This window comes from Paenibacillus sp. LRG-1 (assembly GCF_057220305.1).
Genome location: NZ_CM170126.1, coordinates 300,343 through 415,685 on the forward strand (window position 1 = coordinate 300,343; position 115,343 = coordinate 415,685).

Annotated in this window: 99 protein-coding genes and 1 pseudogene (2 of these 100 only partly in view); 58 read left to right on the forward strand and 42 right to left on the reverse strand. The window is 45.7% G+C overall.

Translation table 11 applies throughout. The annotated features are described in order from the left end of the window. Positions 1-1,514, reverse strand: partial view of an SWIM zinc finger family protein gene (locus ACUUJN_RS01295; protein ID WP_053324408.1) — the 5' portion only. It extends 151 nt beyond the left edge of the window; 1,514 of the gene's 1,665 nt are visible here — the first part of the coding sequence; it begins with the start codon at positions 1,512-1,514; its stop codon lies off the left edge, out of view. A gap of 270 nt (positions 1,515-1,784) precedes the next feature. Between ACUUJN_RS01295 and ACUUJN_RS01300 the strand changes: the two genes are divergently transcribed. Beyond that, positions 1,785-2,441: an alpha/beta hydrolase gene (locus tag ACUUJN_RS01300; protein WP_075153555.1), complete on the forward strand. Its 657-nt coding sequence runs from the start codon at positions 1,785-1,787 to the stop codon at positions 2,439-2,441. 111 nt (positions 2,442-2,552) lie between these two features. On the opposite strand, the gene ACUUJN_RS01305 is transcribed toward ACUUJN_RS01300, so the two are convergent. From ACUUJN_RS01305 to ACUUJN_RS01315, 3 genes are all read right to left on the reverse strand, one after another. Continuing rightward, entirely contained in the window at positions 2,553-3,203 is a 651-nt protein-coding gene (locus ACUUJN_RS01305) for a nitroreductase family protein (RefSeq protein ID WP_075153556.1), read from the reverse strand. 54 nt (positions 3,204-3,257) lie between these two features. Further along, complete coding sequence (locus ACUUJN_RS01310) at positions 3,258-3,638, reverse strand: nuclear transport factor 2 family protein (RefSeq protein WP_028541911.1); 381 nt, start codon at positions 3,636-3,638, stop codon at positions 3,258-3,260. A 64-nt stretch (positions 3,639-3,702) separates the two neighbouring features. Then, the gene (locus tag ACUUJN_RS01315; protein WP_028541912.1) at positions 3,703-4,653 is read right to left on the reverse strand and encodes a helix-turn-helix transcriptional regulator; all 951 of its coding nucleotides are present in this window, start codon (positions 4,651-4,653) and stop codon (positions 3,703-3,705) included. Between the two features lie 372 nt (positions 4,654-5,025). Here ACUUJN_RS01315 and ACUUJN_RS01320 point away from each other — a divergent pair, with 372 nt between their 5' ends. Next, complete coding sequence (locus ACUUJN_RS01320) at positions 5,026-5,814, forward strand: DNA/RNA nuclease SfsA (RefSeq protein WP_023986550.1); 789 nt, start codon at positions 5,026-5,028, stop codon at positions 5,812-5,814. 238 nt (positions 5,815-6,052) lie between these two features. Here the strand turns inward: ACUUJN_RS01320 and pgmB are convergent, their stop codons facing one another. From pgmB to ACUUJN_RS01335, 3 genes are all read right to left on the reverse strand, one after another. Next, positions 6,053-6,712 (reverse strand): beta-phosphoglucomutase, encoded by a 660-nt coding sequence (gene pgmB / locus ACUUJN_RS01325; RefSeq protein ID WP_028541913.1) that lies wholly within the window; start codon positions 6,710-6,712, stop codon positions 6,053-6,055. Between the two features lie 24 nt (positions 6,713-6,736). Then, entirely contained in the window at positions 6,737-9,019 is a 2,283-nt protein-coding gene (locus ACUUJN_RS01330) for a glycoside hydrolase family 65 protein (RefSeq protein WP_053324414.1), read from the reverse strand. Positions 9,020-9,173: 154 nt separating this feature from the next. Continuing rightward, positions 9,174-10,181 (reverse strand): LacI family DNA-binding transcriptional regulator, encoded by a 1,008-nt coding sequence (locus ACUUJN_RS01335; RefSeq protein ID WP_023986553.1) that lies wholly within the window; start codon positions 10,179-10,181, stop codon positions 9,174-9,176. Between the two features lie 242 nt (positions 10,182-10,423). On the opposite strand from ACUUJN_RS01335, the gene ACUUJN_RS01340 reads away from it, so the two are divergent. After that, entirely contained in the window at positions 10,424-12,088 is a 1,665-nt protein-coding gene (locus ACUUJN_RS01340; protein ID WP_484669185.1) for a PTS transporter subunit IIBC, read from the forward strand. 5 nt (positions 12,089-12,093) lie between these two features. Continuing rightward, a complete protein-coding gene (locus tag ACUUJN_RS01345) occupies positions 12,094-12,915 on the forward strand; it encodes an endonuclease/exonuclease/phosphatase family protein (RefSeq protein WP_069080533.1) in 822 nt (273 codons plus the stop codon). A 128-nt stretch (positions 12,916-13,043) separates the two neighbouring features. Here the strand turns inward: ACUUJN_RS01345 and ACUUJN_RS01350 are convergent, their stop codons facing one another. Continuing rightward, the gene (locus tag ACUUJN_RS01350) at positions 13,044-13,919 is read right to left on the reverse strand and encodes a DNA-binding protein (RefSeq protein ID WP_484669186.1); all 876 of its coding nucleotides are present in this window, start codon (positions 13,917-13,919) and stop codon (positions 13,044-13,046) included. 302 nt (positions 13,920-14,221) lie between these two features. Here ACUUJN_RS01350 and ACUUJN_RS01355 point away from each other — a divergent pair, with 302 nt between their 5' ends. Further along, on the forward strand, positions 14,222-14,548 hold the full coding sequence (locus ACUUJN_RS01355) for a helix-turn-helix domain-containing protein (RefSeq protein ID WP_484669187.1): 327 nt from the start codon (positions 14,222-14,224) through the stop codon (positions 14,546-14,548). Between the two features lie 37 nt (positions 14,549-14,585). Here the strand turns inward: ACUUJN_RS01355 and ACUUJN_RS01360 are convergent, their stop codons facing one another. Together ACUUJN_RS01360 and ACUUJN_RS01365 are read right to left on the reverse strand one after the other, a co-directional pair. Further along, positions 14,586-15,167, reverse strand: a complete 582-nt coding sequence (locus tag ACUUJN_RS01360) for an MFS transporter (RefSeq protein WP_484669188.1) — start codon at positions 15,165-15,167, stop codon at positions 14,586-14,588. 443 nt (positions 15,168-15,610) lie between these two features. After that, positions 15,611-16,168, reverse strand: coding sequence for a TetR/AcrR family transcriptional regulator (locus tag ACUUJN_RS01365; RefSeq protein WP_484669189.1), 558 nt, complete (start codon positions 16,166-16,168; stop codon positions 15,611-15,613). Positions 16,169-16,434: 266 nt separating this feature from the next. On the opposite strand from ACUUJN_RS01365, the gene ACUUJN_RS01370 reads away from it, so the two are divergent. After that, positions 16,435-17,226, forward strand: a complete 792-nt coding sequence (locus ACUUJN_RS01370) for an SDR family NAD(P)-dependent oxidoreductase (protein ID WP_484669190.1) — start codon at positions 16,435-16,437, stop codon at positions 17,224-17,226. Between the two features lie 233 nt (positions 17,227-17,459). On the opposite strand, the pseudogene ACUUJN_RS01375 reads toward ACUUJN_RS01370, so the two are convergent. Beyond that, positions 17,460-18,002 (reverse strand): annotated as a pseudogene (locus ACUUJN_RS01375) (MFS transporter); the annotation flags it as partial. A gap of 203 nt (positions 18,003-18,205) precedes the next feature. Next, the gene (locus ACUUJN_RS01380) at positions 18,206-18,703 is read right to left on the reverse strand and encodes a DinB family protein (protein ID WP_023986557.1); all 498 of its coding nucleotides are present in this window, start codon (positions 18,701-18,703) and stop codon (positions 18,206-18,208) included. Positions 18,704-19,022: 319 nt separating this feature from the next. Here ACUUJN_RS01380 and ACUUJN_RS01385 point away from each other — a divergent pair, with 319 nt between their 5' ends. After that, positions 19,023-19,526 carry a MarR family transcriptional regulator gene (locus ACUUJN_RS01385; protein WP_028541919.1) on the forward strand — a complete coding sequence of 168 codons (504 nt, stop codon included), beginning with the start codon at positions 19,023-19,025 and terminating at the stop codon, positions 19,524-19,526. 203 nt (positions 19,527-19,729) lie between these two features. Here the strand turns inward: ACUUJN_RS01385 and ACUUJN_RS01390 are convergent, their stop codons facing one another. Then, the gene (locus ACUUJN_RS01390; RefSeq protein ID WP_023986559.1) at positions 19,730-20,659 is read right to left on the reverse strand and encodes a response regulator; all 930 of its coding nucleotides are present in this window, start codon (positions 20,657-20,659) and stop codon (positions 19,730-19,732) included. A 5-nt stretch (positions 20,660-20,664) separates the two neighbouring features. After that, positions 20,665-21,969, reverse strand: a complete 1,305-nt coding sequence (locus tag ACUUJN_RS01395) for a sensor histidine kinase (protein ID WP_076159906.1) — start codon at positions 21,967-21,969, stop codon at positions 20,665-20,667. 211 nt (positions 21,970-22,180) lie between these two features. Between ACUUJN_RS01395 and ACUUJN_RS01400 the strand changes: the two genes are divergently transcribed. The 9 genes from ACUUJN_RS01400 to ACUUJN_RS01440 all read left to right on the forward strand — a co-directional run bounded on the left by ACUUJN_RS01400 (position 22,181) and on the right by ACUUJN_RS01440 (position 31,902). Continuing rightward, a complete protein-coding gene (locus ACUUJN_RS01400) occupies positions 22,181-23,434 on the forward strand; it encodes a cation:dicarboxylate symporter family transporter (RefSeq protein ID WP_023986561.1) in 1,254 nt (417 codons plus the stop codon). Positions 23,435-23,691: 257 nt separating this feature from the next. After that, entirely contained in the window at positions 23,692-25,203 is a 1,512-nt protein-coding gene (locus tag ACUUJN_RS01405) for a methyl-accepting chemotaxis protein (RefSeq protein ID WP_071559475.1), read from the forward strand. A gap of 130 nt (positions 25,204-25,333) precedes the next feature. Further along, positions 25,334-25,696, forward strand: coding sequence for a DUF1304 domain-containing protein (locus ACUUJN_RS01410; protein ID WP_023986563.1), 363 nt, complete (start codon positions 25,334-25,336; stop codon positions 25,694-25,696). 156 nt (positions 25,697-25,852) lie between these two features. Continuing rightward, the gene (locus ACUUJN_RS01415; RefSeq protein ID WP_028541924.1) at positions 25,853-27,472 is read left to right on the forward strand and encodes an ABC transporter substrate-binding protein; all 1,620 of its coding nucleotides are present in this window, start codon (positions 25,853-25,855) and stop codon (positions 27,470-27,472) included. 72 nt (positions 27,473-27,544) lie between these two features. After that, entirely contained in the window at positions 27,545-28,495 is a 951-nt protein-coding gene (locus ACUUJN_RS01420; protein WP_023986565.1) for an ABC transporter permease, read from the forward strand. A gap of 4 nt (positions 28,496-28,499) precedes the next feature. Beyond that, positions 28,500-29,345, forward strand: a complete 846-nt coding sequence (locus tag ACUUJN_RS01425; RefSeq protein ID WP_013308329.1) for an ABC transporter permease — start codon at positions 28,500-28,502, stop codon at positions 29,343-29,345. 59 nt (positions 29,346-29,404) lie between these two features. Beyond that, a complete protein-coding gene (locus ACUUJN_RS01430) occupies positions 29,405-30,442 on the forward strand; it encodes an ABC transporter ATP-binding protein (RefSeq protein ID WP_071559474.1) in 1,038 nt (345 codons plus the stop codon). Then, a complete protein-coding gene (locus ACUUJN_RS01435) occupies positions 30,435-31,397 on the forward strand; it encodes an ABC transporter ATP-binding protein (RefSeq protein WP_484669191.1) in 963 nt (320 codons plus the stop codon). Before ACUUJN_RS01430 ends, ACUUJN_RS01435 begins: the two co-directional genes overlap by 8 nt. Before the next feature lie 49 nt (positions 31,398-31,446). After that, positions 31,447-31,902 (forward strand): hypothetical protein, encoded by a 456-nt coding sequence (locus ACUUJN_RS01440; protein WP_076265107.1) that lies wholly within the window; start codon positions 31,447-31,449, stop codon positions 31,900-31,902. A gap of 70 nt (positions 31,903-31,972) precedes the next feature. Here the strand turns inward: ACUUJN_RS01440 and ACUUJN_RS01445 are convergent, their stop codons facing one another. Both ACUUJN_RS01445 and ACUUJN_RS01450 read right to left on the reverse strand, forming a co-directional pair. Then, positions 31,973-32,587 carry a hypothetical protein gene (locus tag ACUUJN_RS01445; protein WP_069080541.1) on the reverse strand — a complete coding sequence of 205 codons (615 nt, stop codon included), beginning with the start codon at positions 32,585-32,587 and terminating at the stop codon, positions 31,973-31,975. Then, on the reverse strand, positions 32,580-33,455 hold the full coding sequence (locus ACUUJN_RS01450; protein ID WP_256026486.1) for a hypothetical protein: 876 nt from the start codon (positions 33,453-33,455) through the stop codon (positions 32,580-32,582). Before ACUUJN_RS01450 ends, ACUUJN_RS01445 begins: the two co-directional genes overlap by 8 nt. A gap of 177 nt (positions 33,456-33,632) precedes the next feature. Between ACUUJN_RS01450 and ACUUJN_RS01455 the strand changes: the two genes are divergently transcribed. From ACUUJN_RS01455 to ACUUJN_RS01475, 5 genes are all read left to right on the forward strand, one after another. After that, the gene (locus ACUUJN_RS01455; RefSeq protein WP_484669192.1) at positions 33,633-34,190 is read left to right on the forward strand and encodes a GNAT family N-acetyltransferase; all 558 of its coding nucleotides are present in this window, start codon (positions 33,633-33,635) and stop codon (positions 34,188-34,190) included. A 271-nt stretch (positions 34,191-34,461) separates the two neighbouring features. Continuing rightward, on the forward strand, positions 34,462-37,134 hold the full coding sequence (gene ppdK, locus ACUUJN_RS01460; RefSeq protein WP_053324425.1) for a pyruvate, phosphate dikinase: 2,673 nt from the start codon (positions 34,462-34,464) through the stop codon (positions 37,132-37,134). A 218-nt stretch (positions 37,135-37,352) separates the two neighbouring features. After that, positions 37,353-38,651, forward strand: a complete 1,299-nt coding sequence (locus ACUUJN_RS01465; RefSeq protein WP_103744747.1) for an ABC transporter substrate-binding protein — start codon at positions 37,353-37,355, stop codon at positions 38,649-38,651. A gap of 414 nt (positions 38,652-39,065) precedes the next feature. Further along, positions 39,066-39,794 (forward strand): LytR/AlgR family response regulator transcription factor, encoded by a 729-nt coding sequence (locus ACUUJN_RS01470; RefSeq protein WP_023986584.1) that lies wholly within the window; start codon positions 39,066-39,068, stop codon positions 39,792-39,794. A gap of 433 nt (positions 39,795-40,227) precedes the next feature. Then, on the forward strand, positions 40,228-41,331 hold the full coding sequence (locus ACUUJN_RS01475) for a hypothetical protein (protein WP_023986585.1): 1,104 nt from the start codon (positions 40,228-40,230) through the stop codon (positions 41,329-41,331). A gap of 79 nt (positions 41,332-41,410) precedes the next feature. On the opposite strand, the gene ACUUJN_RS01480 is transcribed toward ACUUJN_RS01475, so the two are convergent. Next, positions 41,411-42,247: a helix-turn-helix transcriptional regulator gene (locus tag ACUUJN_RS01480; RefSeq protein WP_068938343.1), complete on the reverse strand. Its 837-nt coding sequence runs from the start codon at positions 42,245-42,247 to the stop codon at positions 41,411-41,413. 137 nt (positions 42,248-42,384) lie between these two features. Between ACUUJN_RS01480 and ACUUJN_RS01485 the strand changes: the two genes are divergently transcribed. After that, positions 42,385-43,671 (forward strand): Gfo/Idh/MocA family protein, encoded by a 1,287-nt coding sequence (locus tag ACUUJN_RS01485; RefSeq protein WP_075153566.1) that lies wholly within the window; start codon positions 42,385-42,387, stop codon positions 43,669-43,671. A 111-nt stretch (positions 43,672-43,782) separates the two neighbouring features. Here the strand turns inward: ACUUJN_RS01485 and ACUUJN_RS01490 are convergent, their stop codons facing one another. After that, positions 43,783-44,619 carry a carbonic anhydrase gene (locus ACUUJN_RS01490; protein WP_053324430.1) on the reverse strand — a complete coding sequence of 279 codons (837 nt, stop codon included), beginning with the start codon at positions 44,617-44,619 and terminating at the stop codon, positions 43,783-43,785. A gap of 217 nt (positions 44,620-44,836) precedes the next feature. Between ACUUJN_RS01490 and adhP the strand changes: the two genes are divergently transcribed. Further along, complete coding sequence (gene adhP / locus ACUUJN_RS01495) at positions 44,837-45,853, forward strand: alcohol dehydrogenase AdhP (protein ID WP_023986589.1); 1,017 nt, start codon at positions 44,837-44,839, stop codon at positions 45,851-45,853. Positions 45,854-45,929: 76 nt separating this feature from the next. Here the strand turns inward: adhP and ACUUJN_RS01500 are convergent, their stop codons facing one another. Beyond that, positions 45,930-46,295: a winged helix-turn-helix transcriptional regulator gene (locus ACUUJN_RS01500; protein WP_028541937.1), complete on the reverse strand. Its 366-nt coding sequence runs from the start codon at positions 46,293-46,295 to the stop codon at positions 45,930-45,932. A gap of 187 nt (positions 46,296-46,482) precedes the next feature. On the opposite strand from ACUUJN_RS01500, the gene ACUUJN_RS01505 reads away from it, so the two are divergent. From ACUUJN_RS01505 to ACUUJN_RS01535, 7 genes are all read left to right on the forward strand, one after another. Then, positions 46,483-47,679 (forward strand): MFS transporter, encoded by a 1,197-nt coding sequence (locus tag ACUUJN_RS01505; protein ID WP_028541938.1) that lies wholly within the window; start codon positions 46,483-46,485, stop codon positions 47,677-47,679. Positions 47,680-47,710: 31 nt separating this feature from the next. Further along, complete coding sequence (locus ACUUJN_RS01510; RefSeq protein ID WP_484669193.1) at positions 47,711-48,553, forward strand: aldo/keto reductase; 843 nt, start codon at positions 47,711-47,713, stop codon at positions 48,551-48,553. A 166-nt stretch (positions 48,554-48,719) separates the two neighbouring features. Continuing rightward, on the forward strand, positions 48,720-49,742 hold the full coding sequence (locus ACUUJN_RS01515) for a LacI family DNA-binding transcriptional regulator (RefSeq protein ID WP_023986592.1): 1,023 nt from the start codon (positions 48,720-48,722) through the stop codon (positions 49,740-49,742). Between the two features lie 184 nt (positions 49,743-49,926). Further along, positions 49,927-51,402 (forward strand): glycoside hydrolase family 32 protein, encoded by a 1,476-nt coding sequence (locus ACUUJN_RS01520; RefSeq protein WP_484669194.1) that lies wholly within the window; start codon positions 49,927-49,929, stop codon positions 51,400-51,402. A gap of 67 nt (positions 51,403-51,469) precedes the next feature. Next, complete coding sequence (locus ACUUJN_RS01525; RefSeq protein WP_023986594.1) at positions 51,470-52,888, forward strand: sucrose-specific PTS transporter subunit IIBC; 1,419 nt, start codon at positions 51,470-51,472, stop codon at positions 52,886-52,888. 467 nt (positions 52,889-53,355) lie between these two features. Beyond that, on the forward strand, positions 53,356-53,910 hold the full coding sequence (locus ACUUJN_RS01530) for a hypothetical protein (RefSeq protein WP_081391277.1): 555 nt from the start codon (positions 53,356-53,358) through the stop codon (positions 53,908-53,910). A gap of 103 nt (positions 53,911-54,013) precedes the next feature. Next, a complete protein-coding gene (locus tag ACUUJN_RS01535; protein WP_023986596.1) occupies positions 54,014-54,418 on the forward strand; it encodes a hypothetical protein in 405 nt (134 codons plus the stop codon). A 98-nt stretch (positions 54,419-54,516) separates the two neighbouring features. Here the strand turns inward: ACUUJN_RS01535 and ACUUJN_RS01540 are convergent, their stop codons facing one another. After that, on the reverse strand, positions 54,517-55,305 hold the full coding sequence (locus ACUUJN_RS01540; protein WP_023986597.1) for a helix-turn-helix domain-containing protein: 789 nt from the start codon (positions 55,303-55,305) through the stop codon (positions 54,517-54,519). A gap of 179 nt (positions 55,306-55,484) precedes the next feature. Between ACUUJN_RS01540 and pyk the strand changes: the two genes are divergently transcribed. Next, complete coding sequence (pyk, locus tag ACUUJN_RS01545; protein ID WP_023986598.1) at positions 55,485-56,900, forward strand: pyruvate kinase; 1,416 nt, start codon at positions 55,485-55,487, stop codon at positions 56,898-56,900. Positions 56,901-57,026: 126 nt separating this feature from the next. Here the strand turns inward: pyk and ACUUJN_RS01550 are convergent, their stop codons facing one another. From ACUUJN_RS01550 to ACUUJN_RS01580, 7 genes are all read right to left on the reverse strand, one after another. Continuing rightward, positions 57,027-57,425, reverse strand: coding sequence for a hypothetical protein (locus tag ACUUJN_RS01550; protein ID WP_023986599.1), 399 nt, complete (start codon positions 57,423-57,425; stop codon positions 57,027-57,029). A 255-nt stretch (positions 57,426-57,680) separates the two neighbouring features. Continuing rightward, positions 57,681-58,820 (reverse strand): GerAB/ArcD/ProY family transporter, encoded by a 1,140-nt coding sequence (locus tag ACUUJN_RS01555; RefSeq protein WP_308457640.1) that lies wholly within the window; start codon positions 58,818-58,820, stop codon positions 57,681-57,683. Beyond that, complete coding sequence (locus ACUUJN_RS01560; RefSeq protein ID WP_023986601.1) at positions 58,792-59,943, reverse strand: GerAB/ArcD/ProY family transporter; 1,152 nt, start codon at positions 59,941-59,943, stop codon at positions 58,792-58,794. Before ACUUJN_RS01560 ends, ACUUJN_RS01555 begins: the two co-directional genes overlap by 29 nt. 15 nt (positions 59,944-59,958) lie before the next feature. Continuing rightward, entirely contained in the window at positions 59,959-60,210 is a 252-nt protein-coding gene (locus ACUUJN_RS01565) for a hypothetical protein (RefSeq protein ID WP_023986602.1), read from the reverse strand. A 74-nt stretch (positions 60,211-60,284) separates the two neighbouring features. Then, positions 60,285-61,490 carry a Ger(x)C family spore germination protein gene (locus tag ACUUJN_RS01570; protein WP_023986603.1) on the reverse strand — a complete coding sequence of 402 codons (1,206 nt, stop codon included), beginning with the start codon at positions 61,488-61,490 and terminating at the stop codon, positions 60,285-60,287. Positions 61,491-61,526: 36 nt separating this feature from the next. Then, positions 61,527-63,122: a spore germination protein gene (locus tag ACUUJN_RS01575; protein WP_023986604.1), complete on the reverse strand. Its 1,596-nt coding sequence runs from the start codon at positions 63,120-63,122 to the stop codon at positions 61,527-61,529. A gap of 154 nt (positions 63,123-63,276) precedes the next feature. Beyond that, positions 63,277-63,621: a DUF805 domain-containing protein gene (locus ACUUJN_RS01580; RefSeq protein ID WP_023986605.1), complete on the reverse strand. Its 345-nt coding sequence runs from the start codon at positions 63,619-63,621 to the stop codon at positions 63,277-63,279. Positions 63,622-64,051: 430 nt separating this feature from the next. On the opposite strand from ACUUJN_RS01580, the gene abnB reads away from it, so the two are divergent. The 3 genes from abnB (at position 64,052) to ACUUJN_RS01595 (ending at position 67,421) form a co-directional block, all read left to right on the forward strand. Further along, positions 64,052-66,487, forward strand: a complete 2,436-nt coding sequence (abnB, locus tag ACUUJN_RS01585) for an arabinan endo-1,5-alpha-L-arabinosidase AbnB (RefSeq protein ID WP_484669195.1) — start codon at positions 64,052-64,054, stop codon at positions 66,485-66,487. A gap of 386 nt (positions 66,488-66,873) precedes the next feature. Continuing rightward, positions 66,874-67,074, forward strand: coding sequence for a cold-shock protein (locus tag ACUUJN_RS01590; protein WP_007428290.1), 201 nt, complete (start codon positions 66,874-66,876; stop codon positions 67,072-67,074). Positions 67,075-67,205: 131 nt separating this feature from the next. Next, a complete protein-coding gene (locus ACUUJN_RS01595) occupies positions 67,206-67,421 on the forward strand; it encodes a cold-shock protein (RefSeq protein ID WP_013308357.1) in 216 nt (71 codons plus the stop codon). A 109-nt stretch (positions 67,422-67,530) separates the two neighbouring features. Here the strand turns inward: ACUUJN_RS01595 and ACUUJN_RS01600 are convergent, their stop codons facing one another. Continuing rightward, a complete protein-coding gene (locus tag ACUUJN_RS01600) occupies positions 67,531-68,349 on the reverse strand; it encodes an alpha/beta fold hydrolase (RefSeq protein WP_023986607.1) in 819 nt (272 codons plus the stop codon). A gap of 187 nt (positions 68,350-68,536) precedes the next feature. On the opposite strand from ACUUJN_RS01600, the gene ACUUJN_RS01605 reads away from it, so the two are divergent. Beyond that, the gene (locus tag ACUUJN_RS01605) at positions 68,537-68,869 is read left to right on the forward strand and encodes a hypothetical protein (RefSeq protein WP_013308359.1); all 333 of its coding nucleotides are present in this window, start codon (positions 68,537-68,539) and stop codon (positions 68,867-68,869) included. Positions 68,870-68,920: 51 nt separating this feature from the next. Here the strand turns inward: ACUUJN_RS01605 and ACUUJN_RS01610 are convergent, their stop codons facing one another. Then, entirely contained in the window at positions 68,921-69,466 is a 546-nt protein-coding gene (locus ACUUJN_RS01610) for a GNAT family N-acetyltransferase (protein WP_264454282.1), read from the reverse strand. A gap of 191 nt (positions 69,467-69,657) precedes the next feature. After that, positions 69,658-70,230 carry a hypothetical protein gene (locus ACUUJN_RS01615; protein ID WP_023986609.1) on the reverse strand — a complete coding sequence of 191 codons (573 nt, stop codon included), beginning with the start codon at positions 70,228-70,230 and terminating at the stop codon, positions 69,658-69,660. A gap of 212 nt (positions 70,231-70,442) precedes the next feature. Between ACUUJN_RS01615 and ACUUJN_RS01620 the strand changes: the two genes are divergently transcribed. The 6 genes from ACUUJN_RS01620 to ACUUJN_RS01645 all read left to right on the forward strand — a co-directional run bounded on the left by ACUUJN_RS01620 (position 70,443) and on the right by ACUUJN_RS01645 (position 75,184). Beyond that, positions 70,443-70,856, forward strand: coding sequence for a GntR family transcriptional regulator (locus ACUUJN_RS01620; protein WP_028541952.1), 414 nt, complete (start codon positions 70,443-70,445; stop codon positions 70,854-70,856). Then, positions 70,853-71,566 carry an ABC transporter ATP-binding protein gene (locus tag ACUUJN_RS01625; protein WP_023986611.1) on the forward strand — a complete coding sequence of 238 codons (714 nt, stop codon included), beginning with the start codon at positions 70,853-70,855 and terminating at the stop codon, positions 71,564-71,566. The genes ACUUJN_RS01620 and ACUUJN_RS01625 overlap by 4 nt, the downstream gene beginning before the upstream one ends. Further along, positions 71,563-72,330: an ABC transporter permease subunit gene (locus ACUUJN_RS01630; protein WP_023986612.1), complete on the forward strand. Its 768-nt coding sequence runs from the start codon at positions 71,563-71,565 to the stop codon at positions 72,328-72,330. Before ACUUJN_RS01625 ends, ACUUJN_RS01630 begins: the two co-directional genes overlap by 4 nt. A gap of 40 nt (positions 72,331-72,370) precedes the next feature. Beyond that, the gene (locus ACUUJN_RS01635; protein WP_076295738.1) at positions 72,371-72,856 is read left to right on the forward strand and encodes a CcdC protein domain-containing protein; all 486 of its coding nucleotides are present in this window, start codon (positions 72,371-72,373) and stop codon (positions 72,854-72,856) included. A 335-nt stretch (positions 72,857-73,191) separates the two neighbouring features. Next, positions 73,192-74,412 carry a stalk domain-containing protein gene (locus tag ACUUJN_RS01640; protein WP_028541953.1) on the forward strand — a complete coding sequence of 407 codons (1,221 nt, stop codon included), beginning with the start codon at positions 73,192-73,194 and terminating at the stop codon, positions 74,410-74,412. Positions 74,413-74,506: 94 nt separating this feature from the next. After that, positions 74,507-75,184: a hypothetical protein gene (locus ACUUJN_RS01645; protein WP_484669196.1), complete on the forward strand. Its 678-nt coding sequence runs from the start codon at positions 74,507-74,509 to the stop codon at positions 75,182-75,184. 93 nt (positions 75,185-75,277) lie between these two features. Here ACUUJN_RS01645 and ACUUJN_RS01650 read toward each other — a convergent pair whose 3' ends face one another. The 3 genes from ACUUJN_RS01650 to ACUUJN_RS01660 form a co-directional block, all read right to left on the reverse strand. Beyond that, complete coding sequence (locus ACUUJN_RS01650) at positions 75,278-76,282, reverse strand: LacI family DNA-binding transcriptional regulator (protein ID WP_023986616.1); 1,005 nt, start codon at positions 76,280-76,282, stop codon at positions 75,278-75,280. Positions 76,283-76,444: 162 nt separating this feature from the next. Continuing rightward, on the reverse strand, positions 76,445-79,885 hold the full coding sequence (locus ACUUJN_RS01655) for a GH36-type glycosyl hydrolase domain-containing protein (RefSeq protein ID WP_484669728.1): 3,441 nt from the start codon (positions 79,883-79,885) through the stop codon (positions 76,445-76,447). 25 nt (positions 79,886-79,910) lie between these two features. After that, positions 79,911-82,073: a glycoside hydrolase family 3 N-terminal domain-containing protein gene (locus ACUUJN_RS01660; RefSeq protein WP_484669197.1), complete on the reverse strand. Its 2,163-nt coding sequence runs from the start codon at positions 82,071-82,073 to the stop codon at positions 79,911-79,913. Positions 82,074-82,675: 602 nt separating this feature from the next. Here ACUUJN_RS01660 and ACUUJN_RS01665 point away from each other — a divergent pair. The 3 genes from ACUUJN_RS01665 to ACUUJN_RS01675 are packed head-to-tail and all read left to right on the forward strand — an operon-like array spanning position 82,676 to position 85,723. Beyond that, positions 82,676-83,929 carry an extracellular solute-binding protein gene (locus ACUUJN_RS01665; RefSeq protein ID WP_028541957.1) on the forward strand — a complete coding sequence of 418 codons (1,254 nt, stop codon included), beginning with the start codon at positions 82,676-82,678 and terminating at the stop codon, positions 83,927-83,929. 36 nt (positions 83,930-83,965) lie between these two features. Then, complete coding sequence (locus tag ACUUJN_RS01670) at positions 83,966-84,850, forward strand: carbohydrate ABC transporter permease (RefSeq protein ID WP_160789037.1); 885 nt, start codon at positions 83,966-83,968, stop codon at positions 84,848-84,850. Positions 84,851-84,868: 18 nt separating this feature from the next. After that, a complete protein-coding gene (locus ACUUJN_RS01675) occupies positions 84,869-85,723 on the forward strand; it encodes a carbohydrate ABC transporter permease (protein ID WP_023986622.1) in 855 nt (284 codons plus the stop codon). Between the two features lie 96 nt (positions 85,724-85,819). On the opposite strand, the gene ACUUJN_RS01680 is transcribed toward ACUUJN_RS01675, so the two are convergent. Further along, positions 85,820-86,497 carry an RNA polymerase sigma factor gene (locus ACUUJN_RS01680; RefSeq protein WP_319016772.1) on the reverse strand — a complete coding sequence of 226 codons (678 nt, stop codon included), beginning with the start codon at positions 86,495-86,497 and terminating at the stop codon, positions 85,820-85,822. Between the two features lie 127 nt (positions 86,498-86,624). On the opposite strand from ACUUJN_RS01680, the gene ACUUJN_RS01685 reads away from it, so the two are divergent. From ACUUJN_RS01685 to ACUUJN_RS01735, 11 genes are all read left to right on the forward strand, one after another. Then, complete coding sequence (locus ACUUJN_RS01685; RefSeq protein ID WP_484669198.1) at positions 86,625-88,367, forward strand: ABC transporter ATP-binding protein; 1,743 nt, start codon at positions 86,625-86,627, stop codon at positions 88,365-88,367. A gap of 104 nt (positions 88,368-88,471) precedes the next feature. Beyond that, positions 88,472-88,657 (forward strand): CLI_3235 family bacteriocin precursor, encoded by a 186-nt coding sequence (locus ACUUJN_RS01690; RefSeq protein WP_080710748.1) that lies wholly within the window; start codon positions 88,472-88,474, stop codon positions 88,655-88,657. A 71-nt stretch (positions 88,658-88,728) separates the two neighbouring features. Continuing rightward, positions 88,729-90,183, forward strand: coding sequence for a Cys-rich peptide radical SAM maturase CcpM (gene ccpM, locus ACUUJN_RS01695; RefSeq protein WP_484669199.1), 1,455 nt, complete (start codon positions 88,729-88,731; stop codon positions 90,181-90,183). A gap of 11 nt (positions 90,184-90,194) precedes the next feature. Then, positions 90,195-91,319: a TIGR04066 family peptide maturation system protein gene (locus ACUUJN_RS01700; RefSeq protein WP_028541962.1), complete on the forward strand. Its 1,125-nt coding sequence runs from the start codon at positions 90,195-90,197 to the stop codon at positions 91,317-91,319. A 13-nt stretch (positions 91,320-91,332) separates the two neighbouring features. After that, positions 91,333-91,608, forward strand: coding sequence for a peptide maturation system acyl carrier-related protein (locus tag ACUUJN_RS01705; protein ID WP_484669200.1), 276 nt, complete (start codon positions 91,333-91,335; stop codon positions 91,606-91,608). 123 nt (positions 91,609-91,731) lie between these two features. Then, positions 91,732-92,514, forward strand: coding sequence for a hypothetical protein (locus ACUUJN_RS01710; RefSeq protein WP_028541963.1), 783 nt, complete (start codon positions 91,732-91,734; stop codon positions 92,512-92,514). 148 nt (positions 92,515-92,662) lie between these two features. Further along, entirely contained in the window at positions 92,663-94,249 is a 1,587-nt protein-coding gene (locus ACUUJN_RS01715) for a S8 family serine peptidase (protein WP_484669201.1), read from the forward strand. Between the two features lie 306 nt (positions 94,250-94,555). Continuing rightward, the gene (gene arfA, locus ACUUJN_RS01720) at positions 94,556-96,070 is read left to right on the forward strand and encodes an arabinosylfuranosidase ArfA (protein WP_025723872.1); all 1,515 of its coding nucleotides are present in this window, start codon (positions 94,556-94,558) and stop codon (positions 96,068-96,070) included. 420 nt (positions 96,071-96,490) lie between these two features. Further along, complete coding sequence (locus tag ACUUJN_RS01725; RefSeq protein WP_028541965.1) at positions 96,491-98,386, forward strand: HSP90 family protein; 1,896 nt, start codon at positions 96,491-96,493, stop codon at positions 98,384-98,386. Positions 98,387-98,410: 24 nt separating this feature from the next. Next, positions 98,411-99,472 carry a hypothetical protein gene (locus tag ACUUJN_RS01730; protein WP_023986633.1) on the forward strand — a complete coding sequence of 354 codons (1,062 nt, stop codon included), beginning with the start codon at positions 98,411-98,413 and terminating at the stop codon, positions 99,470-99,472. Positions 99,473-99,560: 88 nt separating this feature from the next. Then, positions 99,561-100,307, forward strand: coding sequence for a glycerophosphodiester phosphodiesterase (locus ACUUJN_RS01735; RefSeq protein WP_069080765.1), 747 nt, complete (start codon positions 99,561-99,563; stop codon positions 100,305-100,307). 167 nt (positions 100,308-100,474) lie between these two features. Here ACUUJN_RS01735 and ACUUJN_RS01740 read toward each other — a convergent pair whose 3' ends face one another. From ACUUJN_RS01740 to ACUUJN_RS01760, 5 genes are all read right to left on the reverse strand, one after another. Beyond that, positions 100,475-101,302 (reverse strand): class I SAM-dependent methyltransferase, encoded by an 828-nt coding sequence (locus ACUUJN_RS01740; protein WP_071559451.1) that lies wholly within the window; start codon positions 101,300-101,302, stop codon positions 100,475-100,477. 144 nt (positions 101,303-101,446) lie between these two features. Continuing rightward, positions 101,447-102,328 (reverse strand): UTP--glucose-1-phosphate uridylyltransferase GalU, encoded by an 882-nt coding sequence (galU, locus tag ACUUJN_RS01745; RefSeq protein ID WP_023986636.1) that lies wholly within the window; start codon positions 102,326-102,328, stop codon positions 101,447-101,449. Beyond that, entirely contained in the window at positions 102,325-102,747 is a 423-nt protein-coding gene (locus tag ACUUJN_RS01750; protein WP_023986637.1) for a GtrA family protein, read from the reverse strand. Before ACUUJN_RS01750 ends, galU begins: the two co-directional genes overlap by 4 nt. A gap of 3 nt (positions 102,748-102,750) precedes the next feature. Next, on the reverse strand, positions 102,751-103,842 hold the full coding sequence (locus ACUUJN_RS01755) for a glycosyltransferase family 2 protein (protein ID WP_160788965.1): 1,092 nt from the start codon (positions 103,840-103,842) through the stop codon (positions 102,751-102,753). A 17-nt stretch (positions 103,843-103,859) separates the two neighbouring features. Next, positions 103,860-106,211 carry a glycosyltransferase family 39 protein gene (locus ACUUJN_RS01760; RefSeq protein WP_484669202.1) on the reverse strand — a complete coding sequence of 784 codons (2,352 nt, stop codon included), beginning with the start codon at positions 106,209-106,211 and terminating at the stop codon, positions 103,860-103,862. Positions 106,212-106,499: 288 nt separating this feature from the next. On the opposite strand from ACUUJN_RS01760, the gene ACUUJN_RS01765 reads away from it, so the two are divergent. Together ACUUJN_RS01765 and ACUUJN_RS01770 are read left to right on the forward strand one after the other, a co-directional pair. Further along, the gene (locus tag ACUUJN_RS01765; RefSeq protein ID WP_013308395.1) at positions 106,500-107,186 is read left to right on the forward strand and encodes a response regulator transcription factor; all 687 of its coding nucleotides are present in this window, start codon (positions 106,500-106,502) and stop codon (positions 107,184-107,186) included. Then, a complete protein-coding gene (locus ACUUJN_RS01770; RefSeq protein ID WP_484669203.1) occupies positions 107,183-108,673 on the forward strand; it encodes a sensor histidine kinase in 1,491 nt (496 codons plus the stop codon). Before ACUUJN_RS01765 ends, ACUUJN_RS01770 begins: the two co-directional genes overlap by 4 nt. A gap of 83 nt (positions 108,674-108,756) precedes the next feature. Here ACUUJN_RS01770 and ACUUJN_RS01775 read toward each other — a convergent pair whose 3' ends face one another. Further along, positions 108,757-113,049, reverse strand: coding sequence for a S8 family serine peptidase (locus ACUUJN_RS01775; protein ID WP_484669204.1), 4,293 nt, complete (start codon positions 113,047-113,049; stop codon positions 108,757-108,759). A gap of 362 nt (positions 113,050-113,411) precedes the next feature. On the opposite strand from ACUUJN_RS01775, the gene ACUUJN_RS01780 reads away from it, so the two are divergent. After that, entirely contained in the window at positions 113,412-114,347 is a 936-nt protein-coding gene (locus ACUUJN_RS01780; RefSeq protein WP_269321404.1) for a manganese-dependent inorganic pyrophosphatase, read from the forward strand. 60 nt (positions 114,348-114,407) lie between these two features. On the opposite strand, the gene ACUUJN_RS01785 is transcribed toward ACUUJN_RS01780, so the two are convergent. Then, complete coding sequence (locus tag ACUUJN_RS01785; RefSeq protein ID WP_053324455.1) at positions 114,408-115,331, reverse strand: alpha/beta hydrolase; 924 nt, start codon at positions 115,329-115,331, stop codon at positions 114,408-114,410. Next, a protein-coding gene (locus ACUUJN_RS01790) for a MarR family winged helix-turn-helix transcriptional regulator (RefSeq protein WP_023986644.1) crosses the window boundary here: on the reverse strand, positions 115,316-115,343 show its 3' portion. 515 nt of this gene lie beyond the right edge of the window; the window shows 28 of its 543 coding nt (coding positions 516-543); its start codon lies beyond the right edge, outside the window; it ends in the stop codon at positions 115,316-115,318. The genes ACUUJN_RS01785 and ACUUJN_RS01790 overlap by 16 nt, the downstream gene beginning before the upstream one ends.

The following is a 115,343-nucleotide window of genomic DNA, read 5'->3' on the forward strand; positions in this document are numbered from 1 at the left end:
GCTTTATAGCTGGCTCTGTTTTTTTCCAACACATAACGTTCTACCGCTTGATGGTAAAAGGGGAGTAGTAACTCAGGCGCGTTCTTTTCAATGGGCTGCAACACACTCACCCGAAAACTCAAAGGTTCACTGCGTATGCTTAGCTGATAGTCGATCCATGACCGCCATTTTTCGTGAGCAAGCAGCGCCTCTTCATACATTCCCCCGGCAAATGGAAGCATACCCACCAGCGTGTCCCACATGTCCTGCTCCGCTTCTGGAAGGTGCTGTAAAACCAGATCCCAATCATGTATATAATCTTGTAAATGGTCATCCCGATGACTGTGAAGCAGGGGGCCGATATGTCGCAGTCCGTCCTTGAGACGTGCCCAATCCTCGGCTTTACGCAGCGCCTGTAAGAACAAAAGCAACTGACTGGAAGAGACTTTTAGTGGAAAAGCTCCTTCCGCCTCCTGAAGCAGTACCCAGGCTTCGTTATCGTGCGATTGGAAAATATGCATCCAGCTGCGAGCCAACATCCACGGAAGCCGTGCTAAAGTTGTGCCGAGCTCCTCCTCAGCGGCCTGTAAATGCTGTAATTCCTCCGTATATATGCTGGAGTCCTGCCTTTCGTGATGCACCCTGTGCACCCAGTGAAGCCAAAACTGATAATACGCGTCTGAAAAATAAGTACCGTTACGCGATTCTGTCAGCATTTTTTGGCGTAAATAGGCTAAGGTTTCTGCCATACGGGCTTCTTGCATCGGTTCATCGGTCAGCTCCAGTGGACTCTCAAAATCACGCTCGATAGCTTCTTTAAGCTCATCGGCAGCGATTTGCGTGTAATACCCCATATAGGTATGAGAGGGATAGCCCGGCATGGGAGACTGAGGTACCAGCTTTTCCAGCACACGCAGATGAGCATGCAGTCCGTATAGCTGTTGCATGCCGGGTGAAAGCGGCGGCTTCACAGCATAGATCGAGGCTAAAGCGCTTTGGACATATTGGGAATTTTGTGTGTTCACACGGTTAAGGGCGATACACTGATCGAACAGATCATGCCACTCTGAAATGGGCATGTCTGGTATCTTGCTTGCTGTTTTACTGAGAGCGTTTCTTGTTGCTTCCCTGTGATCCGGTGAAAGATTCGACCGGGAAGGAGGTGTGGTACGCGTGTCAGCTTTTGCCGCCAATCGGGTGAATCCCGCCGAATGAGCGTTCACTAAAGCATGTACAGAACGTTCCTGTTCATTCGCGTAATTCAGTAGTACGGCGATCATATGCTTGCAGTTGGTGTGGACAGGGCATGTGCATCTGCTGGCAGCAAAAGCACTCAAGTGAAGATCCACCTCGTATAGCTCGCTTCCATCCACGACAGCTGCGATATGGTCGGCATCAGGCATTGCAAATTCTTTTACCTTTCCTTGCTTAAAATACTGGAAACCTCGTTTGATCGTCACGTCATTAAAATGGTCAGCCACGTTTTCAATAAGCTGTTGCCACTGTATATCATCCATAAGATAAGTTGGTTTCATATGCATTAGTCTCCTAAGAGAGAATAGTTGATCGGGTAGTAGCTTAACTCTTCCATTATATCAGTTCACGAATATAAATTGAGTGGAGGGAGCAGTTGGAAAGTTTTCATACGGGTTGACATGTTTCCTTTTGAAGAGTACATTTCTATTATAAATATAAAATAAATATTACTAATATTTTAGGTTTGATGATCCTGTTTAGGAATGGTATGTAGTGAACTGTATCCGTGGAGGTATGCAATAAACTTATTGTTAAGAGGGGGAAATAATATGTCGTCTTTATATAGCTATGATATTCACCTGCCCAGCCAGCTTGATCCCAACCGTAAGTATCCAACCATTTTTACACTGCATGGGAAAGGGTCCAATGAGCAGGATATGTTCGGAGTTGTAGGGCCGTTGTCAGAGGAATTTATTATCATCGGCATTCGTGGAGACCTTCCCATGAGTGGAGGATTCCAATATTATGAGCTGAAAAGTCTGGGTAATCCGCTGCGTGAGCAGTTTGATCGGTCTATTAAACAGCTTCAGGCGTTCGTACAGTATGCCACAGATAAATATCCGGTTGATCCTGAGAAACGGTATTTCCTCGGCTTCAGTCAGGGAGCGATTTTGTCGATGTCACTTGCGCTTACCCTTGGCAATCAGTTGAAGGGGATTGTAGCGTTGAACGGCTATGTGCCTGACTTTGTGAAAACGGAATACGCGCTGCAAAGCACAGAGGACGTGTCCGTATTTATTTCCCACGGCGAATACGATTCTGTATTTCCAGTGAGCATCGGCCATGAGACGGCGGCATATTTCCAGACCAGGACTTCTCACTCCACATTCAAAACATACCCGACGGATCACGGTGTCTCACCAGATAACCAGCGAGATGTGCTTCAGTGGCTGCGTGAGGATGCGGGGATAAGCTCGAAGATGTAACCAGCCTTGGTATTCGTTTTTTTGTTGTAATAGGATATTAGGCTGGTTGCCTTCTTGCAGAATGAACTAAAAAGAACCATCTTGAGACAGATGGTTCTTTGTCGCGAATACTTAAAAGGATTCATGAATAACTAATTCATTAAGGGAGAAACGTGTTGTTGGACGTGCAGGGGTTGCGGCTACACCAAGGGTGACAATCATGACAGGGATAAACCGCCCAGGAATATTCAGAGCTTCAAGCAGTCCTGCAGGATTAAATCCACCTATTGGACCACTATCGTAGCCTTTCGACTTGGCAGCTAACATGAGTTGCATAGCTGCGAGAGCTGCATTTTTGTTTGCTTCATCCCTAGCGAATTGAGGGCTTTGATAGCCTCCTTCGATTTGGGAGAACAAGATGTCTCGCACTGCTTTCGAGATGAATTCTGACTCATAAAGACGGTTATACATTTCTCTGCCAGTTCGGTTTGCCTCAAGATCACCGAGAATGACAACAACAGCAGAAGCATCTGAAATCTGTTGCTGTCCATAGGCGATCGGTTTGATTCGATCTTTTTGTTCTTGATTCTGGATAACCAGAAAGCGCCAGTGTTGAAGATTCCAGGCTGAAGGAGCTGTCGCGGCAAGTTCAAAAATTTCATTCAACGTTTCTTCTGGGATGAATACGTTTGTTTTATACTCTTTGGTAGCATGTCGTTCACGCAATATTTTCTCAATAACTTCTTCCGCGTTCTCAAAATTAGATGTATTATTTTGGTTCACAGTAGGTTCTTCCTTTCAAGTATCAAAGCTTATTATTTATATAGATCCAATGGTTTAGTGTTTGGATTGAGTTGCAGCGTAAGCAGCAAAAGGTGTTCCATCGTAGATCACTTGAACGGAGGAAATCTTGTTATCCTCTACGACGATGTATTCGGCAACCGTTGCATCCGGAACTGGAATAGTGTTGGAATGATATACGATCACAGCCTCCTTATTATCTCCAAATGCTGTAATGAGTGTTAGCTTGTTAATCATCCGGGCAAATCCTTCTGCAAAATTTTGGAATGATTCTCTACCTTCAAGGTTACCTAAGGGAGAGGTCGTAGTGACTTTGTCCGAAACCAGCGTCATCAGCTTTTCGATATCTTTATTTGCCATCGCTTCAAAATAAGCTTTTGCGATCACCAGTGCATTGTTGTTTTCATTTGTATTCATGTTGAATACCTCGCTTTCAGTTGGAATAATTACAATATACAAGCCTTCTACTGACAACAGTTTGTCAGTAGTTCTTCAACATACTTTCCACTTCTTTTTTGACACGACTTCGAAAGGATTCAGGTTTCAATACTTTAACATTAGATCCCCAGCTCAAAATCCAATGCAATAATTCCTCAGCATATCGAACACGGAAGTCTACATAATAGCCACTCGGAAGAAGCTCAGCATGTTCCATAAAATATATTTTTGATTCATCGACTTTATCTGCAACCTCGGGCTTAAATACGGTTCGAATGGTTACATGTCGATCATCTGCCGGACGATACGTATGCAAATTGAAGTCCCGAGGTAATTCGAAACTTTCGATCATTGTACTCACATCACTCATGCGAGATATTTTAAAATGTCGATGCTCTCCTCTGAGATCACACTGAGCCACAAGCAGCCACCCTCCTTGCACAAGAACTAATCCTAAAGGTGCGGCTGTTCGTATCGTTTCACGACTATTCTCCGATTCCGATATTCGCTTCGTATATTTGAAATGTATTTTCTTTCCCTCCATCATGGCAATACGAATCGTTTTTATATTGGATTTTTCCCTTTCACCTAATTCAGGGTCTTCAGATTGAAGTCGAAAACGAATACCACTGCGGATTCGATCAGTTTCATGACGAATGGGGTCAGGTAAGATCACTTCAATTTTTCCCCGAGAGGACTGAGCACTTTGACTATATTGATTATCAAATCGCTGTTCAATGAATTCGGCTCCAAGTAAAAGGGAGACCGCTTCCTCCACCGTAAAGCTAATCGGGGGTAGGAAATACCCTTCAATTAAAGAGTAGCCGTGTCCAGGTGCACCGATAATCGGAACGCCAGATTCACTAAGAGCCTGAATGTCTCGATAAATCGTACGTACACTGGTTTCTAACTTCTCCGCTAGTTCTTCTCCCTTTAGAACCTTCCTACGCTGTAGCTCCAATAAAATCGCTAATTGCCGTTCGGTTTTATTCAATTTCCATCCCTCCTGTGTTTCAGTTGTATTTATAAACCTAATTGTTTTTAATCACTATAAAAAAACACTACTGACACTTGTATGTCAGTAGTGTTCTCTCCATCAGAATTTGGTCTATAGAAAGTAATGATTCCCGGTTATCATCCTAGATTATTATTGCCCCGCGCTTTTTAAACGGAAAGATAATTAAAACGGTATTGAACATCAAAGGTAAGAATAGTGCAGTCCTCACCGCCGGAAAATACGTCCTACCATCACCCTCCTGACACACTGTTGTCAGGAGACGAGCAGTATAGTTTTATGAGGGGTACACAGTTCCATGTGGTTTCTGTAGACGATCCAAAATCGCTGAAATGAAGGAGCTTAACTGTAATGGAGAATATAAGCAGTCATTTTCATTTTGCTTCTCCTCTTCTTGAGGGTGTAATTCGAAAAAAGAAAAATCGATTTGTTATGATGGTTGAACTGGATGGGGAGCTACACGATTGCCATTGTCCTGCTACAGGCAGTATAGGAAACATTGTCTTTCATGATATCCCATGTCTTGTTTCGCGTAGTAATGACCCTAAAAGAAAAACACAGTTCACCATTGAAGCCATTTCACTGGATCTACCATCCGTTGAATCGAAGTCATGGATTGGGATTAACCAAAATGCGGCCAATCGGTATATCGAACATTTCATCACAAGTGGTCAATTTAAAGATATGATTGGCGATTTCCAGACAGTCATCCGGGAAACGAAGCTTGGTAATTCAAAACTGGATTTTCTGGTGGATCAAACTTATGTAGAGGTCAAAACGCCATTAACCACTTTACATGTCGAGATGGGCGATCATATTGTAATCAAAAAAAACGCTGAATTTAATTCTTTTGAACGTTTTATCAAGCACATGGGTGAACTCAGTGGAAGTTTATCTATAAATGAACGTGCGATTTTGATTGTTTGTTTAGTTTATGAAAACAATGGATTCAAAGTTGGGAATTCTGGGAAACACAGCGGTTATGTTATGCAAACCGTTCAAAATTCCATCAAAAATGGAGTTGAAATCTGGCAAGTTGATTTACAAATTAATCCCGATGCAGTTAGCCTGACGGGCTATTACAACATTACCAATCAATTTTTAACAGGCGATATTATTTCTGAAGAAATATACAAATAGCTACTGACACACTTTTGTCAATTAAACTCCAATATAGTGATGCTACTGAAGAAAAATGATATTTGCTATTCATCTTCACCAAGCAACCATTAATTGTTTGTTAAAAAGAAGTATACCTTTACAGACAGAAAATAGACGGTGACCTAGCGGCGGATCTCATCTGGTTTTTGGAGCAGACAAAAAAGACCGATTCATTAAGAGTCGGTCTTTATGATCCTTATAATCTTTTTTTGCTTTTTCATCCTCTGATAAAATGTGACTCCAACATGCTCAGAGAAAGCTCGGCAGTAGTGGCTACCACGATATCCGCACCTTGCATTTGCGAAGGTGTTCCTACACCGACCGCAAACATCCCGGCACCCTTGATCGCCTGTATGCCAGCCTGTGCGTCCTCTATACCGATACATTCGGCAGGCTGAACGCCTAGATTTGCGGCTCCGGTGAGGAAAATTTCCGGGTCAGGCTTGCCATGCCGAATGGCGGTAACATCCACCACACTGTCAAAATAGTAGGCTAGCTCCAGCCGCTCCAGGATAAACGTTGCATTTTTGCTTGCAGAGGCCAGCGCGATGCCGATTCGGGCTTCACGAAGTTCTGTCAGTAGCGCTTTAATGCCTGGAAGAATGTCCGAGGGCGTTACAGCTGAGATGAGCCGCTGATACTCCGTATTTTTCCGTGTGGCCAGTTCTTGCTTGCCTTCTTCTGAAAACTTATCGGACAGGTTACCGCGCGCCAGTATTTTGTCGAGCGATTCCGTACGGCTGATTCCTTTTAACTGTTCATTAAATTCCCGATCAAAAGGGATGCTCAGCGCTGCCGCCAAGCTGCCCCATGCCTGAAAATGATATTCTGCGGTATCTGTAATGACTCCGTCCAGATCAAAAATGACTGCTTTCATTTGGTTTCCCCCTGTCTGCCCGATTTATGAAACGCTGTTCGTCATTAACGACTGCCCACTGGTAATGTGCGTTGGCTCTCCATACAGCTCCAGCGTCAGCGGTTCTCCGTCCAACAGGGTAATGATTACTTCATTTTCCTGTACGAGAATACTTAACAAGCGACCGCGATAGTTGATTTTAAACGTATATTTGTTCCAGCCCTGTGGCAGGAAGGGGGAGAAGCTTAATGTTTCACGATACGTTCTCATCCCGGCAAAACCCTGTACAATCGCCAGCCAGCTTCCTGTCATGGAAGTGATATGAAGTCCGTCTTCGGTATCGTTATTGTAGTTATCCAGATCCAGACGGGCCGTCCGCTTATACATCTCGACTGCCTTTTCCTCCATTTTGAGTTCGGCAGCCAGCACGGCGTGAATGGACGGGGACAGACTGGATTCATGAACAGTCATTGGCTCGTAAAATGCAAAATTGCGTGCTTTTTCCTCCAGCGTGAACTGGTCTCCAAAGAAATACAGCCCTTGTAGCACATCTGCCTGCTTAATGAAGCAGGAACGAAGGATTTTATCCCATGACCATTTCTGATTTAGTGGAAGGTTGCTGGGATCAAGGGAGGATACAGGCTGCAAATCCTTATCCATAAAGGTATCGTGCTGTACGAAGACTTCCCGCTCCTCATCATAGGGATAATACATGTGAGTGATGATATCCTGCCAATGTGCAAGCTCATCAGCCGTAACTGCTAGATGCTCCGATTTTTCTGCTGAAATTTGAGGTAAGACCGATAATGTATATTTCAAAACCCATGCAGCCAGCGTGTTGGTATACCAGTTGTTATTGACGTTATTTTCGTATTCGTTCGGCCCGGTAACCCCGTGGATCATATACTGCTGCTGGCTTTTGGAAAAATGAACCCGGTCGGCCCAGAAGCGGCTAATTTCGACCAGTACATCTATTCCATATTCCCGTAAATAGCTCAGGTCGCCCGTATAGTTGGTGTAGTTGTAAATGGCATACGCGATGGCTCCGTTACGGTGAATTTCCTCAAAGGTAATCTCCCATTCGTTATGGCACTCCACACCTGTAAAAGTGACCATAGGGTATAGTGCACCCCGTAGCCCTTGCTGGGCTGCGTTATGCTTGGCACCCTCAAGTTGTTGGTAGCGGTACAGCAGCAGATTTCGGGTTACATCCGGGTCTGCGAGCGCCAGGTACATAGGTACGGCATATGCTTCTGTGTCCCAATAGGTGGCACCGCCATATTTTTCACCTGTAAAGCCTTTGGGACCAATGTTCAGACGGGCATCTTCGCCGTAGTACGTAGAGAACAGCTGAAAAATGTTAAAGCGTATTCCCTGTTGGGCCTCTGTATCTCCCTCGATTTCTACATCGGCTTTGTCCCAACGTCTGGCCCAAGCTGCGACATGCTCCTGCTTGAGCGAAGTGTAGCCTTTGTTCACAGCCTCCACGGCGATGCGTTCAGCTTGTGGAATCAGTGCATCCTTTTCCATATCCCGTGAGGTGGTAACAGCCACAATCTTTTGCAGCTGGATACTGTCGCCCGGAGCGACGCTGTATTGATAGTGGCGTGCAGCGTACAAAAAGCTCTCTTCCGTCGTCTGCTGCTCCTGTCCCTCGGTCACAATACCCATGGTAGCGTTTACGGTAAAGCGCGGAATACCGAAGGGATTATCTATAGTTGTTGTGGACAGGCTGATGAATTGTTCTTGAACCTCTCGGGCCTCCTCCAACCAAAAAACCTCATCATAGTTCGTGTCTTCATTCTTCGTATTGCCGTCCAAATAGGGGACAAGCTCTATGGTTAGAGGCTGCTCGCTTATATTCGTTGCTTGGTAATCAATCAGGCATAGCTCACGAGTGGTGAGGCTCAGAAAACGCTCCGTAGTGATACGAACCTGGTCGTTCACGGTGCAGGTGCGTCGCAGGATGCCCTGTTTCATGTCCAATTCCTGCACAAAATCGCTGATGTGTGCCGTAAATAAGTCTACTTCCTCTTGGTTTACGATCAGACTGATGCCGATGAAGTTCATGGCATTGATGACCTTGCCAAAATATTCAGGATAGCCGTTTTTCCACCAGCCGACCTTGGTTTTGTCGGGGAACCATACACCGGAGATATAAGTTCCCTGATGATGATCACCTGAATAAGCTTCTTCAAAATTGCCGCGCATGCCCATATAACCGTTGCCTATGGACGTTATGCTTTCCTGTAATCGCATGTGTGTGCTATGTAGAGTGTGTGTTGTCAGCTTCCAGCTATCTACGTCAAATAATCGGTTGTAAACCATGATTGTGTACCCCTCTCGGAAAATGAGATCGTTGTTTTAACGAAACCAGTATATGAGCGAGTTCAGTATATAGTGCAACCGTTTGCCCTGTCAACGCAAAAAAACTGATTTTATGGGTTTCCACAAAATCAGTTCTTGTTCATTCCTCAGAGAATCATAGTACCTGGCTGGACTCGCGTTCCACAATTCGGTGGGGAACAATGATGTGTTTGGTCAACTCTTTGGGGTCTTCGATTTTTTCAATCAGGCTTTTGGCTGCCTGATAACCTAGAGTGAAGATATCAATATCCACGGAAGTGAGAGGGGGATTCATCAGCTCAGCCAGCATTAGATTATTGAAGCTCACCATGGATAACTGCTCTGGCATGGACACGCCGAGCTGAGAGAGCATTTTCTGTACTGCCATGGCTACAAGGTCGTCGCTAACGATCATCGCGGTAGGCGGCGGTGTAGCCTGCAATAATGTGCGCATGTCCTCCAGATTAAATGGCTCCCTGACCACGTATTCCTTGGGTAGAGGCAAGCCCGCCTCTCGCAGCGCATCCTGGTAGCCTCGGAGTCTTTCAATATTCACGATCTGTTCATGATCACCGCCAACATAAGCAATGCGCTGATGATTCAGCCCAGTCAAATAAGTGACCACATCCTTAGCAGCCTGGTAGTTATCGTTGTCTACATGGGTAGTTTCACTGACAAATTGCTGAGGCTTACCGATTACGGTGTAAGGTATTTTTTCTTGATGAAGATACTCCACGATGCTATCTTTTTGCTTGGAGTACAGAACAATATAGCCGTCAACACGTCCGGTCCGGCTCATCAGCTTCACGCGGGATAGCAATTCATCACTCGTTTTTCCTGTGACAATGGACAGTGTATAGTTGTGCTCATTCACCCATTCGCTGATCCCGCGAAGGCTTTCCGGAAAGAAGGGATTTTGAAAGATTGCCACATCCGATTCAGGCATAATAATGCCAATCGACTGTGTGACACGGTTAGCTAGACTCTGAGCTGAATAGTTGGGTTCATAGCCAAGCGCCTTCATTTCTTTACGGACACGTGCCTTGGTGGCTTCGCTGATTTTGGGGCTGTCTTGAATGACACGGGATACGGTGGAAGTAGCAACATTAGCACGTTTTGCGACATCTTTGATGGTTACTGCCATCGTCTTCGTCTCCTTTTGCTATCTCAAGCAGGAAATATTATGTTCTATCATACGATATTGCTCGAAAATCAACAAATTCGCGGCTTTTTCGAGTTTTTACATCATCATTAACCAAGATATTTACAATTAGGGTATTGCCAATAGAAAGCGATATCATTATAATAATTGTGCAACCGATTGCATAATGTTTATAGGGTACGAACAACGCTGTACATACTATAAGGGATGGAGATTGAAGGAGCATGAAAAAACTTCTATCATTTGATTTTTGGCAAAAGCTCGGGAAAGCACTGCTAGTGGTTGTTGCTGTCATGCCGGCAGCAGGGATTATGATTTCGCTCGGTAAAGTAGTGGCGATGTTGGCTGGCGATATCCATTTCTGGTTGACTGTCGGCGGGGTCATGGAGAATTTGGGTTGGGGTATTATCAATAATTTACACATTCTATTTGCAGTGGCGATTGGTGGTTCCTGGGCTAAGGAACGAGCGGGCGGGGCTTTTGCTGCCTTAATTGCCTTTATTCTCATTAATATTTCAACAGGAACGATTTTGGGTGTGTCCTCGAAAATGCTAACCCAGGAAGGTGCCACCACCCACACTCTTTTTGGTGCATCCATTCCGGTTAGTGGCTATTTTACCTCTATCTTAGGGGCGCCTGCACTTAATATGGGTGTGTTTGTCGGTATCATCTCCGGATTTGTCGGGGCCGTGGTATTTAACAAGTACTACAATTACCGCAAGCTGCCAGACGCTTTAGCCTTTTTTAACGGTAAACGTTTTGTTCCTTTTGTTGTGATTTTATGGTCTGTCATCGTAAGTTTGATCATGTCTGCCATCTGGCCATTTGTTCAGGGGGGGATTAATCAGTTCGGTATTTGGTTGGCGACTTCGGGAGAGTCGGCTCCTTTTGTAGCGCCATTTGTCTATGGTACACTGGAAAGACTACTGATTCCTTTTGGACTTCACCATATGCTGACTGTTCCTATTAACTATACTCAACTTGGTGGCGTTTACACGACACTTACGGGTTCCGGGGCAGGAAGCGTCGTTGCCGGGCAAGACCCGCTGTGGCTGGCTTGGGCAAGTGACCTGAGTGCGCTTCGTGGTACCGATCCGACAGCCTACAATAGCTTGTTGGAAGGCGTGACGCCTGCCCGCTTCAAGGTAGGACAAATGATCGGTGGAGCAGGAATCCTTATGGGACTAGCGGTGGCTATGTATCGCCGTGTAGACAAAGATAAACGCAGCAAGTACAAGTCGATGATCTTTTCGGCAGCCGCAGCTGTCTTTTTAACAGGGGTAACGGAGCCACTGGAATTCATGTTTATGTTCGTAGCACCTGTGCTGTATGTGGTTTATGCTGTTCTTACCGGTATTGCGTTCGGAATGGCCGACATCATACATTTGCGTTTACATTCGTTTGGTATGATTGAACTGCTGACCCGATTACCGTTGTCTATAAATGCGGGTTTGGTGCAGGATATTATTAACTTCGTGCTGACTTGTGTGGTGTTTGCGGTAGCAACCTACTTTATCGCTTATTTTATGATCGGTAAATTCAAAATGGCTACGCCGGGAAGACTGGGGAACTATACGGATGAGGAGCCTCAGGGCACTTCCGAGGTGGGGAATACGAAGACAGATGGTGTGGCAGCTGTTTCCACTCAAAATCAACTGGCTACGGATATCATCAAGACGCTTGGGGGTGAGCAGAACATTGTCGAGGTGGACGCTTGCATGACCCGTCTGCGTGTGACGGTGAAGGATACAGATGCCGTTGGGGACGAAAAGACGTGGAAAGCGCTGGGTGCCTTGGGCTTGATAAAAGTAGATAATGGGGTGCAGGCAGTTTACGGACCGAAGGCTGATGTGCTTAAATCAGATATACAAGACATACTCAACAGGTGATTACTTTGAAGTTGTTAACCTTAAATGCACATGCTTGGATGGAAGAAAACCAGCACGATAAGCTAAAGCAACTGGCTGCTTTTATTGATGAACAGCAGTTTGATGTCATTGCTTTGCAGGAAGTGAACCAGTCCATGGAAGAGACTCCTTTGTCGCCGGACGATTTGGGCGCTTACTATAGCGCAGATCCTGAAGTTGTCATTAAGCGTGATAACTATGCTTATGTGCTGAACGGGCTATTGTCCAACGCCTATCATTGGACGTGGGCTCCCGCGCATGTTGGTTTTGCCAAATACGACGAGGGTTTGGCGATTCTGTCCAAAACACCGATTACAGCTACGGTGAACGAATATGTTTCCTCGCTACAGGATTATGACAACTACCGCTCGCGTAAAATTGTCGGCATTCAAACTGTGGTGGACGGAGTACAGGCCTGGTTTGTAAGTGGACATTATAACTGGTGGAATGATGAAGAATCCTTCCGTGGACTATGGGATCGTACAACCAAAGTGCTAAATTCTTTTGCTCCGACTCCTGTGTTTATGATGGGTGATTTCAACAACGCGGCTGAAGTGCGCGGAGAAGGATATGACTATGTACTGCAATCCGGCTGGTCGGACACCTATCCGAATGCAGCAGTACGTGATGATGGCCACACGGTGATTAAAGCTATTGCTGGCTGGGAAAGTAATGCGGAGCCGCTCCGCATTGACTTTATCTTCTCCAATAAGGCTGCACAGGTACAATCCTCAACCGTTGTACTGAACGGGAAAACTGGACCAGTTGTATCGGATCATTTTGGGGTTGCAGTTGAGTTGGAGCTGTGATGAAAAAGGAGGCCATTTGCTTATGCAATTGGCCTTTTTCTTGAATATTAGTGATGTATTAGCCGTTTACACCATGATGATTGGGACTAATCGTTGCAATTGATGAAGGAGAGAAAGGAATTACAATACTAAGACATGTTATTAACATGAATGTAATTACTAATGTTTTTCTCACTTAAAAGCACTCCTTGTAAAATATTTTGATACTTCAATTGTTGTTCACTTGTTGCATGTGATCGTATGGCATCGAACATGGAAATAGTCGTAATAAGTTCTTTATGTAAATTAATTGTAACTGCCATTCTCATAAATTCAAGAATGTAATCTATAGCAGCACTATATCGTAAATAATTCAGATTATATATGGCGAGTTGATTTAATAATTTTGCATAGTACACACGATTTCCGATGTCTTCAAAACTGGCGAATATTTCAAACTGTTGAGTATGCTCATAAAGTAATTCATCTATATTCCATTCATTCAGATTTGCAGCCTCAAGGATATTAATTAGTCCGGGAAGCGTTTCTTCATCGTTATCCTTAATAAACTCCTTGTACTCACTTAATATTTCTTTATTGCCTGATAGCAAATCTATTGCATAAAGATTAGCTTTGGCAAAAACCTTAAAACGTTCAACTTCCTCCATATCCTCTTTAGTAGGTTCTTTATACCACCCTAAATCAGCATATTGGGCTACATATCCTCTTGCCTGTTCGAAAAGACCTTGTCTCTGGAAGACTACAGATTTAGCCAAATAGCTATAGCCAAAATAAAATACAAGCGGACGTTTTAGTGGCTGATTAAGCGAAACAATATTGCCCCATTTCTGTCTGCTTTTATACATGCGATCAGCAGTGATGTGTATATAATCAGCTATTCGATTTGCCTCATCCCAATTACTCTGTCTATAGCATAATCGAAACAACTCAAAGGCCTTATCTAAAGAATGGTTTTTCTCCGACAAAAGATAAATTTCCTCATTTGGGTGAATTTGTTGTTCCAATACTAACGCCTCCATAAGATAGATTCACTACACTTTAACGGAGTCTCTAGTTGATATGATATAAAAATGTTCTCCTTTTTACCGATAATATACTAAATATTGTTATTTTTTTGATTGCCTTTACGCAAAGTTATTCGGCTATAGAGCTATCTAAATTAAAGAACTATGTTTTCCTTGAATATATTTACAGTATATCTCACAAGCCTTTTAAGGACAATAATAAAATATTTTGAATCTTTTAGTGGCTCCAATATATCTTTCCTTTTGTCTAGACTTCTAAATAAGAGGAGTAGATAATTAAAATGACGCAAACCATTGCTGAGCGAATAGGTATTATTGTAAGAGAATTGAGGAAAAGCCAAGGCTTAACGCAACAAGAACTTGCAGACGAGATTGGAACGTCTTTCTCCTATGTTGGTCGGGTTGAGCGTGGCGAAAGCAACGTGACAATCGAAACCATCACAAAGATAACAAATGCTCTTAATATTGAATTCTTTGATTTTATGAGCTTAGGAAAGAAGCAAGAAAATGAGTTCATATTAGCGATAAACGCCTTACTCCTAAAACAAGACGAACAGAGCCATAAAAAGGCCTTGAATATTTTAAAAGAAGTATTTGATGAAAAATAGAATGTCTATAATAAGTTCTAAAAAGCAAATTCTATCCTCAATGTAAGGGCCTTTTTCTTATAAATTTCGACTTTAACCGAATGAAGTATTGGATAACGATAGCCATAAGCACCAATATTATATTGTAATAAAAAGGGGCATTTATGTTAAAACGTTGCATAAGTGCGCCTGCGATGATCGGAGATACAATCGCCCCCAATTCGGAAAAAGATACGACGTTGCCGATAAATGAGCTTCTGCCTTCTTCAGGAATAACATCCCCTAGTTGCGAGTAAAAGGAATCCGGATAGCCAGCTCCTCCTATACCTCCGATGAACATCGCTAAGTATACGATCCATGGTTCTGTAAACCAAAGAAATAAGATGATTTCCACCATGATCAACAATAGACCGATGATACAAAGCATCAAGCGATCCTTAAGCAGATCAGATATTTTGCCAATAAAGGGTGCTGATATGAAGGTCGATATGCCGATAATTGTAAAAGCTAAGCTAATTTCTGCGGGGCTCCAATGGAGCTTGTAGGTTGCATATACAGAGAAGTACGTTAAAAATATAGCAAATGCGCTCATTTCAAGAAAATGAACGGTAGAATAGACTAGTAACTGTTTCGTTAACATGGTTTTTCCTTTGGGTTTCAGAGGGGACGAATGCTGTTCTTGTGGCCTTAAAGGAGAACGGAGGAAAGTCATTCTTGATGTTAAAAGAAAATAAACCATAAGACCGAAAAATAAAGTATTAGACTCGGAAAATATAGTTGTAGACCGGGAAAATAAAGTATTAGACTGGCGATGGCGTTAAACTAACGGGTAGTTTAACGCACACAAGTCCATGTTTTACTACGTCTATACACGGAAATCCTTTTTGCATTGGGGGGATAACAAAAAGTAGAACATTTACTTGTGAACTTCATCGGCGTATAGTGCAACGGTTACTAAAAAACCAACCCCCGAAACCAAAAATAGTTCCGGAGGTGATTGCTTTACTTATTTCTCCCTTTTTAAATAGCCTTCCGTTGTCCACTTGCCTTTGGAAGAACAAAGTTTTCCAGAGGTCTGCTGACCTACACCTTAATGGCTCTCCAACACGCATCCAATGTCTGCCGAATCTGCTCCTCGCCAAAAGGATATTTCCCTCCCAAATATCCCCTTATCGAAGTAGCGACCATGCCTTTGATGAGATGACAGCAAAACATTGGATTCATTTCGCTGATGATGCCCTGCTTCTGACCTTCTTCGATAACAGCAAAAATCTCAATCATCGCAGGATTCATCATATTTCTCACTTCTTCGTCGATGTAAGGGGAATCGCTGTATCCTTCCAGAAACAGAATTTCTTTGGGGAAGTTCAGCCCGTAATCCACCATGTGTCTCAGAATGCTTTTGGTTCGTTCATAGATAGTAAGATTAGGATCATAGCCGGTCATGATCACCTCTCCCATGTGGATGAGTACACTTTTATAAAGCTCATTAACCAGCTCTTCTTTGTTATTATAATAATTATAGAAGGTGCTGGAGCCGACATTGGCTCGTTTGAAGATTTTCGGAAAAGTAACGGACTGTATGCCCTCTTCAATGATCAAGTCCAGCGTTGCAACCCTAATATCCTCTCGCTTACCCATGTTTACCCCTCCCTTTACGGAAAATAATTTCTAGTTGATTATAGTTTTGTAACATCACAATGTCAATATTGGAATTATAGTTCCATCAAATTTAGTAATAATTCAGTAATTTTTATTGTATTATAAGACCAAACACATAAAATAGAATGGTAATTCTAAAATTATTGACAACTACACCTTCAACCCTTATTGTGATATTAGAAAATATTTTCCACAACCAATTCGCAATGTTCATACAACTATTTATAAATCAGGAGGTCATATCAATGGTCAATTATAAAGGCAAAGTCGCACTTGTTACAGGTGCTTCATCCGGCATAGGAGAAGCATACGCAAGAGAGCTTGCCGCAAGAGGCAGCCATGTCATTGTGGTTGCACGCTCAAAGGATAAACTGGAGGTTCTCGCAGAGGATTTGAAAGCTGCCTATGGTGTAAATACCTATGCTCTAGTCAGTGATCTTTCTAAGCTGGGGGCTGCTGGAGAACTGGCAGAACAAGTTAAGGCGCTTGGGCTGAAGGTGAACATTTTGATTAACAATGCAGGATTCGGCACGGACGGTCGGTTTGAAGAAACCTCCATGGATCGTTATCGGGAAATGGTTGATCTGAATATCACCTCACTCATGGATATGACTGCTCAGTTTTTACCCTACATGCAGCAACAGAAGGATGGAATTATTGTTAATGTTTCTTCTTTTTTAGCTTTTTATCCATTCCCTTATATGGGAGCTTACGCCGCTACGAAAGCGTTTGTGCTATCCTTCTCGGAATCGCTCTGGGCTGAGAACCGGCACTTGGGAGTACGTGTTCTGGCGCTGTGTCCGGGAGCGACCAAAACAGGATTTTTCGATACGGTCGATTCTACGAATTTGCCGGTAAGCGTTACGGGTACTCCTCAGTCTGTTGTAAGGACCGCCTTTCGTGGACTTGAGAAGAATCGCAGCTATGTGATAGACGGTATCGGCAATTACTGGATCGCCAACAGCGCCCGCTTTGTCACACGTAAATTTATGGCTGCCTTCTCTGAGCGTCTTGGACGCCCTGCATCGAAGAATTAAAAACCGGTATTCTTGGAGAATCATTTTTCGTATATGGAATATTAAACTAACAGCGAACGTTAGTTTAATGACAACAGCGGCAGTCTAAGACTTTATTTTTCAAGTCTTGGTCTGCCGCTGCTTCATTAAATGGATCAGTCTATAACTTATTTTTCAAAAGCTGACGATTCTTTAATTCAAAATCCGCGTTAAATCAACGGCTCCAGTCTAATACTTTATTTTAACCAAACACTTGAAACGGCAACGAAGGATATACATGAGAAAATAGCAACGAAATAAAACGGAATGGATAAAGAAAAATAAGAAACAATAGCTCCACTCATAAGAGGCCCTAAAATCATACCGGCACCTTCACTGCTGCTGATATATCCATTGAGTGTGCCTCGATTCTCTGCGGTGCTCATATGGTTGATCGTGACTCTTACAAAGACGGTTAGCCCTATAGCTACCAAGCCTTGGAGGAGTCTCAGTATGGATAGAATGATGAAGCTTGTTGCAATCGGAAACAGGAGCATACAAGCGATTTCGGCAATGAGTAGGCTCAACCCCAAGCGTTTTGCGCCAATCTTTTCATAAATTCGTCCTGCCATGCCTCCACCAAGAAATCTTCCCACATAAAACAGAGAAAATAAAATACTCATGCCGAGTGTAGATATCCCGAATTGCTCTACATAAATAGCAAAGAGTGGAAGGATCATACTCCCACTCATGTTAGCAATAAGGCTGATCACGATCATACAGGCGATATTACGATTTAAATATAAGTGTCTCACCATAACCTCGAAACCTCTCTTTGATCTTGCATCATGGGAACCGTTATTCGGATTGCACCTGATTACGGATAAACGGCTTCAGGTCGAGTTAGCGGGTCCCCATATAGGGTACGCAAGCGAGTTCCTCGTGGTGCCTAAATCCCAATGCAATGATGGAGGTATGAAGCAGCGGATGGGGGAAATCTTGATTAGAGCGTGGTGTTGCCTTAAGCGGGAAAGCCGCCTCCTGGTGGTGGCCAAGCTCCATAAATCCGGCGTAGCAGTACGATTTCACCCAAATGATATGAATTGTGGGAAGCGATATTCCGCAGAAGTCCTGCTTTCGTTTCACCTGGGAAATGAGCTAGTGAATCATCCAGTTGCGCGGTTTCGGCAATCTGCACAGCCTGATCCACGCCCTGTAAAAATTCATTAATAACAGCCTGCCATGCCTCTTCGCTTTGCGGTCCAGTCTCTTCGGGCCAGCTTTCCATGACATTCCCCGGAAGCTGGGGCTTCCGTCCTTCCAAATGCTCCAACATAAATTGCTGCCAGTAAATCATATGCTTCAGCAGTTGGTAAATGCTGTAAGGCATTTCTGCATTTTTCTTCCCTGCCAGCTCGACGTCGATGTCTGGTAAAGCCCGAGCTACTCGAATATGTCCACGTTCCCCGACCAGTGATTTAACCAGTGCTTGACCGAATAATTGGTTTGCATCCGACATGTATCATCATCCCTTCTATGGAGAACTTGTTTCTAGCTTATTCTCATTTTACGATTATACAATTATATTTTTCAAAATGAAAATACCTACTTAGTTTGGAGTGAAACAGAAATAACTTTTAAAAAAGGGTTGATAATCATTCTCAATTTCACTAAAATAAAATTGTTTCAAGGGAAACAAAGTATCTACACTAGATATATTTTGTATATATACGGAAATGTTAAAGGGGAGCTTTCCGTATACATATATTGTTTTCTATGAAACAAAAATGGGCTATAATGAAAGGAGGAGTATGCCAAAGGAGTGACCATTTGTTCGTATGGAGAAAGCGACATCAGTTCAGCATGTTTATGATTTGCTCATTAAGATGAATCACCAGCTGGAGCAGCATCAGCAGAGAGAGAGCATGACTATTCTCGAAGAAATCCACGAGCATTTTGATGGAATTGCTTCGCTCAATCTGACGGATGTGCACGTCATTGACTGTATCGGGAGGCATGAGCCGATTAATGTTACGACATTAGCGGATCGAATTGAGCTGAGCAAGGGTACAGTTTCGAAAGTCAGCACCAAGCTGATCAAGGAAGGCTGGATTCGCAGAACCCAGCTTAACGACAACAAGAAAGAAATTTATTTTCGGTTAACCCCGTTGGGGAAAAGACTCTTTCTTGTGCATGAACGACTGCATGTTAAGGTACAGCAGCAGTTATTTGAATTTTTAAATCGTTATAGCTCGGAAGAACTGAATGTCTTGAAACGTCTGCTGTCCGATGGTGTAGATCTCTTGGAAGCTATGGAGTGGCAGGACAAGAGTCTGGACTAAAGGGATATCGAATCATCAACGATGGGCACCTGTTTTATCTCCGAGTAATAGATACATGGGGAGATGCAGGTGCTTTTCTTTTAATGTCAGCAGTTTGCATAATTCGATTCCCAACGCTCGAAGGTACAATATTTAGACGGACTAACCCGTTCCGATCTATATATTGCTGATTTGTGAATACTCTTGGGATTTATGCAAAATGCTTAGTGTAATAGCCGTTTTGCTTCCATATAGAGCACCTGTACGAACTTTTTCGTATTAATGCGGGCTTGGGACAGTGAAGGCTCCACATTGTTTTGCAGCTCCAGCATTTTTTTGCGGATTTCTGTAAAATCAAAAAATTTGGATGCATAATTTTCAAATTTAGGATGCGTATAGTCGGTCAATCCGAGCGATACTATATGGCTTAGCGTCTGGAAAATAGCGCGGCGGACACGTTGCTCCGATGCTTTGATTTCCTTACTCAGCTCTACTGCTGAGGCTGAAGCCCCCAACCGTTTGGACGCCACATTGGCAAATATATCCTTCAACGGCGGGAACAGATAGGGAGATAGATTGCCTGTTTCCTCCTCATACTGGTCCAGAAATTCCAGCATGTCCAGTAGATCCATACTCCCGGCTTCCCCGATCATCCCCATTTCAGAGAGCAGAAACTGCCCGGAAGTTACGATGTTTCGGGTCGGTTCAATTGTTGCCGTTGGGTTATTCGATGTGAACATCGACAACCCTTGAAGCGTGCGCTGGATATCCGTAATCGATTGCTGCATGCGCAGACGCTCAGCCACCTTATGAATAACTGCAATAATCTCCAGTCGATTCAAAGGCTTGGCCACATAATATTCAATACCGAGCGAGTACGCCTCGCCGATCATGTTTTTGGATTCGATGCGAGAAATCATAATGATTTTGCCGCTGAATTGATCGCCGAGTGCACGCACGGTCTGAATGCCGTCACGAAGCGGCATCAGCAGGTCAATCAGCAATACATCAATCCGGTTCAACTCCAGGAGGCCGCTATTCACGTAGGTACCATCCTCTGCTTCCCCGATGACTTCCCCTAGACCTTCGTCTTCAATAATATCTGCCAGCATAGAACGAATTCCCTGATCGTCATCCACAATATAAAAACGCATCCGGGCTATCTTCCTTTCTCCGTCAGTTTCCGTAAAGGCAATGTAATTCTAAAAGTGGTCTGTAATCTATCTGTATTCTCTTCTTCATCCTGTTGCAGTTCAATCGTTCCTTCAAGGCTCTCCGCGACCTCACGCACATAAAACAATCCCATACCGGTCGACGGCTGTCCTTCCTCATCATACTTGGTCGTATACCCCGGTGTGAAGACCGTTTCCCGTTTCCGCTGAGGAATACCCGGACCGTTGTCGGTAACACTAAAGGAAGCTATATCCTCTTTTCCCGGGAGACAACGAATGGAAACGTCGATCCTTCCGTTGTCCTTCATTGCTTCAACCGCATTGGCTGTCAGGTTATTAATAAGTGTCAAAACGGTATAAACATGCAGCTTGGGTAACAAAGGATCGACATCTAGGGTAAAACGAATAGACTTGTCCAGCGATTGCGCATATTTGCTGTTCGTTCGGATGATTAGCTCCCCAAGCTCTTGAGAAGCCATGTAATGGACTCCGCTTTCGGCATCAATCAGCTTGGACAAACCAGCAAAAATCCGCTGGCTGTCTTTTTTGATCTCGTGAACCTGTCCGGAAATACGAAGTGCCTGTCTGGCGTAATGTTCTCTATCCTTCAGAGATTCATCCTGCTGTAGCTCACGGTACAGCTCGTAGCTTTCACGAGTGATTTGTTCTGCATGTGATAGTGTTTTGCCTAACTGGACCGACTCCTCATACAAGTCCGATACAAGGAGTAAAATTCGCTCTGTCTGCTGCCTTTGTGCCTCTTCATGCTGAACCGATTGATTTAACCGAATCATATTATAAAACCCAAGCACGAAGAAGCTGCGGATCATAGCCATGAAAGCTACTTTGCTGATCTTAATGATGTCCCAGAAATCGCCGTCCATGCTCCACCGGACGCTAAGTTCCGACACACTTGCGGCAACCTCAATCCCTACAGAGAGGATGCCCACGCGGAGTGCGCGGTAAGGCTCAGCATTAATGTTAAGGACCTGGAAGAGCAGACCGTAGACCATGTAATAAAAAAAGGTAGGGCCATGTAGTGTCAACAACTCTTCGAAGGGAAGACCGGGCTGAGTGTAATGATTGAGTAAGATGCGAAAGGCCACTACAGCTATCCCTGCAAGCACTCCCGATAATGCAGGCGGAATATGACGAATAGATAACAGAAAGAAAAAAAATACAGGCGTACCAAAGCTGAGACGGAATGTATTAGCGAACGGGTGAATATTCAGCTCACCTGCGAGCGGTACAAATACAAGCATGAGCAGGAAAAGGAGCGTATTCAACTTCATCCATATTCACCTCCTGGGTATTCAATCAGAAAGGCAATGTGAGCTAAATTCACAGGCTCGCCGTTAAAGTTTGTGAATTTATAGAAAAAAATAAATGTGGCTGTAGATAATTGTCGTTTTTTATAGATCAGATTGTAGTATAAATAACATCATTTGAATATTAAGAACAGCATACTGCAAAAATATACAAATCAGCCAGGGGGGACACGAAGTGAAAAAGATTAATTTGACGATGCAAATCTTTATCGGTCTGGCTTTAGGTATTATTATTGGTGCCTTATTTTACGGCAATTCAGGGGTGGAAGTCTACTTAAAGCCAATCGGCGATATTTTCATCCGCTTGATCAAGATGATTGTCGTGCCTATTGTGATCTCGACGCTCATTATCGGCGTTGCCGGCGTGGGAGACATGAAAAAACTAGGTAAACTTGGCGGCAAGTCTATTCTGTACTTTGAGATTGTAACGACAATCGCCATCCTTTTCGGACTGCTTGTTGCCAACTTGGTTCGACCGGGTGACGGCGTGGATATGTCCCACCTGGCCAAGAGTGATATTCATTCCTATGTGGAGACTGCAGAGAAGTCAGGCCATAGCTTTATAGATACGATTGTGCATATTGTTCCTACCAATATTATTCAAGCTCTGGGCGAGGGAGATATGCTGGCTATTATATTCTTCTCCGTACTGTTTGGACTAGGGGTAGCGGCGATTGGTGACAAGGGCAAGCCCGTGCTGAATTTCTTTGAAGGCGTAGCCGACGCCATGTTCTGGGTAACCAATCAGGTCATGCGCCTGGCTCCGTTCGGAGTATTCGCACTTATTGGAACGACAGTGGCCAAGTTTGGATTGGCCTCGTTATGGCCATTATTGAAGCTTGTTTTGTCGGTGTACGGCTCCATGGCGCTGTTCATTGTGATTGTTTTTGGAATAATTGCCAAGCTTTGCGGTACCCGACTCTGGACCATGATTAAAATTTTGAAAAGTGAGCTGTTGCTTGCATATTCGACGGCCAGTTCGGAAAGTGTTCTGCCTAAGATCATGGAGAAGATGGAGAAGTTCGGATGTCCTAAAGGAATTACTTCCTTTGTCATTCCGATAGGGTATTCTTTTAATCTGGACGGTTCCACCCTGTATCAGGCACTGGCTGCGATTTTTATTGCCCAAATGTATGGTATTGACCTGCCAATCACGACACAAATCACGCTGGTGCTAGTTTTGATTATTTCATCCAAAGGTATTGCAGGGGTGCCGGGTGCTTCCTTTGTCGTTTTGCTTGCTACACTTGGAGCAGTGAATCTCCCGCTGGAAGGTTTGGCTTTTATCGCTGGTATTGATCGCATTCTGGATATGGCGCGTACGGTAGTCAATGTATTAGGCAACTCGCTTGCCGCTGTGGTCATGTCCAAATGGGAAGGCCAATATGATAAAGAAAAGGGCGAAGAATACGTTGCTTCAATTAAATAAGATGCGACGAACTGAATAGTTGACAGAAAGAGCACCTTTGTGAAGTATTGCGAAGGTGCTCTTTTCGTTTCCAGACTTATTAAGACCTTTCCTTTTTCGACATTTTTCGATGTTTTTTGTATGAATATATAGGTATATGGACATAAAAATGATTCTTATTACCTATGCAATTTTAGATTTATTTATAATGATTCTTAATAAAATTCCGATATTAAACTATATCGTTTTATATATTGGCTTAGAAGGGAAGAGCATATATGTTTTTTAAAAAAAATGAGACCGACTCACTTGCTCCTTTAGTAGAAGAAAGCCGCAAACTTTCACAAAGAATACAGCAGAAGGATTATTCCGCCGCAATACAAGTTTCAACCAAATCTTCCGAGGTTCAAGAAATCGCAAACAATGTCAACCAAGCGCTTGAGTCCATGAAAAAGGATGCTCAACATGTTGACATCCGTCTGAAGCTTGTTACCAAGGCTATAGAGATTGGCTTATGGGACATGGAGGTGGTTGCGGGTGATCCCGTCAATCCAAGTAATACGTTCACATGGTCAGAAGAATTTCGTGCTATGCTGGGGTATCAGAGCGAAAAGGACTTCCCCAATGTATTAAACAGCTGGGCATCCCGGTTGCACCCCGAAGATCATGACAGGTCATTGGCGGCTTTGTCAGATCATTTGCTGGATTTTACGGGAAAGACTCCTTATGACGTACAGTATCGTTTGAAGCTGAAGCATGGAGAATACCGCTGGTTCCGGGCTACCGGAACGACGATCCGCGATCAGCAGGGAGTGCCGCTTCGAATTGCGGGTGCTCTATTGGATGTGCACGACCAGAAGATTAAGTCCGAGGAGTTGCAGGCTCTAGTTACAAGATATGATCTCATCAATCGTGTTTTGGTGGAGGCTCCATATGATGTCATTCTGGCTGATGGAGACATTGAGAACCCGGATAATATATTTTGGTGGTCCCAGCAATTCCGCCACACCTTGGGCTTTAAGGATGAGCAGGACTTCCCGAGTGTACTAAGCAGTTGGAGTTCGCGTATACATCCTGACGATGCCGAGCATGCGTTTAAGGCTGTAGTTGATCATTTAAATGACTATTCAGATCGTACGCCATATGACATGGTGTGTCGCTTGCAAAGTAAAAATGGCGAATATCGCTGGTATCAAAACAGTGGAAGAAGCATACGCAATAGCAAGGGAGTGCCTATTCGTATTGCCGGGACCATTCGTGATATCACAGTGGAAAAGGAAAAGCAGGCTGTCGCGGATGAGCTTACGCTCAAAATCCAGCATCTCTCCGATTCCATTACGGAAATGGTGAACGGCGTTAACTCGGTTAGTAACCAGGCGCAGGAGCTGGCAACGGCTCAGGAGCAATCGACAGAGGCAGCGAATCAAGCCAAAGTCAGTGCAGAAGAAACCCAAAACATTTCCAACTTCATTAAAGAGATTGCGAATCAAACAAATCTGCTGGGTCTGAATGCTGCCATTGAAGCATCGCGTGCGGGCGAGCAGGGGCGGGGTTTTGCGGTAGTCGCAGATGAAGTGAGAAAACTTGCCATTCACAGTGCTGATGCGACCGGAAATATCGAGACTAGTCTGGACGAAATGAAGACACTCATCGAGCGGATTTTGCACAATATCGGTAATATGTCTACGCTGACACAGACACAAGCCGCGCTAACGCAGCAAGTGAATGCATCTACGGACGAGATTAACAGCATGTCCAAATCTTTGTTGGATTTTGCAAGAACGATGTAAGGCTTCATGTAGAAATGAGGCCGGGCCTTAGGCTCGGTCTCTTTACTGTTTTTGGAAGATGAACTATACTTTTCGAGAATAGATCTAAAAATCACCTCATAGTAACTTTATGTGGAAAAGAGGAATATACTTGAGCTTACTTAGTTCAATATTGGTCGGAATTGTAGCTCTGGAGCATGTGTACATTCTAATATTGGAAATGTTTCTGTGGACGACTCCGCGGGCGATGCGTACGTTCGGCACCTCGAAGGAGCTGGCGGAAGCAAGCAAATCCTTGGCTGCAAATCAGGGGCTGTACAACGGCTTTTTGGCAGCCGGATTGGTGTGGGGCTTGTTCTATCCGGATACTGTGATCGGGCGGCAAATCCAATTATTCTTTGTCATTTGTGTGGTAGTGGCTGCGTTGTATGGTGCATTAACTGCTAATAAGTCTATTTTATTAAAGCAAGGCCTGCCTGCCATCCTGGCACTGATCAGTTTGTGGATACTCTGAAGACACCCTTACCGGGTGTTTTTTTCTAGATTCGATCACATAATGTCTGGAATGCTAATGACAAGGGGAATAAACAGTTTTTGATCGATTGTAAATCCGACTATTCCGATTTATAATAAATTTATTACATACTAAGAGGACACGGGGGCTAGAGCGATGCGTCGTAATTTGACTGGTGTATTGGTATTAATTGTATTAATGTTGGTTGTAAGTGCATGCTCCGGCGGGAATTCTGGATCTACGTCTGAGACGAATGGGAATACGCCCGGTACAGCTACCACAACAGCTGATAACGGACAGCCTAAAGATGGCGGCAGCCTGATCATTGGCGTACAAGCTGATCCGGTGGTGCTGAATCCGAACTATGCGGGTGACCGGGTAAGTCTGACGATAGACCAGGCGATATTCGCACCATTGTTTCAAGTGAACAATGGCAAAAAGACATTTTATTTGGCAGACAGTCTGACTCCTTCAGCAGACAAGCTGACTTATACACTAAAACTGAAAAAAGATCTGACTTGGCATGATGGCGAGAAGCTGACAGCTGACGATGTCGTTTTCACCATTAACAAAATTTTGGACGAGAAGCAGCACAGCTTTTTGAGAAGTAATTTTATGGTTAATGGCAAACCGGTACAGGCGAGCAAGGTTGATGATACAACGGTCGATTTTAAGCTTCCTCAGCCAGCTCCTGCTTTTGAGGCAGCACTGGTACAGGTATCCCCGATTCCGAAGCACATTTTCGAGAATGAAGCGGATATTGAGAAAAGCACGAAAAACAACTCTCCGATTGGATCAGGTCCTTTCAAATTTAAAGAGTACAAAACTGGTGAGTACGTTACACTCGAACGGTTCGATAACTATGTTGGCGGCAAGCCGCATCTGGATTCAGTAACATACCGGATTGTTAAAGATTCGAATGCTGCGAATTTGGCCCTTCAAAATGGTGAGATCAATGTAAACTATCTCGATCCACAAAATGTAGAGACCATTAAGGCAACAGATAAGTTTGACATTTTCCCTTACAGCGAAGGTCGCTTGGCTTATCTGATGTTTAATGAAAACAGTGATACGAAGCAGTTGAACAAAAAAGAAGTGCGTCAGGCGCTTTCTTATGCATTGAATCAGGATGAATTGATTCAGGTATCCTATGGCTCCAAGGATTATGCAGATACTGCGAAATCTGCTCTGACACAGGATGTACTGTATCACACGAACGACGTTGCATTTTTCAATAATGATGTGAACAAGGCGAAGGAGCTGCTGAAATCGGCTGGAGCTGAAGGACTGAAGCTGCGCATTATCATTCCGGGCGGCAACAAGGTACAGGAAGCACAAGCGCTCTATATCCAGCAGAAGTTAAAGGACATAGGCGTTCAGCTGGACGTGAACAGCATGGATTCCTCGGCATGGTCGCAAAAGTTCGTCGATACGAATGCCAAGGACTTCGATCTGGCGATCAGCGGCTATATCATGGGGTATGACCCTGATGCGTATCGTATTTTGTATAGCACCGGATCGTCCTCCAATTATTCGCATTATTCAAATAAAGAAGTGGATAAGCTGCTGGAAGAGGGCGCGGGTGAGTCGGATACGACTAAACGTGGAGAAATTTATAAAAAGGTACAAGAGCTGCTGGCTGAGGATGCTGTCATCTACCCGATTGCTTACACCAAGACTATTGTAGCCTTCGACAAGCAGTATGGCGGTATTGATCAGGCTGTGTTGAAGCCGGTCGTGATTTTCGAGGATTTGTCCAAAATTTATCACAAATAAGACAGGGTTTTCAAAAATAAGCTGGGCTAACCAGCTTATTTTTTTCGAAAACAGCAAGGGGAAGGGAAACGTATGAGACAACTCATCGCCAGAAGGTTGCTGCAAGTTATACCGATGCTATTTTTTGTGTCCATCGTCTGCTTCGGCTTGATCAAGCTGGCTCCAGGTGATCCGGTTCTCTCTTTTGTTACACCGAATATGCATCTGGAAGACATTGAACGAATGAGGCATAGCTTGGGGCTGGACCAGCCCGCTTATGTGCAGTACATATTATGGCTTAAAAAGAGCCTAACGGGTGATCTCGGCTACTCGCTAATTAATCACCAGCCTGTGCTGGATCAGATTCTCGATCGTCTACCGGCTACAGCCGGGTTAATGGGCGCATCTATCATACTGGCTGTGCTGATTGCAATTCCACTCGGTTTGACGGCTGCGGCTAATCGGAATCGCTGGATCGACAAGCTCATTAATCTGATGTCGTACATCGGGATTTCTGTTCCGCTGTTTTGGCTCGGTATTTTACTTATTTATTTGTTTGCGATTTATCTGCACTGGCTTCCGAGTACAGGGATGCGTACCATCGGTACGGACTCGGTGCTGGATGTGATTAAGCATGGAATTTTACCGTGTTTTGTACTGGCTTTCGGCTTTCTGTCTGTGTATGTGAGGTACATCCGTTCCAGCACGATTACGCAGCTCAAGGAAGAGTATGTGCAGATTCAATACGCGTTCGGGTCTGGAAAAAGACTGGTTTTGTTTCGACATGTGCTCAAGCATGTGCTATTGCCCATCATTACGCTGCTCGGAATGTCGGTTGCGGACCTGGTGGCTGGAGCCATTGTGACGGAGACAGTATTTTCCTGGCCGGGCATTGGCTCGCTGGGTATGACGGCGGTGAAAGGGATGGATTATCCCGTCATCATGGGGATTACTTTATTTTCCGCTCTGCTGCTGATCCTGGGTAATCTGCTTGCAGATATCTTATACAGCATTGCGGACCCGAGAATTAAATCAACGAGGTGAATTCATGAATCGGAGCAAATGGCGCAACATCGGGATCGAGCTGATGACGAGCAAAATGGGCGCCGTCGCCCTCATACTATTGATCGTATTCTCGCTGGGGGCGATTTTCGCATTTTTATCGCCGCAGGACCCAAATAAGTTGAACGTGCTAGAGCGTCTCCAACCGCCGGGAGCGGCACACTGGTTTGGGACGGATGATTATGGGCGGGACTATTTTACAAGAGCACTGTACGGTGGACGTGTATCATTGCTGGTAGGCTTTGCGTCCATGATTATTGCGACCAGTATCGGTGCAGTGGTAGGTATTGTGAGCGGATATTTTGGAGGATGGATCGACAATCTGCTTATGCGGGTTTTGGAGCTGATCATGTCGATTCCGTCTTTCTTGGTTATTTTGCTGCTGAGTGTGTTTTTGAAGCCGGGCGTCGGCAATATCATTGTCATTATCGCCCTGCTCATGTGGATGAACATTGCCCGGGTGGTTCGTGCAGAGACAATGACGTTGCGCGAACGGGAGTATGTACTATACGCCAAAGCTTCGGGACAAAGTACGTTTGGTATTATTATGAAGCACATCGTACCGAATCTGATTCCGGTAATTATCGTAGGGGCGACGAACAATATCGCTTCAGCGATTATGATGGAATCGTCACTGAGCTTCCTCGGCTTTGGTGTTCAGCTGCCGAATGCTACGTGGGGCAGTATGCTGAATAATGCCCAAGGATATATTGCACAGGCCCCATATATGGCATTATTCCCGGGTCTACTTATTTTACTGACTGTGTTGAGCTTTAATGTTTTGGGGGATGTGCTTCGTGTAGGCTTTGAACCCAAATTAGTAAAACGATGATTCATAGCACAGATCCATTACAAATGGCTCCAGGAGCGACAGGAAGGAGCGAAAACACAATGACAGAACATCTACTGTCCGTCGAACAGCTGGAAGTCTCCTTTTTCACTCGTGAAGGGGAAAATCAGGCAGTTCGAGGGGTTAGTTTTCATATTGATGCTGGAGAAACGGTAGGAATCGTAGGAGAATCCGGCAGCGGCAAAAGTGTTACAGCGAAAGCGATCATGTCGATGATCGCCCCGCCGGGCAAGCGGCTGAGCGGCGATATCCGTTATCGGGGACAAAGTCTGACCGCTCTGACGGAAAAGCAATGGCGCAAAATACGCGGAAACCAGATTGCGATGGTCTTTCAGGACCCGATGACCTCACTGAATCCGGTCAAAAAGGTTGGCTATCACCTGGTTGAGGTGATCCGCAGACATCGAGGACTGAGCAAGGAAGCGGCTACGCAAGCAGCTGTAGAACTGCTGCGACAAGTAGGCATTACCGAGCCGGAGCGCCGAATGAACCAATACCCGCATCAATTCAGTGGCGGGATGCGCCAGCGGGTGATGATTGCCATGGCGCTCTCGTGCAGCCCGGAGCTGCTGATTGCAGATGAGCCGACTACAGCGCTGGACGTGACGATTCAGGCGCAAATCTTGGAGCTGCTCAAGACGCTGAAGCAGCAATCCGACATGTCGATTGCTCTGATCACCCATGACCTGGGCGTCGTCGCCCAGGTGTGTAGCCGTGTCATCGTCATGTACGGCGGTATGGTGATGGAGGAGGGGCGCGTGGACGATATCTTTTATCGTCCGGGCCACCCGTATACGCAGGGCCTGCTGCGTTCTGTGCCCCAGCGCACGAACGGCTTCCGCGAGCGGCTGGTGCCGATTGAGGGCACGCCGCCAGACCTGCTGAACCCGCCATCGGGCTGTCCGTTCATGGAACGGTGCCCGCATGCGTTTGCCCGCTGTGTGGAGCGGCCGCCGATGGTGGAGCTGCGCCCGGATCAGCGAGCAGCCTGCTGGTTGAACGAGCCGGACGCAGTGCCTGCTGGAGTCTACGAGATGCCCGAAGCGGGGCAAGCGGAAGGGGGGAATAACGGTGAGTGAAGCAAACGATGTATTGGATGAGCATCAGCCCTTGGTAGAGGTACACCAGCTTAAGAAGCATTTTGTGACCGCAAAGGATTTGTTAGGGCGTAGCTCTGAGGTGCTCAAGGCGGTGGATGGCGTGAGCTTTCAAATCAAGCGTGGTGAGACGTTCGGACTGGTCGGTGAGTCAGGTAGTGGGAAATCAACAGTTGGACGCTGTCTAACACGGTTATACGATTATACAGAAGGTACGGTACGCTTTGACGGTCAGGATATTTCCAAGCTGAACGACAAACAGCTCAAGCCGCTGCGTCGGCGCATTCAGAGCATTTTTCAGGACCCATATTCCTCTCTTAATCAGGGTATGAACGTGCTTGACCTGATCGGTGAGCCGATGGATATTCACAGATTGCATCAGGGGAGTGAGCGTAAGGATGCTGTAGTGGCTTTGCTTGAAAAGGTAGGGCTGAAGCGGGAGCATCTGTATCGCTACTCGCACGAGTTCAGCGGCGGGCAGCGCCAGCGGATTTCCATCGCTCGTGCTCTCTCCGTGAACCCCGAGTTCATCGTCTGTGACGAGCCGATTTCGGCACTGGATGTGTCCATCCAGGCGCAGGTCATTAACACGCTGGAGGATCTCCAGCAGGAGTTCGGGCTGACGTACCTGTTCATCGCCCATGACTTGTCGATGGTGCGGCATATTTCAGACCGAATCGGTGTGATGTACCATGGGCGACTGGTAGAAGTAGCTGATGCAGATGAGTTGTATGAGCAGCCCGCTCACCCTTATACGCAGGCGCTGCTGTCCTCCATCCCTGTGCCTGATCCGAGAGCAGTCGGAGAGCGGGAGGGACTGGAGGGGGGCTTGGCCCAACCAGACGGCTCATTAGTATGGGACAAGGATAACAACAATGCAACCGAGCTGAGAGAAATCAGTCCCGGCCATTATGTAGCATACCCGGTTAACCGTTAGGGTTAAGAGCGGTTGTACGATGTGCATGACCCAACGGAGGTAAAAAACGATGACTGAATTGACGAAAAGAGTACGTATTTCCCAATGGGACGCACTCTTGCTGGAATCATTACGCTCTTTAGGCTGGTCCCAAGACGAATTAATCCGTCGGGTGCAGCAAAATGAGCTGCCAACGGACGGACCATCCGATTTTGATTATACAGAGCTTGTCACCGGACTGGCGTCCAAAGAGCCGGAGGTGTTTGTCAGCGCGGTAACGGACGGATATCAGATCAAGTACAATACGATCCGGGGCATCCGTTCGTGGATTGCCGTTGCGTTCGGGCGGGAGCCTGAGCTGTCACTGGAGGAAGGAAGCGAAGCTGTTACATCCGAACTGACGAAGGCTGAGTATGATCGGCTGGAGGGAGTGCTGTCGTTAGGCTGGTTCATCCAGGAATTACGTCCCGCGGCTGGCGAGACTTCAGGATTATACCGAATTGTACCTGCTGCACAGACGAATTAAATATTGTTTATGGAGTAACGCACTTTACCGGAAATTGAAACGAGCTGACCGTGAAGGCCAGCTCGTTTTTTTAATGCAATCCTTCTTCATCTTTTTTATTCAGCATGACCAGACTATTGTGAATGACCCGTGTCATGCAGTAAAAGAAGGCCATTCTGGTGGTTTGCATGATAGCTCCCAGCAACATGGACATCGACTCCATATGGGAAAAATGTAAGATAAGAATCCGGTTAATAATCCCTTCACCAAACCAGACAAAATATAGCGGAACAATCATCTTTTGAATATAACGGGCTTTGCGCTCCAATTCGGGGTGGAGCGCAAAGTACCTATAAATATGGGCGAATGTATTGGAGAATCCCCACAAGTTAATAAAAGGAATCATGCGAGCAATGGCTCCCACGGTACGAATCGGATAATCGGAATGCTTTTGCCGGATGGCTTTATGTACTTGAACTAGCCAGATCAGATAGGTTACAAAACACATGTAGTACAGAACAAAGCTAAAAACCGTAAATTTTTGCTCCAGCTCGTATAGATGATCGTAATAAAAATCATTTGCGTAAATATACACTAACGTAAAAATAAGGATGAGAAATTCGCCCATAGTGCCCACTGCTAGTAAGGCTTGATGTACACTGCCAGCTGTCTTGGACGGGAATGCTTTGGAATCTGAATCATTCAAGATGTACTTCCTCCCAGTCTAGTTGCTTCAAATACACGATAGCATCCTCCAGTGTTTCTACGGGGATAATGCGTAGCTTGAGTCCATGCTCCTTTTGGACTCGGGCAGCTTCTGCTTCGTTGCCTTCCTCACCGTACCATTCATAATCTGCCGGTACGAAAAATAGATCAACCTTTGCAGCCTCGGCTCCCAGCAGCTTTTGCTCCAGTCCACCGACCGATCCGACATCTCCGTATTCTTCCATCGTGCCAGAGCCTGCGATTTTGTGACGTCCGCCATCTGAAAAGTCGATGTTATTGGCTTCCTCATACAGTCCGATGCCTGTCATCAGACCCAAGGAATTTCCCGAAAGATCCTGCAAATGAGTCAATAGCTCCGCATAGCGAGCATCCTCCAATTTGCTAAGTTTCGAGAACGTCGCCGTAGCCTCAGCTGTGTCGCTGTCTACGCTTAATTCCGTCGCTGCATGTACGGCTTGCATGGCAGAATATTTTAGCGTGTCCGTCTCTGTGAGGTCCTTCAAATAAGAGTCCACTTCATCAGGGGCAAGGGGTTCAAATGTAATCGCTCCCCCGGATACATTTTCACTGGAATATACATTCCAACGCTCCAGGAGATTGTTAGCAATACCCGTTTGAACAGACGCAAAAAACACGCTTCCCTGAACGCCAAGATCTTTGACCGGATGCATTTCTCCTTGCAAAATATACTGTGCAGGCATAGGCCGTGTTCCAATAAAGGCAGCGATAGCCGGGATCAGCAGCAGCGCGAAGATGAGTATACGTTCTTTGTTTATGCCAAATATCTTTTTGAGGAGATATGGATTACGGCTTGGCACCTCATTCACAACCTTTCCATCTTTTCTCATACGGATATCATCGGTTGAAATGATTAGAAAGGTTACATTTTTCACCATAAATGATCGATAAGAGTATAGCCGTATTTATATTATAGAGGTAATGAAGAGGATGATTTTGTAGATTTAGACGCTCATTTTTTATGCTATATTTTATACATAAGGAAAATTTGAGAGTTGAGGTGCAGCATGACATCAATGACTATTGTCAAATCATCCGTCACACCAGAATTAATGGCTTTTCAGGCAAGCACTGAAGATCAGGCTGAGGTTCAGGAGTTAATTTTAAAGACGGCCAGATGGCTGCACAGCAAAGGCTCCACGCAATGGGGCAACTTACTTAAAGGAAAAGATGATCACAACTTGGGCGGTGCTATTGCACGCGGAGAAGTGGTTATTTTCCGAGCATCAGAGGATCATAGCCTGGCAGGCGCAGTGATCTTGCAGCAGCAGCCCAGTGCATGGGACCGTAAGTTGTGGGGACTAGACGAAACGGATTCTGAAGGAGGAACCTCAGTATATCTGCATCGTTTGGTTGTGGATCGCGATAGCACTGGGAAAGGGCTAGGCCGTGAGCTGATGCAATGGATTGGACAAGGCATCCACTTCACAGGCAAGGATCGAATCCGTTTAGACTGTATTGCGGGAAATGACAAGCTTAGCGAGTTTTACACACAATGCGGTTATACGTATATAGGCGAAACGAACGGCTATAATATTTTTGAAAAGATGCTAACAGAGATGTAGAAAAATAAAATCTGAGCTGAGCAAAGGGACGTCTAGACAGATGTCCTTTTTGTTTTTTTAAGTCGTGTCATTCTATCCCGATATACGTCTAATTCCGAATTAAAGTGTTTTATAAATAAGTTTATTCATTAATTAAAACATCATAAATGAATGTTATAGGTATATATTACGTCATATATATTGAAATTTCCTCCTGATTTGTGTTACAACTTTAAATAGACATATAGATTAATTCAGGCATGTATCTCGATAAGTGGAGGGAATGAATTTAATGCTGAAAAGAGTGTACTCATTTAACGAAGGTAAGTTGGGGATGAAAGCGCTACTAGGAGGAAAAGGCGCTAATCTCGCGGAAATGACGACACTGGGTCTCCCGATCCCTCCCGGCTTCACGGTGACCACCGAGGCGTGCCGAGCCTACTTTGCTTCAGGCGGCAAGCTTCCGGAGGGCTTATTGGGGGAGATCGTAATCGCCCTGCACGACATTGAGGAAGCGCAGTCGGCTATATTCGGAGATACGGAGCGGCCTTTGCTGGTATCTGTCCGTTCAGGCTCGGTAACCTCAATGCCCGGTATGATGGATACGATTCTGAATCTGGGTCTGAATGATGAAACCGTGCGTGGATTGGCAGAACAGTCGAGAAATGAAACCTTCGCCTATGACTGTTACCGCAGATTTATTCAAATGTTCGGCGAGGTCGTGCTAGGGATAGACTCCATCCATTTTAATCAGCTTCAGGAGCAGAGCAAGCAAACCAACGGGCGTGTCAGTGACCAAGAGGTTAGCGCAGGAGAATGGAAGGAACTGATCGCAAATTATAAAGATCTTGTCGCAGAGCGGAGTGGACAGCCGTTTCCACAGGATGTGTATCAGCAACTGCAACTGGCGGTGGAGGCTGTATTCCGCAGTTGGAACAATATGCGTGCCAAGGTTTACCGGAAGGCTTTCGGCATTCCAGATGAACAAGGAACAGCAGTGAGCATTCAGGCCATGGTGTTTGGCAATCTCGGCAACGATAGCGGAACCGGAGTGCTCTTCACTCGCAATCCCTCCACAGGTGTGAAGGAACTGTACGGTGAGTATATGGTAAATGCTCAGGGAGAGGACGTCGTGGCAGGAATAAGAACGCCTAACCCTATTCCACAACTTTTGGAAGAGCTGCCGCTAGTCTATGATCGTCTGGAAGAGCTGGCCTCATTGCTGGAGTGTCATTACCGGGATATGCAGGATATCGAATTTACGATTGAAAAAGGCAATTTGTATCTGCTACAGACGCGCAGCGGCAAAAGAACGGCGCAGGCGGCTGTAAAAATAGCTGTGGATCTGGTGGAGGAAGGGATTATCAGCAAAGAGGAGGCTATCCAGCGGATCGAACCGTCCCACATGGACCAGCTGCTGCATCGCTCCATTGATACTTCCACACCGCTGGAGGCAATTACCCAAGGTTTGCCAGCCTCGCCTGGCGCAGCGAGTGGGCGTATTGTATTCGACGCGGATACGGCAGTGAACTGGACGAAGGATGGGCAAAAAGTCATCCTGGTCAGTGTGGAGACCTCACCCGATGATGTTCACGGAATCATTGCCGCCGAAGGGGTGCTGACGAGTCGAGGTGGGATGACCAGCCATGCTGCTGTGGTTGCAAGGGGCATGGGTAAACCCTGCATTTGCGGCTGTGACGCGCTGAGCATTGATCTGAGCAGTCGGAGCGTCAGTATCGGTACCCTGACCTTTCAGGAAGGGGAGGATATTTCACTCGATTCGACCACCGGACAGGTGTACCAAGGCAGTCTGTCGCTCAATGAGCCGGTTATTACACCGGAGTTACTGAAGCTGCTGGAGATTGCGGACGGCATTCGGACGTTAAAGGTCTACACTAATGCGGATACGCCACTCGACGCAGTCAAAGCCCGTGAATTTGGAGCCGAAGGCATCGGGCTATGTCGGACGGAGCATATGTTTTTCTCTGGCAATCGTCTACCTATCGTTCAGGCGATGATTTTGGCCGATGATCAGGAGGAGCGGATTCTTCATTTGAATCGTCTGCTCCAAATGCAACAATTTGACTTTGAGGCTATGTTCAGTGCGATGGACGGTTTACCGATGACGATTCGCCTGCTGGACCCGCCGTTACATGAGTTCCTGCCGAATCTGGAACAGCTTCAGGAGCGACATCGGGAGCTTGTGCTTTCCGGCGGCCATGCGGAGGAGCTCCAGCGTCTTAAAAGCACTATCTCCAAGGTTCATGAACTACGGGAAATTAACCCTATGCTGGGTCTGCGCGGTGTTCGGCTGGGCATTCTGTTTCCAGAGATATACGACATGCAGATTGAAGCGATCTTTAAGGCCGCGGAAGCGGCACTACGCAGGGGCGTGGATGTGAGACCGGGGATTATGATTCCGCTGGTCGGTCACTCCAATGAACTCAAGCAAATGAGGGAACTGGTTGATAAGGTAGCCGTTCAGGTGCTTAGCGAGGAATTTAAGTGGTTCAAGTATCGGGTGGGCACCATGATTGAGGTTCCAAGAGCAGCCCTGCTGGCAGATAGCGTGGCCCAGTACGCGGATTTTTTCTCCTTTGGAACCAATGATCTGACGCAAATGACCTTTGGTTACAGTCGAGATGATGCTGAAGGTAAATTCCTCGGCTCCTATATGGAAAAAAACATACTGGAAACGAACCCTTTTCAGGTGTTGGATCAGGATGGCGTAGGCAAGCTGATCGAATGGGCTGTTGTCAAAGGCAGGGCAAAAAAGCCTTTTCTGGAGACAGGTATCTGCGGCGAGCATGGCGGGGATAGTGAGTCTATTCTCTTTTGTCACCGCAGCGGACTGGACTATGTCAGTTGCTCACCGTACCGGGTGCCATTTGCCCGCATTGCCGCTGCCCAAGCAGCTTTGCTTGTCAGAGCGGAGCAACCTGAGGGATCGTTGTCCGCTTTGTAGCTTATTAGCATATTCAAGGCAGCCTTGCTTCAAAGGCTGCCTTGTTCGTTTTACAGCAACATTGATATGCAGATCTCGTCGAGAACAATAAATTTTATATAGAAATGAAAATGGGGATATCGTGTCTCGCCCTCCTACATATGATGATAGGGAAAGTTTTGTAAGCGTTTCAAAAAAAGAAGACATACAACCAAGTGAAGCTACAGGAGGCGGTTAAGGTGGACAATTACATGAGCTGGATAAAGATTGGATTTTTCCTCAGCGTTCTGTTTTTGCTTGCAGCGGCATGCAGTACCTCTCCCAAAATAAAGAACACAGACGGGCAAAAAGTGCGGCTTACGATGCTGGCTTGGGGTAATCCTGCGGAGGTGAAGGTGTATCAGCGGGCGCTGGATGCATTTGAAAAGGAAAACCCATATATCGAGGTTAAGCTGGTGCCTGTGCCGGGAGACCAATATGAGCAAAAGCTGCTGACACAGCTTCAGGAAAGTCGCGGACCGGATGTGTTTTATGCGTATGAACCGACGATTGCGCGTTTGATCGGGGCGAAGCAGGTGCAGCCTTTGGGTGAGTTTTTAAATAGTGATGCGAGTGATGTGAAGGCTGAGGATTTTCCGGAAGGATTGTGGGGACCGGCAAAGCGTGACGGGGAAATCTATGGGGTCACTCCCGACTCCAACCCGATGGTCATGTATTACAACAAAAAGGTATTTAAGGAAGCAGGCGTGAAGACGCCGCAAGAATACTATGACGAAGGCAAGTGGAACTGGGATGCTTTTGAGGAGGTTACATCCAAGCTGAAGGCAGCTGGAAAGCAGGGTTATATTGCGGAAAACTGGTGGGCTCACTGGTATTCATGGGTGTGGTCGAATGGCGGTCAGATCTTTGATGAACAAGGCAAATATGTGCTGGACCACAATGAAAAGGGCAAGGAAGCCTTCAGTTTTATGTACGATATGGTGAAAAAGGGAAATGCGGTATATCTCGGCTCGCTTCCCAAAGGGCAAGGGGCTGACGCGATGTTCGTGTCCAATCAAGTCGGCATGCTGGCGGCGGGAAGATGGCTGGAGCCCTTGTTTAGTCAAAATAAAAGCCTCGACTTCGATTATATCTACTGGCCATCCAATACCGGTAAGAATGAGCCCGTCGCCATTCCGGTTGCCTATGTAGCTGTAAACAAAAATAGTCCGCATGTGCAAGAGGCCATGAAGCTGGCAGCATTCTACGTCTCTGTGAAGGGGCAGGAGGCGCGGCTAGTTGAAGGCGGGAATGCCATGGGTACACTTGCTGCGGCAGATGAGAGCATTAAGAAAAAGGCGACAATTGAGCATTCAAGCTATTTGACTGAGGGATGTAACATAGGGCATGCTCATGGATCTGCACTGGCCTATGATGCTCAGGTGCCGGGGTTGAACTCGGATATCACGGAAACCATCGACCTGATGTTCCTGGGCAAGCAGGATGCTGCGGCAACCATTGAAAAGTTGAATCAGATCATATCCAAGGCTGTCAAGTAGGCACGGGATGGGCCGTGACCGGGGAGGAAGGTGACAAGATGCAGAAAAAGCATCAAGCGCTGTGGGGCTGCCTTTTCATTGGCCCCCAGCTTCTGGGTCTGTTAAGCTTTTGTTAAAAATTGTTTTCCAGGTTCTGATTAGTTACCCCTTAAAAAGTCAGAGTTTCGCCTTAAAAACAAGCAAGGAATTCGAGTCGCCCATGTAGAAGTTGTTGTTGTCGAGGGAAAAAAGATTCCAAATAAGTCGTCTCGTGCTACGCCGTATTATGAAGGAAACCCGTCTGAAGATGAATTGCCCGTCCCCGTCATAGAATCACATATCAAGCAATTCGGTAAAGCGCCGCAGGCTGTAGCCACCGACCATAAATTTTCAACACTTGTATCTTAACTGTACAAATGAAGGAAGTGGTATGCCGTGAAGGTCGTAATTTGTGAAGACGAATGTTATTGGCGCGATGCGTTAAAAGCGTCTATATCTCGGTGGGCTTTAAATAAAAATATAGAGCTGCAATGTGCTGATTTTTATTCGTCCCAGAAATTAATTCAATATCTTAATGCTCACATAGATATAGACGTAGTTTTGCTCGATATTTCGCTAAGTAGTGAAGAAGATATTGATGGGATGACTACAGCAAAGCATATCCGAAAAATGGGCAATCGGGTACCTATCATTTTTGTTACCGTTGATTCTGCTCGTGCTATTGACGGATATTTAGTGGAAGCAATGGGCTTCTTGAAAAAACCTATTGACGAGAAGCGACTTTCGCTATTTTTGGATAGAGTAGTGAAGCAAAAAAAACCGGAGCGAGTGTTCACTATCATAGCAGAGTCCACCATAAATAGTGTTCGTCAAAGTGATATAGTTTTTGTGGAAGTGAATAATCATACGATAATCTATCATACAACAAAAGAGGAAATCTATCTTAGAGGAACCTTAAACAAAGTGATGCAGTTATTAGGCTGTGAAAATTTTATCCAGATACATAGGTCGTATGTAATTGCAAAATCTAAAATCTACAGAGTAAAAATAACTTATCCATATTCCGTCGATATTTTTAATGGTCATGAGATTACCAATCTCCCTGTGAGCAGGAATTATATTACTAACCTGCTTGAGGTATATTCAGATGATGTATTGCAGTGAATATTATAAATACAGTATGCTTTCTTGAAGTCTTTTGAACGAAATGTAGCGTCGTACTGATACCCTTGGCGTAATCAGTCCTATCATCAGAAAGGCATGCCCAAATTAATGAAGGGTGCCGCGAAACAGCTAATTTACAGCTGGTTTGCGACACCCTCTTTTAGTTGTCCGGACGGAAATTTACTCGTATTTCATGCTGTTTACGACATCAACATACTATCTACGCCAGTCCATTGAAATTTCTTCTGTACTATTTAATAATCTAGACACAACAGAAGAAACGATTGACTCATATTCAAAACTACGAAAGGAGAATGCGAGTGATATAGACTTTTACGTTATGCATCTTAGAGATGATCATGTACATGACTTCCTAGAACGAAGCTTACTAATTTTTTGAAAATAAGTATCTCAATCGTGAAAGGAGTACATTATGAAATTTGTCAGAAAAAGTGTTAGTTTTATTTTGGCAATACTGCTCATGTACAGTGTTTCAGTAGTTCCCTCTTTCGCGGCAAGTGAAACAACGTCGCAAGCGGCTAAGGAAGAGACGAAGAAGGCAGAAATTCAATCCATGTCCTCGATACCGTATTCTGCAATGGATACTCAAAAATTTGAAAATCTAGATGAAATATCTCCGGACGAAGCGAAAAAGATTTCCACAGATTCAACCCAGAGCAGAACCGTTAAACCGCAAAGCGCATGGGGTATCTCTGAACCTGTATTTGTAGGAGATGGCACTCTCAGTGATTCATTTGATAGCTACGCGGTTTCTCTCACTGCAAAGCAGCTATCATTCCTAAAGCTGGATTCCAGCAATCCAAATCTGTTGGCTATTCTGTACAATGTCAATGCCAACGGCTCGTTAGGCAGTTCTACTGGATGGGGTGTTAAAGCAAACGGAGGTCAAGCATACATTAATATCCCGGCAGGTAAATATGCGATTGTAATTGGTTCTGCGACAGGTGAAGAAAAAGGCAGCTATAAATTGATGTGGAATGCTTCCAATCCATCGGGTGCCTCTGCCATTATCAATTGTACAGCTGACCTTTCCAGAGTCGTATTGTATTATGATCTTTCAACGATCCGCAGCAACGGAGATAATATCTTAACGGGACTCAATTGGGAAAACCACGAAACTTGGTATACCCCAAATGGGTATTCCGCTAGAGATATGAGCATTTCAGTAGCTGAAGTAAAGGGCGTATATTTGGGGTCGTTCTCCAGTAGTGCACCCTATTCTGCTCCAAATGCATTACTGATTGAAATCAATAAGGGGTCATGGCTGTATAGTAACAGCTATTATCGTAATGTAAAAGGAGATGTAACCCATATTATGGATTACACCGATCCTTCGGGTCTTCAAACTCCGAGAACCTTTGGAACAGGGGAAGCCGATTTTTCGTATGGTCCTAATTACATCGTTATTAATTTGGATACATTCCAGGTTTGCGAGTTCTTAAGTCCATTCAATTATTTTTATACTTCAGATGGTGGCCGCACCTATTCGCTTACCAAGCTACAAAAAATATCTTAAATCGAAATCTTCATCATTGTCTAAAAGCAAATTATTGAAGGCATCACCTTGATGGGAGTTAAGGAGTAGGGGCATTCCTCTACTCCTTTTTGTATTTTTTTCGGTACTGTAGCGGGGTGTGCCCGGTAAGATGCTTGAATACACGACCAAAGTGAGCAATGCTGTCAAAGCCCGTTTTTTCAGCAATGGAGGTTACTTTCCAGCTCGTTTCTCTCAAATACGCACGAGCCTGCTGCACCCGCACATCCTGAAGATATTCTACTAAAGTAAAACCTGTTGTCTGCTTGAAAATACGGCACAAATACGTGCTGCTAATATAAAAATGCTCAGCCAGCTGATCTAGCGACAGGCTCTCGTCATAATGAGCATGCAGGTATGCAATGACCGAGTACACGCGCTGCTGCTTTTCGCTACGTTCCGGTGCAATGGTATCGGCAGTGGCCGATTGTATGCGCCGGATGCGGATAAGGAGCTGGAGTAGCAAGCTTTGGAGATATAGTTGGCGGTAGGCATGTTCTTGGTGGTATTCATCTAGCATTTGCCGGAATAGATGCTCCAGCTCGCATTGTTCTTCCGCGGAGGGGCGAAGCAGAAAGCTTTTTTCTGGCAGAAGAAGCTGGTTCTGATCGCTGGAGGGAGAGACATTCATTGACGAGGCTGCAAATTCTTCATCAAAGTTAATCAAAATCCGTTCATGGCTACCACTACCCTTGTTACTCGTACGGTGAAAATCATGTTTGCTGATCCAAATCAGATCGCCCTTCTGGAGCGCGTATACCCGCTGATTAATGTAGTAGTAGCGCTCTCCTGCCAGCAAATAATAGATTTCGTGCGCTTGGTGGACATGGTCGGCAGACATGCTGAATGGCACCTTCCGCAGTGCTTGCTCGATGGCAAAACGGGGTGTAGCGATCATATCGATAGTCTCCTTTAATAAAAAATGCATAAGGATAATATATGTACACTTTACGGGAAAAATCATAATAAAAGCGAAGATTTCGCTCTTTCTTATACTATAAAATAAAAGCAATTCATGTAAAGGGTGTGAACCAATTGCCTAAAATCAAATATGCACTTGTGGGTACCGGAGGAAGAGCCGAATTTTTTTACGGTGAAGTTGTTACCGTTTTCAAAGATACCTCGGAGCTGATCGCGTTCTGTGACGTCAATCAGACGAGAATGGATTATGCCAATCGGCTGTTGCAGGAGAAATACGAGCATGAGCCGATTCCGACCTATAAAGCTCACGAGTTTGATCGGATGATCGCGGAGACGAAGCCAGATATCGTCATTGTCACGACCATTGACCGGGTGCATCATCGGTATATTATCCGGGCGATGGAGCTGGGCTGTGATGTCATTTCCGAGAAGCCGATGACGGTGGATGAAGATAAATGCCAAGACATTTTGGATGCCATAGACCGCACGGGACGGAAACTGCGCGTCACCTTTAACTACCGCTATGCGCCACATAATACGAAAATCCGTGAGCTGATCATGGACGGGACGCTCGGAGAGGTGCTGTCGGTCAATTTCGAATGGCTGCTGAATACACAGCATGGCGCCGATTATTTCCGTCGGTGGCACCGGGACAAGCGCAATAGCGGCGGTTTGCTGGTGCACAAGTCGACGCATCATTTTGATCTGATGAACTTCTGGCTTGGCTCAAAACCGGAGACGGTGTATGCGATGGGGGATCTGAAATTTTACGGACGGGAAAATGCGGAGCAGCGTGGCGTGACGGAGTTTTATCAACGGGCTTACGGCAGCAAGGCAGCGGAAAATGACCCCTTTGCGCTACATCTGGACCGTAACGAACATCTAAAAAGCATGTATCTGGATGCTGAGCATGAGGATGGCTATGTGCGGGATCAAAGCGTATTTGGCGACAATATCAGCATTGAAGATACGCTGAGTGTCATGGTGAAGTATCAGAACAAGACGGTGATGAACTATTCACTGAATGCTTACATGCCTTGGGAGGGCTTTATCATCGTATTTAACGGCACAAAGGGACGGATGGAGGTTCGGGTATCCGAGCAATCCTATGTTAATTCCGGCGGCAGCAAGGCAGATGAGGGTGCACTAAAAGAGAAGACCATCACCATCTATCCCCACTTTGCAGCACCTTATGAGGTCGAAGTGGAGGAAGGCCAGGGGGGGCATGGCGGAGGAGATCCAGTTATGCTGCGTGATATTTTTGATAAGCCGGCAGAGGATCGGTTTCATCGTGCGGCCTCACATATCGACGGTGCATGGTCCATTTTAACAGGCATCGCCGCCAACCGTTCTATGCGTACAGGTCAGCCGGTGAAGGTGGAGGAACTGGTGCGCTTGTAATGAGCAGTAAATTTAATACCGAAAAGCCCCCTCTAACTAGATGAATAGAGGGGGCTTTTGGGTTGTATTTATATATAGAATGCACCTTACATCTTACGGCACTTTATTTTATTATTTATCGGCAGTCAGTTCCCGGGTTCCCAGCTGTTGTACAGGACGATGGTTATCGGGGAAAATGGCAGCAAACTGGTTGATTTGGTCTGCGGACATTTCAATAGGCTGCTCCAGCACTGTCCAATTGACATGTTCTGTGCATGGCGGGGTAGTCAGCGATCCGTTGTAACGAACGGAGTGCAGGTCTTTTGGCAGCAGCGTAGCGAGATTTATTTCTTCATCCAGAGCTGCTTCTTGGGAAATATCTTTCGGCAGTTTGGACCAGATGCGGTTGAAAGCCTTGTTTTCTTTGCCACTTTGGATAAGGACCCCTAAGACTGCTGTGCTTCCGTTGTCGCTTTGATGGACAAAATGAAGCTCCATTTCAGCATTTTTACCATCTATTTGGTGTTCGCTCGGGTGATGAAAATGAAACTGCTTTAAAGTGAATTTAGTACCGTCCAGCACGATGTTATTGTTGGCATCGGCAACACTGATTTGCACAGTGTGCCCATTATTTAAAATGGATGCTTTCGTATTGGTGTAATGAACTTGCAGAGGTTGCTGCGTTTGCGATGCTTCAAGATGGGTATGCTCTATATTGACAGGAGATTGTTCGTGGCCGTTACCACAAGCAACAAAATCTTTTTCCAGCTCTCCCCAATGCTCGGGTCCCTCTTCTCCTGCATAGGACCAGTGTGGGCCTTTCTGAACAACTGCATGAGCGTTGTTAGCCGATGAGGATGAAGTGCTGGTGGTACTAGAAATGGCGGGCTGTGAATTGCATCCTGTTACCGACGCGACCAAGATAATGGCAAATATGCTGAACAGGCAACCTTTCCAGTTTTTTTTCATGTTTCTTTATCCTTCTTCCAAATAGAGTATGTGAAACTTTTTACATTGTAAATTATTGTACAAAGTTCCTACAAGGGTCCAAGGACTTAGAAAGAAGCGTTTTTCGATTAAATAGTTTTAAGTTAGATTTATATTTGTCCTTTTTGGGCAAAAATTACTATAATAATGAAGTGTGCATTACAAAATAATTCCATATCTAATTAAAGGAGAGATCTACATGAAAGCAGCAATTGTTACAAAAGACAAGAAAGTCAGTGTAGAAGAGAAACCTTTACGCTCCCTGAAGCATGGGGAAGCGTTAGTCCAAGTCGAATACTGTGGAGTTTGCCACACAGATTTACATGTGAAAAATGCAGATTTCGGTGATGTCACAGGCAGAGTTCTGGGGCATGAAGGTATTGGAAAAGTCATTGAATTAGGCGAAGGAGTAACCAGTCTTAAGATTGGTGATCGCGTAAGTATTGCCTGGATGTTCGAAAGCTGCGGTCACTGCGAATATTGCCTAACCGGGCGGGAAACGCTGTGTCGTGAAGTTAAAAATGCCGGATATACGGTAGACGGTGCAATGGCAGAGCAATGTATTGTCACAGCTGACTACGCGGTCAAAGTACCAGATAGTCTTGACCCTGCTGCTGCAAGTAGTGTAACTTGCGCAGGGGTTACAACATATAAAGCAGTTAAAGTAAGTGAAATCAAACCAGGACAATGGATCGGTATCTTCGGCATTGGCGGCTTGGGTAACCTGGCTGTGCAATACGCCAAAAATGTATTCAATGCTAAAGTTGTAGCCTTTGACATCAGTGATGAAAAACTAGAACTGGCTAAACAAATTGGTGCTGACTATATCGTTAACAGCATGAAAGAAGATCCGGTCGCCCGAGCTAAGGAGCTAACAAACGGTGCTGGTCTGGACGCAACCGTGGTTACTGCTGTTGCCAAAACACCTTTCAACCAGGCCATCGACGTTGTAAAGGCTGGCGCGCGTGTTGTAGCTGTAGGTCTTCCAACTGATAAGATGGATCTGGACATTCCACGTCTGGTTCTGGACGGCATTCAAGTTATTGGCTCCTTGGTCGGCACTCGTGAAGACCTTAAAGAAGCGTTCCAGTTCGCTGCAGAAGGTAAAGTCGTCCCTCTTGTACAAAAACGTCCGATCGAAGACATTAATGAGATCTTCGAGGAGATGGAGCAGGGCAAAATCCAAGGACGCATGGTCATCGATTTCACAAATTAAAATGATGTCCAATTCGTAACCCTTGGAATTCGGAGAGAGAAGCGCCTGCTGATGTATGCAGGCGCTCTTTTTGGCTTTACAGCTTATTCAGAATGTTATCTTCCAAAACCGTAGATTTATCCCCGTATTCTTTAATAATATGTCTTTCTCCCCAAGCACAAAGAGAATCTAAAATGCCTTTCAGACTACACCCATATTCACTAAGCTCGTACTCCACTTTGGGTGGAACCTGATTATAGCTAATCCGATTGACAATGCCGTCTTCCTCTAATTCACGAAGCTGCTGAGTCAGCATTTTTTGTGTTATGGAAGGCATCATCCGTTTTAATTCGCTTGTCCGCATCTTTCCATGTGTCAAATGACACAGAATCACGCATTTCCATTTCCCGCCGATCACCTCTAACGTCGCCTCAACAGAGATGTTGTATTTTTTCTTCCCCAATGCAGATCCCCCCATGTGTATCACTTCTGTTATACATACCTTAACAGCCTGTTTTAATCAAAAAGAACTTTATCTAGGGTACTTTTTAGTACCTATATCACTAAAAAGTACGTACTGTTCATATTTGCTTGAATAACTCATAATAACATCTGCTGGTCGAAGATTTCTATAGATAGGAGTGAAAAACATGTCGCCAGAATCAAAACGAAGTATCTGGCCATTACTGGCTCTAGCCGTAAGCGCCTTTGCGATTGGAACAACCGAGTTCATCAGCGTGGGACTACTTCCCCTGATTGCTGAAGACTTGCATATATCTGTAACGATGTCTGCACTAACTGTAACGCTATATGCATTAGGGGTTACCATCGGGGCACCTGTCTTGACTTCATTAACATCAAGTGTTCCCCGTAAAACGTTGCTGCTGTGGATCATGATTATATTTATTGCAGGTAATAGCCTCGCTGCGGTCTCTAGCGGAATAGCCTTGCTGCTGATTGCGCGTGTGATCTCAGCGTTCGCCCATGGGGTGTTCATGTCTATCGGTTCCACCATCGCGGCCGATCTTGTGCCGGATGATCGGCGAGCGAGTGCTATTTCCATTATGTTCTCCGGGTTGACCGTAGCCACAGTCACAGGTGTACCTTTGGGTACCTACATTGGGCAGCAATGGGGTTGGCGGGCTGCATTTATGGCGATTGTGGTCGTCGGTGTAGTGGCACTCATCGCCAATCTGATTCTGCTGCCATCTACGCTGCGCAAAGGGAACAAGACTCCTTTCCGCGAGCAGGTCAAACTGGTTACCAATGGTCGCTTGCTACTCGCATTTATCATTACAGCTTTGGGGTATGGAGGCACATTTGTGGTGTTTACTTATTTATCTCCATTACTTCACGACATAACCGGATTTCAACAAAGTACGGTAACGTTTATACTTTTGCTGTATGGAATTGCGATTGCCATCGGTAATGTCATTGGCGGAAAAGCAGCCAACCGCAAGCCGCTTTCAGCTTTGTTTTACATGTTTTTGATTCAAGCAGTGATCCTTTTTCTCCTGTTGTTCACGGCACCTTTTAAAACGGCAGGACTGATTACGATCTTCTTTATGGGATTGCTTGCGTTTATGAACGTGCCCGGGCTACAGGTATATGTAGTCATGTTGGCCGAAAGGTTTGCACCCAAAGCTGTCGATGTTGCCTCTGCTGTTAATATTGCAGCTTTCAACGCAGGGATAGCCATCGGAGCTTATCTAGGCGGGATTGTAACGGATTCACTCGGTCTCATTCATACGGCCTGGATCGGGAGCATTATGGTTTTCGTTGCGGTTTTGCTCACAGGCTGGAGTCGTATGCTCGAAAAAAGGGATACAACCACCATTACAGGTTAAAGCTTTTAAAAAATAGAGAGGAAGATACAAAATGACACAAAACTTACAAAGCACAACATTGTTAAACAACGGAGTTCACATGCCTTGGTTTGGCATTGGGGTATTTAAAGTGGAAGAAGGTTCGGAGCTGGTCGATGCTATAAAGGCTGCTGTAAAGCATGGCTACCGCAGTATAGATACAGCTGCAATCTATGCGAATGAAAGCAGTGTAGGGCAGGCTATTCAGGAAGCCCTTCAGGAAAATAATCTGTCCAGAGAAGATCTGTTCGTCACGTCCAAAGTGTGGAATGCAGATTTAGGCTATGAAGAGACACGAGCAGCTTATGAAGCCAGTCTGGACAAGCTGGGTCTGGAATATCTGGATCTATACCTGATTCATTGGCCAGTTCAAGGAAAGTATAAAGAAGCTTGGAGAGCGTTGGAATCCTTGTATAAAGAAGGACGGATTAAGGCGATTGGAGTCAGCAACTTCCAGATTCATCATTTGGAAGATCTCATGAAGGATGCTGAAATTAAGCCAATGATCAATCAAGTGGAGTTCCATCCACAATTAACCCAAGCCGAGCTGTTGCAATTCTGTCAAAAGAACGACATTCAAATGGAAGCCTGGTCCCCGTTAATGCAAGGCCAATTGCTCGATCATCCGGTACTGCAAGACATAGCGACCAAGTATGGCAAATCGGTGGCGCAAGTGATTTTACGCTGGGATGTGCAGCAGGGAGTTGTCACCATTCCCAAGTCTACCAAGGCGCATCGGATCGTCGAAAATGCCGACATTTTTGACTTCGAACTGACGCGCGAGGATATGGATCGAATTCAGGCGTTAAATGCCAATCTTCGAGTAGGTCCAGATCCGGATAACTTTGATTTTTAAAATTACGTTCATTATGATACGCCGTTTCCTTCTTCAGAAGGGACGGCGTTTTGTGCATGATGGGTCTGGAGCCACAGCAATCCAATCCCGCCATATGGTATTATAGGGTTATGTGAAAAGAGACGTTTTGGAAGCATATGAATATGAAAAATCTCCGGGGGACTTCATGAATAAGACGATTGCAGATATAGCCCAAATGGCTGGTGTATCCAAGAGCACGGTATCCCGTTTTTTGAACGGCGGGTCTGTCAGCGTGGATACGAAACGTAAAATTGAAAAAGTGGTTAAAGCCACGGGGTATGTGCCCAATGCCTTTGCCCAGAGTCTTAAGGCGAAGCGGACCAACATTATCGGCACCGTTGTGCCGCGTCTGGATTCTTTTGCGACATCCCATACGTTGATGGGGATTGATGAGGAGCTGCGTTCTCAGCATTATCAGATGCTGATCTCCAATACGAGCCAGGATGTACAGCGTGAAATTGAAGCTATTTATGAGCTGGGCCGACAAAAGATTTCGGGTATCATTTTGCTGGCTGCTCAAATCACAGACGACCATCTGACCGCGATTCGTGACATCGGTATTCCGGTGTTGCTGGTGGGCCAGCAGCACGAGCAGCTTCATAGCCTTATCCATGATGACTATCGTGCAGGATATGATATCGGCACGTACGTTTTGTCACAGGGACACCGCGAAATTGCCTACGTTGGTGTTACTGAAAAGGATGTTGCCGTCGGTGTGCAACGCAAGGAGGGCTTTAGGCAGGCTGTTCGCGATGCATTGCCTGCTGAGTCTCATACGGACGATGCGATGCGAGCAGCAGGGTATGATATCAGATACTATGAGACCGGATTTAAAATGTCCGATGCACGGATTGCTGCATCCGCCATTTTGGACCATTTCAAGCCATCGTTAATGGTGTGTGCTACGGATAATATCGCGCTGGGCGTAATCAATGCGGCTTATTCCAGAGGGATTGTCATCCCGTCGGATTTGTCGGTAACTGGCTTTGGGGGATACGATATTACGGAGGTCATTCACCCTGCCCTGACAACCGTTCAATATCCGTATATGGAGGCTGGACGTGTAGCAGCGCAAAATATTATGCGGCTGGTAGAACATAAATCGGTAGAAAAAGTGACGGTCATGAATTATTCCCTTATCGAAAGAGAAAGCGTTGACAAACGCTGAACAAGTGGATTATAATTTCTTCGAAACCGGTTCCATAGCATTCGGGCACAAATGGAATCGGTTGCAAATCCATGGATGAGTATATATTTTTAATCGCAAGGGAACCGGTTCCGATAGAATATTTTTTTCATTGGTTTGGAACCGGTTCCTGAGGCGAAAGTTTTAATAAAAATGAGGTACACCTATGAAAATGACAAGAGAACAAAAGTATCGAATGATCGAGCAGGCAGAGCCCGGTGAAATAGCCAGCTTGGAGGAGAAAGTGGAGCAATGTCACTGGCGGCAGGTGTTTCATATCCAGCCACCGACAGGTTTGCTCAATGACCCCAATGGCTTTTCATATTACCAAGGTGAATACCACTTATTTTATCAGTGGTTTCCGCTCGGAACGGATCATGGGATGAAATACTGGTATCATCTGAAATCGAAAGATTTGGTCACATGGAATAGTGCCGGCATTGGCATCGCACCTGGGGATTATTTTGATTCGCATGGGGCTTATTCGGGCAGCGCACTGGAGCATGAGGGCAAGTTATATATGCTGTATACGGGAAATGCACGAGATGAAGACTGGATCAGACATCCTTATCAATGCATGGCTGTTATGGACGAGAATGGTCACATTACTAAATGGGAGCACCCCGTTATTTCCAATGTGCCAGAAGGGTATACAGACCATTTTCGTGATCCCAAGCTATGGAAAGACGGCAATAGCTTTTACTGTGTGATTGGTGCCCAGAGAACGAATTTAACAGGCTGCGCCGTCCTCTACCGATCAACCGACCTTCGTACGTGGCAGTTTGAGGGAGAATTGTGCACAGGCCTGGAGTCGTTTGGCTACATGTGGGAATGTCCAGATTATTTTGAACTGAACGAAGCGGGTGTCTTGGTCTTTTCTCCTCAGGGCTTGGAGCCTTCTGGGGATGAAAATCACAATATTTATCAATCGGGCTACGTAATCGGCAAGCCGTTGGATACCGGAACAAGAAGACTGGAGCACGGCGCATTCCACGAGCTCGATAGAGGCTTTGACTTCTATGCGCCACAGACGATGATTGACCCACAGGGGCGGCGTATTATGGTGGCATGGATGGGCCTGCCGGATATCGAATATCCCACAGATCCGAACGGATGGGCTCATTGTCTGACATTACCAAGGGAGCTTACGCTTCATGAGGGCAAACTCTTGCAGCGGCCGATCCCTGAGCTAACTACGCTACGTAGAAATCGTGAGGATCGGGTAGCTGACACGTTATTCTCAGAGAGCAAAACCTATGAAGGATTTACAGGTACGGCCTATGAGCTGATCTGTGAGGTAGATCTTTTGAGCGCTAAGGTGTTTGGTATTGAATTCCGTGCGAGTGAGACTGAGAAAACGGTGATTAAATATAATGCCGTCAGCCGCAAACTAATATTGGACCGTTCGCAATCAGGTGAGCCTGTAGCCACTTCGTATGGTGAGGTACGGCAGTGTTCATGGGATAAAGATCATATCAAACTACATTTGTTTGTAGATACGTCTTCAGTTGAGATTTTCGTCAATGATGGGGAAGAGGTGTTCACCAGTCGTATTTTTCCGCATCCAGAGAGTGACGAAATACGCTTTTTTGCCGACAAGGGAGAGGCTCTCTTCCAGGCGGTAAAATGGGATTTTACATGAGTAGGCTAAAACATCAAGTGGTTCGTTAATCATCAAACATAACGGAATGAACGAGAGGATGAACATCATGGCGGAAAACAGAGAAATAGCTAAAGAAGTGATCCAGGCAATCGGTGGGCAAGAAAATATTGCATCTTTTGCTCATTGTGCGACGCGCTTGCGAATTATGGTGCATGACAAGGAGAAGATTGATCAGAAAAAAGTTGAGGAGATCGACAAGGTCAAGGGTGCTTTTTTCAATTCCGGGCAATATCAGATTATTTTTGGTACGGGTACGGTAAATCGAATTTTTGAAGAGGTCGAAAAGCTTGGCGTAACCGGTTCATCTAAAGAAGAGGTGAAGAGTCAGGCGAAAAAAGAAGGAAACGTCTTCCAACGCTCCATCCGTACCTTTGGCGATGTGTTTGTACCGATTATTCCTGTACTGGTTGCTACGGGGCTGTTCATGGGGCTACGTGGCTTGCTCACTCAGCCGCAAATTCTCGCTCTACTCGGCATGACGCCACAGGACATTTCACCCAATTTTCTATTATACACACAAGTATTAACGGATACGGCCTTTGCTTTTCTGCCAGCGTTAGTCGCATGGTCAGCCTTTAGAGTATTTGGTGGCAGTCCAGTACTGGGTATCGTTCTTGGTCTGATGCTGGTAAACCCAGCCTTGCCCAACGCTTATAGTGTTGCGGACGGCTCAGCTCACCCGTTGACGATGTTCGGATTCATTCCTGTGGTGGGCTATCAAGGCTCAGTATTGCCAGCTTTCTTCGTGGGCTTGATCGGAGCCAAGCTGGAGCGGGCGCTGCGCAAACGGGTGCCTGAAGCGCTAGATCTGATTCTTACACCGTTTTTAACACTGTTAATCATGATCACTTTGGGATTGTTTGCCATCGGTCCGATTTTCCATTCACTCGAAGAATGGGTGCTGCACGGAACAACGTTTGTGCTGGATTTACCTTTCGGTATTGCAGGGATTGTCATCGGTTTCTTGCATCAGATTATCGTCGTTACAGGTGTGCATCATATATTTAATTTCTTGGAGATTCAATTGCTTGAAAAGAACGGCGCAAACGCCTTTAACGCCATCATTACCTGCGCTATGGCTGCTCAAGGTGCTGCCTGTCTGGCGGTTGGACTGAAAACGAAGAATAGCAAGCTGAAAGCGTTAGCACTTCCTTCCTCGTTGTCTGCTTTTCTAGGGATTACGGAGCCGGCTATTTTCGGGGTCAACCTGAGATACATGAAGCCTTTTGTCATGGGCCTCATCGGTGGTGCGGTTGGCGGTTTTATCGCTTCAGTCTTCCATTTGGCGGCTACAGGTATGGCAGTTACGGTCATTCCGGGCACGTTGCTCTACATGAATCATCAGCTTCCGCTTTACATTTTGGCGAACTTGGCTGCTATGGTTGTAGCGTTTGTCCTGACCTGGATGTTTGGCTATAACGATAAAATGTTGGAAGAGGTCAAAACAGCGGGTTCTTCAACTTAATATCATTTCAAAATAAGCACGGATACGCATATGAATGAACTATAACGGTCGCCCTACTTTGGAGCGCTCTTGGCCCTTGTTGAAAAGGGATGCTAGAGAAGCTTCCAGGTGGGGAGACCTTTTTTTATAGACTTTATCATTACGTATCCGGTTACGTAATTTGACTTTGGCCAACAGTCGGCTCATAACGCAATGAGTTTCAGAGCATCTCAATGAAATGGACTTTGGACGTTAGTCCGTTTTCAAACGCTCAATAGACTGAAAATGTTCCCTTATGCTGAATGGTTGTCCATTTTTATCTGTCAGACTTCTGGAAGGAGACAAAATATTGTGTCAATGAGGTAAAAATTACAAATAGTATGCACACTATGAGTATTTTGCGTGTTATTATATAAATGTTGTTAAAATTTAGTATTTGGGATTCAATTATTCGTGAAAAAAATTTCTTGTAACTATGATTAGTTGTCATGCTGGTAGCCATCGGATTGACCCCAGCAAGCTCCTATGCAGATTCCTCTTCATCGGCTAAAGAATCTTCCCCACAGTCTTTTTTTCCAGCATATTCTTCAATTGCTAATTCGGATTCACTATTGAGCGGTTTGACGCTTGAAGAATATAATGAAGTTATCAAAAATGCGAAACCCATAGAATCAATTGCTGTTGAAAAAGAAAAGACTCAACTCGATCAAAAGATTTCTCCTATGTCATTGGGAGCATGGTCATTTAGTCACCATTCTCGAGACGATGGGGCTATTTACTCTAATAAGTTTTCGGTTAATAACGCAGCTATCCTGAATTTCCATGTAGTACAATGGGCAGATGGTAGTTCTTGGTCTAGCCCTGAAGTAGGTTACCTGCTCGTGAACAAAAATTATCTGGGAGAGGTTTTTGCCGTTTATGGAAGATATACAGATGAAAATAGGGATTTTCAAATTAAAGCTCCAGGTTTTGGACAATATCAGGTAATGGTACTTAACCTCAATGATTATACGATTTCAGGAAATGGATACGTTACGTTTTAATACTATTTTATTTAACGATTATTATGTTTTTTTATGAACTCGTTGTAATACTAATATTTTTTAAAATACGTAATACATCTTTTGGGAAGGGAGGTGTGTGCGTGTGAACAAGCGACTAAGAACAAGTGTTGTTGTCTTAGGTCTAACTGTTCTTATCGGAGGGGTTATAACCGTCATTCAAAGCCAAACTTTTGCTAATGAAATTAAAACTGAGGTTAAAGTAACCGGCGATTCTAAAACCAGTGTAACCAAAACTGAGACTAAGGCAACCGATGATTCTAACTGGCTCTCACCAGAGAGAAAGAAAGAACTAACTCATCTAGCTCAATCTAAACAACCCCATGTCCTGTTAACTGAGCACGGAGATTTTTATCCCGTTAAGGTCCCAAACAAGTTTCAAAGCGATCAGGTTGCAAATTTGGATAATAAGGGGGAAGAAATAACTACTAAAACAAAGCAGGTCATTTTAAGAAATTTCACCTACGAAAAAAAAGAGGAAGAAAACTAATTTTCCCAGAGAACGCTCGAAAAAATGAGCGTTCTTTTTTCTAGCTTCAAATTTAAAATTGCTTCGTATCATCTTCCCATAATCCTATTTCTGTAGTTCTAAACGATTGAGGAACGTTCATCCAGAAATTCGGACGGCGAGCAGCCTGTCAACCGTTTGAAGATTCGATGAAAATAGGAAACATCACTATATCCCACATACTCCGAAATTTCACGAATCGTTAGCCGGGACTCGGTCAGCATGTAGATGGCGGTTTTAATACGTTGTGTATGTACATGCTCACTGATCGTTTGGCGTGTTACCTCACGCAGCAGCGTCGCGGCATAATTGGGGGTTTTACGGATGGCGTCGCCAAGCTCCTCCTTGGTTACCTTTTCCCGGTAATGGTTCTGGATATACTGTTTCATATGTTCTACATGTCGCTCTCGATCGCAAGAAATGGCGCCTTTGTCCCATTCCTGATTCATATATATCATGGCCTCGGTCAGCAGACAGTCAGCCATCATGGTGTAGTAGCTTGGGTGTTCAGTCCATTGAAAGTACATCGATTTGATCCGTTCATGCAGCATATCGTAGCATCCAGGTTTGATCAACAACGGCTTGTCAGTATTCAGTATGGGAAGTGTGCTGTTCGTACATGTTTTGCGGCAATGTATCACATACTTGGTATGAAAAAGCGTAGGAATGCTCTTGCCATAGTAATCCAGATGACCGGGTAAAAGCAGTGTTTCACCCTTACCGAGAATGAATTTGCAATCGTTCACCCAATATACACATTTGCCAAAGGTGACTAAAATGAACAGTAAGTCATCGTTGTCGCTATTTGCACTAGCCTTTTCATACCAGTCCACACCGTTGTCCTGCCGTATATCCACCAATGTAATCACGAAACTCACTCCCCGATGTCTTCAACATTCATTATACTGTAGTACATTCATCATACTATAGTTCATAGTCTTGGTGCACGGGTACAGGTAGAATAGAGCCATATAAGTTTAATGTAGATAGAGAAGCAAAGTGGAATAGAAAACCATACAGTAAAGACATTCAGGAGGATGACATTACTATGCTTAAAACGAAAATTATTTGTACTATGGGACCTGCCTGTGACTCCATTCATTTGTTAAAAGAAATGATTCAGGCTGGTATGACTGTAGCCCGCTTGAATATGGCTCACGGTGAACTGGAAGATCACGTTAAACGTATCGAAAATGTGCGGCAGGCTGCGAAGGAAATGAATACCTTTATACCTGTCATGATGGATATTAAAGGACCAGAAATACGGATTGGCAAGCTGAGAGAGGCATCTTGTCTGTTGAAACCAGGTAGCCAGCTCATTCTGACCACAGAAGAGATTCTAGGGGACGAGCATCGTATTTCAGTGAATTACCCGGATATGCCGAAGGACATCAAACCAGGCGACCGCATTCTCATTGACGACGGTTTGGTTGATCTGACTGTAACCTCCATCGAGGGTACGGAAATGATTTGTAATATTGTAAGTGGCGGTATTTTGAAGCCAAGAAAAGGTGTAAACCTGCCAGGGATTCATACGACCCTTCCAGGCGTGACGGAGCGAGATGTGAGGCACATCCAATTTGGGGTGGAGCAGCGTGTTGAGCTTATTGCGGCTTCTTTTGTGCGTAAAGGCGACGATATCCGTGAAATCCGTGAAATTTTGAAGGGACATCATGCTGAGCATGTACAAATTTATTCCAAAATTGAAAATGCTGAAGGCATGGAAAACCTGGATGATATTATCGAAGCTTCCGATGGTATTATGGTAGCCCGTGGCGATCTGGGCGTCGAAGTGCCGATTCAAGATGTGCCTGTGATGCAAAAAGAAATGATCGACAAGTGTAATCTGGTCGGCAAGCCCGTTATCGTAGCTACCCACATGCTGGAATCCATGCAGGTGAACCCACGTCCGACGAGAGCCGAAGTTAGTGACGTGTTTAATGCTGTTATGCAAGGAGCCGATGTTGTTATGCTGTCGGGCGAATCTGCTGCAGGTAAATATCCTGTCGAGTCTGTACGGACCATGGCCGCTGTAGCTGCCAGAGCAGAATCACAATTCGATTATCAGGAGCAGTTCGATAAGCGCAGAGCACGTCAAAGCACCAACATTACGGAAGTGATTAGTCAGGGGGCGGTGAGTTCGTCCCTGGAACTGGATGCGAAAGCGATTATTACGTCGACTGCCAGCGGATTCACGGCACGTATGGTATCCAAATATCGTCCGAAGGCACCTATTATTGCGGTTACTCCGAATAATACGGTATTCGCTAAAATTTGCCTGTTATCCGGTGTGTTCCCGATCAAAGGGGATAAAGTAGCTACAACGGATGAAATGTTCGAATCCTCCATCCGTAACGCCCTGAATGCAGGATATATCCATAAAGGGGATACTGTAGTTCTGTCGGCAGGTGTTCCTGTCGCTGAAGCAGGTACTACGAACTTGATCCGAGTATATCAAGTGTAAGTTAAAACAAAATACAGACAGCCAAAAGGCGCTCATCCCATCGGAGAGCGCCTTTTTGACATGAATTCGGAAGCACCTCTGAGGGGTCATGGACTACGGCGTAAAGCGGGCCAAGTGTGTCACTGCTTACAGCCCGAACACACTTTTAGCAACGACCTGTGTCAATTCTGCCTTATGGGCTTCGTATTGCTCAGGCGTAATGCTCTTATTGGCCAGTCGTTGATCCAACTGCTCCGTTAACTGAGCTACCTGTAAATCAACAACAGCCTGTGCGTCCTGTTTATTGGATTGTGCAATATCTGCCAAGGTTTGACCGTTATATAACGCATCATACAATTGCTCATCCGAGGATGCGCCCAGTGTTTTCAAAAGTTCATCATCCTTGGAAGCTTCATTATCCTGTACCTGAGGCGCTCTCTCTGGAGCCAGTGTAGCAGCATTAGCCCGACTTCCCCAAGTAGAAGACTGCCCAATAGATAACGCCAGCAACAGTGTACAGATGACCATAATTCGTTTTCGATTCATAAGTGTAAATCTCCTTTGTGTTTCATTCAATTTCTGCCAGGGTGGAGTCTTATATGGATATCCAACGGGAGTAATGTTTATGCCTTTAGCCGATCCGGCTTATGTAGTTACCAGATTCTAATATACATCATATACACCCAATCTTAGCGCCAGATTAATACTCGTTTAAAATAAACTAAAAGAGGAGGATGTAAACAGGTAACAGCAAAAAAATTTCACCGATGCTCGTAGGAGGGCTCGTACGATGGATGTGATCTATCCTTCGGTCCCTATTTTTTTCTTTGACCAGATTTTTCGTATCCCATGCATACAGAGCAGCAGCAGAGGCAGAAAAAGGCCCATAGATAAGGAAAAAGGTGTCCATATTTTTGCATCCCAGGATTGCTGGTATGGGACATTTGGGTATATGATCACCGACATGACGATCAGGATCATTCCGATAGGGAAGATCAGCGGACGATCATCTTTTAGATTAAAGATTTGGCTAATGGCTATCATAATCGATTGCATATACAGAGCCAGCCTGAAAAAGAGCGAAATAAACCACATAGCGGCCATGATCGCTTCAATACGCTGAAGAAAATTTCCAATGTTTATTTTTTGGGCTAATGAATAGCTCGGATACATACTTCTTGCTGTTAATTCATGGCCGAAAACCAAAACGGCCAATACAATGACCACAACCAAAATCAACCCGCCAATCAGTCCCCCTGTTAAAAAAGCCCTGCGCGCTTGATCGGGCTGATCGACAAACGGAAAAATCATGAGAAAAACAATATGGGTCAGAAACGCAATACTAATAAAGGACAAGGCGGCAGACCAAACAGGTCCGCCTCCCTTCTCCAGCATCGGTTGGGCGTTCTCCAGTTTGATATTGGATACGACTAAAATGACAAAAGCTGTATACAGCAAAATGAACAAGGGAAACAATAGTTCAGCAGACCGGGCTACCGTTTCCAGTCCCAGGCGCACGCCCATCAATACAATGAGCGCAAAGAGGATGTTGACCGCTTGCATCGGCGTTTCCGGCATCATTTGAGTAGTCAAAAAATTCCCCGAATCATACAACACCGCAGCAGGACCCCCCAGAAAAAACATAACCATAAACAGCAGAGCAACAGACTTCCCCAACCACTTGCCCAAAAGGGTCTCCATGATTTCAATCAGGGTCATCTGTGGATACAGGATGGTAATCGTGTTGTACAGCCATATCAACAGCAGCCCGGAGCCCACTCCGACGAGTGCTGCGATCCATGCATCCTGTTTAGCAGTGGCGGCCATAACGGAAGGGATGACGAGGATTGCAGTGCCGATTGTAAATAATATCGTTAAGATCAACAATTGCCGTGTGGAGATTTTAACTTGCTTAGGCACCATCTTCACCTCTATCTTCACGTTTATCATCCGGCTTGTTATTCTTCTTTGTCCCCAACCTTTTCAGGGCATGTATACTGAGCAGCAGTAAGGGAAGAAACAACCCGATTGATAGTGAATAAGGAACCCACGTCTTTGTATCATAGATTTGTTGATATGGGACATTGGGATACACGATGACGGACATGATGACTAAAATCATCCCGAGAGGAAGCACCAGTTGCCGGTCGTTTTTCAAACGAAAGATTTGGGCTATTGCTGTCACAGTAGTGTGCATGTACAGCGTGATTCTGAAAAAGAGTGAAATAAACCACATGGTAGCCATAATTGCTTCGATACGCTGTAAAAAATTGCCGATGTTAATTTTTTTGGCTAACGCATAGCTAGGATAAATATTTCTTGCCGTTAAATCAGGACCTAATACAAAAACTGCCAGTGCAACCACCACGACCAACATTAATCCGCCAATTAGGCTGCCTATGAAAAAAGCTTTACGGGTTTGATCGGAACGATTTACAGAAGCCGGGAAGATCATGAGCAGAATAATATGAGGTATAAACACAGTGCTAACAAAGGACAGGGCAGCAGGCCAAATAGGTCCCAATCCCGCCTCTAATACAGGTTGAATGTTTTCTAATTTAATATTGGACACCACTAAACCTGTAAAAGAAATATAAAGAAGAGTAAATAACGGAAACATCAGTTCGGCAGAACGGACCAGCACTTCCAGGCCCAGCCGAACAGCCAACAATATAATAAGCGCAAAAAGGATATTTACCGCTAGAATTGGTGTTTCTGGTATCATTTGAGTAGTCATAAAATTCCCTAAATAAAATAAAACGGGAGCGGGAGCATTGATGAAAAGTGTGGTGAAAAACAGAAGACCGACGGCTTTGCCTAACCATTTTCCGAGCAGGGTTTCCATAATCCCAATCAGAGTCATCTCTGGATACAGAGCTGCAATCTTGCTGTACAAATACAAGACAAGGAGCCCGGCCCCGACCCCGACGAGCGCGGCAATCCACGCATCTTGTTTGGCTACCAACGCCATGCCTGAAGGAATGATGAGGATTGCACTCCCGATCGTAAATAGAGCCGTTAATATCATAATTTGGCGTGCTGAGATTTTGATCTGTGCGGGCACCTATTTCACCTCGTCTTATTTTATTAGACCGATATGGGTCAGGAAATCACTGAAAGGTCTATATACCGCTGTTATCCAATCCAGAGGAGTTGGAATAAGCCAGTTTAATGCCTTGGCGCAGCAAATTCCGACGGCAAAAAGGAGAAGGATGGAGAATAACCAAAGCTCTTTTTTTAACCCCTTTTTCCACATGTAGGGGACCTCGATCAAGCTGATTGCAGCAGCGGTTAGTAATATGCCCAGAACTTTCACCATATGAGATAGCATCTTGGGAAACACCTTCTTTTGTAGGGTAAGGTTCTATACAGGAGCCAGATCCCCCGCCGTATCTGACAAGGGATTTACTCCTTAATATCATTCAAAAATGAGCTGCCAATCGTGCCCAAGCGCCGAATCTTGAAATTGACCTTGATATTTACGGGTAATTCTGCAAAGTGCTCATAATCCCAATTTTTTTTAATGGATTTCCAGGTTCTCGGGTCAGCGCGGTGAATGGCTTCACCGAATCCGAAAATGTCAGCTTTGTATGATTTTTGAGCTTTTCTGACAGCCATTTTCATAATCTCTTCTATCTTTTCTTCCTCTTTCTTCTCAATGTCATAAATCGTCCCCACCTGGGTCAGATCCAGGTCATTACACTCGACTTCTCCCACGTTGGCCTCAACCTGCATTTTTATATTGACCTGGGGCTCCCCCCTATAAACGTTCCCTTTTATAGTTGTTTGGGTACGAATGATTTCCGAAACGACTTTGCCGCCTCTGGGGCAAGCTACAAAGCCGACAGAGCTCTGCACTTTGCCGCGGATGAAATTGTAGCCTCTACTTTCAGTTTCATTTAACCACCCGATTAATCGATCTTTTCTAAATACAGCAAGTCCGGAATACTGTAATCGGGCGGATGGGGCGATCTCTTGCACATTGCCGCTTGTTTCTCCCGTTTCTTTATTGCCAACGATTCGGAGTCCTGTCAAGACAGGCTGCATTCCTTCACTGGTGAGTGCTGATACCAATTCATCCAAAGTTACTGTCGTACTGGGTGACCAGTTTTTTTGTGATGTTTCCAGAGAGGAGAAAAGGTCGTTTGCGGGAATCGGATCTAAAGGTGTCATAATTTTTAACGTATCCTCCGCACTAGTGCCCTTGGACACTACAATATAAAAATCGGTTCGGAACTGATGATATCTGGAGAGTAAATCTAAAGATTTCGCCATTCCTTCGGTGGCCATCGATTCACCGATTACACATATACGCAGATGAGAAAAATACATTCTCCGGGGGCTAATCGTTGTTATTTTTCGGATCGCTTCAAATATGGTATCCGCTTCTTCTGTATACAAGGTGGCTGGAGCACCACCGCCTGCTCCTTTTTTGGCCGATGCTTTTCCAGGGTCCACCACTTGGAGAGAGACCCGGAATTGATCTCCTTGTTTATCAATCCCCATACCAACGGCGATGGCAAGTTCATTCAACTCCCTGCGATTCCAACAGCCCGTCAGAAGTAAAACGAGTGCAAGAATCAGGCACAGAATCGCTATCTTCCGCTTCATGATTATCCACTCCTTTCCGACTGTTTCTCTTTTCTTTTATTCCCTTGATTTGCGAGGTGGAGCGCTGTTTCGACGTTTGACATTCTTCTGATCGACTAACCGTGGACGTGAAGTCATCATCCAGTGAGGAAACCGAAATATGGTGTCTTTGGTGTCCGTCGGTATTAGAGGTGCAAAAGGAGTCATATAGGGAACACCGAACGAACGAAGGCTGCACATATGCAGGACCAGGGCAATGCCTCCAACGATAATCCCGAACAGCCCAAAGGAAGCGGCAAGTCCCATCAAGGGGAACCGCAGCATACGAAAAGCGATGGACATATTATAGGCAGGGAGAACAAAGCTTGAAATCGCCGTAATCGATACGACAATAACCATTGCTGCAGATATGATGCCCGCCTCGACGGCAGCTTGCCCGATGACGAGTGTGCCTACGATAGAGACGGCTGCCCCGATGTACTTCGGCATACGAACTCCAGCTTCCCGCAATATTTCAAAAGTTAATTCCATCATGAGTGCTTCGATAAAGGCGGGGAAGGGAACGGCCTCCCGCTGTGCTGCCAGACCGATCAGCAGTGAGGTCGGCAGCATTTCCTGATGAAACGTAGTGATGGCAATATATAGGGACGGACCTAACAGGGAGATAAAAACTCCGGTGTAACGAAGAACCCGGATGAAGCTGCTGATGTCCGCACGCTGATAATAATCCTCCGCCGCATGCAGGAAGGAAACAAACAGCGCAGGTACGACAAGCACAAACGGGGTCCCATCCACCAGGATCGCGATTTTTCCTTCCAACAGCTCGGCGGCGATGACGTCTGGACGTTCGGAGTTATATACTGTTGGAAAAGGGGTGAAAGTTTCGTCCTGGATTAACTCCTCGATATAACCGCTTTCGAGAATGCCGTCTACATCAATGCGATTCAATCGCTCATGCACTTCCTCGACCAATTTAGGGTTCACGATCCCTTTGATATACATGACAGCGACTTCGGTCTGGGTTACACGACCGATTTGTTTGGTTTCCAGCCACAAATTCGGATCTTTAATCTTACGCCGAATCAATGCCGTATTCGTGCGCAGTGTCTCAGAAAATCCTTCCCGCGGCCCACGGACGACATTTTCCGAGGCAGGCTCGGTGACACCGCGATCCTTCCATCCACGTGCGCTGGCTACTATTCCCTGTGTCTCACCGTCAATCAAAATGACAGCATCCCCGGACAACAGCGCGTTATATAAGGTTTCAAAGTCGATAATCTCCCGGATGCTTCCAATGGTTAGGGCATAATCTTTCAATACTTGCATGACACTAGAGGAGTTCTGGAGCCTGCACTCTACGTCTCTGGACAAGCTACTATCCAGCATCATCGATTCCATAATGAAGTCGGAGACTATATTTTTGTCCGCCAAACCGTCCGTATAGAGAATTGCAATGAGCTGGTCACCATCTTTGCCGATACGAACTTCTCTTATGATGATGTCAGTGCTGTTACCGAGTGCTTGTCTGATTTGCTGAAGATTGCTTCCGATATTCGCACTGAGCTGCTCTCCTGAATGCTCAGACTTACTTTCGCTGTGCTGGACTGGCGGCTTTTTAACTTTGTTAGGGGGGATTCTTTTCCGAAAACGCATGAACGTTCTCCCTCTCTTTGAGGATACTTTTTAATCCAGTATGGACGCAGGGGTCTCCAGATAAACTTACTGCTGAAATTTCGATGGGGGAGAGGCGGATATGAAAAAAAACCTCTTTCACTTTTGTGAAAGAGGTTTTAGACATCTACAACCATTACAATTTAGGGTTTTTCCCATACTTATTGTCGCCAGGCTGACTGTCTTGGCATGTGAATACAATCAAAATAATTGACCCTACCAGAGGAATCAGAGCGATTAGAATCCACCATCCGCTTCTGCCTGTATCATGCAGTCTACGGGCCAGGACGGCCAAGGATGGCAGCAGGACAGCCAAAGAATAAATGTAAGTCAATATCGGTGATAAGCCAACAAGACTATCGATCAGACTGATTACAAAGCTAACGATTACACTAAATAGGATAAACATCCAATACTCTGTACGTCTTGCTCTACCTTGGAATCCTACATAGTTTTTTAATGCATTTAAATACCATTGCATATATTTTTCACCTCCTTATAAAATCTAAACGGTTCTTTACAGTATCCGTAAAATTGTCCTTTTAGGTATATCGGCAGGAAACATATAAAATTTTACTTGTAAAATTATAACTTTAAACTAGAAATTTACGCAATACATTTATTAATGTTAATAATTCGATGAATAATTTATAAAAATATAAAATTACATATTGAATTTTCCATATCCATTGAATAATATAGAGGTACGGTTAACCGCTAGGTTTGAAACGTCCTTCTTAACAGAAGGTGCTTTTATTTTCAAATCAAGTGAAAGCGCTTTAATGATGAAAAAGGAGGGATGAGCAACATTAAATTCGAGGCTGAAGAAGTTAATACAAACATAATCCTGACCGCTTTCTCAATATTTTTTTATGTTATCAGGGATGTTCAAAACGAGAGGAGATTGATTTATGAAGCAATCATTTGTTCGTAAAGTAACAGCAGCTTCACTGGCAGGTGCGCTGTTGTTGCCTGCTTCTTTGGTAGGCGCCGAGCAAACACTCAATTCAGATACAGATGGAATTCAAAATGTGGGGCAAACTTCCCTTCAAGCTCAAGACCTAGAAAACTTTTCAATTCAAAGTAAAAAGGCTGTCTCTTTCAAGGAGACTTCCGTACATGATCCATCCATCCTGAAAGTGAAAGACACATTTTACATTTTCGGCTCACATCTGGCGGCTGCCAAGTCCAAAGACCTCATGAATTGGGATACGATTGCTACAGGAGTGGCGAATGGTAATACATTGATTCCCAACGTCAAAGAAGAATTAAAGGAAGCACTGGATTGGGCACAGACAGACACCCTGTGGGCAGCTGATGTCATTCAACTGGCAGATGGCAAGTTCTATATGTATTATAACGCTTGCAAGGGTGACTCACCGCGTTCAGCAATGGGCCTAGCAGTTGCTGATAAAATTGAAGGGCCTTATAAGAATAAAGGCATTTTTCTAAAATCCGGCATGTGGGACCAACCGAGTGAGGATGGGACGATCTATGACGCAACCAAGCATCCAAATGCCGTAGACCCGGACACCTTTTATGATAAGAACGGCAAACTGTGGATGGTATATGGCTCCTACTCAGGAGGCATCTTCATTATGCAGATGGATGAAAAGACAGGGAAGCCGCTCCCTGGTCAAGGCTACGGTAAAAAGCTGACAGGCGGTAATCATGCTCGTATGGAAGGGCCGTACATACAATACAGTCCGCAAACGGACTACTATTACTTGTTCCTGTCCTATGGTGGATTGTCAGCGGATGGCGGATACAACCTGCGGGTGGCTCGGTCCAAAACACCGGATGGTCCTTTCTACGATGCTGAAGGCAATGATATGATCAAGGTCAAGGCGAATCCTGATAAACCACTTTTTGATGACGCTTCCATTGAACCATACGGTGTCAAACTGATAGGTAATTACCTGATTCCAAGAGAAATTGGTGATCCGGGTACTGGACTGGGTGCAGGTTATGTGTCACCCGGACACAACTCGGCTTATTATGATCCCAAGACGAAAAAGCATTTTGTCATTTTCCATTCCCGTTTCCCGGGGAGAGGCGAACAGTTTGAAGTGCGGGTACATGAAATGTTCATGAACGCTGACGGTTGGCCTGTGGTTGCTCCTTATCGTTATTCGGGAGATGAAGATTCACTGAAAAAGCTGTCAGAAAAGGATGTCCTCGGTCAATATTCGTATGTAAATCACGGGAAGGAAATTTCGGCAAATATTAAGCAAGCCGTTAACGTCAGTCTGGATAGTGGCGGCAAGCTGTCTGGTGGAGTGAACGGTACATGGAAGTTGGGGGCAGGCAATCAGCTGGAAATTACAGCAGAGGGCACGAATTACAAAGGTGTATTCCTGCGGCACCGTGATCCAGACACAGGTGCCAAGACGCTTGCTTTTACCGCGTTGTCCTCCAAGGGTGTTACGGTATGGGGTTCGCTAAAGCCTGACCTGAAGGCCAGCAAGATTGTAGCTGCTGTGCAGAAGGATCTGAGCCTGGGCGATACGAGCAATGTTCTTTATAATCTGACGCTACCTACTCAAGCAGCACAAGATACCACTATTTCATGGGAATCCACCCACCCGGAGAATATTTCTGTGACAGGTGAAGTATACCGTCCAGAAGCCGGCTCTCAGCCTGTAACAGTTACATTGACAGCGACCATCAAAAAGGACAAAGCCACAGCTAAGAAAAACTTTACAGTCATTGTTCCCGGGCAGGCCCGAGGTCCTCAGCTCGCACGCTATTCGTGGAGTGAAGATCAAGGAACTTCGGTTGTCGACAGCACATACAATCAATTCGATGGTAAGACCTATGGTGGTGCTGCATGGGATAAAGACGGGAAGCTTGGCGGTGCGCTTGTCCTAAACGGTAAGGATGGTTACGTGCAACTACCAAATACAGTAACAGATGCGAAGGATTTTACCTTTTCCGCTTGGGTGAACTGGAAGGGCGGTGCAGCTTGGCAACGGATTTTTGACTTCGGCAACGGCCAAGCCCGGCATATGTTTCTTACCCCTTCCCAAGGAAACGGTGTGCTCCAGTTTACAATCCATGAGGGTACGGATCAAAGCTTGCTTTCCAAATCATCATTACCTCTAAACCAGTGGACGCATGTAGCGGTTACACTGAAAGGGAATACAGGAAAGCTGTATGTAAATGGTGAGGAAGTAGCCGTTAATGACAGCATTACCTTTAATCCCAATGAGTTGCTGACGAGCGAGGCTTATCTCGGCAAAAGCCGCTTTGCCGCCGATGCTTACTTCAATGGCAGCCTGGATGAAGTTCAAATGTATAACAAAGCGCTGACAGCAGAGGAAATTAAAGCACTGGCAGAATTGTAATTCAAAATGAGCAAATAAACGCAGGAGATGAGCTTTTAGTAAGAAGTTCGTCTCCTGCACAATGTTTTGTATATTTATTTCTTGATTGCTGGTATAATAGGAAGCAACTGCGGATATAATGTTTTAAGTAGGCGTTAATGACTCACTCCCGCCGAATGAACACAGCTTTGAAGCAGCAATAGAGAACATAAGCACTCTGCATAAATTAAATTCACCAGTGCTTGCGTTTTCAATACACTTATGGTAATATGAGTATATTGAAATTGTGACCTGAGATTCACATATTGTAGAGGGTTATTGTTTTAGGTTGAAATAACCTTGTGCAATATGTGAATTTTTATTTGTCAAAAATAAAGGTCATATAAATACATTTTGGAGGTAATTCCATGCAAACAGGTACAGTTAAATGGTTTAACGCAGAAAAAGGTTTCGGTTTCATCGAGGTTGAAGGTGGAAGCGACGTATTCGTACATTTCTCCGCAATCCAAGGCGAAGGTTTCAAATCTTTGGACGAAGGCCAACGCGTAGAATTCAACGTAGTTGAAGGAAACCGTGGACCACAAGCTGAGAACGTTGTAAAACTGTAATTTAAAATTACAGCCTACTTCAGATGCCCCGAACATAGCGTTTGGGGCATTTGTTTTTATCTGTTCACAAGACCGTTTTTGAACTGATTACATCTTATCGCTTTATAAATCATGAAGAAAGAGGGATGTTTATGTACAATTCACGGAAAAAGCCAATGGATGAGATTCCTGAGGAAATTACAACTGTCTGGAATTGCGCCAGCGATACATGTAACGGCTGGATGCGGGATAACTTCGCTTTTTCTGTCGAGCCGACATGCCCCATTTGCGGTTCTGCCATGGTGAAGGGCGAGAAAAAGCTGGCTGTTTTAAATAATACGAGCTTTAATCATACCAAACAATCCTAAACGGATAAATGTTTGTAGTGAAAGATGCCCCATAGCCATTAACGGCGCTGAGGCGTCTTTTTTGTTTTTTATAAATATGAATTATACATAAGAATGAACAGGTTTTCAATTATGGTGTGGAGGATGGGGCTAGTATGCTCAGTAAGATAGAATTAAATTCGGGTAGCGCTTCGTAAAATACACCGTGCCCGCTTCGTTCGAAAGGAATAAGCTTTGATCCGGCAATTCCTTTTTGAGTTTGGACAGCCAGGGGGAAAGGACAGACCCGATCCAGCTTGCCGTGTAGAATCCAAGTAGGCACGTGTATACATGGTAGGTCAGCGCGCAAATCAGAGTCACGCAGTGAATACAAAGTACAAGCCATGCTATGAACTGTAGCCGCGAAACCCTGATCACGTAACCAATCGCGTAAGCTCTGGCTAACGGGATTGGCAAACAACATCTCGCCAAAAGAAGTTACCAGTTGTGGACGATCTGTATAGGCTTGTTTGATGAGTTTATCTACCTCTGTGACAGGAGTACCGTAAGGGAAGTCGCTGGTTGGGGTGAATCGGGGCGTAGCTGCTCCGATCAAGATCAACTGATTGACGCCAAATCCCCGGTGCCTGCTCATGTAGCGTGTGACCACAGCTCCCCCCATCGAAAAACCGATCAGCCGTACCTGGTTTAACTGAAGCGCCTGCATAACAGCCAGCAGATCGTCCGCCAATCGATCATAATTGTATCCATGCCATGGTCGATCAGACTTGCCGAACCCCCTAAGATCAACCTGAATACAGCGATACCCGTAAGCAGGCAACAAGGCGGCCTGATATTCGTACATTCGGTGATCCAGCGGCCAGCCGTGAACCATCAGAACAGGGATGCCTTCTCCAATATCCTCGACATACAGCTTCACGCCGCGTTCCACCTCAATATAATATCCCATCGTGTTCACCCCTTTAGAAATCACGAAATTTCATTCTCTCTCACATATATGTAGCCAGGGCTTAGCTCATTCGAAAAAGGGATGAGACTGTCACGATATAAGCATATATTATGTTAAAAAATGTATGTCATCCTAGATAGGGATGGGATATAATTATGGAATGAAACAGCATCGGGAGAGTGGAACAATGACACCATCAAAAACATTAAAATGGATTACAGGCGGATTGGAGCTGTTTTTAGCTATTCCCGTTTTGGGCGGGCTGCTCGTCGTAAATTCCGCGTATACTATATTGTTCTTTATGCTGATTTTCCACATTGTTACGTTGGTGCTATCGGTGACGAATAGAGAGTCTTATTATGGATCTATTTTAGGGATCGTGACCTCGGTTATTGGATGGATTCCGATTGTGGGCTGGTTGATGCATTTGATCTCAGGCATATTTTTGATGATTACCGCAGCCCAGCAGCCGCGTGATCAGTATCGTAATCGCAATCCTTATGATGATTATCGCTACTAGGGGATGTGTGGCGATACAAAGATGAAAGATCCTGTTGAACAGGGTCTTTTTTTATTTATGAAATCTCCCCATGATTATGGTGTTGTAGTATTTTCCATCTGAAAGAACCTTATCGTTTTTTAATAACCCTTCGATCTCAAATCCATGTTTTTTATAGAGCTCAATGGCTTTATCATTCGTTTCCAAAACTTGTAGAGTTATTTTCTTGATGCCATTGGAGTCAGCCCAAGAAATAGATTTTTTTAAAAGATTCGTCCCGATCCCATAACCCCAAAAATCCTTTAGTACGCATACGCCAAATTCAACTTTATGAGAGAATCTGCTCAGAACATGGCCCTCACATCTTGAAAATCCGACGATTTTATCATGAACTACCGCAACTAAAAATAGGTTTCTGTTATTCTCTGTATCTGATTCAATGAGCTGTTCAAAACCGGATGTACTTATAAACGCTTCTCCCTTCTCTCTGTCTAAATTTTCAGTCTCTCCATCAATCAGCAAACGGATTTCAGACAAATTCTTCGCATCTTGAATCATGGCAGATCTGATCGTATAGCTCATTCCTTGTATATCAAATTCCTGTTTATTTATTTTCATTACATTCTCCTTATTATGAATTTTAGTGAAAAATGACCTCTGGATCATGTTAGTCTACCACATATTATCTTGTTTACATGACAAATAAGCTTGTCCCCTCCTGTTGTATCAGCAGCAGGGGACAAGCTTATTGATTTCTCAATCCGTACAGGGAAGCCGGATGGAGATTTATTATACATGGGTGGATGTAGCTATTTCTGCTTAGCAGAGGCTTTAGCTGCATTGGTTTTAGCAGGAGCCTTGGCTGCATCACCTTGAGCAGGAGCTTTACCTGCATCCGCTTTACCGCCATCTACTGGTGGTTTGGAGGGTTTTACGCCATTCACCATATCTGTCATCATTTTTTTTAGATTAGAGACACGTTGGTTATATTCAGTTGCCGTAATCTTGCCGTTTTGTTTTTCCGTAGCCAGTTTCGCTTTCATATCTGAAACCATCACATCAATAACGGAATTTACGCTCACACCTTGTGCTTTGGCGATTGTAGCAAGGGATTTACCTGCTTTCAATTGTGTATCCAACTGACTGGAGGACAATTTCAATAATTTCAGGAGAGCTTTGTTCTCAGCATAGTTTCCTCCTGCCATTTTAGGGCCGTTAGCATCTCCGGGGTTACCCTTAGGTGCTTGTGCTTTGTCTGCAATGGGAGCCTTCTCAGGTGTAGTTGAAGCAGCATGGGCTGCGCTTGTGGAGTATAGTGCACCGCCTCCTAAAAATGCCAAGGCCATCGTTCCAGCCAAAATTGCTTTCTTGGTGCTCTTCATCTTCATTTTCCACCTTTCGGTTATGGTTTGTTTGGTACGTGATACATCATAAGGGATCAACTTGAATGCTATCTGAGTGCAAGCTGAGCATTTACTGAATGAAATTTGGAAGCATGACTAACATTTTAGTAAGATGGTACTTGTATTACGTGTATTAAGTGATATAACACACTACAGGCACGATAGATGCAGCCGATTAGGGGGAAACACCCATGGAAGAACAACGGGTTGGCTCGTTCCGGTTTTTAATTGACTTCAGCCAGCCATTATATGAGCAAATATTAAATCAAGTACGAAGCTCCATTGCTAAAGGGGAGATCGAAATGGGAAGCAAAATGCCATCTGTTCGTGATCTGGCGCAGGAACTACGCATGAATCCGAATACTGTGATGCGGGCGTATCAGGAGCTGGAGCGGGACGGATTGACTGAGAAGCGGCGCGGGTTAGGCACTTATGTTACTTCGTCCAGTGAACGGATTGCCAGCTTTAGGGAACAATTGGCTATAACGTATATAGATCAGTTTCTCGGACAGATGAGCAGTCTGGGGTTATCGTGGGAAGATGTACAGCAGTATATAAGAAGCAAACAGGACGGAAATGACGAGGAAGGAGGCGAAGGGGCATGACGGAATCTATTGTGGTTGCGAGTCATCTGACGAAGCAATATGAAAGTAAAAAAGCGCTGGATCACTTGGATGTCGTCATTCCGGCGGGACGCATTGTAGGGGTGCTTGGACCCAATGGCTGTGGGAAGTCCAGCTTCTTTCGAGCAATCACCGGATTAATTCGGCCGGATGGGGGCGAGCTTCAGGTATTGGGGCAAAAGCCAGGTTGGGAAACCAATCGTGGCATATCCTATCTGCCTGACCGGGCTCGCTGGTACCCTAATCATACGGTGCAGCAGACACTGGAGTGGGGGGAATCCTTTTTGCCTGGCTTCAATATAAAAGATGCCTATAAACTTGCTGATCATATGGACGTGGAGTTGGAGTTGAAAATGGCCGGGTTGAGTCGCGGACAGGAGGCACGTGTGCTACTGATTTTATGTCTGGCGCGTGAGGTTCCGCTCATGATCCTGGATGAACCGTTTGCGGGCATTGATGTCCTCTCCAGAGAAGCGATCGTGGCCGGGATTATTGATTATTTGGAGGGCCGCCAGCAGTCTATACTCATTAGCACGCATGATATTCAGGAAGTGGAAGGCTTGTTTGACTACACGGTCATGATGGACCGCGGACGGGTTATATGGTCTGGTGATTCGGACGATCTGCGTGCAGAGCATGGCTCGCTGAATCAGGTGTTCCGCAATTTGTACAAAAAGGAGTGGAAGGCGTGAATTCATCAGGGCTGTTCAAAGATTTGATACGCCATGAATTTCGAAATAAAGGAAGCTGGAGAAAGCAGAGCCGCAATCGACTACCCAGATCGTGGAGACTTGTGTATTTCTCATTATTTCTAATTGCGGCGTTCGTTATTTCCTTGTATTTCGCGCTTCATAACCAACTCGAATTGACAAGGCTGTGGTATGTCACCCTGGGTTTGCCGTACATGATCATTTTCATGGGTGTGGGAAGTCTGAGAAGAGAATGGGAGAATGACACCTACGGATGGTGGCTGACTCTGCCCTATCCGCGTATGTGGCTGATTAGCGCCAAATGGATTGCTGCTATTTTACAAGCCGTGGTCGTGACCTTGTCCCTGTTTGTGGTAGGTTCTCTGTACGCGCTGTTCATCTCATCCACCATCCAGCCTTATACGTTTGCGGATGCAGCGTCCTTTATTATAGCTGGATTGAACTGGTTTGTGATGATTATCGCCTTCACACCGTTGGTTATTGCGCTGGGTCTGCTGACGGCCAGTACCAAATACAGCACCTTGCGGCCGATTAGCCCGATACTCTGGATTCTTTTGATGGGTGGCGGGAGTGTCTTTTATTGGTCAGGCGACCAGGGGCTTTATGAGCAGTTTGACCATGTTCAAACAGGACAATGGTTTTCTTTTACCTGGCATTTCCCGATTGCGGTGTTGATCAGTTGGGTTGCTGCATATGTATTAATCCGCTTGAGCGCTTATCTACTGGAGAAAAAACTGTCGATTTAGGCTAGCGTATCTATAGGATCTATGAGGAAGGAGTTTCACCATGACGACGATATTTATATATGCATTGTTGGCTGTTTTGGTGGGGCTGATGATCTGGTTGAGAACCAAAAGACGAGGGGGGCCGGTAAAAGGAAACGGAATCCGGATTCTGCTCCCCTTGTTTATCGCGTTCCCGCTTATGATGATGTCTGTGTACCAATTAATGCATATTCCCGGTCAAACGTATGCGCCCCCCGCCTTTTGGGAACTGCTGGTTGCCGGGCTATTAGGGGCTCTGTTTGGCTATGTTATTTTGCTGCATACGGCGTATGAAAGACGGGATGACGGTCGTATTTATCCGAAGCCAAACCAATATTTTAAATATATTATTATCGCTATTATCTTGATTCGCGTTGTTTTGACCCAGTACCTCAGTAGTCTGGGTACGTCTGAAGTTAGTATGCTGGCGATTACGATGGCGCTGGTGTATATCTCAATCTGGCGAATCGGGAGCTTTATCAAGTTTCGGAGAACGTTATCCGTATAACAATAGCAATGGGGTTAACAGCGGCTTACTATTCAAAAAGCGTTCATTCGCTTGGTGATAGGAGCCGCTTTTTTTGAGTTTCGGCAATTAGCAAGTTATCACACATTGTTATTGCTCCCCATATCCTTTATTCTAAGGCTTGTGGCTTGCATTGTAGCAGTACAATTATAAATTTTTGAAAGGAGGGTTATTGAGGTTTCAAAAGATTTAAATGGGGTTTAAAGTTAGATAGGCGGGGAAAAGTTGCTTTTTGCGATTAGGTGTAACTATATAAGTTACATAAAAGGAAATTGTCTTCCATATTCTATTTTATAGGTTGAGAGGGGTTCACATTCATGAAAAAACATACGGTTACTGCTGCACTCGCTGGTTTGCTTGTTCTGTCTTCTGCTGTACCGGCTTTAGCAGCCGAGGTAAAACCTACTACGGGTATTCAGGTTTGGGTAGATGGCAAGAAGGAGGCTTACAAAATTGCGCCTATCGTGAGAAATAAGCAGGTCTTAATTCCCTTGAGACAATTGGCCTCCAGTTTGGGAATTCCAATGGATGCCAAGCATATTACGTTCAATACGGCGCGACAAAGCACGACTATCCGATATGATCAGGCGACGGTTGTACTGGTGTCAGGCAGTCCGGAAGCGCAAATCAACGGGATTAAGGTACCGCTATCCACCTCGACCCTATTGACCAAACAAGGGGTAACTTATGTACCGGTTGATGTCGTCAAAGAAGCATGGGGCAAGCAAGTGATTTGGGACCCGGCCAGCCAAACGGTGCAAATCGGGGTGAGTAATAAGGATAAGGTCGTTGAAATCGTGAAAAGCTTTGAAACCGGAGATACGAAAGCGGCCGAGACCTGGATCAGCAAGGATCAGTACATTCAGCACAATCTGAGCTTTGCCAGCGGAAGAGATGCCTTGCTGCAAGGAATTAGCCAATTGAAGCAAGCTGGTACAAAGGTTGAAATCCATCGTGTGCTTCAGGATGGGAATTTTGTAGCTGTTCATTATAAAACGACAATTGCAGGTAAATCAAGCATTGTCTTTGATATTTTCCGCTTCGATAGCAATGGTAAAATCGTTGAGCATTGGGACAATATTCAGGACTCGGCTCCAGCTAATCCAAGCGGACGTACAATGATTGACGGAACAACACAGATCACGGATCTCAACCAAACTGAGACGAACAAAACACTGATCCGCAAGTTTGTGGATGATGTCCTGGTTGGCAAAAATCGTGCTGCATTGGAAAGCTACTATAACGGTGATCATTACATTCAGCATAACCCTCTTTTTGGTGACGGTGTATCCAATTTGAAGCAAGCATTTTCCGCAGCGGGAAGCCAAGGAGCTTCTTTTGGATATGGTCAGGTTCACATGGTTATTGGAGAAGGCAACTTCGTGCTGGTTGTGAGTGAATTGACATCATCTAAGGGAACTTCAGCCGCTGTCTATGATCTGTTCCGGGTAGAGAACGGTAAGGTAGCAGAACATTGGGACGTAGTTCAGGAGGTTCCAGCTAAAACAGAGTGGAAAAATACAAACGGCAAGTTTTAAAAAAAGTGAGTTTGGGGTATGGCCTGATTGGCACGCTTTCCCAACCGTCCTGTTCCTGTTAAAATGATGCAAACATATAACAGGGGGTTGAACGATGGAAGGCTTGAAGCGGCGTGTGGGCTGCCTGCATGCACATCACTCGAACATAGCCTATGTGGAACGAGCTTTTGCTTCTTATGAGGTGGAGCTGATACATTTTGTGGACCCTGGGCTTATGCGCCGGATCTCGTCAGACCCGCATTTTTCTGCGGACGATGCCAGTCGCAAGGTAGAAGAGCAACTAAGCTGGATTGCCCAAAGCGACATAGACGTTATTTTGATAACGTGCACGAATTATATCGTTTTGGCAGAAAAGGCTCAATTGACCATGTCTACACCAGTAATTGCGCTGGATGAGCCCTTTTTTCATGAGATATGCGATGATTTGCTGCCACGGACCTTGGTATTCACGAATCCGGCTACTGTAGAGGGAACGATGAAGCGTCTTTATCATACGGCTGCTCTGTTAGGCAAACCAGATATCTCTTCTTGGATAGAGGTTAAGGTGGTGGAGGACGCTTTTCAACTGATTATGCAGGGACGTGAAGACGAGTATAAGGAATTGCTGGTCCGTTCGCTGTATGAGCTGAGGAAGGCTGATCCAAGCAGAGGTCTGGCTGTAGCACAGTTGTCTATGGTTGATGCTGCGTTACAGGTGGAACTGGAGACGGGGGAAATGATTGACAATCCCTTACGGTCGTTGACGAATTTAATTGAGGATTTGTTAGGTTAAAAAAGTATAACTAAAAGAACTTCCAACCCGTGTTCTGGGACTATGGAAGTTCTTTTTTTGAGGCTGGCGAGCGGGTTACTTCTGCGTTGTTCATCACAGATTCTGTTGATCTGGGGTGATGAATGCTGCGCCTGCCGATTCTCTTTGGACAAGCGTAACGTATAAACGTTCATGCTCCACGTCTTCCCCGGCAATGATTTTGAGAACTTGTTCGGCAGCTACAGCGCCCCATTTACGTTTGGAATAGTCAATCGTTGTCAGACGGGGCTGAATATATTGCGCCAGCTCGATATTATCAAAGCCGACGATATGAATATCCTTGCCAATTGTCAGTTCTGATTGAGCCATTCGATTGTAAAAGCCCACTGCCATTTCATCATTGAGACAAAATACGGCTACAGGTTCCGAACCCGGGCCATCTTGTTGCCGCAAAATGATTTCAGCCGCCTGTTCGCCACCCGATTTCTCAAAATCGCCGTCAATTTCGATCATTTCAGCGACGCCGCTACGCTCAATGGTCTGCTTGACCGCCTGCATCCGTTGCCATGAATCGTAAGAACCTTCTGGTCCGGTAACCACATATAGCTTACGGTGTCCCAATTCCAATAAATGTTCGATTGCGAGAGCGGCGCCCGCTTTGTTATCCAGCAGCACCTGGTTAATGTTAGGATGATTCAGTTCACGGTCCAATACGACAATTTTATGTCCTCGCTCGGCATAGTTCAGTAGCTCCTGACTTTCAAACGTCTGATCCAGCACAATGGCGCCGTCGATCATGCGTTCCGGCAGCATTCGGTGAGATTGCTTACCGCTGCATACGATGAGATCATAGCCCTTGCGGTTTAAAATTTCCTTGATGCCATACAGTAAATCTCCATAAACGTCTCCACGAAAATCAGTCAGGAAAACGCCAATAATTTTGGTCTGCCTTTTCTTGAGATTACGTGCGGCGGCATTGGGCACATAGTTAAGCTCTTTGGCAATCGCTAAAATACGTGCGCAAGTTTCTTCTGTTACCTTATCGCTACCATTTAAGGCATATGAAACGGTAGATATGGAAACGCCCGCCTGTTTGGCGATATCTTTAATGCTGACCACATCGTGACCTCCTTGTCGTCCGTCTTATAATTGCTATTGTATATTCATTATTAACCACATATCTATTCCAAATGTCGTAGTCCTACACATAAGCAGCAAAGGGCGATCCCGCAAGATCGCCATCCCTTTGTTGCCTATACCAGATTTAGCATCAAAAACTCTTTATAAAATAATCTCCAGACGGTGTACACCGTCATGTTCTGCTAAGGCCTGCTCGAAAATCTCACGTTTGATGCGCAAGGCACCAGAGCGGTAGCGATTATCATCGGCGGGCACGCTTTCCAGTGGTGTCCCGTTCAATACTGCACGGCCTTGCTCACTACCAGTACGCTCTTGCAGCATGCGGTAGACGAAGGTAATTGGTTTTCCTGCAAAGGAAAATTCAAATTCCAATCCGTCGAGATGATCCGGCAGCACAGGGTCCAGGATCAGGTCTTCGCCCGATTGACGAATACCAAGGATATTCGATATGAGCTGATTCATGTAGATTCCCGGACCGCTGGAATAGATTCTCCAGCCGCCTTTGACGGGGATGGCTCCTTCACGCAGTTCACCAAACCGTTCCTGGGCTTCATAGCGGGTGTTAAATTTACCGTCCGAGCTACTGAAATAGGCGTTGCTTTGGCGCCATTCGGCATTCGGTACGGACGCACGGATGCCGACCGGATTGATGAGCTTCAAGCTGTGCCAAGCGTCATCCTTGCGTCCCAACTTGGCCATCGCTTCCGCAAAGCGGATATGGGCATGCACATATTGCAGCCCGACCTCACGTCCAAAGTTGGCCGCTTGCTCTGCACGCTTGAAGTGCGAGCTCACACCGCCATCATACTGTGCAGGGCGGTTCATCAGACGCACACCATCCGGGCAGAGGAACTGCTCACGGATGAGCTGCTCATGAGCCAATGCTTGTTCAGGCGTGAGCAGCTGGCTGATCATGCTGCGTGTCATTGGCAGCAACCGATAATGGATTCCTGTCTCGGTGTCAGACGGATGGAGCATCAGCTTAGGTTGGCCGGGCTCTTCCATATACACGAAGCCCGGAATAATTCCGCTCTCCAGCATGTAGCGGTTAAAGTCTTTACGGATGCCATTAGCCATTTGATGTAGATCTTGTGCAATCTTGTCGGCTTCGCTTACTACACCCGCGGGGGCCTGCTCCAAAGCAGCAGCAAAGTTACTAATAACTTGGTAGGTGAGTGCAACCGTCCAGCTGCTCGCCATGTATTGCTTCAGCTGAGCATTGGCTGGCTGGAGGGTATCATCCCAATCGCCGTCGCCATAGGCCGACAAATACGTATCATGAAGGAAATTCTCCCGAATATATTCGATTTCCTTCAGGGCATGTTCCATGAGAGTCGCGGTCTGCTTGGTATAATCGAAAGTATGCCGATGGGTGTAAGGTACATTTTCTCCCAGAATACTGTAATCACGGGTAGCGGTCAAATAGTCGCCCAGTACCTTGAGCGGCCAGACGATAATATCCCCATGGCTTTCTTCTTGCTGCACGTGAGTATAGTTGTCAAACATAAACCATTGCGGCCAGTTTCCGCTGTCCTCGTACTGATGGCTGAAAACAGTCAGCAGAATGGAACGAACCTCGTCGAACTTTTGCGTAGCTGAGAAATATTCCACAGGCCCCTGACACACATCACGTGTTCCCCAGGCTGCACCGCCGTATTGCTCCAGACCGTGAGGCACAGAGTAGTGAACGAGCATATTGTGGGTGTACCACCAAGCCACTGCGTTCACACGGAATAGCTCACTCGTTTCATGTTGACCCAGCGACAGATGGAAACCGTTCATAAGCTCGGCAAAATATTCCCGATAGCGCTCGCGCTCATCTTCAAAGGAAGCGTGACGCTCTTTGTGCGCTGATTCTTGCCCGGCTGAAAGCCCATTCAGCCAACCCTGCACGGTGCAGGTCCATTCGCTGCTGTCACCCAGCTCCAGCACGACTAGGGACGCATCAGCGGAAGCTGTACCCTGTAGCAGTACGTGAGCGTCGCTCACCTGCTGTAATGGAGCGCCCTCGACGTGCATTCGGTACAGCAGGTCTGGATAGGCTTCGGCACTCAGGGAAGCAGAGTCTGCCCGGAAGAGCAGGGCGTCACCTTCATGTTCCATATGAAACGGAAGCTCATATTCGTTCACATGCATAGACATTTGCTGAGTGATGAGGAACGGATAGGTTTTGCCGCTTACCGCACGCATATGAAGCCGTACTTCTGGGCTATCGGCATTTGTATGGTTTGTAATAATGAATGTATCGTCAGCCGTTTTGTAGTACCAGCGCACATAATTAAAGCCAATCTCGAACAGGGAAGGCATCGTGAGCAGGCGGTATTTCCCTTGGACTCCGACATAGATACGCTGGCCGGATGTCTTGGGAATATTGAGCGCATTACGCGCGTTGGTGATCATTTTGTTGAAGTTTGTATTGCCGATCACGAGCTGGGAGTTGAACACCCCGTACATATAGGAGGTGGTTGTAATGGTTTCTTCCTTGCCTCCTGCGTAATGCCCGCCCATTAAAATGTGCCCATGGGGACGCTCTACACGAAGCTCTTTGGATTTGAGTACGACATGCTCATAGCTGTCCGTGAAAAAGGAAAGTAGTTCATCTCCATCCCGTTCTTCTTCCTGCCGTTTCGGGAAAAGTTGATTCACTTCGGCAGCGGTTAAGTCCAGCGTGCGCAGCGGCTCACCGATGGTTTGAGCTGGAGCCACACGCCCTGCCTGAAGATCACTTGCCGCGTGTGCCGGTATACTGGTCTCGGAAGCGTCCGCTAGAACGGTAGCTACTTCGTCACGTGCCTTTGTCACCAGCTCCTGATACTCCAGCTTTGTCACTGCGGCTGGATGATTGGGCTGGAACAGACCGTAAAAAGTAAAGCGAGCTTCCCCTGCAAGTTTCACCCGCTCAGATTGCAACGCGGTATAGGCGAATTCGTATTGGTACACTTCATTGGCGAGCGAGTCACGATGGAGTGCTTCCGGCTCATTCGTTTCTTTGTACGAAAGTCCAAAGAACTGAAATCCGTCAGTCGAGTAACCAACAGTGCGGGTTAACGAGCCTTGTTGAATGTATGGGAAAGCCTGACTTTGAGGCTGGTTTTGACGTGAGCAAACGGTGTAGCCTCTTTGTTCATCATGGTAGACGGTGTGGTCAATATATTGAGACAAATAAGCTTCATTACTGCGCACAGCGGCGGTATCGGCAATGCCAATATCCTGACCGTACACGACATCTGCTTCCACGTCATCGCCCTGTAGGGTTACATCCCAGAACCATACTCCCAGGCGGCTTAGCGTGAAGGTTACCTGATAGCCTACACCAGCGGTGAAACCCTCCCAAATAATCTGCTGATCCGTTTGTCGGATGACTCCCGGTGAGCGAACTCCAAGCAGGGGAGTGATACTTACACCGGACGGACGGTACAATCTCAAGTACAGATTGTTCAAGGAACCGTCGACTGAATTGGTCAACAGCTGGTTGATCATCGTTGAGCCGTGAGCGATCTTATACACATCACCGCTGCTCAAGAAGGTAAAAGACAGGTCGCCGGCCCGTAGCAAAATATTTTGATCCAGACTTGTATTCATCAAAGGGAACGCCTCACTTTCCTGTTTATTTCATTAACCGAAAACGGCTTTCACTAGTATCTCGGCTGTTAGGTCCTGTAAAGACGGCAAATTCACCGCTGTCACTACTGAAGCTCAAATCTGCATGATGATAGCGCAGCTGAGGCTCGGTCAATGCAAATTCAACTTCCCGGCTTTCGCCTGGGGCAAGAAGGACTTTGCAGAAATCTTTCAGTTCTTTCATTGGACGAACCGTATCACCGCTGATATCACGAACATAGAACTGGACGGTTTCCTCGACCGGACGTGTTCCTGTGTTCGTTACCTGCACTTTAATGGTCAGTTCCTGACCAGGTATAAGGGTATCGCCGGAAAGCTGTACGCTGTCATAGGCTACATCGGTGTAACTCAGTCCATAGCCGAACGGGAATAAAGGTTCGTTTGGTACGTCTAGATATTGGGACACGTAGCGTTCTTTTGTATTCGGATCTAACTGCGGGCGTCCCGTATTAAAATGATTGTAATACACGGGCACCTGTCCCACCGATTGCGGGAAGGACATGGTCAGACGACCCGTAGGTTCGGCATCACCGTACAACAAATCGGCAATCGCCGCGCCGCCTTCACCACCAAGGAACCAGGCTTCCAATACGGCGTCTGCTTCTTCAATGACACCGTGCAGATCCAACGGACGACCATTAAATAATACGGCTACCATAGGCTTGTTCAGCGTCTTCAGGCGCTTCACCAGTTCCAACTGGGCTTGTGGCAGGCGAATATTGGAACGGCTGCCTGCTTCACCACTCATATCGGAGCGCTCACCAAGCGCCAACACGATAACCTCTGCTTGGCTGGCTGCTTGCAGAGCTTCCGCATATTGCTCCTCAGTTATATCGTCGATAGAGCAACCTGCCGCAACCGTGAGCAGCGAGGAGGATATTTTCGATTGGAACCCGTCGACAACGCGAATAGCTTCCTCCTGTGAACCGCTCCACGACCAAGAGCCCAGGATATCACCGCTCTCTGCAAAAGGTCCGATCAACGCAATATGTTGATTGCGATTCAATGGAAGAACGGAATCATTTTTGAGCAACACGCAAGATTTAATAGCTAATTCTTTGGCAACCGTACGGTGAGCTTCGCAGAACACAACTTCACGTTCACGCTCAGGGTCTGCGCCGCGTAGCGGATTTTCGAACAAGCCCAGCTTTTGCTTGAGCTTCAATATACGCATCACGGCTTCATCAATGAGCGCTTCATCCAGTTGTCCGCTGCGAACCAGCTCAGGCAGATGCCCGTTATAGCAGGAGGTCATCATTTCAATATCTACGCCAGCCAGCAGTGCTTTTTTCGCTGCCTCGCGCTCATCCTCGGCGATGCCGTGAGGGATAAGCTCCTTGATGGCGGCCCAATCCGAGATGAGCACACCATCAAAGCCCCATTCATCACGAAGCAAATCACGCATCAGGCGCTTATTGCCCGTTGCGGCTACGCCTTCTACGGTATTGAAGGACGTCATCACCATTTCGCAGCCTTCATCTAAAGCAGCTTTGTAGGAGGGGAGATAATACTCTCGCAGCTGCCAGGCGGATACATCTACAGTGTTGTAATCCCGTCCGCCTTCGCCAGCTCCATATGCGGCAAAATGCTTCACGCATGCGGCCACCCGGTCGGTATCGTTCGTCAGATCTTTACCCTGAAACCCGCGCACAAACGCACGAGCAAATTCGCTGTTGAGGTAAGGGTCTTCCCCTGTAGATTCCATCACACGGCCCCAGCGCGGGTCACGCACTAGATCGACCATAGGAGCGAATGTGACGTGAACACCGGATACAGCCGCCTCGCGGGCTGCAATGGTAGCGCTCTCTTCTGCAAGTTGCATATCCCATGAGCAACCAATGGCCAGCGGGATAGGGAAAATCGTTTTGAAGCCGTGTACAATATCTGCCATAATTAAAAGCGGAATACCCAGACGATTTTTACTCAAATGAGCCTGCTGAACACGAATCGCTTCCTTGGCCCCTGCGATACCAAGCACGGAACCGACGTTATGGACATTTTCCTCTGTGATGCCGAGAGAAGCCATGGGGCCAGTAATTTGACTATCCGTTCCCGCTTCTTCAAAGAAGGCACCCACAAGCTGTAGCAGTTGATCGACTTTTTCTTCAAGCGTCATGTTTTCTAAATAGGAATTCAGGTGTTGTTCCATCATAATCCTCCATAAGCTGTATTGTTGGTGGACAGCTCTTTTTTTTCAGATTCATGAGATTTTTTGGATAAAATTGATTCAAAAAAGTGCTGAACAGGCTAATAGCTAGTATAGAAGCATAATATTCTGTCGTATTATTAATCGAAACGTTTCTATTGTTGAACTCAGTTGGATTATATACGCTTTCAAATGGAGAGTCAAATCCAATTCAGGGGGTTTTTATAGGCTAAATAACGTAATAAAGATGATATAAACGGAAAAAAGTCGCGATTCTGAGCGAATAAAATATAATATTCCTATTGAATACGGTTTCAATTTGTTCTATAATGACTATCGAAACGTTTCTATTGACAGGTATGGTCCTTGTGCTTTGAACATAAGTGTTATAGCGGTATGCTTTAATCGCTATGTATTTACATGCATCAGGATTTTGCAAGATTCGATTCCAGTCGCTCCAAAATGCAATATATAGAAGAACGAGACCATTTCGTTCTATATATTGTTCATTGGAAGTCGCTAATTGTATTTTCGCAAAATCCTCGTATTTGAATCCGTTATCATATTGCATGATCGGTAAACCGATCATCTCGGGAGGAATTCGTATGATGAAAAGAACGTTGGGGATCATTTTGGCAAGCACCTTATTACTGGGGGGCGCGCTGGCAGGCTGCTCGTCCAAGGATGATTCGTCTGGCAAAGATGCGAACGGCAAGACGACCATCACCATGTGGGGCATGGGAGCAGAAGGGAAACTGCTGCCTGAAATTGTAAAAGATTTTGAGAAAGAAAATCCAGATATTCACGTTGATGTACAGGCGTTGCCTTGGGATAACGCTCACGATAAGCTGCTGACAGCAGTTGCTTCAAAATCCGGTCCGGACGTGGTTCAGTTAGGTACATCATGGGTTCCCGAACTTGCGTCTGCGGGTGCATTGACGGATATTACCCCTTATATCAGCAAGTATCCTGAACTGGAATCGAAGAATTTCTTCGAGGGTGCTGTAGGTACGACAAAATTTGAAGGGAAACCGGTCGGTGTGCCTTGGTACACTGAAACGAGAGTTTTGTTCTATCGTTCCGACCTACTGAAACAAGTCGGATATAATGAAGCACCTAAAACGTGGGAAGAGCTTTCCGATGCTGCCCAAAAGCTGGCGGCTCGGGGCAAAGGCAAATATGGTATCTCCTTTAGTGCAAAGGAGCAGTCTATGGGCTTTATGTTTGCTCTCCAGAACGGTTCCAAACTGGTTGACGAGCAGGGCAATCCGTTGTTCAACCAACCACCGTTTGTAGATGCTGTGAAGTATTTGAATACTTTTTTCCAAAACGGCTCTAACGCAGTGGATATTGGAATTGACTCTGTTCAAGGTTTACAAGGTGATGGTATCGTTCCAATGTTTATCAGCGGTCCTTTTATGATTAAAGAAATCAAGAGCAAGGCACCAGAACTGGAAGGTAAGTGGAATATAGCGGAGCTTCCTGGCAAAGTAAACAACCTGTCCGTTTTGGGTGGAGCGAATCTTTCAATTATGCAATTCAGCAAGCACCCGGAGGAGTCGGCCAAATTCATGGCTTACATGAGCAAACCAGAAACGCAGCTAAAATGGATGGAACTGTCCAGTAACTTGCCTGCGGCTACTAAATCGTGGGAAGACGCCAAGCTTAAGAGTGATCCGATGCTTCAAACGATTCGTAAACAGCTGGATCATTCCGCAGCATTACCGCAACTGGCAGCATGGGAAGAGGTTTCTCAACAATTCATCAAGAGCTTTGAACGTGTTTACCGTGGTCAAGCCGACGTACAGAAGGAAATGGATGACTTTAATCAGCAGGCTGCAAGTATTATGAAAAAATAATGATCCATATCCGCCATTGTCAAAGGGAGTGAAGGCATGAAAGGAAGCTCGCAGAAGCTTGCGCCATACTTGTTTATCGGTCCCTCCATCATCCTGTTGACGCTGTTTTCGCTGTTGCCGATTCTACTGGCGCTCGTAATCAGCTTCACGGATATGGATCTGTCAGGACTCGTTAATTATGATAGTATTCGCTTTATAGGTCTGGAAAATTATACAAACGTACTAATGGACCCTTCCTTTATAAAGTCCCTTGGTAATACGCTGTTCTTCGTCATCATCGGTGTTCCGTTGGTGCTGATATTTTCGCTTAGCATCGCGATTCTGATTAACATGGGGAAATCACGTGCTTTCAAAGTATTCCGCGTCGTGTTCTATCTGCCGTCCGTAACGAATGTGGTTGCGGTCGCAGTGGTTTGGAGTTATCTGTATAATCCGACGCTTGGATTATTCAACTACGTACTTGGTCTGATGAATTTAGGTCCCGTCCCATGGCTGACCGATCCAACAGTAGCGAAAATTTCGCTGATTGTGTTAGCGGTTTGGCGGGGCATCGGCTTAAACATGATTATTTTTATTGCGGCTATTAAAGGGATTCCGGGCTCTTATTATGAAGCGGCACAGCTTGACGGGGCCAATACATGGCAGCAAATTCGTTATATTACGCTTCCGCAGCTTCGTTACGCTATTTTCTTCGTGTCCATCACGACGATGATTGGCTGGCTGCAATTTTTCGAGGAACCGTTTGTCATGACTAAAGGGAAGCCGCTCGACGGCACGCTGACAGCATCTCTGTTCATTTACAATAACGGCTTCCAATTTAGTAAATTCGGGTATGCCGCGGCGGGATCGTTCATTCTGTTCTTCGCGATCATCGCGGTGACGCTGATTCAGTTCCGTTTGCAAAATAAAGCGGAGTCCTGATAGAGAGAGGTGATGAACGTGAAAACAGCTGTTCAGCAAGCCCGCGCCAATACGCGCAGTGGTGAAAAAACATTTCAATGGTTCGTGGCGATTCTCCTGACCGTGGGAGGTCTGTTGATGGTGCTGCCTTTTGCGTGGATGATATTATCCTCCTTTAAGACAGAGGGTGAGGTAACCAAAATTCCTCCGACCATCTGGCCGCAGCATTTTACACTGGATAATTTTAAATTACTATTCGATAGCATGGCTTTTGGAACCTATCTGACGAATACGCTGATCATTGTTTTAGCTTCCTTCTTCGGATTATTCCTGAATGCCATGGCAGGTTATGGCTTTGCCAAATTCCAATTTAAAGGCAAAGGGTTTCTATTCTACCTGGTACTGGCAACGATGATGATTCCAGGTCAAGTGACGATGATTCCCGTCTACTTGATCCTGAACCAGATGGGATTGACCAATTCCATGCTGGGGATTGTCCTTCCTGGATTGGTAGGCGCGTTCGCGATCTTCCTGTTCCGGCAGTTTATGTCCGATATCCCGGAAGAATTGCTGGAGGCGACACGTCTCGATGGAGCAGGGGAGTTCCGTACTTTTCTGCAAATCGTATTGCCTATCTCGACACCAATTCTGGCAGTACAGGCCATTTTAACCTTTATTGGTGGATGGAATAGCTTCCTGTGGCCGCTCATTATTGCGAACGATGAGAAGCTGTACACCTTGTCCGTCGGGCTGTCACTGCTCAAGGGGCAGAACGAAAGTCAATTTGCTCTTCAAATGGCAGGCTCGACCTTCATGGTCGTTCCGATCATGATTATCTTCATTGTTTTCCAAAAGTATATTATTGAGAACTACACGATTTCGGGGATTAAGTAATAGTGTAGTATGAATACAAGTCATAGTCACAAGAACGAACAGCGGAGCTTCTCTTTGGGAGAGGGGCTCCGCTGTTTTTGCTGTACATAGATATATTTATATATGAGTTAGACAATATTGATGGGACAATGTACGAAGTTTTCTTTTCAGTCTATAGATTCGAGTCGTTGTAGCCGTAACCGAAATATTATATTTGGTAGCGAGCAAGGGCACAGCTAGTTGTCGACAAAAGTAGTCTTCATAGAGTGTATATTCATTGTTGGAAAGCTGCATTAGAATATTAACGATAACCGTATCCACATCTCCCAATCTACGATTTTCCCACTCCTCCTCTACCGAATTTGAAAAACTACAGATTTTCTCACATTCAAGCGTAGTTTCATGCTTTTTTTGTGTATAGTAGCACCTAAATGATTTATATATAAGATTTTTAGCCGTAAGGTACAGCCAACCCTTTACATTGGGGTGATGTTTGAGCTTGACCAATTGCTGTCTTGCCGCTACAAAAGTATCTTGTGTACATTCTTCTGCCATAAATGTAAAGCAAGACTGATTCTTGATTAAATGCATACAGAAACGATATACCTCACTCAGATAAAGTTCACAAATTTTTCTGTAAAAGCATCTGGAACTACCTCTGCACTGATCCTCTTTGCAACAGTCGATAACCATCGTAGTCGGCATTTGTTCAAGCCCCCTTTGGACGGATAAAAAAATAAATGATTTTTGTATGTGCCAATCATATACATTAATTCCAATTTTCAAGAATGACATAAATCATATTTAATCTCGTAAATGTGGAATTACTAGAACAGTTAAAAGATATTTTAAAGTGATTTTGATTCTGATACGGAATTAGTTAATAGGGGGAGAGGGTGCATCAGGTGAAAGGGGGGGAAGGATGAAAGAATCCATAGTATATAAACGTTTGGCGGCAACATTTAGACCTTATCTGAAGACGGTTACTATCATTTTGATATGTCTCATCCTATCAGCGGGCTTGAATATATTATTGCCTTTAACAAGTAAGATTATTGTGGACCAAGGTCTTCTGAAAGGGAATATGCAGGCTGTAATCTTGTACACTTCTGCTGCGTTTTTAATCGTTTGCTTGGATAAGCTGCTGAATGTGTGTAAAGAAACCTTTCGGGCAGGCTTAAGCGCACAGGTTACCTTTTCATTATTTGAAAAGGCGTATCTGCATCTGACAAGAGTACGAATGAGCTATTTTAACCGAACCAATGAAGCGGAGCTACTGAACCAAATTGGCACGGATGTAGGCAATGTATCGAGGATCACAGATAGTGGAGTATTTTTTGTCATTATGCAGGCGTTCAGCATGATTGGTGGTTTATGTGGTTTGCTGCTCATTAACTGGAAAATGACTGTAATCGTGCTGTGCTTTTTACCCATCAAATATGTTGTGGTGAAGTATTTTGTGAAGCGTAGAAAAAAACTGGTGGGGGATTTAATTGAAGGCAGTAGTGATTTTGCCCAGTGGTTTGGGGAATCTGTCGGGGGCATGAAGGAGCAGCGAATGTTTGGTCTTATTCCACATAAGCATCAGCAGTTCTCATCCAAGCAGCGTCGAATTGTAGAATCAGAGCGGAAATTATCACTTCTGGACGCCTGGAATATCGCTTCGGAATCTATTTTAATTCAGCTTCTAATGATGTTTTTGTACGTTGTGGGTGCTAATCTTATCTTTCGTTTACAGCTTACTGTAGGTGGGATTTTTGCCTTTGTTTCTTACAGTGCTTATGTTACCACTCCTGTATTCGCTATTTTAAACATTGGCTACATGCTGGCTGAAGTCGTTCCCTCCGCCATTCGATATTATCAGTTCTTGGATTGGGCAGAGGAAGAAACATCTAATTCAGTCACTCCAGCGTCTATACTAACTGAGCCGCCATTCGAAGATCACATTGCATTTCATAATGTTTCTTTTTCCTATACGAAGGATGAACCCGTACTGCCCCACGTGAGCTTTAGGATTGCCCGAGGGGAAAAAGTAGCTATCATTGGAGCAAATGGGGCAGGGAAGTCTACGTTGCTGGATCTGATTATGAGATTCAGCCAGCCTGATCAAGGGATAATCACTTATGACGGCATTGACATCCAAAGCTATGAAATAGATGAGTATCGAAGTCAAATAGCTTTGGTCAGTCAGCAGGTGTATTTATTTGATACTACTATTTTTGGCAATATCCGCATAGGCACAGAAGTCACTAATGATGCAATAGAGGCCATTATCGCGGAGGTTGGTCTGGAAGAATTGGTTCAGAACTCGGCAGATGACTTCCCTATAGGCTCGAATGGCTCCAGATTGTCGGGTGGGCAAAGACAGAAAATTGCTATGGCCCGGGCATTGATTAGGGAAGCGCCATTGTTTATTCTCGACGAGGTGACCTCCAATCTAGACACAGCAGCTAGGCTAAATGTTCAGCAATTGTTGAAGACCCGGTTGCGTGATAAGACCGTAATCATCGTTACACATCGCAGCGAGATATTAGCGCATGTCGATAGAGTTATTTTGTTGGAGAACGGCGAACCAGCCCAAATAGGATCACACTCCCATTTTATGACCTGTCATGCAGAATACAGAGGATGGGTATTAGGGGAAGAAGAGGTCCCCATAAAATGATGAAAAAAACAAACGCTTTCATAGTGTGATTTAACACCATGTACGGAATTAGTATAGGTGAACACCTTTTTAAATCATATCATGAATGGGAGGAGTAGTTTAACATGCGTAAGCTTGTGAAAAGAAGCGCGAATGTAGGCGACACGATTGAGGCATTTGGCTGTGGTTGTTCCTGTTACTGTCCTTGCTCCTGTTATTGCGCAGGCAGTCTGACTCGAAGCTCCAATACATCGCGAGAAAGTGACGGTTCTTATCGCAGAGATAATGGAACTGGAATTGGTAATTATTAAGCTTGTACCTGTATGGAGGAGCCTGGACATTCCAGGCTTCTGTCCACATCAAAACAGAGTAGGTGTGAATCATGAACGTGTGCCAACCCTTTATATACACATTTCAAACGAGACTCCACCATTATGTATATGATGTAAATACCAACTTGATCTTGCGGATTAAAGAGGAGGCCTACCATTTTCTGAATTCGCATTCCAGCTTCGACCTGGATCAGATGGAGGCTACACCGGAATTGCAGCAGTATATCCGTGACTTGTTGGATAACGGATTTTTATCTTCACAGCGTCCGCAGATTATGAATCATCCCAAGACAAAGCACCTGGAGCATATGCTTCAGCATCAGCTGAAGACCCTCACCTTACAGGTAACTCAAAATTGCAATCTTAGATGCTCTTACTGCGTTTATTCAGGAGGATATGACAATCGAGGTCATACCAGTCTGATGATGGATTTTGAGACAGCGCGCAAGTGTATTGATTTTGTCATTGATAGGTCAGTAGACAGTGACCGTTTGGATTTTGGTTTTTATGGGGGAGAGCCGCTTATTAATTTTCCGTTGGTCAAGAAGTGTGTGGAATATATCAAAGAGCAGGTAGCGTATAGAGATGTAGGCTTTCATTTGACGACCAATGGTACGCTGCTTAATGAAGATATTTTGGCCTTTCTGGATGAACATCGTTTTGTGCTTACGATCAGTCTGGACGGAGATCAAGAGAATCATGACAGAAACAGACGATTTGCTGTTAACGGGCGGGGCACCTTCGATACGATTATTGCCAATGTGGATAAAATTAAGAGAAATTACCCGGACCTCTTTGAATGGATTAATTTTAATGTGGTGCTGGATACCCGTAATGATTTTGGTTGTATCAATGATTTTTATACGAATTATGAAACCTTCGAAAGCCTGTACAGTGTAAGGTCGTCCTACATTAACGATGCTTATGTGAAGGATGAAATTTTGTACAGAAATGAATTTATTGAGCAGAGAGGCTATGAGGTAGTTAAAATGATGCTTTCCAAGTTTGGAAGAGTAGATGAAAATCATGTCTCCAAGCTGATTAAGGACTATTATATTCAGATGTATTTCCGAATGTTTCATTATAGAAAGCCTTCTGCGGGAATGCCGATAGAAGCGCATCATGGTGGACCCTGTGTGCCTGGTGTACAGCGATTGTTTGCGGATGTGCATGGAAATCTGTATCCATGTGAACGGGTCAGTGAGCAGTCGGAGGTGGTGCAGATTGGAAAAGTGGACACAGGCTTTGAAGTGGATAAAATCAGCCAGATTTTGAATGTAGGGACAATCACGGAGGATGCATGTAAAAACTGTTGGAATTTCCGTTTTTGTACGCTGTGTGTTGCTGTAGCAGATGATTTGCATACCTTGTCCAAAGAAAAGAAGCTGAGTCATTGTTCGGTAGTCAAAAATGATATTAGGCACACCTTACTTGATTATTGCATGATGAATGAGCTGGGCTATGATTTCTCCGAGGATACGATTCTCGATTTTGAAAAAGCATGAGGGGTGTCTCCATGACCAATAAATTAATCATTTTTCCGTTTGATTATGAAACGATAGCCCTGGTTAGGAACTTGAATCTATTAGGAAGTTATGAGGAAGTTGTACTTATTTCTTTTCAAGGGTCGGGTATGATCGGGAAAGATGCCTGTGTAACGGACAAGGGGGAAGTGACAGGCTTCATAGTGAAGCCAGAGTCTTGTTTGGAGCAAGAAATGGAGCGTTGTGATGCCATATTACTGGTGAAATCCAATTTCAAGCTGGATGTAGCTGAGGTGTATCTTCCCGTGATCCAGAAGGCTGGACAACTTGGCAAAAAAGTCATGTGTAATTTCACTTTGCCAGACTCATGTATGGAATTCATCGAACCCTGTGAGGAGCAAGATGACAAGCTGATTTTAAAAAATACATTTGATGTACGCACGAAAGATATTTTACCGCCTGACCCGGGCTCTGTTATTCATGATTTTTTTACACCGGTTCTGTTTGTATTAGGACTGAACGAGCGAACACATAAGCTTAATTTGCAGCTTAACCTTCGGCAGAAGCTTGAAGCACAAGGATATCGGGTGTCGCAAATCACATCTAATGGATGCGGGGAGCTGATTGGTGCACATTCTTTTCCACAGTTTATGTTTGAGAGCGGTATGACGGAAACCCAGAAGATTATCATGTTTAATCGGTATTTGAAAAAAATAGAGCAGAGCGAAAAGCCTGATCTAATACTCGTGGGCATTCCAGGTGGGATTGTTCCCTTTAACAATACGTTCACGAATTATTTTGGAGTAACCTCATTTTTGGTATCCCGCGCTGTTAGAGCGGATGGCCTAATCTGTTGTCTTCACTATGATGAATACAATATAAAATATTTGGAGCATGTGAAACAGTACATGGAAAACCGTTTTTCCTCTTCATTATTAGGATATGCCATATGTAACAATGTATTCGACAGTTACTCTTCTTCCACAGTCAATATGCAATATGCATCTGTTGATCATCGTTTCGTGGAAGAGAAAAAGCAGGAGTTTTCCAATTATTCCGTGCCTGTACTCCATCTGTCCAACGATGAAGATATGAATAGGCTGACGAAGGATATTTTACATTATTTTTCGGTTGATCATCACGTAGTTCAGTTGTAATGGAGGGAAGAACATGAACTTTACTCAGGATGTAACGGGAACAGGAATGAAACTGGAAAATATATTTTGGATGCTTTTTAAAATAAAAGCGGGTGAGATAAATAAAGAGGCTACATTACTGGGTCCTGATATGGGGTTGTTCCCCAGAGATCTGGTATATCTATTATTTGAAGTGGAAAAAAGCTTTGCTATTCTAATTTCGGAAGAGCGTATAGTGGGAGGGGGGTTGCTTACATATAACAGCTTGTATGAGACGATAAAGGACTGCTTAACAGTGGAAAAGGGATGAAGGATTTGTGAAAATGATGATAAAACATACAAAAACATACAAAAAAATCCGATATACCTCTAGAATCACTTATTTCAGGATTTTTGAAAAATCCTCATTTAGAAGAGAATTGGAGGTTTTAGGATGAATGTATCATTTACATCATCTCACCAATCGCCGTTCCGCACCGCAGATAACAACCGACTTGAACTACGGCATTCCCTTTCCGCTCAGGCTGAAAGGAAGGGTATAGGCAAGCCACAAAACAAGGTTATTCAACAATTGACAGAGCAAAAGCAAAGTTTGATGGAGAGGCGTTCGGACTATTTAAGTAATGCTCTCAAGCGTGGTCTCGGTCCGGAAGCTGTAAAAGCTGAAATGGAAGAGATAGATAAGCAGATTCAGCAAATTGACGAGAACATTCAAAAGCAGTCACTGGAAGAGCAAAAAAAGGCTTTAGGCATGGATGAGGAAAGTAAAAAAGAAGCTCAGAAAGGCAAAAAGGAAGAATATACGCCTAAGACTGCTGAGGAGCAGCAGCAAAGATTGATCACCTATACAATGCATAGTGTTGTATCTGCAAACAATGAGTTGAAGAGTGCCAAAATAGCCAAAACGGCACAAATCACATTGGGAAGCGAGGCTAAGGGGTGGGAAAACGCTAACCCTGCAAAATCAGCGGCTTTGCGTGAAAAGGCAGAAGGACTTAATGGAAAGATCATGGAAATCGCTGCGAATATTAATGAGCGTATCAGCGAAGCGGTGAATAACGAACCGATGATTACAGATCGGGTTGAACCTAAGGATGAGCAGGAGGCGAATGCAGAGGCAGACAGGGTGTGGACTGAACAAGAGCTCAATGCCTATCTAGACTCGGCTAAAGACGGGGCGAAGACTGCAGGCACGAAGGTAAATATTGCAGTCTGATCCGGCTATCATGTACATGGTTCGCTAAATTAGGAGGGTGCTTTCAGACGAACGCTATCGTTCGCAGAGGCACCCTCCGCTTACTCTAATGGAACGGAACAGAGCCGTGAGATTCATTTCACAATCCGAAGAGACAGGGGGAGAAAAAATGAATGGCAAGATCCATGTAGCCATTATTGACGACGGGGTTAATGCTGGCTTTTTAAACACCCAATTATTATATAACGTCGAAATAGCTCATGGAGACGTAGAAGATGAACGTACCTTAAATCACGGTACGCTATGTGCTGCTATTGTACAAACGTATTTTCCAGATGCGATCATTAGCAGTGTGAAAATAATGAACGATAGAAAAGGAAATGCAACTCAGCTTTGTGCCGCGCTGGATTGGTGTGTAAAGCATGATGTGCAGGTAGCCAATATCAGCCTGGGGAGTATAAATTATCGAGATCGAAGCATGCTGCGGGAAGCTGTAAATGATGCAGCTATGGCAGGATTAGTTATGGTATGTGCTGCACAAAACGGAGGACTTATTACTTATCCGGCCTCTTTTGCTAATGTGATTGGTGTGCGCTGCGATCATAGCGGTATACTCACAGCAGGGCAATATACATATGATGCTGAGAAAGCATTCTCAAGTGGTATCGATTTTACCGCTTTTGCCAAGCATGAGCTGATAGGTGCAGCTGGAGAGGCTGTACAATGTCCCAACAGCAATAGCTATGCCACTCCATTCGTTACAGCACAGGTATGTAAAGTTTTGCAGAAGTCCAAGCGTGTTCCTTCCATAGAAAAGCTAAAACATATTTTACATAAGTATAGTTATCATCCGCTACAGGATACCATAATCCCCGTAATGCGTTACGGACATCCGGATTGGATACGGCGCGCCTATGTGTTTATAGAGGATTGTGCAATTAGTTCGAAAGCACCCTATTATTTTCAGACCCAATGTGAAGCTCAACTCCCTGGCGACAAAATTGCTGCGATCTTCGAACGAGCCATCCTGCGGGAGCGAGAACAACAGGACACAGCGCTCGAAGGTGGACAACGGGTATACGGCCTTACAGATACGATTGTCTTGCTAGGGGAAATGGAGCCAGTGAGTTTGCAGGAAGTGGAGCAATTGGCTTCACGTTATGGAAAAAATGTCGTCTATATTTCTAAAAATCAACGACATATCCCCGCACTGAATTTTTCGTCTTGCTATTTGCGCTGGTGGCAGCAAGAGGGGGGGCTCTTTATGACGCGGGAGAAGGCAATCGCAATAGAGGATTCTCGCATTCCGCTTATTTGTATTTATTATGACAAGGGCATTGACATTATTTATTTTTTGCATGAGTTGAGAGGGGAATTTGCCCGGGATGGATATCAAAGCTGGATCGCGGTGGACCAGTCCGCGGCAGTGTTGCATGATATGGAGTATACGCTCCCTTCGGATGCAAGCAATGGATTACAGGAACTGTTATATAATGCGGGTACAATGGCATATAACGCTTATACGGATATTGCTATTTTGTGTGTAGAGGCTACGAATATTACGCATTGCACCAAAGAACGAGTTTTATTAGACGTTGATATTGAGCTTTCTATCCTGGTGAAAGCGGAAACTGAACGCATTTATATATCTATACGGACAGAGCAGGGATATTTGAAAGAAGGGGTCCTCTCGAATTTAAACGTGGGTGATATAGGTGGTATTTATACATATTTAGAACAACTGTTGGTAGACTGATATTCACTATTTAAAACAGACTGCAAGATATGGCAGTAGGCACTACTTTGAACGCATCAGTAATCCGTTATTACTATTTAGCAAAGTGGTTATTCACTCAATAAGTTTGTTTATAAAACGAAATATTTTGAAGTACGTAACCAATTGCTTATCGTTTATCATTAATGTTAATAAATATATTAAGTATTTAATAATAATGTTGACTATAATAAATATGGTGTGTTATATTAAAACCGTAAATAAAACGGCTTCTTAGTCTTGGTGGTACAACGGATTTTATTTTCGCATTCAGAGAGGATGGTTTAGGTGGCAGCAGCTGTAAAAGCAAAGATGATTGTAGACAAATCTTTTCGTATTGCTGAAGTCGATAAACGCATTTATGGCTCTTTTGTAGAGCATCTCGGGCGTGCCGTATATGGCGGCATTTACGAGCCTACTCATTCAACTAGTGATGAAAGCGGTTTCCGAAATGATGTTAAAGAGTTGGTAAAACAGCTTGATGTTCCTATTATACGCTATCCGGGAGGCAACTTTGTATCCGGTTACAATTGGGAGGACGGTGTCGGCCCTGTCGCGTCCAGACCTAGACAGTTGGAGCTGGCTTGGAGAACGGTCGAGCCGAATGAAGTGGGTACGAATGAATTTTTCAAGTGGGCCAAGGATGTAGGTTCCGAAGTCATGATGGCGGTTAATCTGGGTACGCGCGGAATTGATGCTGCGCGTAATCTGGTGGAATATTGCAACCACACAGGTGGCTCCTATTGGAGTGATCTACGTCGTAGTCACGGTGTAGAGCAACCACATAAGATTAAAACCTGGTGTCTTGGTAACGAGATGGATGGCCCATGGCAAATTGGCCACAAGACAGCAGAAGAATATGGTCGTCTGGCTGTAGAATCTGCAAAAGCCATGAAGCTGATCGATCCTGACATTGAGCTTGTATCCTGTGGCAGCTCCAGTTCTACGATGCCAACGTTCCCGGAATGGGAAGCAACCACGCTGGATCATACCTATGAGGTAGCCGACTATATTTCCTTGCACCAATACTACGGAAATCATGACAATGATACGGCTAATTATCTGGCACGCTCTATGGATATGGATCATTTTATTCATACGGTCATTTCGACTTGTGACTATATCAAAGCAAAGAAACGCAGCAAGAAAAAAATGATGCTCAGCTTTGACGAATGGAACGTGTGGTATCACTCCAATGATGCGGACAAAAAAATTGATCCGTGGTCTGTGGCACCACCGCAGCTTGAGGATATCTATAACTTTGAGGATGCATTGTTGGTGGGCAGCATGTTGATTACGTTCCTGCGCCACGCGGATCGTGTGAAAATGGCTTGCCTCGCCCAACTGGTCAATGTTATTGCGCCAATCATGACCGAGAATAACGGAAAGGCGTGGAAACAAACGATTTTCTATCCGTATCTGCATGCCTCCCGTTATGGTCGTGGGGTATCGCTGATGCCTGTCGTAGATTCGGAAAAATACGATTCCAAGGACTTCACAGACATTCCTTATCTGGACAGCGCTGTAGTTTATGATGAAGAGGGAGACGCACTGACTGTCTTTGCAGTGAACCGTCATTTGTCTGAATCGCTGGAGTTGACAGTAGATGTACGCAGTTTTGAAGGCTACCGCATTGTCGAGCATACTGTATTGGAGCATGATGATCTTAAAGCGACCAACAGTCCAGCCGGTGAAAAAGTTACGCCTCACAACGGCGGCAACGCCAAGCTTGAAGACGGAATTGTAAAAGCTCATTTGGGCAAAGCATCGTGGAACGTTATCCGTCTTGCTAAGTCCCATTAATTCTCTTCTGTAAAAGGTAGAGCTTCGACTGTATCTAAATAAGCTCGCATTCTCTCTTGTAAGAGTATTACAAGAGCGGCAATGCGAGCTTTTTGCGTAAAATGAGCCATTTGTCCCTCCATAGATATAGGTTTCTAAGAGAAGGGTAGATTTTAAATAAATATTATGTTTATTACTAAATTTAACTAGACAAAGATGACCTTTATTCACTAAGTGCTCGTACTCCGTACATTTTTATGAAGTTAATTAGACCCAGTTCCAGACTTCCTAGGTGAAAAAAGACCCTGTTATATCGTTGTCAACGTATTGATATCTGAAATGCAGGGTGTGTAATCCGACTTAAATCCACGTTATACTTTAAAAGATAGTCTATTTAAATCCAAATGGTGGTTGTAGCATTTCGAGAAAGGAATGATCTGTATGAGTCAGACAGACCAATATCGTTTTCAAGTGAACTTGGGCGGTATGATTGATATTTTGGCCAATCATTTATATAGCAGTCCACGAGTGTTTATACGTGAGGTTCTGCAAAATGCAACAGATGCGATCACGGCTCGCAAGGAGCTGCGGAAGGTTGTTGCTGAAAGTAAAGTACTGAAAGAAGACAAGGCTCTTGGAGATACAGCTTCTGAGAGTAACGACTATGAAGGTAAAGTCATCGTGGAGTTATCTGGTTCTGGGGAGCATCAGGTATTGATGATTCAGGATAACGGCATTGGATTGTCAGAAGAAGACATTCACCGTTTTTTGTCGATTATCGGTCAGTCTTCCAAGAAGGGAGCCGATTTGCTGGCTTCTGAGACTTCGTTTATCGGACGCTTTGGGATTGGGTTACTATCCTGCTTTATGGTGAGCGATGAAATTGTAGTGCTGACCCGCTCGGTGAAGGAAGGCATCTCCATGGAATGGAGAGGGAAGCCGGATGGGACGTATACGATTCGTCGATTGGAAACCGAGCTGCCTGTAGGGACGCAAATTTATTTGCGCTGCAAGCCGGGAAGTGAGTTTTATTATGAGCCAGCGCACGTAGAGGAGTCTTTAATCTATTATGGTGCGTTGCTGCCGTATCCGGTCATGCTGTCTGTAGACGGGGACACCAAGCGCGTCAATCTTCCATCGACGAGCTGGATGCAGGATCCCGAACAATTGCGGAGTCGCCGTAGTGAGGTGCTGGATTTAGGCTATCGCCTGATGGGCGAGCGCTTCAGTGATTTTATACCGTTGCGGACGGCATCGGGCAGAACAGGCGGGATTGCATTCATTTTGCCTCGCAGTGTTAATCTGAACAGCAAGCGGCTGCATCGGGTGTACCTGAAGCATATGCTGGTGTCGGACAAGGCGGAAAATGTTTTGCCGGAATGGGCATTCTTCATTAAAAGCCTAATTTGGACAGATGAGTTGCAACCAACGGCATCACGTGAGTATTTTTATGAAAATGAACAGCTTGACGATGTTCGTTCTGAACTGGGGACCTGTATTCGGGAAGAACTGCTACGCATGGCGCAGTATGAGCCAGACCGCTTGCAGCACTGGATTCGTTTGCATGAGCTGTCTATGAAGGCGCTCGCCGTGGAGGATGATGAATTTTTGCGGATAATGTACCGTTGGTTTTCCTTCGAAAGTACATTTGGGCGGCGTGAGCTGAGTGAACTGATCCGAGAGGCGGACGGACGTCCACTGCATTACACATCGACAGTAGATGAGTATCGTCAGATTACGCATGTGGCGGCGGCGCAATCCATGTTGGTGATCAATGGCGGCTATATTTATGATTCAGACATTTTGGAAAAGCTGCATTGGATTGACTCTAACCTACAAACAGAGCGTCTTAGCCCTGAGGAAGTATCTCTTTCATTTACCGGGCTAACACAGGAAGAACGCGAGAATTATTACGGTGTGCTACGTGTCATGGATGCTGCTTTGCAGCCGATGCGTTGCCGCGCTGAGTTGAAGCGTTTTGAGCCTGCGAGTTTGCCAGTGTTGTATACCATTTCTCAGGATGCACTGACCTTGCGCTCCATGGAAAACACGGTTGAGGAGACAACCTCACTTTTTTCCAATGTGCTTGATAGTCTGAAAGCAGGAGTCCAGCAGAATTCGGGTTATTCCACCTTATACTTTAATCTGAACAACCCAGTGGTGGCGCGGATTCTTGAAGCTACCGATACGCAGATGGTCACGGCTGCTACAGAAATGATGTATGTGAATGCGCTTATGATGGGGCACTACCCGATGAACCGCAGTGAGTTGGGACTGATGAATCGGAGTGTACTACATTTTATCAATTGGGGATTAGGGAACGGACAAAATTCGTAATTGCGTAATTATAGGGGGAGCCAAATGGAAGATACGATATATGATTTGATGGAGCAGGCGCAGGATCTGCCCGGAGGGGCGGCAAAGCTGGCGATTCTGGAAGAAGCAGTTCGCTTGGCAGATACTTCCGGATTGAAGGAACTCGCTTATGAAATCCGGGGAGAGATTGTAGACTGCGCTATTTTTAACGGATATCCATTGAAGTCGCTGATTGCTTTTTCGTGGCAGTTGGGCCAATTTGATCAAAATCCAGAGGAATACGACGCAGATGAGCTGTTGTGGAATTACAAATGGATACTCGGGAAGGTGTGCAGCTTTTCCAATATATCGAAGACTCAAATAGAAGATCTGGCGGAGGATATGCGCAGACGTTATGCCGAATACGGGTATAATGAGCGTCCATATTACTATTATAAGTTCCGCATCGCGATGGACATGGGTGAACTGGATGAAGCACGGCGGTATCTGGATACCTTCCGCTTGATTGAGTCGGACAGTATGAGTGATTGTGAGGCCTGTGAGCAGAGCCAGATGGTACGGTTCTATTACTTGACTGGAGAAAACGAGCAGGCGCTTGCCGTGGCAAAACCGATTTTGTCGGGACGGATGAAATGTGCAGAAGTACCACATGTGACGCTCTCGCAGGTGCTGTTGCCGCTTTATCGTCAAGGCGAGGTTGATCAGGCAAAGGACAATCATCGCAAAGGCTATCGCCTAATTCGGGATGACCGCGACTTCCTGAAAACGATAGCGGAGCATATCGAATATCTGGCGGTTGCTGATCCGATTCAAGGAATCGAAGTGGTAGAGCGTCATCTACATATGGCGCTAGACTATGAGAGCGGGCTGGAGCAGATGTATTTTTACGCGACGATGGTGAGTCTGCTACAAAAGTTGGATACTTCGGGAGAAAAACGATTGATCCGGTTGCCGGCTTCCTTGGAATGGGGTAAAGAGGATCGCACATTGACAGAAATCATTGCGTATTTTAGGCCACTGGCAGAGTCAGCGGCGGCTGATTTTGATCGACGGAACGGGAATACGTTTTATTCCGATTGGATCGGGAAAATTGTTCAAACGGCATAGAAGAAGTGTTAGCTGTGACGAATATTTTATACAGCCCAAACAATGAGCAGGTATAATGTTCCTGTGAAATGACAGGAGGGGTTATGTTGTGACTGTAACCGAAAAGGTGATTAATTTCGCACACCGCGGAGCTTCAGGTGTATGTCCTGAGAATACGATGGCGGCATTCCGCCACGCCTTGGAACTGGGAGCAACAGGTATAGAAACGGATGTGCAGCGTACCCAAGATGGGCATCTGGTGCTGATTCACGATGAGTCGCTGGAGCGTACGACAGGTTGCTCACTGGATGTAAGGGATATTACGCTGGAAGAATTAAATAAACTGGATGCGGGCGGTTGGTTTGATGAGAAATTCCGAGGTGAGCGGGTCCCGATGTTGGATGAGCTACTGGAACTAGCCCAGTCCTCGAATACAATTATTAATTTGGAGTTGAAAAACAGCATTTATCTCTATCCGGGTATGGAGGAAGAGGTCATTGCTGCCGTGAAGCGTTTTGGGTTGGAACAGCGTGTAATCATATCCAGCTTCAATCACGAATCGCTGGCGCTCTGTGCGCAGCTTGCTCCTGAAATCAAGACGGGGGCGCTGTATATCGAAATTATGGTTCGTCCATCCGAGTATGCAACCCAATTCGGGGTAACAGCACTCCATGCCTACAAACAAGTTGTTACGCCAGAAGCTGTATCAGAGGCTTTGGCATTAGGCGTCGTATACCACCCATGGACGGTGAATGAGCCAGAAGAAATGAAGCGTCTGCTGGAGGCCGGGGTGAACGGCATCATCACGGACTATCCTGACCGGTTGGCGCACTTATTGGCTGTTCGCTCTTCCTAAGTCGAAGACACATTGGAACTGTGACTAAGGGTTTGCAAGGATATGACTGTGGCTATTTATTGAAGCAAAATAGACTCTCCTGTACGCACTCGTTTTTACGAGGCGAGGGAGAGTCTTTTTTGCCCTAAGCCGAAGAGCGTATCATCCACGATGACCTTGATTCCTTTCTACTTGATGCCGAGCCGCATACGATAGCTGAACAGGATGTCTAGTGTTCTGCCCTGAAAATGATTCTCTACCAGCTTCACGAAGCGGGCTATATCGACGTCAAGCGCTCGATTGCCAAGTTTGAAGAGACTTTGAATACCCCCTTGGCTTAGAGCGAGCCCTGTATAACGAGCTGCGTCACACTGCTCACGGTTATGGAAGACAATCTCCCGGGTATATCGGAATTGTCCGCTGCGGTGCAGATTAGCTAAATGCTGATCCTTGCTCCATTTATGAGCTTGTTGCTCTACTGGGGCTTCCTGTTCCAAAAGGGTATCCGCTTTGGTGATAAGCTCTGTATAAGCTTGCTCTATCTGCCATTGCAGCACCGGAGGCCAGTCACAGTCAAAGGCCGCGAACACGCCGCCCTGAGCCAAGACCCTGCCCGCTTCCTGAAGCGTGCTCTCGGGGTCCATCCAGTGAAAGGATTGAGAGCAGGTGATGACGTCTACAGTTCCGTCCTCAAAGGGCAGGTTGTTGGAGAACCCGCTTTTGAAGGAAATGGTTCCTGCCCTTGTCGTTCCTGCCGTCTCCAGCTTGTGCTGCGCTTTTCCTCTCATGTCCGGGTTAGGCTCGATACCGACGATTTGCCGAGCGGCGTTTTCCCATATGAAAGTTGAAAGTCCTGTACCGCAGCCAATATCGGCAACTAGCTCTACGTTTCGCTCCAGATAGCGGCTGATGATTTCCACGACGAGTGACGGTGCTTCCGGGCGGTGCTGATCGTAGTTGTCGGCAAAACCGTTGAAACGATCCACATTACTTTGCAGATTTCCTTCAGGGATCATGGGTTCTTTTCCTCCTTAGTATCGACCGGGCGGCCGTGTAGACTCAAATGCTGCTGTACTCCTATAGTGTACAATTTTACATGTTCATCCATCTACTCTCGTGATTTCACAGCACCCGTCGGATTTCGGAGGGAGGAAATCCCCCTATTTTATCATTGAAGCAAGCGCCCACTCGCGCATCATGGAGTCAAGCATTGGACGCAAATCTTCGCGTTGCATACCCATGTGGAGCACGGCTTCCAGATATCCAGCTTTATCTCCAATATCATAACGTGTGCCTTCCAGTTCTAATGCGAGCAGTTGGTTCTGCAACGCTACTTGATGAAGAGCATCCGTCAATTGGTATTCACCGCCCGCTCCAGTGGACAGGTTTTCCAATATAGAGAAAATGGAAGGCTCTAATACATACCGACCAATGACTGCCTGCCGCGAAGGGGCATCTGCCGGAGATGGTTTTTCAACAAGTCCGCCGACTTCGTGAATGAGACCGTTCTGGTGAGTGGAGTCAATAATGCCGTATTTACTCACATCTTGTTCTTCCACTGTGCGCACGCCGACCACTTGCTTGCCAGTCGCTTCGTAAACATCCATCATTTGACGAATCGCCGGGGTGGAGGAATTCATAATATCATCGCCCAGCAACACGGCAAAGGGCTCATCGCCAATGAACTGACGAGCGCAGCTTACCGCGTGTCCCAAGCCGAGGGGTTCTTTTTGACGGATATAGTGAATGACTGCTTTACCCCCGATGCTTTGAACTTCACGTAGGAGATCATATTTACCTTTGCTCTCCAGTACCTGCTCCAATTCCACAGACTTGTCAAAATGATCCTCGATGGCTTTTTTATTACGCCCCGTTACGATAATGATGCTCTCAATTCCGGACTTGATGGCTTCTTCTACGATATATTGAATAGCCGGCTTGTCTACGATGGGAAGCATCTCTTTCGGTAAAGCTTTCGTAGCTGGTAGAAAACGGGTTCCTAATCCGGCGGCTGGAATAACAGCTTTTGTAATTTTTCTCATAGAAACTCACTTTCCTTTCGGGATGGGGAACCGAATACCCAGTATCGGCTCCCGATATAATTGATGATCATTCCGGCTGCGGTCGCGATCAGCTTGCCTAAAGCAAGCGGCAACTCGGTTCCAGTGTGAAGCACTTGCAGTAATAAGGAGGTTATCCCCAATACGATGAGGTTAATGATGATGAATTTAGGTAATTGACCCTTATTAGTGTTGTTTGATAGTTGTTTGTTGAATGTCCATTTGCTGTTCAAAATATAACTGTTAGCTGTGCCGCAGCTGTACGAAATGACCTGCGCTACAATGACCGGCACTCCGCCCCAAGCCAGCAGCATAAAAATGATATAATCTACACCCGTATTCACCAGACCTACGATGCCAAATCGGATCATAGGAAGCAGCTGGGCCATGCGACTTTTCATGGGTTAGGCTCCATGACCGGATTTGGGTCCGGTATATACCGCACTGTTGCCGCGCACTGTGCGTCCTGTCGAAATCAGGCTCTCACGGGCTCCTTTCATGTACAGGGAGTCACGGGGTTCAGGGACTTTCATAGCATGCGTCGGACCGTTTTCGTATTGTCCACCCAGATGCTCACGGACAATGTAAAGCGGACGTGCTTTGGTTTCGTCATAAATGCGTCCAACATATTCACCCATAATACCGAGAATGATCAGGATCACCCCGTCGAAGATCAGGCTGATGCTGATCATAGACGACCAGCCCTTCATCACATAGGAGTCGGTGAAAAAGTTGAGAAACAGTACGTACATCAGATACAGGAAGCCGGACATGGATAGAAGTGCACCGATATACCCTGCCAGCTTGAGCGGTTTAATCGAAAAGGATGTGATCCCGTCCAGACTGAGCTTGATCATTCGTTTCAACGGATATTTGGTTTCGCCTGCGAGCCGCTCGTCGCGCTCATATTCTACAGCAGTTTGTTTGAAACCGATCCAGCTGACCAGTCCACGAACGAATCGGTTATTTTCCGGTAGCCGTTTCAATTCTTCTATGACCTTGCGATCCATTAGGCGGAAGTCCCCGGTGTCGACCGGGATATTAATATCCGTTGATGCTTTAAGTACACGGTAGAAGAGGCTGGCAGACCATTTCTTGAAGCGAGTCTCGCCATTGCGTTTGAGTCGTTTGGCGTAGACCACTTCATAGCCTTCCTTCCACTTGTTAGCCATCTCAACAATCAGTTCCGGCGGGTCCTGGAGGTCGGCGTCAATGACGACGACCGCCTCCCCCACCGCATAATCCATCCCGGCAGTAATCGCTAGCTGATGACCAAAATTGCGAGAGAAATCAATCAATACAATGGTGTCATCTCTGAGACTGAATTCCTTGATCAATTGGACGCTGCGGTCCGAACTTCCATCATTTACGAAGATCAGCTCGTAGGGCTCACCCATCGAGCCCATAACTTGTTTCAGCCTCCGGTAGGTTTCCGTAATAACGGCTTCCTCGTTGTACATCGGAATAACTATGGAATAACGGATGGGTTCACTCATTCGTAGTTCCTCCTCATTTATAATGTGATTTCGTATAAAGTACCGCTTCCGCCACGTTCGTCTCCGCCAGGGCCACCTTGACCATCCTGGGCGTTCGCATTGCTGTTCGTGGTGTCGCTTCCGCTCTCAGTTGCTTTAACGTCTGTACTTGTTTCGCCTGTTGTTGTTTTCCATTCATCTGTAGGAATCACTTTGCCGTGTTCTTTGATCCATGCAGTGACTTCAGAGTTACCGCCGTCTGGTCCGCCACCTCCACCAGAAATCATGAAGTACTTCACTTGGCCGCTTTCGACCAGCGCCTTGATTTTATCGACGGTATAGACTGGATCGGAAGATACAAAACCGTTCATAATAATTACTTTTTGTCCGGCCTCGACCAGGTAAGGAGCAGCCGTTGAATAATTACTTGCTGCAAAAAGGTAGGTTTCACCTGTGTTATTTTTTTGCAAGTAGCTCAACGTTTTTTGATCTAAACTTTGGCTACCGTTGGGTCCCCCCATTCCTCTGGAACGGGTAGAAGATTTTTGTTCCGTGTCTGTACTTGTTTGTGTGCCTGAAGTATTACCGTCAGGGCTGGAATTCTCTGCATTATTGGTCTGGTTATTCGTTTGAGTTCCTTCGGCTTGTTGTCCATTGGCGCTCTGACCTCTATTGCGATCATTGCCGCCCGGCATTCCGCCACCACCACCGCCAAATTGAGTGGGTCCGGCTTGTGGAATCATGCTGTTCCCCCCGTAGATGATCGGTGTCAATGCCCAGTACGCAGGACCGATAAACATAGCGAGTACACTTGCAATAATGGCGAATCTTGTGAACTTCTCAGATTTCATTCGTGCTACTATCAGCAGCACCGTGCCGACGATCCCTAAGATCAATACCGCGATGGACCAGCCGCTGCCAATGGTATCGTTGTAATTTTGCAAAACAAACCAGCTAAATACCGAGGTTGCCAATACTGCTGCGGGTAACAGCCAGGAGAGCCAGTTGGAACGCTCACGATACTGCTTCCACAATTCTACGAATCCTGCTCCAAAGAGCGCTGCAATTGGTGGCGCGAGCATAATCAGGTAATAATGATGAAAGAATCCTGCTACGCTGAAAAACGCAGCTACGGGAATCAACCAGGCCAGCCAGAAGATGACCTCTTTGTGTTTTTGTGTGATATTACGACGTCGAATGCTTGCAAGCAGACCGATGGAAGCAATCAATGCGAATGGAAGCAGCCAGCTGGCTTGACCTGACAGGGAAGATTGGAACAACCGCAAAGGTCCTTTTTCGCCAGTGCCGAACATGCCGCCACCGGAATTTTCTCCCGGTCCACCGCCTGGACCACCCTGGCCACCTTGCCCGTCTCCAGGACCACCTTGTCCGTTGCCGCCAAATCCACCCGGTGGCATTTGACCACCTGCACCGAATCCGCCTGCTGCCATGTTGTTGGCACCAGAGTCATCCGTAGTGGTAGTGCTGTCCGATGTTGTAGTCGTCTGAGCTTGATCTGTGTTCGTATTGCTGCTATTCGTTGTAGCGTTATTGTTCCGATCCGTGCGTTCACCGCCACGATTGCCACCTGTACCCTGATCTCCTGTCAGACGGGACAGGCCGTTATAACCAAAGGCCAAATTCAGCACAGAGTTCGTACCGCTACTCCCCATATAAGGGCGTTCATCTGCCGGAGTGGAGTCCACTACGACTGCCCAGGAGAGCGATACGATCAGGAGGACAACTACTGATCCTACCAGTGTTACTGCTTTTCGCTTCCAGTTAAACTTGGAGGCCAACAGATAGAACAGACCCAATGCGGGAACGATCATATAGGCTTGCAACATTTTTTCGTTAAAGGCGATGCCTACGACTGCGAAAGCAGCAAGGATCAGCCCGGTTTTGCTATTTCTAATGCCTCTGAACAATAGCCATGTTGCGAGCAACAGTGTGAAAACCAACATAGCGTCGATGTTATTCGTGCGGCTAACCGCTACGGCTATCGGTGTCGTTGCCATAGCGAAGGCGGCCGATCGTGCGGCTATCGTACCAAAGCTCGGTTTGACGAGTAAGTAAACGAGCAAGACTGATCCGACCTGAGCCAGCGCTTGTGGCAAGATAACGCTCCATCCGTGAAGCCCGAATATATAGGCGCTCAGTGTCTGAATCCAGAAAACCACAGGCGGTTTGTCTACCGTTACCGATCCGGCAGAATCAAGTGAGGCGAAAAAGAAGTTGTGGAAGCTCTGTAGCATGCTTGCTACGGCTGTCGTATAGTAGGTGTTTACATATTTGTCTTGCCAGATGTTGTATCCGTTCAAAAATGCGGATATCAGCATAATGATGATCAGGGGGATGTCCGCCCTGGTCTTAAACCATTTCTTAATCATGTTCATTCCACTCCCTGTGAAAATTCTTTGTATTTATTCCGTTGTTCTAGCCGCTATCTTCAGGACTGCGGAATGACCAGTCGCTTCTGATCTTGGCCCGGTGAACTACCGGCTTGCTATTATCATGCCATACGTACCTTAATGGGTTCTGAGCGCTCCCTGAACGTTAGCTGAAAGCTGAGCAGAGGTACTTTTTTTGCGACAGGATTCAGGTATATTAGATACAGGTAAAAAATGAACTGACTTTTTTATGAGAAAAATGCGGCAACATGAAAGGGAAGATTAATAATGAATCCAATACACGGAGTTAAAATTATGCTGGCAGATGATGAGCCTCATATTTTGCAATTTTTAGAGCTTGGACTGATTAATGAAGGATATGAAGTCAGAACCGCCGAGAACGGGAGTAAAGCGCTCGATTTGGCAAGAGAGTTTCGTCCGCATGTAGCGGTGCTGGATGTGATGATGCCGGAAATGAACGGTTTTGAGGTGTGCCAAAGTCTCAAGGAGACGGAGGATAACATCGCGGTCATTATGCTGACCGCCAAGGATGATGTAGACGATCGGGTAAAGGGATTAAAACTCGGCGCGGATGATTATGTCGTAAAGCCCTTCAGTTTTAATGAGCTGCTGGCTCGCATTGAAGCACGCTTGCGCAATCAGTTCCCCGATCTGCTGGGGGAGGTTGTTCACGGCCCCTTTCAAGTGGATGATCGACGCAAGGAAATTCGTTATCAGAGTCAGGTGCTGGAGCTGTCGCCTACCGAATATGAACTATTGAAGTTTCTGGTGCTTAATCACGGGATTGTGCTGAGTAAAAGTCGTATTCTGGACCGGGTATGGGGGTACGATTTTGGGGGAGAGGATAATATTGTTGAGGTGTACATTCGCTCCTTACGTGAAAAACTCAAAGACAAGGAGCACCGGGTCATTCGTACGCTACGCGGTGTGGGCTACCGGGTGGATCTGCTATGAAGGCGGGCGGGAAAAGTCGGAGAAAATATGCGCTTCGTTCTCTCCGGTCCCAGCTTTTGGCCAGAACGTTACTCATTTTGGCTTTGCTGCTCGTATTGATTGGTTTTCTACAATATTTTCTGATGAAAGATTTTCTGTATCGCAGTCGGGCAGAAGCTATGGATACGCAGTTGAATTCGATTCCTGCCGATTTATTGATTAAGGATTCGCAGGAGCAGGGTGGGGTAACCGCTCCCCAAGAACAAACCAATCGGAGGAATAATCGACCGGGGCCGTTTTTGTTCTGGCCGGATATGTCGCTCGCTTCTATAGATACAGACGGCACTTTCCAGAGCTTGTCCAACGAAAACGGACTTAAGCCGCCACGTCTCACCACTGAGCAATATCATGCAATGCAGCAGAGCAAACGCATGCGCCACGGCTATCAATTAATCACGGATGCTCAGGGGAAAGAGCAACTGGTTGTATTCCGTCCGCTCGGTCCACCTGACCGTTCGTCCGGTTTACTTCAAATGGGCGTATCCACGACTTCTATGCAAGAGCAATTGATTAACCAGCTCCGCACCTTTATTTTATTGTCTCTGATTGCGCTTGCGATTGGGTTGGCGCTTATGCTTCCTGTGCTGCGCCGCACGTTGGTGCCCCTTTCCAGGATGGTCGAGGCAGTCAAACGTATTGATGCGGGCAATCTGGCCGAACGCTTTGACTCAGAGCAAGGGCAGTATGAGGTGGATCGTTTGGCGGTTTCATTTAACGGGATGCTGGAACGGCTGGAGCATTCTTTTGCTGCCGAACGAGAATTGCAGATGCAGATGAGACGATTTATTGCGGATGCTTCCCATGAACTGCGCACCCCGCTCACGTCTATTCACGGCTTCTTGGAAGTGCTGCTTCGTGGGGCGGCATCTAATCCGAAGCAGCTTCTGTCGGCACTAGAAAGTATGTATGGTGAATCCAAGCGGATGAATAAACTTGTCTCTGATTTACTATTGTTGGCTAAGCTGGATCGAACACCGGAGTTGAAGCTGGAAGACATATCACTAGATGCGTTGCTGCTGGAAATGAAACCGCAGCTCCTTATGCTGGCAGGTACACGTAAAGTGGTTTTTGATATGACGGCAGGTATACGGATATTGGCAGAGGGGGATAAAATCAAGCAGGTAGTGCTCAACTTGTTTCACAATGCTGTTCAGCATACCGATTTGGAAAGAGGTGTGATCCAGGTAAACCTGTCTGCAGGTAAGAAGTTGGTGGATATCCAAATTCGTGATAACGGACCAGGCATGAGTAAAGAACAGCTGGAGCGGATATTTGAGCGTTTTTATCGTGGAGATGAATCGCGTACACGTAGCTCAGGCGGGGCGGGCCTTGGTCTGGCCATTACACAGTCTATCGTAGAAGCACACGGCGGGAACATTACGGCCGAAAGCACACCGGGAACGGGAAGTGTATTCAAAGTAACGTTACCTTTAGCGGGAACAGTATAGTATTTAAGATTATGGCGTAACATAAAAATAGCCCCCCGAACCGCAGCTTTGGTTATAACACGGCTCGGGAGGCTTTTCTATTGTTAGTTAATCAGCGAAGCTTTCTGTAAAAGCACATGCAGCACCTTGGCAGATGCCTCACGGGTTGTAGGTGCATTCGGCTGGAAGTAGGAGGAGCCTTTAATCGCTTCTCCGTTGATGATACCTGCTGCACTTACTTTTTCAATACTGTCCTTGGCATAGCCTGCAAAGGATGAAGCATCATGGTACGGTGTACGTGCAGGGCCATCGACTGCTGCTTTGATTTGAAGCAGATCTACAGCTTTACCCAGCACGACAGCAATTTCTTGACGACTGATATTAGCGTTCGGATCAAACTTGTCGCTGCTGCGACCCGTAATCAATCCAGCTTCATAAGCGGCTGCTACATCGCCGGAGTACCAACTACCTGCCGGGATATCACTGAATGGTGCAGCAGTACCCGGTGTCAGGCCGAGTGCCCGAGTTACCAGGGCTGCAAATTCTGCACGTGTCACGTTCTTCTTCGGTGAGAAAGTCGTTTCGGTCGTGCCGTTAATCAGCAACTTGTTCGCCAGCGATTGAATTTCGGATTGGGCATACGACGATGAAATATCTTCAAAGCTAACGGGACGTGTCGCCGCTGCATACGTCGAGAAGCCCGGTCGGCTTACCTTGACGACGGTAGATCCATCAGCCTGCTTGGTGAAGACGGATGGAACGGGATAGACATTTCCGTTTGCCGTATAAAGTACACCGGCTGTATTGGAATCAATTTGACCAGGTACGGTAAAGGATCTGCTTATGAACTGTCCTGGAGCAACTTTGAGCGATTGACTCTTGCCACCAGTGACAACATTAGCTTCAAACCCTACCGGGGTGCCGATCACATTGGAGCCTTTCAGCTTACTTGTAAAAGTGCCACTCGCCTCTCTCTGGCTGCTGATTATCACTTCAATGCCTGCACCAGCAGGAACATTTTTCAGAGCGGATACTGGCAAAGCCAAAGAAGAGCCTGTATTGCTTACAATCAAGCTGCTTCCTGCTGCAGCCTTGCCCAACGTTACCAGTTGTGTGGAAGTGAGCGATGCTTTCGTCGTTTGGCCTGCTTGGCTAGTAGCCGACAGTACAATAGCTGTCGGGCTGGAACCTGCTGCTGTCACGGCACCCTGTAAATCTGCCTCGGTTACTGTCAGCGACTGTACATTATTGTTCAATGCAACGGCTGTAGTGACAGTTTTAACAGCCTGCCCTTGTTTCACAACGCTTTGAAGTGAAGGTGCAGATGTAGAGACAGGAGTGGATGTGTTCGTTGCAGCAGAAGGTGTAGTATTGCTTCTGCCGCCACCTCCACCACCGCTGCCTCCAACACTACCGCTGGATGCGGCGCTATTATCCACACGGATAGCTTTAGTGGCGGTGAAGAGTTTAGGACCGTCGGTATTGCGTACGACTTCGCCGTCTTTATTCAGTTCTGGAGAACTGACTTCCAGCTTGTATACGCCGTCCTTCAAATGCTGAATCACGGGCTGACCGTTAGCATCCAGAACAGGTTTTCCATTGTCATCTAATTCGACGTAACTTCCGTCAATATCCTTGAAGGAATATGCGCCTTGTTTGAGGCGAGCGTTGGCTCCTTGTTCTTTTGAAGTCGTAATGCCGTCAATAAGACCAATTAATTTATCATCAACGCCGTATACATAAAGCGCGATCTGGTTGGTTTTATCTGTGGTCAGGCGGAATGCCAAATCTGTTGAGCGTTGAGCACCTGTACGACTCGGATAAATAATCGGGTTGGTGACACTCAAGTCCTGCAAGCCGAAGCCAGTTGTTGGATTTTCTTTGCCTACATGAACGACGAACGGCAGATGAAGTGTTGGCAGTCCGGCGCTTTTCAGAATAACTTCCCCTTCATATACACCTGTGGCTGCACCTGAATTTGGTTGTACAGACAGGAAGAACGGTTGCGATTTACCCGGTTCTGCCGAGATTGCTCCATTCGCGCCCACACCTTGCAACTGAACGGCAATGTTGCTCACGTCAGGTGTAGCAATCGGCTTAGTTGGATCAGAGGTTACATTATCATGTAAAACGGTGCTGGCTTCATATTGCACAGTGTTAGCCGACAAGTTTTTGAGTTGAAGCTGAATCTGCTTCGCATCACTACCAGGTCGTAACACCCCGAAGCTGGCGGAAGGATTGTAATTCACAACCTCCTGCCGATTAAAGTTTTTGTCGAGAATCGTAATCTTTTCGACGGTTTCCAGCAGGGCTGGCGTCTGAATCGCATTAGCGATGTTTACAAGGCCTGCACCTTGGGAATACACATCATATTGGATTTTATCCTCATCAAAGAGTGTAACCGAAGTGTTTGCCAGAGCAGCGCGGATATCAAACGGTGTCCAGTTTGGATGCTGTTGCTTCAGCAGCACAGCAAGTCCAGCCACATGCGGAGACGCCATACTTGTACCGTTGCTGCGTTTGTAGGCTTGCTCATAAGATGCATCCGGATAGAACTTGGCGAAGGCAGGGTAGGTTGATAAAATGCCCACACCCGGTGCGCTCACATCCGGCTTGATGCTGAGTAGTTCATCTCCGTTCGGTCCACGGGAGCTGAAACCGGCCATCGTATCGCCTGCATTATCTGTACGAATATAATCTGCCCCAAAGGAGACGGAGAACTTCTCTCCAGCATTGTCCACAAGTTGTTTAGCCAGCGCGCGCCCTTCCTTACCTTTCATGTCAAAGGTCGGAATAAAGTCAAAGCTGTCACCCAAATTGGAATTTACGTAGTCATTACGACCTGAAATACTTTCCCCTAAATCAGCTTTGGTGATGTCGCCCGCTTTCGTATTCCCATTAAAAACGATTACAGCCTTCGCACCGTTTTCTTTCGCATTTGCGATTTTATCCACGAATGCCAAGTTGCCGCGTGAAACGAGGACTATTTTTCCTGCTACGTCTTTCCCTTCAAAATCATCAGGTTGCCCCAGATTCGCATATACGAGCTCATAAGGGGCAGTTCCCAAAATGGAGGCAAAGTCTTCTCTGCCTGTCTCCCAGCCCATCAAATTAAAATCATAATGTACATAAGCATCATCAGTTACGGTCTTTTTCAATTCACCGTTAGCCTCCCAATAGGAGTCACGGGTGACCGAAGCTGTACCCGAGAAGCTTTTGCTCGGCGAAGTGGCTGCACCGACGGAAATCGCCAACTGTGATGTTGCGGGAGAACCCATGGAATAAAAATAGGGGCCTTCCTGTGCCGCATTACCATTCGCTATGACCGCGACTACGCCGGAAAGTACAGCATTATTAATAGCAATGGAGTCGGGGGAGTTCGGATCCTTTTCGGAATCCGAGCCCAGCGACAGGTTAATGACGTTCATACCATCTTTGACAGCGCGTTCAATGCCATCAATGACCTGTGCGGAGGAACCGGAGGAGCGTCCCGTCTTGGTATTGCGTCCAAGCACTTTATACACGTATAAGTCCGATTTATAGGCAATACCCTTTTGCACAATATCCGAGGATTTATTTGCGGCTTTACCGGCAATTGTGCCGGAGACGTGAGTACCATGTGTCGTTCCGCTAAAACCTGTGCCGTATGGGTCATTTTCTTTTTCAAGGAACGGTTCCTCGTAAGGGTCGTTGTCTTGTTCAAAAGAGTCATATCCGCCTTTATAGGCTTCTTTCAAATCCGGATGCTCATAATCGATACCAGTATCAATAACCCCGACCTTGATTCCCTCGCCATTCAATCCTTTGGCCCAGGCTTCAGGAACACCAATCTGGTCCAGCGGTGCGTTATCATAAGTGGCTCCACTAGCTGTAAGTGTTGGCGGGTCCTGTACGGGGATGGAATAATACGTTTTGTTTTCATGAATGGATTTTACACCTGGCAGTTTAGCCAGTTCTGGAATCTTATTGGCTGGTAGTGTGACCTCCAAGCCGTTAAGCACCGTGTTGTACTGGTAATTCACCTGAAGAGAAATACCATGCTCAGCGGCTTGGTCTACGAACGTAGTTTGCTCGGTGGCAATCGCGGATTCCGCTTTTTGCTCAGATTGAGCTGTGAAAGCTTGGAAGCCTGAACGTGCCGCATACTTGTCCACGGCTAAGGGCTCACCATCAAGCTGTACGATGACTCTGACCTGGCGGGAAGAATCGGTGCTTAGCTCTGGCGAAATGAAGGCCGGAGCCGCCTCAATAGTCAATGCTTGCTGAGCTTCCAAAAATGAGTTGATTTGCAGATCTGCGGTAGCAGCAGAACTGACAGACGGCAGAGACAAGCTTACCGTCAAGGCAAGAGCGAGTGATACGACAGGTATTTTTTGCAAAATGATCGGCTTTTTCAAAGATTTCCCTCTTTTCAATCAAAATATGATATGTCTACATACTAGGATTTGAAGCCACTGCCGTTGTTCTCACGCCTCCCTTAATATCTAAAATAATAGAATTGACCACTGGTGACTAACTTGCCAGTTTTGAGGCATATCTTACCATATTGGTGGGATATATTACTATATGTTTTTTATATTTTTAGAAAAAATAAGGGTAACATCACATATAGATTCCATGGAAATGTTATGAATTTACTAGATTATTTTTGAAAACAATCGAAGGGGAATGGGAGAATGCGAGATTTAATGATATAATCTGCATTGGAATTGTTGAGGTTTCACAATCATGTAAAATGCCTAAGGCAAAGGAGTCGATTATGTTGGCAAAAACATTGATTTTCGGGCATAAAAATCCGGATACGGATACCATTTGCTCAGCTATTGCTTATGCAGACTTAAAAACCAAACTGGGCGCGGACGTAGAGCCGGTTCGTCTGGGCGAGGTGAACGGGGAAACGCAGTATGCACTGGATTATTTCAAAGTGAGCGCGCCACGTCTAGTTGAGCAGGTTGCTGCTGAAACGGACAACGTCATTTTGGTCGATCATAATGAGCGCCAGCAAAGCGCCGCTGATATTGACAAAGTACGTGTAACTGAAGTCATCGACCATCACCGGATCGCTAACTTTGAAACAAGCCAGCCGTTATACTTCCGCGCTGAGCCAGTGGGTTGCACAGCCACCATTTTGAACAAGCTCTACAAGGAAAATGGTGTAGCGATTCCGAAAGAAATCGCAGGTCTAATGTTGTCCGCGATTATTTCCGATTCCCTGTTGTTCAAATCCCCAACCTGCACGGATCAAGACGTGGCTGCTGCTCGTGAACTGGCTGAAATTGCTGGTGTGGATGCAGATCGTTACGGATTTGACTTGCTTAAAGCGGGGGCTGATTTGAGTGGTCACACCATTGAACAGTTAGTAAGTCTGGATGCCAAAGAATTTCAGATGAATGGTCGCAAAGTGGAAATTGCTCAAGTGAACGCAGTAGACGTCAACGATGTGCTATCGCGTCAAGCTGACCTAGAAGTTGCATTATCCCAAACCATTGAGGCCAAAAATCTCGATCTGTTCCTGTTCGTTGTAACAGACATTGTGAACAGTGATTCCATTGGTATTGCCCTGGGAAGCCAAGCACAAGCGGTTGAGAAAGCCTATAATGTACAGTTGGATGACAACAAGGCTGTTCTAAAAGGCGTTGTATCGCGAAAATCGCAAATTGTGCCTGTATTGACTGACGCTTTTAACAGTTTGTAAGGATAAAAAATAAGCCTCCTGAACCCCTGCATAATGGCAGTGGAAGCAGGAGGCTTATTTCTATTTCTTCAGTTCTGCCAGGACGTCTCCGATGCGGAATTCAAATGCCAATTTCAACTGATCGCTCATCAGGTGCCAGGCGTTTTCAGCTACAGCGAGATCGCCGCTATGGGTAAATGCATGTGCGGCACCCATGTATTTTTTATACGTCACGGGCACATCTGCTTCAATCAGCCGTTTGGCGTACAACTCGGCTTCGTCAGCCAAGGAGTCCAACTCCGCGGTTATGATCAGAGCAGGAGGGAGATTATGTAGTGATTCTGCAAAAAGGGGGGAAACTAACGGATTCCGCGCCTCATCTGGTGAGTGCAGATAACTTTCATTAAAGATTTTTGCTACTCGTGGCGGAATCGCTTTCTCGAATTGGGGCTTCAATTTGGGATCTGTAGCAATATCTAATGGTGGGTAATCCAGTACCTGATATATAATCGGAAATTCCTTGCGATCCCGGGCCATAAGACACAGCGCTGCCGCTAGATTACCACCTGCACTGTGTCCCCCGACCGCAATGCGTTGAGGATCTACGTTGAGCACATCAGGATGCTCGTACAACCATTGGGTCACATCATAGCTTTCCTGTAGCGGGATAGGGAATTTATGCTCCGGGGCCAAGCGATAATCGACATTAACGACAACGCAATTCGCACGTTCAGCAATGACCGGACACCAGGGATCATCCATTTCGGCGCTGCCCATTACAAAGCCGCTGCCATGGAAATTCACAAATACAGGGAGTGGATCAGCAGACCGGTGAGAAGGTTCATATACAATCACCCTGGAGTCACCAACAGAGGTGGGAATGATCCTTTCTTTCCGATGTACTTTGGGAGAATGCGAAGGTTTGAAATCGGACGCAGCTACCATTCTGCCAGCCGATATGCGGGCAAGTTTGACGAACAGTTTTTGTCTCAGTCTTCGCACCATTTTTCTCTCTCC

What these genes read in the sequence shown, in the direction of transcription:
- ACUUJN_RS01300 (WP_075153555.1), top strand. Translation starts at nt 1,785, where the DNA reads ATGTCGTCTTTATATAGCTATGATATTCACCTGCCCAGCCAGCTTGAT.
- ACUUJN_RS01310 (WP_028541911.1), bottom strand. Translation starts at nt 3,638, where the DNA reads ATGAATACAAATGAAAACAACAATGCACTGGTGATCGCAAAAGCTTAT.
- ACUUJN_RS01320 (WP_023986550.1), top strand. Translation starts at nt 5,026, where the DNA reads ATGGAGAATATAAGCAGTCATTTTCATTTTGCTTCTCCTCTTCTTGAG.
- pgmB (WP_028541913.1), bottom strand. Translation starts at nt 6,712, where the DNA reads ATGAAAGCAGTCATTTTTGATCTGGACGGAGTCATTACAGATACCGCA.
- ACUUJN_RS01330 (WP_053324414.1), bottom strand. Translation starts at nt 9,019, where the DNA reads ATGGTTTACAACCGATTATTTGACGTAGATAGCTGGAAGCTGACAACA.
- ACUUJN_RS01335 (WP_023986553.1), bottom strand. Translation starts at nt 10,181, where the DNA reads ATGGCAGTAACCATCAAAGATGTCGCAAAACGTGCTAATGTTGCTACT.
- ACUUJN_RS01340 (WP_484669185.1), top strand. Translation starts at nt 10,424, where the DNA reads ATGAAAAAACTTCTATCATTTGATTTTTGGCAAAAGCTCGGGAAAGCA.
- ACUUJN_RS01355 (WP_484669187.1), top strand. Translation starts at nt 14,222, where the DNA reads ATGACGCAAACCATTGCTGAGCGAATAGGTATTATTGTAAGAGAATTG.
- ACUUJN_RS01360 (WP_484669188.1), bottom strand. Translation starts at nt 15,167, where the DNA reads ATGTTAACGAAACAGTTACTAGTCTATTCTACCGTTCATTTTCTTGAA.
- ACUUJN_RS01365 (WP_484669189.1), bottom strand. Translation starts at nt 16,168, where the DNA reads ATGGGTAAGCGAGAGGATATTAGGGTTGCAACGCTGGACTTGATCATT.
- ACUUJN_RS01370 (WP_484669190.1), top strand. Translation starts at nt 16,435, where the DNA reads ATGGTCAATTATAAAGGCAAAGTCGCACTTGTTACAGGTGCTTCATCC.
- ACUUJN_RS01380 (WP_023986557.1), bottom strand. Translation starts at nt 18,703, where the DNA reads ATGTCGGATGCAAACCAATTATTCGGTCAAGCACTGGTTAAATCACTG.
- ACUUJN_RS01385 (WP_028541919.1), top strand. Translation starts at nt 19,023, where the DNA reads ATGGAGAAAGCGACATCAGTTCAGCATGTTTATGATTTGCTCATTAAG.
- ACUUJN_RS01390 (WP_023986559.1), bottom strand. Translation starts at nt 20,659, where the DNA reads ATGCGTTTTTATATTGTGGATGACGATCAGGGAATTCGTTCTATGCTG.
- ACUUJN_RS01395 (WP_076159906.1), bottom strand. Translation starts at nt 21,969, where the DNA reads ATGAAGTTGAATACGCTCCTTTTCCTGCTCATGCTTGTATTTGTACCG.
- ACUUJN_RS01405 (WP_071559475.1), top strand. Translation starts at nt 23,692, where the DNA reads ATGTTTTTTAAAAAAAATGAGACCGACTCACTTGCTCCTTTAGTAGAA.
- ACUUJN_RS01415 (WP_028541924.1), top strand. Translation starts at nt 25,853, where the DNA reads ATGCGTCGTAATTTGACTGGTGTATTGGTATTAATTGTATTAATGTTG.
- ACUUJN_RS01420 (WP_023986565.1), top strand. Translation starts at nt 27,545, where the DNA reads ATGAGACAACTCATCGCCAGAAGGTTGCTGCAAGTTATACCGATGCTA.
- ACUUJN_RS01425 (WP_013308329.1), top strand. Translation starts at nt 28,500, where the DNA reads ATGAATCGGAGCAAATGGCGCAACATCGGGATCGAGCTGATGACGAGC.
- ACUUJN_RS01430 (WP_071559474.1), top strand. Translation starts at nt 29,405, where the DNA reads ATGACAGAACATCTACTGTCCGTCGAACAGCTGGAAGTCTCCTTTTTC.
- ACUUJN_RS01440 (WP_076265107.1), top strand. Translation starts at nt 31,447, where the DNA reads ATGACTGAATTGACGAAAAGAGTACGTATTTCCCAATGGGACGCACTC.
- ACUUJN_RS01450 (WP_256026486.1), bottom strand. Translation starts at nt 33,455, where the DNA reads ATGAGAAAAGATGGAAAGGTTGTGAATGAGGTGCCAAGCCGTAATCCA.
- ACUUJN_RS01455 (WP_484669192.1), top strand. Translation starts at nt 33,633, where the DNA reads ATGACATCAATGACTATTGTCAAATCATCCGTCACACCAGAATTAATG.
- ppdK (WP_053324425.1), top strand. Translation starts at nt 34,462, where the DNA reads ATGCTGAAAAGAGTGTACTCATTTAACGAAGGTAAGTTGGGGATGAAA.
- ACUUJN_RS01475 (WP_023986585.1), top strand. Translation starts at nt 40,228, where the DNA reads ATGAAATTTGTCAGAAAAAGTGTTAGTTTTATTTTGGCAATACTGCTC.
- ACUUJN_RS01480 (WP_068938343.1), bottom strand. Translation starts at nt 42,247, where the DNA reads ATGATCGCTACACCCCGTTTTGCCATCGAGCAAGCACTGCGGAAGGTG.
- ACUUJN_RS01490 (WP_053324430.1), bottom strand. Translation starts at nt 44,619, where the DNA reads ATGAAAAAAAACTGGAAAGGTTGCCTGTTCAGCATATTTGCCATTATC.
- adhP (WP_023986589.1), top strand. Translation starts at nt 44,837, where the DNA reads ATGAAAGCAGCAATTGTTACAAAAGACAAGAAAGTCAGTGTAGAAGAG.
- ACUUJN_RS01505 (WP_028541938.1), top strand. Translation starts at nt 46,483, where the DNA reads ATGTCGCCAGAATCAAAACGAAGTATCTGGCCATTACTGGCTCTAGCC.
- ACUUJN_RS01510 (WP_484669193.1), top strand. Translation starts at nt 47,711, where the DNA reads ATGACACAAAACTTACAAAGCACAACATTGTTAAACAACGGAGTTCAC.
- ACUUJN_RS01515 (WP_023986592.1), top strand. Translation starts at nt 48,720, where the DNA reads ATGAATAAGACGATTGCAGATATAGCCCAAATGGCTGGTGTATCCAAG.
- ACUUJN_RS01520 (WP_484669194.1), top strand. Translation starts at nt 49,927, where the DNA reads ATGAAAATGACAAGAGAACAAAAGTATCGAATGATCGAGCAGGCAGAG.
- ACUUJN_RS01525 (WP_023986594.1), top strand. Translation starts at nt 51,470, where the DNA reads ATGGCGGAAAACAGAGAAATAGCTAAAGAAGTGATCCAGGCAATCGGT.
- ACUUJN_RS01530 (WP_081391277.1), top strand. Translation starts at nt 53,356, where the DNA reads ATGCTGGTAGCCATCGGATTGACCCCAGCAAGCTCCTATGCAGATTCC.
- pyk (WP_023986598.1), top strand. Translation starts at nt 55,485, where the DNA reads ATGCTTAAAACGAAAATTATTTGTACTATGGGACCTGCCTGTGACTCC.
- ACUUJN_RS01550 (WP_023986599.1), bottom strand. Translation starts at nt 57,425, where the DNA reads ATGAATCGAAAACGAATTATGGTCATCTGTACACTGTTGCTGGCGTTA.
- ACUUJN_RS01565 (WP_023986602.1), bottom strand. Translation starts at nt 60,210, where the DNA reads ATGCTATCTCATATGGTGAAAGTTCTGGGCATATTACTAACCGCTGCT.
- ACUUJN_RS01570 (WP_023986603.1), bottom strand. Translation starts at nt 61,490, where the DNA reads ATGAAGCGGAAGATAGCGATTCTGTGCCTGATTCTTGCACTCGTTTTA.
- ACUUJN_RS01575 (WP_023986604.1), bottom strand. Translation starts at nt 63,122, where the DNA reads ATGCGTTTTCGGAAAAGAATCCCCCCTAACAAAGTTAAAAAGCCGCCA.
- ACUUJN_RS01580 (WP_023986605.1), bottom strand. Translation starts at nt 63,621, where the DNA reads ATGCAATGGTATTTAAATGCATTAAAAAACTATGTAGGATTCCAAGGT.
- abnB (WP_484669195.1), top strand. Translation starts at nt 64,052, where the DNA reads ATGAAGCAATCATTTGTTCGTAAAGTAACAGCAGCTTCACTGGCAGGT.
- ACUUJN_RS01590 (WP_007428290.1), top strand. Translation starts at nt 66,874, where the DNA reads ATGCAAACAGGTACAGTTAAATGGTTTAACGCAGAAAAAGGTTTCGGT.
- ACUUJN_RS01595 (WP_013308357.1), top strand. Translation starts at nt 67,206, where the DNA reads ATGTACAATTCACGGAAAAAGCCAATGGATGAGATTCCTGAGGAAATT.
- ACUUJN_RS01600 (WP_023986607.1), bottom strand. Translation starts at nt 68,349, where the DNA reads ATGGGATATTATATTGAGGTGGAACGCGGCGTGAAGCTGTATGTCGAG.
- ACUUJN_RS01605 (WP_013308359.1), top strand. Translation starts at nt 68,537, where the DNA reads ATGACACCATCAAAAACATTAAAATGGATTACAGGCGGATTGGAGCTG.
- ACUUJN_RS01610 (WP_264454282.1), bottom strand. Translation starts at nt 69,466, where the DNA reads ATGAAAATAAATAAACAGGAATTTGATATACAAGGAATGAGCTATACG.
- ACUUJN_RS01615 (WP_023986609.1), bottom strand. Translation starts at nt 70,230, where the DNA reads ATGAAGAGCACCAAGAAAGCAATTTTGGCTGGAACGATGGCCTTGGCA.
- ACUUJN_RS01620 (WP_028541952.1), top strand. Translation starts at nt 70,443, where the DNA reads ATGGAAGAACAACGGGTTGGCTCGTTCCGGTTTTTAATTGACTTCAGC.
- ACUUJN_RS01625 (WP_023986611.1), top strand. Translation starts at nt 70,853, where the DNA reads ATGACGGAATCTATTGTGGTTGCGAGTCATCTGACGAAGCAATATGAA.
- ACUUJN_RS01635 (WP_076295738.1), top strand. Translation starts at nt 72,371, where the DNA reads ATGACGACGATATTTATATATGCATTGTTGGCTGTTTTGGTGGGGCTG.
- ACUUJN_RS01640 (WP_028541953.1), top strand. Translation starts at nt 73,192, where the DNA reads ATGAAAAAACATACGGTTACTGCTGCACTCGCTGGTTTGCTTGTTCTG.
- ACUUJN_RS01645 (WP_484669196.1), top strand. Translation starts at nt 74,507, where the DNA reads ATGGAAGGCTTGAAGCGGCGTGTGGGCTGCCTGCATGCACATCACTCG.
- ACUUJN_RS01655 (WP_484669728.1), bottom strand. Translation starts at nt 79,885, where the DNA reads ATGAATACAAGTCTGGATCAAAATATTTTGCTACGGGCCGGCGACCTG.
- ACUUJN_RS01660 (WP_484669197.1), bottom strand. Translation starts at nt 82,073, where the DNA reads ATGGAACAACACCTGAATTCCTATTTAGAAAACATGACGCTTGAAGAA.
- ACUUJN_RS01665 (WP_028541957.1), top strand. Translation starts at nt 82,676, where the DNA reads ATGATGAAAAGAACGTTGGGGATCATTTTGGCAAGCACCTTATTACTG.
- ACUUJN_RS01670 (WP_160789037.1), top strand. Translation starts at nt 83,966, where the DNA reads ATGAAAGGAAGCTCGCAGAAGCTTGCGCCATACTTGTTTATCGGTCCC.
- ACUUJN_RS01680 (WP_319016772.1), bottom strand. Translation starts at nt 86,497, where the DNA reads ATGTCATTCTTGAAAATTGGAATTAATGTATATGATTGGCACATACAA.
- ACUUJN_RS01685 (WP_484669198.1), top strand. Translation starts at nt 86,625, where the DNA reads ATGAAAGAATCCATAGTATATAAACGTTTGGCGGCAACATTTAGACCT.
- ACUUJN_RS01690 (WP_080710748.1), top strand. Translation starts at nt 88,472, where the DNA reads ATGCGTAAGCTTGTGAAAAGAAGCGCGAATGTAGGCGACACGATTGAG.
- ccpM (WP_484669199.1), top strand. Translation starts at nt 88,729, where the DNA reads ATGAACGTGTGCCAACCCTTTATATACACATTTCAAACGAGACTCCAC.
- ACUUJN_RS01700 (WP_028541962.1), top strand. Translation starts at nt 90,195, where the DNA reads ATGACCAATAAATTAATCATTTTTCCGTTTGATTATGAAACGATAGCC.
- ACUUJN_RS01705 (WP_484669200.1), top strand. Translation starts at nt 91,333, where the DNA reads ATGAACTTTACTCAGGATGTAACGGGAACAGGAATGAAACTGGAAAAT.
- ACUUJN_RS01710 (WP_028541963.1), top strand. Translation starts at nt 91,732, where the DNA reads ATGAATGTATCATTTACATCATCTCACCAATCGCCGTTCCGCACCGCA.
- ACUUJN_RS01715 (WP_484669201.1), top strand. Translation starts at nt 92,663, where the DNA reads ATGAATGGCAAGATCCATGTAGCCATTATTGACGACGGGGTTAATGCT.
- ACUUJN_RS01725 (WP_028541965.1), top strand. Translation starts at nt 96,491, where the DNA reads ATGAGTCAGACAGACCAATATCGTTTTCAAGTGAACTTGGGCGGTATG.
- ACUUJN_RS01730 (WP_023986633.1), top strand. Translation starts at nt 98,411, where the DNA reads ATGGAAGATACGATATATGATTTGATGGAGCAGGCGCAGGATCTGCCC.
- ACUUJN_RS01740 (WP_071559451.1), bottom strand. Translation starts at nt 101,302, where the DNA reads ATGATCCCTGAAGGAAATCTGCAAAGTAATGTGGATCGTTTCAACGGT.
- galU (WP_023986636.1), bottom strand. Translation starts at nt 102,328, where the DNA reads ATGAGAAAAATTACAAAAGCTGTTATTCCAGCCGCCGGATTAGGAACC.
- ACUUJN_RS01750 (WP_023986637.1), bottom strand. Translation starts at nt 102,747, where the DNA reads ATGAAAAGTCGCATGGCCCAGCTGCTTCCTATGATCCGATTTGGCATC.
- ACUUJN_RS01755 (WP_160788965.1), bottom strand. Translation starts at nt 103,842, where the DNA reads ATGAGTGAACCCATCCGTTATTCCATAGTTATTCCGATGTACAACGAG.
- ACUUJN_RS01760 (WP_484669202.1), bottom strand. Translation starts at nt 106,211, where the DNA reads ATGATTAAGAAATGGTTTAAGACCAGGGCGGACATCCCCCTGATCATC.
- ACUUJN_RS01765 (WP_013308395.1), top strand. Translation starts at nt 106,500, where the DNA reads ATGAATCCAATACACGGAGTTAAAATTATGCTGGCAGATGATGAGCCT.
- ACUUJN_RS01770 (WP_484669203.1), top strand. Translation starts at nt 107,183, where the DNA reads ATGAAGGCGGGCGGGAAAAGTCGGAGAAAATATGCGCTTCGTTCTCTC.
- ACUUJN_RS01780 (WP_269321404.1), top strand. Translation starts at nt 113,412, where the DNA reads ATGTTGGCAAAAACATTGATTTTCGGGCATAAAAATCCGGATACGGAT.
- ACUUJN_RS01785 (WP_053324455.1), bottom strand. Translation starts at nt 115,331, where the DNA reads ATGGTGCGAAGACTGAGACAAAAACTGTTCGTCAAACTTGCCCGCATA.